General features: G+C 63.6%; 106 protein-coding genes and 1 tRNA gene (1 of these 107 running past the window's edge). 34 read left to right on the top strand and 73 right to left on the bottom strand.

Annotation, left to right across the window (positions count from 1 at the left end; all coding sequences use genetic code 11):
- Together IVA74_RS08360 and IVA74_RS08355 are read left to right on the top strand one after the other, a co-directional pair.
- Positions 1-250 carry the 3' portion of a zinc ribbon domain-containing protein gene (locus tag IVA74_RS08360; RefSeq protein WP_247341549.1) on the top strand. It extends 110 nt beyond the left edge of the window, so the window shows 250 of its 360 coding nt (coding positions 111-360); the start codon falls outside the window, past its left edge; it ends in the stop codon at positions 248-250.
- 368 nt (positions 251-618) lie between these two features.
- Positions 619-1251, top strand: coding sequence for a hypothetical protein (locus IVA74_RS08355; protein WP_247341547.1), 633 nt, complete (start codon positions 619-621; stop codon positions 1249-1251).
- On the opposite strand, the gene IVA74_RS08350 is transcribed toward IVA74_RS08355, so the two are convergent.
- From IVA74_RS08350 to IVA74_RS08330, 5 genes are all read right to left on the bottom strand, one after another.
- Positions 1132-1446 (bottom strand): hypothetical protein, encoded by a 315-nt coding sequence (locus tag IVA74_RS08350; RefSeq protein ID WP_247341658.1) that lies wholly within the window; start codon positions 1444-1446, stop codon positions 1132-1134. The two genes, IVA74_RS08355 and IVA74_RS08350, sit on opposite strands and share 120 nt — an antisense overlap.
- 23 nt (positions 1447-1469) lie before the next feature.
- Positions 1470-2105 (bottom strand): hypothetical protein, encoded by a 636-nt coding sequence (locus IVA74_RS08345; protein WP_247341545.1) that lies wholly within the window; start codon positions 2103-2105, stop codon positions 1470-1472.
- Positions 2106-2129: 24 nt separating this feature from the next.
- Positions 2130-2459 (bottom strand): hypothetical protein, encoded by a 330-nt coding sequence (locus IVA74_RS08340; RefSeq protein ID WP_247341543.1) that lies wholly within the window; start codon positions 2457-2459, stop codon positions 2130-2132.
- A gap of 7 nt (positions 2460-2466) precedes the next feature.
- Positions 2467-3645: an NnrS family protein gene (locus IVA74_RS08335; protein WP_247341541.1), complete on the bottom strand. Its 1179-nt coding sequence runs from the start codon at positions 3643-3645 to the stop codon at positions 2467-2469.
- 349 nt (positions 3646-3994) lie between these two features.
- Positions 3995-4396 (bottom strand): hypothetical protein, encoded by a 402-nt coding sequence (locus IVA74_RS08330; RefSeq protein WP_247341540.1) that lies wholly within the window; start codon positions 4394-4396, stop codon positions 3995-3997.
- A gap of 185 nt (positions 4397-4581) precedes the next feature.
- Here IVA74_RS08330 and IVA74_RS08325 point away from each other — a divergent pair, with 185 nt between their 5' ends.
- The 4 genes from IVA74_RS08325 (at position 4582) to IVA74_RS40845 (ending at position 7680) form a co-directional block, all read left to right on the top strand.
- The gene (locus IVA74_RS08325; RefSeq protein ID WP_247341537.1) at positions 4582-5304 is read left to right on the top strand and encodes a Crp/Fnr family transcriptional regulator; all 723 of its coding nucleotides are present in this window, start codon (positions 4582-4584) and stop codon (positions 5302-5304) included.
- A gap of 12 nt (positions 5305-5316) precedes the next feature.
- A complete protein-coding gene (locus IVA74_RS08320) occupies positions 5317-6006 on the top strand; it encodes an ABC transporter permease (RefSeq protein ID WP_247341535.1) in 690 nt (229 codons plus the stop codon).
- 423 nt (positions 6007-6429) lie between these two features.
- Complete coding sequence (locus IVA74_RS08315; protein ID WP_247341533.1) at positions 6430-7083, top strand: SMP-30/gluconolactonase/LRE family protein; 654 nt, start codon at positions 6430-6432, stop codon at positions 7081-7083.
- A 276-nt stretch (positions 7084-7359) separates the two neighbouring features.
- The gene (locus tag IVA74_RS40845; protein ID WP_253075626.1) at positions 7360-7680 is read left to right on the top strand and encodes a tripartite tricarboxylate transporter substrate-binding protein; all 321 of its coding nucleotides are present in this window, start codon (positions 7360-7362) and stop codon (positions 7678-7680) included.
- A gap of 777 nt (positions 7681-8457) precedes the next feature.
- On the opposite strand, the gene IVA74_RS08305 is transcribed toward IVA74_RS40845, so the two are convergent.
- The 9 genes from IVA74_RS08305 to IVA74_RS08265 form a co-directional block, all read right to left on the bottom strand.
- Entirely contained in the window at positions 8458-9861 is a 1404-nt protein-coding gene (locus tag IVA74_RS08305) for an amidase (protein WP_247341531.1), read from the bottom strand.
- Positions 9862-9946: 85 nt separating this feature from the next.
- Positions 9947-10708: an SDR family NAD(P)-dependent oxidoreductase gene (locus IVA74_RS08300; RefSeq protein WP_247341529.1), complete on the bottom strand. Its 762-nt coding sequence runs from the start codon at positions 10706-10708 to the stop codon at positions 9947-9949.
- A 46-nt stretch (positions 10709-10754) separates the two neighbouring features.
- Positions 10755-11465: an ABC transporter ATP-binding protein gene (locus IVA74_RS08295; protein WP_247341527.1), complete on the bottom strand. Its 711-nt coding sequence runs from the start codon at positions 11463-11465 to the stop codon at positions 10755-10757.
- The gene (locus IVA74_RS08290; RefSeq protein WP_247341524.1) at positions 11455-12174 is read right to left on the bottom strand and encodes an ABC transporter ATP-binding protein; all 720 of its coding nucleotides are present in this window, start codon (positions 12172-12174) and stop codon (positions 11455-11457) included. The genes IVA74_RS08295 and IVA74_RS08290 overlap by 11 nt, the downstream gene beginning before the upstream one ends.
- A 2-nt stretch (positions 12175-12176) precedes the next feature.
- Entirely contained in the window at positions 12177-13250 is a 1074-nt protein-coding gene (locus IVA74_RS08285; protein ID WP_247341523.1) for a branched-chain amino acid ABC transporter permease, read from the bottom strand.
- A 12-nt stretch (positions 13251-13262) separates the two neighbouring features.
- Positions 13263-14129 carry a branched-chain amino acid ABC transporter permease gene (locus IVA74_RS08280; RefSeq protein WP_247341521.1) on the bottom strand — a complete coding sequence of 289 codons (867 nt, stop codon included), beginning with the start codon at positions 14127-14129 and terminating at the stop codon, positions 13263-13265.
- Between the two features lie 99 nt (positions 14130-14228).
- On the bottom strand, positions 14229-15428 hold the full coding sequence (locus IVA74_RS08275; protein ID WP_247341645.1) for an urea ABC transporter substrate-binding protein: 1200 nt from the start codon (positions 15426-15428) through the stop codon (positions 14229-14231).
- 76 nt (positions 15429-15504) lie between these two features.
- Complete coding sequence (locus IVA74_RS08270) at positions 15505-16500, bottom strand: acetamidase/formamidase family protein (protein ID WP_247341519.1); 996 nt, start codon at positions 16498-16500, stop codon at positions 15505-15507.
- Positions 16501-16517: 17 nt separating this feature from the next.
- On the bottom strand, positions 16518-17918 hold the full coding sequence (locus IVA74_RS08265; protein WP_247341517.1) for an amidase: 1401 nt from the start codon (positions 17916-17918) through the stop codon (positions 16518-16520).
- 407 nt (positions 17919-18325) lie between these two features.
- Here IVA74_RS08265 and IVA74_RS08260 point away from each other — a divergent pair, with 407 nt between their 5' ends.
- On the top strand, positions 18326-19501 hold the full coding sequence (locus tag IVA74_RS08260) for a transporter substrate-binding domain-containing protein (RefSeq protein WP_247341515.1): 1176 nt from the start codon (positions 18326-18328) through the stop codon (positions 19499-19501).
- Entirely contained in the window at positions 19498-20085 is a 588-nt protein-coding gene (locus tag IVA74_RS08250; protein WP_346730923.1) for an ANTAR domain-containing protein, read from the top strand. Before IVA74_RS08260 ends, IVA74_RS08250 begins: the two co-directional genes overlap by 4 nt.
- Positions 20086-20684: 599 nt before the next feature.
- Here the strand turns inward: IVA74_RS08250 and IVA74_RS08245 are convergent.
- Both IVA74_RS08245 and IVA74_RS08240 read right to left on the bottom strand, forming a co-directional pair.
- Positions 20685-20816 carry an SDR family oxidoreductase gene (locus IVA74_RS08245; protein ID WP_276576996.1) on the bottom strand — a complete coding sequence of 44 codons (132 nt, stop codon included), beginning with the start codon at positions 20814-20816 and terminating at the stop codon, positions 20685-20687.
- Positions 20817-21044: 228 nt separating this feature from the next.
- Positions 21045-21431 (bottom strand): SDR family NAD(P)-dependent oxidoreductase, encoded by a 387-nt coding sequence (locus tag IVA74_RS08240; RefSeq protein ID WP_247341507.1) that lies wholly within the window; start codon positions 21429-21431, stop codon positions 21045-21047.
- Between the two features lie 391 nt (positions 21432-21822).
- Between IVA74_RS08240 and IVA74_RS08235 the strand changes: the two genes are divergently transcribed.
- A complete protein-coding gene (locus IVA74_RS08235; RefSeq protein ID WP_247341505.1) occupies positions 21823-22104 on the top strand; it encodes a tyrosine-type recombinase/integrase in 282 nt (93 codons plus the stop codon).
- A gap of 61 nt (positions 22105-22165) precedes the next feature.
- Here IVA74_RS08235 and IVA74_RS08230 read toward each other — a convergent pair.
- The 5 genes from IVA74_RS08230 to IVA74_RS08210 all read right to left on the bottom strand — a co-directional run bounded on the left by IVA74_RS08230 (position 22166) and on the right by IVA74_RS08210 (position 26658).
- Positions 22166-22241 (bottom strand) — tRNA-Lys (locus IVA74_RS08230).
- A gap of 156 nt (positions 22242-22397) precedes the next feature.
- Entirely contained in the window at positions 22398-22997 is a 600-nt protein-coding gene (locus IVA74_RS08225) for a Spy/CpxP family protein refolding chaperone (RefSeq protein ID WP_247341503.1), read from the bottom strand.
- Between the two features lie 188 nt (positions 22998-23185).
- Complete coding sequence (locus IVA74_RS08220; protein ID WP_247341500.1) at positions 23186-24187, bottom strand: TRAP transporter substrate-binding protein; 1002 nt, start codon at positions 24185-24187, stop codon at positions 23186-23188.
- A 222-nt stretch (positions 24188-24409) separates the two neighbouring features.
- Entirely contained in the window at positions 24410-25972 is a 1563-nt protein-coding gene (locus tag IVA74_RS08215; protein ID WP_247341498.1) for a 2-isopropylmalate synthase, read from the bottom strand.
- Between the two features lie 422 nt (positions 25973-26394).
- Positions 26395-26658 (bottom strand): hypothetical protein, encoded by a 264-nt coding sequence (locus tag IVA74_RS08210; protein ID WP_247341496.1) that lies wholly within the window; start codon positions 26656-26658, stop codon positions 26395-26397.
- Between the two features lie 280 nt (positions 26659-26938).
- On the opposite strand from IVA74_RS08210, the gene IVA74_RS08205 reads away from it, so the two are divergent.
- From IVA74_RS08205 to IVA74_RS08165, 9 genes are all read left to right on the top strand, one after another.
- Positions 26939-28177, top strand: a complete 1239-nt coding sequence (locus tag IVA74_RS08205) for an SMP-30/gluconolactonase/LRE family protein (RefSeq protein WP_247341494.1) — start codon at positions 26939-26941, stop codon at positions 28175-28177.
- 533 nt (positions 28178-28710) lie between these two features.
- Positions 28711-29814 (top strand): FAD-dependent oxidoreductase, encoded by a 1104-nt coding sequence (locus IVA74_RS08200; protein ID WP_247341492.1) that lies wholly within the window; start codon positions 28711-28713, stop codon positions 29812-29814.
- A gap of 250 nt (positions 29815-30064) precedes the next feature.
- Positions 30065-31309 (top strand): ABC transporter substrate-binding protein, encoded by a 1245-nt coding sequence (locus IVA74_RS08195; protein WP_247341490.1) that lies wholly within the window; start codon positions 30065-30067, stop codon positions 31307-31309.
- Positions 31310-31400: 91 nt separating this feature from the next.
- Positions 31401-32276 carry a branched-chain amino acid ABC transporter permease gene (locus IVA74_RS08190; RefSeq protein WP_247341487.1) on the top strand — a complete coding sequence of 292 codons (876 nt, stop codon included), beginning with the start codon at positions 31401-31403 and terminating at the stop codon, positions 32274-32276.
- A gap of 1 nt (position 32277) precedes the next feature.
- Positions 32278-33204 carry a branched-chain amino acid ABC transporter permease gene (locus tag IVA74_RS08185; RefSeq protein ID WP_247341485.1) on the top strand — a complete coding sequence of 309 codons (927 nt, stop codon included), beginning with the start codon at positions 32278-32280 and terminating at the stop codon, positions 33202-33204.
- Positions 33204-34685, top strand: a complete 1482-nt coding sequence (locus IVA74_RS08180) for an ATP-binding cassette domain-containing protein (RefSeq protein WP_247341483.1) — start codon at positions 33204-33206, stop codon at positions 34683-34685. Before IVA74_RS08185 ends, IVA74_RS08180 begins: the two co-directional genes overlap by 1 nt.
- 37 nt (positions 34686-34722) lie before the next feature.
- The gene (locus IVA74_RS08175) at positions 34723-35961 is read left to right on the top strand and encodes an ABC transporter substrate-binding protein (protein ID WP_247341481.1); all 1239 of its coding nucleotides are present in this window, start codon (positions 34723-34725) and stop codon (positions 35959-35961) included.
- A gap of 173 nt (positions 35962-36134) precedes the next feature.
- The gene (uvrA, locus tag IVA74_RS08170; RefSeq protein WP_247341478.1) at positions 36135-38648 is read left to right on the top strand and encodes an excinuclease ABC subunit UvrA; all 2514 of its coding nucleotides are present in this window, start codon (positions 36135-36137) and stop codon (positions 38646-38648) included.
- Positions 38649-38804: 156 nt separating this feature from the next.
- Positions 38805-40115 (top strand): ABC transporter substrate-binding protein, encoded by a 1311-nt coding sequence (locus IVA74_RS08165; protein WP_247341476.1) that lies wholly within the window; start codon positions 38805-38807, stop codon positions 40113-40115.
- Between the two features lie 64 nt (positions 40116-40179).
- On the opposite strand, the gene IVA74_RS08160 is transcribed toward IVA74_RS08165, so the two are convergent.
- From IVA74_RS08160 to IVA74_RS08120, 9 genes are all read right to left on the bottom strand, one after another.
- The gene (locus IVA74_RS08160) at positions 40180-41349 is read right to left on the bottom strand and encodes a Gfo/Idh/MocA family oxidoreductase (protein WP_247341473.1); all 1170 of its coding nucleotides are present in this window, start codon (positions 41347-41349) and stop codon (positions 40180-40182) included.
- Positions 41350-41398: 49 nt separating this feature from the next.
- On the bottom strand, positions 41399-41710 hold the full coding sequence (locus IVA74_RS08155) for a septal ring lytic transglycosylase RlpA family protein (RefSeq protein ID WP_247341471.1): 312 nt from the start codon (positions 41708-41710) through the stop codon (positions 41399-41401).
- A gap of 104 nt (positions 41711-41814) precedes the next feature.
- A complete protein-coding gene (locus IVA74_RS08150) occupies positions 41815-42660 on the bottom strand; it encodes a CmcJ/NvfI family oxidoreductase (RefSeq protein ID WP_247341468.1) in 846 nt (281 codons plus the stop codon).
- Positions 42661-42993: 333 nt separating this feature from the next.
- Positions 42994-43932: an ABC transporter substrate-binding protein gene (locus IVA74_RS08145; protein WP_247341466.1), complete on the bottom strand. Its 939-nt coding sequence runs from the start codon at positions 43930-43932 to the stop codon at positions 42994-42996.
- A complete protein-coding gene (locus IVA74_RS08140) occupies positions 43929-45029 on the bottom strand; it encodes an LLM class flavin-dependent oxidoreductase (RefSeq protein ID WP_247341464.1) in 1101 nt (366 codons plus the stop codon). Before IVA74_RS08140 ends, IVA74_RS08145 begins: the two co-directional genes overlap by 4 nt.
- Positions 45030-45059: 30 nt before the next feature.
- On the bottom strand, positions 45060-46232 hold the full coding sequence (locus IVA74_RS08135) for an acyl-CoA dehydrogenase family protein (protein ID WP_247341462.1): 1173 nt from the start codon (positions 46230-46232) through the stop codon (positions 45060-45062).
- Complete coding sequence (locus IVA74_RS08130; protein ID WP_247341460.1) at positions 46226-47026, bottom strand: ABC transporter ATP-binding protein; 801 nt, start codon at positions 47024-47026, stop codon at positions 46226-46228. Before IVA74_RS08130 ends, IVA74_RS08135 begins: the two co-directional genes overlap by 7 nt.
- Entirely contained in the window at positions 47020-48042 is a 1023-nt protein-coding gene (locus IVA74_RS08125; RefSeq protein ID WP_247341458.1) for an ABC transporter permease subunit, read from the bottom strand. Before IVA74_RS08125 ends, IVA74_RS08130 begins: the two co-directional genes overlap by 7 nt.
- Positions 48020-49123, bottom strand: a complete 1104-nt coding sequence (locus tag IVA74_RS08120) for an ABC transporter substrate-binding protein (RefSeq protein ID WP_247341455.1) — start codon at positions 49121-49123, stop codon at positions 48020-48022. The genes IVA74_RS08125 and IVA74_RS08120 overlap by 23 nt, the downstream gene beginning before the upstream one ends.
- Before the next feature lie 475 nt (positions 49124-49598).
- On the opposite strand from IVA74_RS08120, the gene IVA74_RS08115 reads away from it, so the two are divergent.
- Positions 49599-50579 carry an ABC transporter substrate-binding protein gene (locus IVA74_RS08115; protein ID WP_247341453.1) on the top strand — a complete coding sequence of 327 codons (981 nt, stop codon included), beginning with the start codon at positions 49599-49601 and terminating at the stop codon, positions 50577-50579.
- A gap of 380 nt (positions 50580-50959) precedes the next feature.
- A complete protein-coding gene (locus tag IVA74_RS08110) occupies positions 50960-52054 on the top strand; it encodes a catalase family protein (RefSeq protein WP_247341450.1) in 1095 nt (364 codons plus the stop codon).
- Between the two features lie 6 nt (positions 52055-52060).
- Here IVA74_RS08110 and IVA74_RS08105 read toward each other — a convergent pair whose 3' ends face one another.
- Positions 52061-55132, bottom strand: a complete 3072-nt coding sequence (locus IVA74_RS08105) for an AAA family ATPase (RefSeq protein ID WP_247341448.1) — start codon at positions 55130-55132, stop codon at positions 52061-52063.
- A gap of 202 nt (positions 55133-55334) precedes the next feature.
- On the opposite strand from IVA74_RS08105, the gene IVA74_RS08100 reads away from it, so the two are divergent.
- Positions 55335-55514: a hypothetical protein gene (locus IVA74_RS08100; protein ID WP_247341446.1), complete on the top strand. Its 180-nt coding sequence runs from the start codon at positions 55335-55337 to the stop codon at positions 55512-55514.
- Between the two features lie 204 nt (positions 55515-55718).
- Here IVA74_RS08100 and IVA74_RS08095 read toward each other — a convergent pair whose 3' ends face one another.
- On the bottom strand, positions 55719-56195 hold the full coding sequence (locus IVA74_RS08095; protein WP_247341444.1) for a hypothetical protein: 477 nt from the start codon (positions 56193-56195) through the stop codon (positions 55719-55721).
- A 293-nt stretch (positions 56196-56488) separates the two neighbouring features.
- Between IVA74_RS08095 and glgC the strand changes: the two genes are divergently transcribed.
- The 3 genes from glgC to IVA74_RS08080 are packed head-to-tail and all read left to right on the top strand — an operon-like array spanning position 56489 to position 59503.
- On the top strand, positions 56489-57751 hold the full coding sequence (glgC, locus tag IVA74_RS08090) for a glucose-1-phosphate adenylyltransferase (protein ID WP_247341442.1): 1263 nt from the start codon (positions 56489-56491) through the stop codon (positions 57749-57751).
- Positions 57748-59205, top strand: coding sequence for a glycogen synthase GlgA (gene glgA / locus IVA74_RS08085; protein ID WP_247341440.1), 1458 nt, complete (start codon positions 57748-57750; stop codon positions 59203-59205). Before glgC ends, glgA begins: the two co-directional genes overlap by 4 nt.
- Positions 59206-59242: 37 nt before the next feature.
- On the top strand, positions 59243-59503 hold the full coding sequence (locus IVA74_RS08080; protein WP_247341438.1) for a SemiSWEET transporter: 261 nt from the start codon (positions 59243-59245) through the stop codon (positions 59501-59503).
- Positions 59504-59554: 51 nt separating this feature from the next.
- On the opposite strand, the gene IVA74_RS08075 is transcribed toward IVA74_RS08080, so the two are convergent.
- On the bottom strand, positions 59555-60349 hold the full coding sequence (locus IVA74_RS08075) for a class III extradiol ring-cleavage dioxygenase (protein ID WP_247341435.1): 795 nt from the start codon (positions 60347-60349) through the stop codon (positions 59555-59557).
- A gap of 156 nt (positions 60350-60505) precedes the next feature.
- Here IVA74_RS08075 and IVA74_RS08070 point away from each other — a divergent pair, with 156 nt between their 5' ends.
- A complete protein-coding gene (locus tag IVA74_RS08070) occupies positions 60506-60685 on the top strand; it encodes a hypothetical protein (protein WP_247329577.1) in 180 nt (59 codons plus the stop codon).
- An 11-nt stretch (positions 60686-60696) separates the two neighbouring features.
- On the opposite strand, the gene IVA74_RS08065 is transcribed toward IVA74_RS08070, so the two are convergent.
- Together IVA74_RS08065 and IVA74_RS08060 are read right to left on the bottom strand one after the other, a co-directional pair.
- A complete protein-coding gene (locus tag IVA74_RS08065; protein ID WP_247341432.1) occupies positions 60697-62157 on the bottom strand; it encodes a carboxylesterase family protein in 1461 nt (486 codons plus the stop codon).
- Between the two features lie 80 nt (positions 62158-62237).
- Positions 62238-62414: a hypothetical protein gene (locus IVA74_RS08060; protein ID WP_247341430.1), complete on the bottom strand. Its 177-nt coding sequence runs from the start codon at positions 62412-62414 to the stop codon at positions 62238-62240.
- Positions 62415-62675: 261 nt separating this feature from the next.
- Here IVA74_RS08060 and IVA74_RS08055 point away from each other — a divergent pair, with 261 nt between their 5' ends.
- The 3 genes from IVA74_RS08055 to IVA74_RS08045 all read left to right on the top strand — a co-directional run bounded on the left by IVA74_RS08055 (position 62676) and on the right by IVA74_RS08045 (position 66149).
- On the top strand, positions 62676-65366 hold the full coding sequence (locus tag IVA74_RS08055) for an alpha/beta hydrolase fold domain-containing protein (RefSeq protein ID WP_247341428.1): 2691 nt from the start codon (positions 62676-62678) through the stop codon (positions 65364-65366).
- A 92-nt stretch (positions 65367-65458) separates the two neighbouring features.
- A complete protein-coding gene (locus IVA74_RS41100; RefSeq protein WP_247442320.1) occupies positions 65459-65731 on the top strand; it encodes a hypothetical protein in 273 nt (90 codons plus the stop codon).
- Between the two features lie 112 nt (positions 65732-65843).
- Positions 65844-66149: a hypothetical protein gene (locus IVA74_RS08045; RefSeq protein ID WP_247341423.1), complete on the top strand. Its 306-nt coding sequence runs from the start codon at positions 65844-65846 to the stop codon at positions 66147-66149.
- Positions 66150-66217: 68 nt separating this feature from the next.
- Here the strand turns inward: IVA74_RS08045 and IVA74_RS08040 are convergent, their stop codons facing one another.
- From IVA74_RS08040 to IVA74_RS07945, 20 genes are all read right to left on the bottom strand, one after another.
- Entirely contained in the window at positions 66218-66373 is a 156-nt protein-coding gene (locus tag IVA74_RS08040) for a hypothetical protein (RefSeq protein WP_247341420.1), read from the bottom strand.
- Positions 66374-66489: 116 nt separating this feature from the next.
- Positions 66490-67008 carry a septal ring lytic transglycosylase RlpA family protein gene (locus IVA74_RS08035; RefSeq protein ID WP_247341418.1) on the bottom strand — a complete coding sequence of 173 codons (519 nt, stop codon included), beginning with the start codon at positions 67006-67008 and terminating at the stop codon, positions 66490-66492.
- Positions 67009-67101: 93 nt separating this feature from the next.
- Positions 67102-67320, bottom strand: coding sequence for a hypothetical protein (locus IVA74_RS08030; RefSeq protein ID WP_247341416.1), 219 nt, complete (start codon positions 67318-67320; stop codon positions 67102-67104).
- Between the two features lie 32 nt (positions 67321-67352).
- Complete coding sequence (locus IVA74_RS08025; RefSeq protein ID WP_247341413.1) at positions 67353-68600, bottom strand: DUF1501 domain-containing protein; 1248 nt, start codon at positions 68598-68600, stop codon at positions 67353-67355.
- Between the two features lie 2 nt (positions 68601-68602).
- Positions 68603-70066 carry a DUF1800 family protein gene (locus IVA74_RS08020; protein WP_247341411.1) on the bottom strand — a complete coding sequence of 488 codons (1464 nt, stop codon included), beginning with the start codon at positions 70064-70066 and terminating at the stop codon, positions 68603-68605.
- Between the two features lie 154 nt (positions 70067-70220).
- On the bottom strand, positions 70221-71108 hold the full coding sequence (locus tag IVA74_RS08015; RefSeq protein ID WP_247341409.1) for a hypothetical protein: 888 nt from the start codon (positions 71106-71108) through the stop codon (positions 70221-70223).
- A gap of 46 nt (positions 71109-71154) precedes the next feature.
- Positions 71155-72741 (bottom strand): M56 family metallopeptidase, encoded by a 1587-nt coding sequence (locus IVA74_RS08010; RefSeq protein ID WP_247341407.1) that lies wholly within the window; start codon positions 72739-72741, stop codon positions 71155-71157.
- Positions 72738-73130, bottom strand: coding sequence for a BlaI/MecI/CopY family transcriptional regulator (locus IVA74_RS08005; RefSeq protein ID WP_247341405.1), 393 nt, complete (start codon positions 73128-73130; stop codon positions 72738-72740). The genes IVA74_RS08010 and IVA74_RS08005 overlap by 4 nt, the downstream gene beginning before the upstream one ends.
- 305 nt (positions 73131-73435) lie before the next feature.
- The gene (locus tag IVA74_RS08000) at positions 73436-75088 is read right to left on the bottom strand and encodes an NAD-dependent malic enzyme (protein WP_346730922.1); all 1653 of its coding nucleotides are present in this window, start codon (positions 75086-75088) and stop codon (positions 73436-73438) included.
- 285 nt (positions 75089-75373) lie between these two features.
- Positions 75374-76372, bottom strand: coding sequence for a tripartite tricarboxylate transporter substrate-binding protein (locus IVA74_RS07995; protein ID WP_247341403.1), 999 nt, complete (start codon positions 76370-76372; stop codon positions 75374-75376).
- 103 nt (positions 76373-76475) lie between these two features.
- Positions 76476-78800 (bottom strand): mechanosensitive ion channel domain-containing protein, encoded by a 2325-nt coding sequence (locus tag IVA74_RS07990; protein ID WP_247341639.1) that lies wholly within the window; start codon positions 78798-78800, stop codon positions 76476-76478.
- Positions 78801-79730: 930 nt separating this feature from the next.
- Positions 79731-80660, bottom strand: a complete 930-nt coding sequence (locus IVA74_RS07985; RefSeq protein ID WP_247341400.1) for a polyphosphate kinase 2 family protein — start codon at positions 80658-80660, stop codon at positions 79731-79733.
- The gene (locus IVA74_RS07980; protein ID WP_247341398.1) at positions 80620-81639 is read right to left on the bottom strand and encodes a branched-chain amino acid ABC transporter permease; all 1020 of its coding nucleotides are present in this window, start codon (positions 81637-81639) and stop codon (positions 80620-80622) included. Before IVA74_RS07980 ends, IVA74_RS07985 begins: the two co-directional genes overlap by 41 nt.
- Complete coding sequence (locus tag IVA74_RS07975; protein WP_247341396.1) at positions 81636-82517, bottom strand: branched-chain amino acid ABC transporter permease; 882 nt, start codon at positions 82515-82517, stop codon at positions 81636-81638. The genes IVA74_RS07980 and IVA74_RS07975 overlap by 4 nt, the downstream gene beginning before the upstream one ends.
- Before the next feature lie 13 nt (positions 82518-82530).
- Complete coding sequence (locus tag IVA74_RS07970) at positions 82531-83235, bottom strand: ABC transporter ATP-binding protein (protein ID WP_247341394.1); 705 nt, start codon at positions 83233-83235, stop codon at positions 82531-82533.
- A 3-nt stretch (positions 83236-83238) separates the two neighbouring features.
- Positions 83239-84006, bottom strand: coding sequence for an ABC transporter ATP-binding protein (locus tag IVA74_RS07965; protein ID WP_247341392.1), 768 nt, complete (start codon positions 84004-84006; stop codon positions 83239-83241).
- 31 nt (positions 84007-84037) lie between these two features.
- On the bottom strand, positions 84038-85348 hold the full coding sequence (locus tag IVA74_RS07960; protein ID WP_247341389.1) for an ABC transporter substrate-binding protein: 1311 nt from the start codon (positions 85346-85348) through the stop codon (positions 84038-84040).
- A 95-nt stretch (positions 85349-85443) separates the two neighbouring features.
- Positions 85444-86148, bottom strand: a complete 705-nt coding sequence (locus IVA74_RS07955) for an NUDIX hydrolase (RefSeq protein WP_247341387.1) — start codon at positions 86146-86148, stop codon at positions 85444-85446.
- A 29-nt stretch (positions 86149-86177) separates the two neighbouring features.
- Positions 86178-87203, bottom strand: a complete 1026-nt coding sequence (locus IVA74_RS07950) for an ABC transporter substrate-binding protein (RefSeq protein WP_247341385.1) — start codon at positions 87201-87203, stop codon at positions 86178-86180.
- Positions 87204-87281: 78 nt separating this feature from the next.
- Positions 87282-90065 carry an autotransporter outer membrane beta-barrel domain-containing protein gene (locus IVA74_RS07945; protein WP_247341383.1) on the bottom strand — a complete coding sequence of 928 codons (2784 nt, stop codon included), beginning with the start codon at positions 90063-90065 and terminating at the stop codon, positions 87282-87284.
- A gap of 326 nt (positions 90066-90391) precedes the next feature.
- On the opposite strand from IVA74_RS07945, the gene IVA74_RS07940 reads away from it, so the two are divergent.
- Positions 90392-90841 carry a cupin domain-containing protein gene (locus IVA74_RS07940; RefSeq protein ID WP_247341381.1) on the top strand — a complete coding sequence of 150 codons (450 nt, stop codon included), beginning with the start codon at positions 90392-90394 and terminating at the stop codon, positions 90839-90841.
- Between the two features lie 54 nt (positions 90842-90895).
- Here the strand turns inward: IVA74_RS07940 and IVA74_RS07935 are convergent, their stop codons facing one another.
- From IVA74_RS07935 to IVA74_RS07910, 6 genes are all read right to left on the bottom strand, one after another.
- Positions 90896-91669, bottom strand: coding sequence for an anti-sigma factor (locus tag IVA74_RS07935; protein WP_247341379.1), 774 nt, complete (start codon positions 91667-91669; stop codon positions 90896-90898).
- Positions 91666-92184: a sigma-70 family RNA polymerase sigma factor gene (locus IVA74_RS07930; RefSeq protein ID WP_247341376.1), complete on the bottom strand. Its 519-nt coding sequence runs from the start codon at positions 92182-92184 to the stop codon at positions 91666-91668. The genes IVA74_RS07935 and IVA74_RS07930 overlap by 4 nt, the downstream gene beginning before the upstream one ends.
- A gap of 40 nt (positions 92185-92224) precedes the next feature.
- Entirely contained in the window at positions 92225-93694 is a 1470-nt protein-coding gene (locus IVA74_RS07925; protein ID WP_247341374.1) for a YncE family protein, read from the bottom strand.
- A 9-nt stretch (positions 93695-93703) separates the two neighbouring features.
- Positions 93704-94246 carry a DUF305 domain-containing protein gene (locus IVA74_RS07920; protein ID WP_247341372.1) on the bottom strand — a complete coding sequence of 181 codons (543 nt, stop codon included), beginning with the start codon at positions 94244-94246 and terminating at the stop codon, positions 93704-93706.
- 102 nt (positions 94247-94348) lie between these two features.
- Complete coding sequence (locus IVA74_RS07915; protein WP_247341370.1) at positions 94349-95134, bottom strand: ABC transporter permease; 786 nt, start codon at positions 95132-95134, stop codon at positions 94349-94351.
- Complete coding sequence (locus IVA74_RS07910; protein ID WP_247341368.1) at positions 95134-95952, bottom strand: ABC transporter ATP-binding protein; 819 nt, start codon at positions 95950-95952, stop codon at positions 95134-95136. Before IVA74_RS07910 ends, IVA74_RS07915 begins: the two co-directional genes overlap by 1 nt.
- Before the next feature lie 133 nt (positions 95953-96085).
- Here IVA74_RS07910 and IVA74_RS07905 point away from each other — a divergent pair, with 133 nt between their 5' ends.
- A complete protein-coding gene (locus IVA74_RS07905) occupies positions 96086-96868 on the top strand; it encodes an ABC transporter ATP-binding protein (protein WP_247341365.1) in 783 nt (260 codons plus the stop codon).
- The gene (locus tag IVA74_RS07900; RefSeq protein WP_247341362.1) at positions 96865-98421 is read left to right on the top strand and encodes a glycine betaine ABC transporter substrate-binding protein; all 1557 of its coding nucleotides are present in this window, start codon (positions 96865-96867) and stop codon (positions 98419-98421) included. The genes IVA74_RS07905 and IVA74_RS07900 overlap by 4 nt, the downstream gene beginning before the upstream one ends.
- Positions 98422-98578: 157 nt before the next feature.
- Here the strand turns inward: IVA74_RS07900 and IVA74_RS07895 are convergent, their stop codons facing one another.
- Both IVA74_RS07895 and IVA74_RS07890 read right to left on the bottom strand, forming a co-directional pair.
- Positions 98579-100291 (bottom strand): sulfatase-like hydrolase/transferase, encoded by a 1713-nt coding sequence (locus IVA74_RS07895; protein WP_247341360.1) that lies wholly within the window; start codon positions 100289-100291, stop codon positions 98579-98581.
- Between the two features lie 227 nt (positions 100292-100518).
- Complete coding sequence (locus tag IVA74_RS07890; RefSeq protein ID WP_247341358.1) at positions 100519-101172, bottom strand: TetR/AcrR family transcriptional regulator; 654 nt, start codon at positions 101170-101172, stop codon at positions 100519-100521.
- A 104-nt stretch (positions 101173-101276) separates the two neighbouring features.
- On the opposite strand from IVA74_RS07890, the gene IVA74_RS07885 reads away from it, so the two are divergent.
- Positions 101277-101897, top strand: a complete 621-nt coding sequence (locus IVA74_RS07885; protein ID WP_247341356.1) for a hypothetical protein — start codon at positions 101277-101279, stop codon at positions 101895-101897.
- A 7-nt stretch (positions 101898-101904) separates the two neighbouring features.
- On the opposite strand, the gene IVA74_RS07880 is transcribed toward IVA74_RS07885, so the two are convergent.
- The 9 genes from IVA74_RS07880 to miaA all read right to left on the bottom strand — a co-directional run bounded on the left by IVA74_RS07880 (position 101905) and on the right by miaA (position 111270).
- Entirely contained in the window at positions 101905-102756 is an 852-nt protein-coding gene (locus tag IVA74_RS07880; protein WP_247341354.1) for an SDR family oxidoreductase, read from the bottom strand.
- Positions 102757-103228: 472 nt separating this feature from the next.
- Complete coding sequence (ilvC, locus tag IVA74_RS07875) at positions 103229-104248, bottom strand: ketol-acid reductoisomerase (RefSeq protein WP_247341352.1); 1020 nt, start codon at positions 104246-104248, stop codon at positions 103229-103231.
- A gap of 161 nt (positions 104249-104409) precedes the next feature.
- On the bottom strand, positions 104410-105012 hold the full coding sequence (locus IVA74_RS07870; protein ID WP_247341349.1) for a LysE family translocator: 603 nt from the start codon (positions 105010-105012) through the stop codon (positions 104410-104412).
- 7 nt (positions 105013-105019) lie between these two features.
- Positions 105020-105895, bottom strand: coding sequence for an EamA family transporter (locus IVA74_RS07865; protein WP_247341347.1), 876 nt, complete (start codon positions 105893-105895; stop codon positions 105020-105022).
- A gap of 65 nt (positions 105896-105960) precedes the next feature.
- Positions 105961-106650 carry a class I SAM-dependent methyltransferase gene (locus IVA74_RS07860; protein ID WP_247341345.1) on the bottom strand — a complete coding sequence of 230 codons (690 nt, stop codon included), beginning with the start codon at positions 106648-106650 and terminating at the stop codon, positions 105961-105963.
- 3 nt (positions 106651-106653) lie between these two features.
- Positions 106654-107196, bottom strand: a complete 543-nt coding sequence (gene ilvN / locus IVA74_RS07855) for an acetolactate synthase small subunit (protein WP_007613340.1) — start codon at positions 107194-107196, stop codon at positions 106654-106656.
- Between the two features lie 23 nt (positions 107197-107219).
- Positions 107220-108203 carry a threonine dehydratase gene (locus IVA74_RS07850; RefSeq protein ID WP_247341343.1) on the bottom strand — a complete coding sequence of 328 codons (984 nt, stop codon included), beginning with the start codon at positions 108201-108203 and terminating at the stop codon, positions 107220-107222.
- 5 nt (positions 108204-108208) lie between these two features.
- Positions 108209-109984 (bottom strand): acetolactate synthase 3 large subunit, encoded by a 1776-nt coding sequence (locus IVA74_RS07845; RefSeq protein ID WP_247341341.1) that lies wholly within the window; start codon positions 109982-109984, stop codon positions 108209-108211.
- Between the two features lie 329 nt (positions 109985-110313).
- Positions 110314-111270 (bottom strand): tRNA (adenosine(37)-N6)-dimethylallyltransferase MiaA, encoded by a 957-nt coding sequence (gene miaA / locus IVA74_RS07840; RefSeq protein WP_247341339.1) that lies wholly within the window; start codon positions 111268-111270, stop codon positions 110314-110316.
- A gap of 11 nt (positions 111271-111281) precedes the next feature.
- Here miaA and serB point away from each other — a divergent pair, with 11 nt between their 5' ends.
- Positions 111282-112187, top strand: a complete 906-nt coding sequence (gene serB, locus IVA74_RS07835) for a phosphoserine phosphatase SerB (RefSeq protein WP_247341336.1) — start codon at positions 111282-111284, stop codon at positions 112185-112187.
- Between the two features lie 122 nt (positions 112188-112309).
- Positions 112310-114949: a type ISP restriction/modification enzyme gene (locus tag IVA74_RS07830; RefSeq protein WP_247341334.1), complete on the top strand. Its 2640-nt coding sequence runs from the start codon at positions 112310-112312 to the stop codon at positions 114947-114949.
- 1 nt (position 114950) lies between these two features.
- Here the strand turns inward: IVA74_RS07830 and IVA74_RS07825 are convergent.
- A partial coding sequence (locus tag IVA74_RS07825) for an integrase core domain-containing protein (RefSeq protein ID WP_247341332.1) occupies positions 114951-115343 on the bottom strand: 393 nt, incomplete at its 5' end.

The following is a 115343-nucleotide window of genomic DNA, read 5'->3' as shown; positions in this document are numbered from 1 at the left end:
CCGCGATCCACTTGAGCCCGCCGCCATCGCAGGATTAAGCTACGGCGGCAGGGGAAATTCTAAAATGACGGCGCTCCACCCGATCCGGAAGGCGTGCCCGTCGTGCGGCAAGCCGATGGCCGCAGTGCCCGACGACGTCGCCGAGGGGCGGCAGCGCTACGTCTGCGCCAGTTGCGACGACGACCCGCTGCACGACCCAACAGCCCGCAGGTGGGCGGACGGCCCGTTGCGGGCTCCAGGCAAGGCGTAAGGGTGAGGCGGCGCCGACAGAATTCGCCCCCGGGCAACCAATGGATTGCCGAGGCCGAATTGCTCGCATTTTCGTGCGGCTGGTCGCCGATCGACCCGCAACGCCGGCTGTCGTTCCGGCGGAGTCGCTCTCGGAGCCAACTCCTGTCTGCGGTCGCTAGTTATAAAACGGAACCCGGATGCCTAGGAGCCCGGGCGCCGCAACCGTAACAGCACCTGAGCGCGCTCATGCCGCTCGGTACGATTCTAACTTTAGGGCGAGGCTCCGATCTCGCCTTGACCCACCTCAAGTTCGCGTCTGACCGTTGGCCGCCTTCGGAAAATATCCAGTAGACTGCCCGCCGCTGTCCTCCGGCCCCGGCCGGAACTTTGCGGGTTTGCGTAATTGGCGAACCGTACCCAGACGCGGTTTCTCGCGCGAACGGTCGACGGCTCGAAGCCGTCGGCGATGCCGGGATTCATCTCGCCCAGCTCGCCACGCTGAGATCCAAGGCGCCCGCCGGCGACCACTGGCTCCACGAAATCAAGTACGACGGCTATCGGCTCCAGTTTCACCTGAACAAGGGCCGGGCGAGGGTCTACACCCAGACCGGATTGGATTGGACCAAGCGCTTCCCGTCGATCGCGGCCGCGTTCGATCTTTCCGTCGCGACTGCGATCTTCGACGGCGAAGTCGTCGTGGTGAAGGACGGCCGCACCAACTTTCCGAACTCCAGGCCGCGCTCGCCGCCGGCCGGCGATTGGCCTTGGCGCACTTGCTGCAGCGGAGCCGGCTTTCCGAGCGCGGACATGATGACCGAGAACGGCTCTCCGCCTGCTTGCAGGATCGGACGGACGTCGACATCGATGTATTCGGTCATGTTGCTTCCTTTCGTCGGCTCATCAGTTCCTAGCGAACAGAAGATGGGGTGCGTGCGTGCCACCCGGGAGACGCAGCGGGCTCGCGACGTCGGCAAGCCGCCGCGTCCGGATCACTTCGCGGACGATTCCCGCGATGCCTAGGGTCATTACAGCCGCAAACGCGCGGAACGCGTGCGGTTCGCCGGCCAGCAGCATCAGCGTCCCGAACCACACGGCAGCGTAGTAGGTGACGAACCACTTCGAAGCCCTCCCCTCCGCGACGAGGTCTTGGATGCGGGGAGTGGGTACACATCCCATGAGGAGGCCGTAGGTCTCGAGCCAGGTCAGGAATGCCACGATCTTGTAGAGCTTTGCGAGGACTAGGCCAGACAGCCATCCGAAGATGGCGAGGAAGGCGAAGGCGCCGACATGCGCGGCGAACGTGTCTGTCGCCGCGAGCGCGACCCCAGCATTGCCGTTGCCGCCAGGCTCGCGAAGGATAGCGTCGCCATCCGCATGTTGAGCTCGAGCTGCCGCCGCTTGCGGGTGCGGAAGATGCCGGCGATGTCCCGTGCGTACAGGGCGGCGGACGCAAGACCGAAAACCGCGGCAATAGACAGCACGACGCTCAATCCCGATGCGAGCCCTATCGCGAGGATCCCGCCCGCCACCGTCACGCCGACGGCGAGCGCGCCGGCCGCAAGCGGCTCTGTCGGTCGTCCACGTCCGGCGCCAGCATGAACATGGCCAGGAGCCGGTAGCTGACACCCATGGCCGTCAAGGTCAGCCAGCCGCCGAAACCGGCGATGGCGTGGAGCGGGATGCCGGACGCCAAAATTGATTCGCCTATCGATCCCGCCCACCCCGCAAGCGAACACGAATACCGCGCCGAAGGCCGCTGTTGCGCAGAGCGATGCCAGGCCGACGAGGACGAAGCTGGCCGGCCCCGTCGGCCGCAGCCACGCAGTCAGGCCGAGATCGACGACAACCAGACCGAAGCCGGTGACGAGCAGCATCCCGCCGACGGGAAGAAGCCAGAGTCAGGTGGGCAAGCGGCCTCCCAAAGCCAGAAAACCCGCGAGCAGGGAGACGAGGCCGGCGGTCAGGAGGCCCAAAGCCGGCAAGGCCCACTTCTCGGAAAACAAGGGTTTCACGACGAGCACAGGAACGAACTGGAACAGCGCACCGCACATCGCTAGGCTTAGCCATCCGATGCTGACGACGTGCACCAGGACGAGCGTATCCGGCGCAGTTCGTTCGGCGGCCGGATAGCCGACACCCGCGACTATCAGGGCCAGCGCGATGAAGAGCCACACGAGCGCCACCGCAAAATAACTCATCGTCCATCTTGATGTGCTGGCGCCGATCATCGCGACCTCAGAACCTTCGTGTCCGGCACAGGAGCGGCGCGTAGGCGAGCGCGAAGCCCAGGAACGCCCCGGCCCACGCGATGCCCGAGACCGTCAGCACCGGCATCGAATAGGTCGGCTCAAGCGCCGCACACACCCGAGCCACCGCCGCGACGACGATCGCAGCGTAGATCGTTTGGGTGGCAACGGACGCCGAGAAGGCCTGCCCGGTATGGCCGAGCGAGGCACGCGTCATCACGGCGATGGTCATCGTGCCGATTGCTCCACCGGTCCAAGCGTGCACGCCCGCGCCCGGGGCAACGATGTCCATCGCGGCGAGTGCCGCCAGAAAGAAGCCGACCGGCACGAATGCGTAGGCCACGTGAAGAATGAGGACGAGCCGGTCCGACAAGGTCCGGTAGCCGGCCCAGCGAGCCAGGCGGGCGACGTGAAGCACTCCGGCGACGCAAAGCGCGCCCGCGACGAGCCCACCCGAAGGGTTTACGGTCCAGGCGGCCATGGCGCACACGCCCGCGACCATCGCGATCGCGTCGAACCGACCGAAGGGAACGGGGAGCCGCCCCGGCTCGCGGCGGGCGAGCCAGTTGCGCGTGAAGCTCGGCACGATCCGTCCACCGATCAAGCAAACCAGCGTGACGACGAGGGCAATGCCGGCCCGCGTGGAATACTCCGCCAGGCCGTGGAAATGCGCCTCGATGTGAAACGCGATGTTGACCATCGCAAGAAGCGAGACGATGCCGACCACCTTCAGATTGTTCCACTTGCGGCCGGCGACGATCTCGCGGGCGGCGGCGGCTGCGAGCAGCAGCAGAAAGACTGCGTCGATCGCAAGGGCGGCTTGCCACCCGATAAATGCGGAGAACGTCATCGCAAGCCTCCCTGCGAACCAGGCCGCGAACAGGCACTCCAGCCGTGCGCCCTGGAACGGCAGGCGACCGGTCCAGTTCGGAACGGCGGTCAGAAGGAAGCCAGCGATCACCGAAGCCATATAGCCGAACAGCATCTCATGGACGTGCCAGTCCCGCGGCGCCAGCACCGTCGGAACGTGGACGTTGCCGGCGAACACCGCGAGCCACAGCGGAACCATCGCGCCGGCGTAGATCGCGCCGAACAGGAAGAACGGCCGGAAACCGTGCGAGAACACCGCCGGTCCCCGGTAGGCCCTGAATTTCTGCATCGTTGCCATGGATGTATTCCTGTTCAGTGGCCTCATCGTAGATCGTCGTGATCGAGGGCTCTTTGTCGGAGCGCAAATTGCAGCAATGTTCAGCTACGGGTTTCATCCGCGACAAAGAGCGAGCCGCGTTCGATTTTCGACTCCGTCATCAATGGAGGTTGCGATGCGATTTTCGAGAGATTGCGGGACCGGAACCGGAGCGGAAGCAGCATCGAGCGCAAGCTTTTCGAAGCGATCGCCGGCGATCTTCTCCGCCGCATCGAGCAGGGAACCGAGGCCACGGTCCTCCCCGAGAGCAAATCCACGTGCTGTTCCTGTTGTTGGGCCGAAGAGATGCCGCGTCGGTAATTGCGCCAGATCAATGCGGACCCTGCATTCGGCGACACAAGAAGCCCCGATGTGCAATACCGCTCCGCGCGATGGTTAGCTTCCGATCGCGCTTGCCTCCGATAATTGTAGCCTCGAACTCGGCCAAGTCCGCCTGGTCCGCATCGAGGCGCTGCGCTTTCCGAGCAAGCGCAAATCGGGCGTGTGGTACAACGTCTGGACGGACGAGGCGGTGCTCGTCCATCCTACCAACTGGCGAATCTGGCGGCCGTAGATGCTCACTTCGACCCACCTTCACGAAGGCGGGCTCGAAGGCCATGACTGCACCTTCGGATACCTTGTTCAGGAGCTTGACTTCGACCTCCGCCGCGCGGGCGGTTCCCGCCAGCGCCAAACTCGCCGCCACGACGGTCAAAATTGCCAACTTGTTCATCTACCGACCCTTTTCGAATGGATTTCCCGAACTCCGGGTGTCCAAAGGGTCGATATCCTTTTCCGAGAGGCGCGAGTTTGAGCCAGCGCAACGTTCCGGTAGGTTGACTCGCTATCAGTGGCGTCAACATTGTGGCTTGCTGCTGCGGCAGATAATGTGTGCCCGCATCGAAAATGAGGATTGAAATGGCCGCGGTCGACCGATCCCTGGTCGCGAATTTGGCGATGTTCGCGGGACTTTCGCCCGCCGAGCAGGACGAGCTCTTGCGCGAAGCACGCTCGGTCCGCTACCCCAAGGGAACGGCGGTCTTCAATCAAGGCACAGAGGCCGAGCGCTTCTTCGTGCTGTTGCATGGCCACCTGCGTGTGGAGAAGACCACCCCGCAGGGGCAGCAGATGGTGGTGCGTTACGTTTCGGCCGGCGAACTATTCGGTGTCGCGCAGGCGATGAACCTCAAGAGCTATCCGGCGACCGCGGTAGCCGCCGTCGACAGTATCGCGCTCTCCTGGCCGTCCTCGTCCTGGCACCGGCTGATCGTCACATTTCCGACCCTTGCCGTCAGCGCACTGCAAACCGTCGGCAGCCGCCTGCAAGACACGCAGGCCCGCGTGATCGAGATATCCAATGAACAGGTCGAGCAGAGAGTTGCCCACGCGTTGCTGCGCCTGGCGAAACAGGCCGGACGCAAGGTTGACGCGGGAGTTGAGATCGACTTTCCGATCAGCCGGCAGGACGTCGCGGAGATGACGGGCACGACCTTGCACACCGTGAGTCGCATATTGAGCGCTTGGGAACAGCAGGGACTTGTGGAAGGCGGCCGCCAGCGCATCGTGCTCCGGGATCCACACAAACTGCATATACTCGCCGAAGGCAACGAAGCGGATCAAGTCAGAGGATCGGCCCCTTGAGGCGCTCCCTGGGTGTTGGGTGCGATCAGCGCCGCCGCCTCGCTGATCGGCGAGAGCGATTCTGAGCTTCTCGAAATTGTCGCTCTGTCGGTGCGCGTCAGCCTAACGCCAGCATCGTCGCGCTGGCGGTCGGCGCTCCCGTCGGCGCCTGGGCTTGCAATCGCCCGCTTCCCGGGCCGGCAGCCGCTCATCATCTTTGCCAACGCGCTACTCGGTTTGCCTCCCGTCGTGGTGGGTCTCGGGATCTACTTATTCCTTTCGCGCTCGGGCCCCTTGGGAACTGCGGGGCTACTATTCACGCCTACTGCCATGGTGATCGCCCAAACGCTTCTTGCCACTCCGATCGTGGTCGCGCTCGTGCACCGAGCCTCCACATTGCTCTGGGCAGAATACGGCGACCTCGCACGTACCGACCGTTTGTCAGTCCTGCGCAGCGTCGCCTTGCTGTTCGCACTCGGAAGAGCATCGCTGCTGACAGCCTTCCTAGCCGCATTCGGGCGCGCCATCGCCGAGGTCGGTGCCATTATCATCGTGGGCGGCAACATACATGGTTTCACTCGCACGATGACGACCGCGATAGTGCTCGAAACCAGCAAGGGCGACCTTCCGCTGGCGCTCGGGCTCGGGTTGATCCTGCTGATGCTGAGCGTGGTTGTCTCGACCGTCGCGCTTCTGCTGGTGGGCCGCGTCGAAGAAAAATAGGTGCACGCTGCTGATCCTTTAGCGACGATACTTGCGATCGGAACGCAATTGAAGCACGTCCATCCGAAGACGATCATCCTGACGCGACTGGCTGCGCACCGCGAAGCACGAAGTTGGTGCGCTGCAACGTCCCCAAGGGCGCGCCCTCAAGATCATCGCGAACCGAACTTGGACGATCGTCGCAGACCTGAAGACGGCAACCGGGATCAGGTCGACCACGTTGAGCAGTCCTGATGGCGAGGGCGTCGCGTGGAGAAGTTGTCTGCGATGCGATACCTGCTGGAAGCTACACGGAAGCCCACAGATACGCGTCCATAGCCCCCGTGAAAGCAACTCCGCCCGCCGTGACCACAAGGCCGCTCACCAGTGGTGTGTCCCAGTTGAATGCCATTCCAAGCGGCGTACGACGGCGAGCCGAACGGGTTGAAGATCGCGCGCGACGGGCGGATCGTCATCACGGACTATCGCTATGGGCTCATGACGCTCGATCCAGCCAGCGGCAAGGTCACGTCCATGCTGGAGCGGCGCTGGTCGGAGCGTTTCAAAGGCATCAACGACCTGGTCCTTGCCAGCAATGGCGACATCTATTTCACCGACCAGGGCCAGACCGGCATGCACGACCCGACCGGTCGCGTCTATCGCCTGCGCGTGGACGGAACGCTCGACCAGATCGTCAACAACGTCCCCAGCCCGAACGGCCTCGTGCTCAACGGCAGCGAACACATCCTCTACGTGGCCGCCATAAGGGGCAATGCGATCTGGCGGATACCGCTGATGCCCGACGGCACGGCATCGAAGGTCGGCATCTTCATTCAACTGTCCGGGAGCCTCGGCGGGCCCGATGGCCTTGCGATAGACGAGCAGGACAACCTTGCCATTGCTCACGCCGGTCTTGGTACCGACTGGATTTTCAGCCGCCTGGGCGAGCCGCTCTATCGGATCCGCTCCTGCGAAGGGCTCGCCACCACCAACGTGGCCTATGGCGGTCCCGACAACAAGAGCCTCTACATCACTGAATCCGAGAGCGGCTGTGGTTGCGCGCCTTCCCGTCGCCGGTCGGTTGATGGCGTCGCATAGATAGCGAAAGGATAACCTTCATGTTCTGGACGGTGCAGACGGTAGTTCTGATTCTTGGCCTGACCGCGTCGGGGACGGCCTAGGCCGCATGGCCCGACGACAACCCGGTCGAAGTCGTCGTTGGCTTCGCCGCGGGTGGCGGGACCGACGTGATGGCCCGCAAGCTTCTTCCCTTCGACGAGAAAAGACTTGGCGGGAACGCGAGATTTGTCGTCGTCAACAAGCCCGGTGCCGGCGGCGAGATCGCGGTCGCAGCGATTGCGCGCGCCGTCCCCGATGCCTACGCGATCGGGTCGTCAACGTCCCCGGCTACAACTTTCTGCCGATGAAAGACCCAGTACACCATGGGACGAAATCCGTCTGGTTGCGCGCGTGGTCGACGATCCCAGCGTGATCGTCGTTCGCAACGACAGCCCGTTCACGACCCTTGCAAGCGTGCTCGACGCGCAGCGCAAGAAGCCGGGTTCGGTCACGTTCGGCCATAACGGCGCGGGCACGAACGGACATCTGGCCATCTGCATGCTCGCAAAGGCGGCCGGCGCCGAGCCGAATGAGATTTCCTATCGCGGAACGGCAGCGGCCATCTGGTCAGCCTGAGCAAAGTGCCTAAGCTTCACGGTACCAACAAAGCAGAGCTCCGGGCTATCGCAATCCTGTCTAAGCCTAGTTCCTCATCATTGCCCGGCGTACCCACGGCCGAGGAAGCCGGCGTTCCCGTCATCATGACCGCCGAGCGCGGCTTTGCGCCGCCGAAGGGGGCGCCCGATGACATCGCAAAGAAGCTGCAAGCCGCGATCGCCGAGAGCCTCAACGATCCCGAATACATCAAGAGCTCAGCCGGTGGTGCTCCAGTGCTCGCTTTCATAGCCGGAGCCGAATGGCAAGCGTCTCGACGATATGACGAACGGGTTGCAGCCGCTTGCGAGCGAGATTCAGTCGATCGGAGCGCGCCGCGTACGCCAATCCGTAACTGACTGCAAGTCCTACTGACGGCAGGAAGTCATTGAATTCCGGTGGCGTCCGGGCTCTCTCGGGCTCCCCAAAAGCCTACCCAGGCATCCGCTGAGATCGACGATATGCGGTTCGATCCGACTTCCGCTCATGGCCATAGCTGACTTTCGACAACTCAAGCCTACTAGATGGGCGGAAGCGGTCACCCTGTCTACGCCCGGCCACCACTGATAAGCTTTCGGCTATTTCCTTATCAGTTCGCGAACTGCCTCCATTTGCGACCAAGCCATATCGGTTGCCGACTGACTGCTGGGCTCACCAACCCAACTTTCGTGTCCGAGTCGCTAAATGAGCCCTATCTGCCAGTCGACTCCGCAGGCCAGGAGATTGCGCGCGCGTCTTGGTATCATTCCGTGACCCCGTTCATTCGATGGCCGCGCGCCGGGTATGCCAGTCCGTTACCGACTGGAAGGCATGACCAGCGCGGGCAAGCACATCCTCGGACAGATGCGGACCCACCAGCTGCATGCTGAGCGGCAGGCCGTCCGACGCCATCCCGTTCGGCAGCGTGATAGTGGGGCTGCCCGAGAAGTCGAACACCGCGGTGAAGCGCAGGATACTGAGCAGCACGTTCGGATCGGCACCGTATTCGGCCATCTTGGCCAGCGTCGGGATCGGCACAGGCATTGTGGGGATCAGCAGCAAGTCGATATCGCCGAACAAGGCGGCGAGACTTCCGCAGAACTTCAGTCGCTCATGATGGATCTGCGCGATCTCGATACCGCTCATCGACCTGCCCTGCTCGATCAGCTGCGCCAGATCGGGGCCGTATTCCGATTTTCGCGACGGATAGGTCTCCAGGTGCGCCTCCGCCGTTTCGATCGAGCACATCGGGATCCACATGCTGACAAGCTTCTCGTAGGCCGGGAACTTGACCTCGCGGATATCGGCACCGAGCGCTGCCAGCGTGCGTTCGGCTTCCAGCAACGCAGCGACCACCTGCGGATCGATCCCGTCCTGGATGTAGCTGCGGTCCACGCCGATCCGTACGCCCCGGATGCCGTCATCGATGCCGGCCAGATAGTTCGGCACCGGCGCCTGCAGGGCCGTGGGGTCGTTGACATCGGCACCTGCGATGACGCCGAGCATGGCCGCCGCGTCGGCAGCGCTTCGACACATCGGCCCGACATGGTCGAGCGAGTCCGCCAGCGGAAAGACGCCGTGGCGGCTGACGCGTCCCCAGGTCGGCTTGATGCCGGTCAATCCGCAGGTCGCCGACGGAAACCGGATCGAGCCGCCGGTGTCGCTGCCGATCGAGCCGAAGCAGAGCCCCACCGAGGTCGCCACGCCCGATCCGCTTGACGAGGAGCCGACCCAGTAATCGACACCCCAGGGATTGAGCGGCGCCTGATCGTTCGGATGGTGGCTGGTATAGGCGCCCTCGGTCATCTTGAGCTTGCCAAGAGTGACGGCGCCGGCGTGCTCGAGCCGGTCCACGATCGTCGCATTGAAGGACGGAACGAACTTGGCATGGATCGTAGTGCCGCCTGCCGTCGGTGCGAACGTGGTGTAGCAGAGATCCTTCAATCCGATCGGCACGCCATGCAATGGTCCACGCCAGACGCCCTTGGCAAGCTCCGCGTCACAGCGCTTCGCTTGCGCCATGGCCCGCTCGGCAAGCACGAGCGCGTAACCGTAAAACTTGCTATCGAGCTTCGCGATCCGGCTCAGCATGGCCTCGGTTACTTTCGAAGGCAGGAGCTCACCCCGGCGGAACAGCTCGGAGAGTTCGGTGATCGACTTGTAGTGAATTGGATCCGCTGACATCTGACAGCCCTGCTGTTGTCGGAAATGGCTTCGCTCACCGGCGCCGCAGACGGCCGGCCTCGTGACTACGCTGCTCGAGATGCGCCTAGAACTGCACGCCGCGCGTGAGGGCACCATCAACCACGAGGTTGGTCCCCGTGATGAAGCTCGCCGCCTTGCTGGCAAGGAACACAGCGCCGTTCGCCATCTCCTGCGGCGTTCCCATGCGGCCGGTAGGATTGAGCGCCAGCGCGGTGTTGTACAGTTCGGGATTGCCGTCCTTGATCTGATTCCAGACACCGCCCTCGAAATAGGTGTTGCCGGGAGAGACCGAGTTGGCGCGGATGCCTCTGCCGGCAAGCTGGAAGGCGAGCCCCTGCGTGTAATGGATGATCGCAGCCTTGAACGTGCCGTAGGGGCCGCTGGCGAAGTCGACCTCGCGGCCCGACACGCTGGAGATGGTGACGATCGCAGCGGCCTTGCTCTTCTCAAGATACGGCATCGCCGCATTGACCAGCCGCACCGTGCCCATCATGTCGGTGGAGAACTCCTTCTCCCAGCTCTCCTCGTCCTGCCCAATCGACAGCGCGCTGACATTGGCAACGACGATATCGATCCCGCCAAGTTTCGAGGCCATATCCTCGACCCAGACCTTGAGCGCCGGCCCATTGGAGACGTCGACCGAACCGCCGAACGCCGCAACACCTTTCGCCTTGATCGCGGTGACAGCACTATCGACGTCGGCCTGGTTGCGGGCGCAGATGCCGACATCTGCGCCTTCCGCCGCGAAGGTGTCGGCTATCGCCTTGCCGATGCCCCTGGTGCTGCCGGTAACGAGAACCTTTGCTCCCTTGAGTCCCAGATCCATGTCCATTCCCTCCCTATTGACGACTTATAACGTGCGACGTGGCCGTTCAGAGCAGAAGCTGCTCGCGGACATTTTGCTCGTTGACCTCGCCGCCTGCCAGCGACTGCGTGATCTTGCCCTTCTCCATGATGTAACAACGCTCGGCGATCGCCAGGATCGTGTCGAGATTTTGCTCGACGAAGATGATCGTAGTGCCGAGCTCGTTCCGGAACGATCTCAGCGCCCCGCAGATGTGTTGGACGATCGAGGGCTGGATGCCCTCAGACGGTTCGTCCAGGATCATCAAGGATGGATTGCCGATCAGCGCGCGGCCGATGGCGAGCTGCTGCTGCTCGCCGCCCGACATGGTCCCCGCGACCTGCCGCCTGCGTTCCCTGAGCCGCGGAAAATACTCATAGACGAGCTCCGGCAGCTTCTTACCGTCGGGACCGCCGATCAACTCGCCGACCTGGAGGTTTTCCTCAACGGTCATCTGCGGAAACACGTCGCGCCCCTGCGGGATGTAGCCGAAGCCCGCCCTCGCCCGCGCGTCGGCTTCGAGCTTTGTGACGTCCTGATCCATGAAGCTGATCGTGCCGCGCCAAGTCTGCAGCAGGCCGATCAGGCACCGCATCAGGGTCGACTTGCCGACCCCGTTACGGCCGATCACGCCGACGATCTCGCCGCGCGAGACCGACATGGTGACACCCTGCAGGATCGGCGTCGCGCCGTATCCCGCCCATAGATCCGATACGTCAAGAATCCGATCAGTGGGCATGGGTTTTACCGAGATAGATTTCCGCGACCTTCTCGTCCTGCAGGATGTTTTCGAGATTGCCGCGCGCAAATATCTTGCCGAGATGCAGCACCGTGACGCGCTGGGCGACCTGGCGCACGAAGGCCATGTCATGCTCGACGACAAGCACAGTCATGCCTTCGGCATTGAACGACTTGATCAACTCCCCGGTCTTGAAGGTTTCCTCGGGAGACATGCCGGCGGTCGGCTCGTCCAGCAACAGGAGCTGCGGCTTCAGCGCCAATGCCATCCCGATTTCAAGCCATTGCTGCTGGCCGTGCGACAGTGCCCCCGCGAGCTTTTCGCTGTCCGGGCCGAGATTGAGCAGCGTCAGCAGACGATCCTCCTCTGTGATGCGTTCCGCCCCGGACAATCGCTCCTGGAGCGCGATTTGAATGTTCTGCCGGACCGGAAGTTCCTTGAACACGCTCGGAGCCTGCATCTTGATGCTCATGCCCCGTTGCACCCGCGCATATGGACGCTCGGCGGTGATGTCGACGGTATCGAACAGGATGCTGCCCTGGGTGGGTGGGTAAAGACCCACGATCAGCTTGAACAACGTGCTCTTGCCGGCACCGTTGGGACCGATCAGGCAGTGCACCTCGCCCGCGTCGACCGTAAGATCGACATCGGAGACAGCGGTCAATCCGCCGAAGCGCTTGGATACGCCTTTGACCTCGACCAGCGCCATGATCAGGATTCTTCCGGCTGTAAGCGACCGGCCTCCTCCGCGACGGCGCCATCATCGCGCCGTCGGCGCCCACCCCACCAGTCGGCGGCAAGCTTGCCAATTCCGAGCACAAACCCCTGCGGCGCCAGCATCACCGTGGCGAGCAGCAGCGCGCCCATCAGCACCAGCGCGGCCTGCTGGCTGTAGACCGTGATTGTCTGAAAGCCGAACAGCAACAGGAACGACCCGACCAGGGTCGCCGTCAGATCGTTTCGCCCGGAGAAGGCCACCCACACGATCGGCATCGCGGCTGCCGGCAGGCCGATACTGGAGGGCGTGATAAACTGTCCCCAGGACGTGTAGAGTGCGCCGCTGAGGCCCGCGAGGCCGCTGCCGATCACGAATGTCAGCAGCTGGTATTTCCGGACGTCATAGCCCAGCATCTCCGCGCGTTGGGGATTTTCGCGCGTTGCCACGATGACATTGCCGATCCCCGAATTGACCAGCATGCGCAGCGCGAGATAGACGATCACGATCAGCGCGATCATGGTGTAATAGAGCGCCGATCCCTCGATATAGAAGTCACCCACGGTCAGCGGGTCCATGCCCTTCATGCCGTTGAAGCCGTTCAACCGCGCCGGGCCGATGTGCCATTCCGGCCCAGCGGTCTGACCAAGGAAGAAGGCAAGCACGAGCGTCGCGGACAGCGTCACGATGCCGAAGAAGATGCCGTTGATCCCACCCCAGATCATGAAGTAGCCGAGGATTCCCGCCGCCAACATCGCGAGGACAACCGAGAGCACGAGTGCGGCGATCGTCGCAGTGCCGCCGCCCATGTTGATGGCGAGCACGCCATAGCCATAGCCGGCAATGCCGAAGAACAAGGTCTGGCCGAACGACAGCATGCCGCCATAGCCCCACATCAGGCAGAGGCCGAGCGCCATGAAGATCCAGATCAGGAAGTAAGCGAAATTGCCCACGTCGTAGGAATCGGCGAACAGCGGATAAGTCAGCGCACCCGCGAGCACGGCGAGGAAGCATGACCAGAAGATCTTGCCGCGTCCGAGCGTCTGTGGGCCTTCCAGCAGCTTGAACATCAACATTTCCCCTTAGCGCCCACGGCGGACCAGCACGCTAGAGAGCCCTTCGGGCAACACCCGAATGATCAGGATGACAGCCACCAGCATGCCGATCTGACCGATGATCTGCCCATAGCTCGCGTTCAGCGCCATCCGGATCATCGCCAGGAAGACCGCGGCCGGCGCCGTTCCAAGCAGCACGTTCGCTCCTCCGATCACGACGGTGACGAAGCTTTCGACCACGAATGTCGCACCCATGGTCGGAATCAGCGTCATGGTCGGCGCGTAGAGCGCCCCGCAGAGCCCGGCGAGGCCGGTGCCGATCCCGAAACTGATCGCATAGATGCGGCCTGTGCGCGCGCCCAGCGCCTTCGCCATCGCGGCGTTCTGCATAGTCGCGCGGGCGATCACTCCGAACCGCGTCTTCATGAAGATGATGTAGAGACCGCCCAGCACGGCCACCGCGCAACCGAACAGCACCAGACGATAGGTCGAAAACGAATAACCGCCGATTGCGAAGCTTCCCTCCGGCGTTCCGATCCCCCGTACGGCAGACCCGACAATCAGGAGCATCGATTGCGTCACGATGAGACTGAGCCCCCAGGTCGCGAGCAACGAATCCAGCGGCCGCTTGTAGAAACGCCGCACGACCAGGAACTCGACGAGGACACCGATGAGCCCCGCCGTCAGCGCGGCCAGCATCTGGGCAATCGCGAGCGGCACACCGAGATTCACAAGGCCAACCGTCACATAGGCACCACACATGATGAACTCGCCGTGGGCCATGTTGATGACGCCCATCATGCCGAACACAATGGCGAGGCCGGCGGCCGAAAGAATGAGGAACGCAAACACGTCGGCGAACTGATAGAACACGGAGAATACTTCAGCCGACATCTTGATCCCCCTTGCCGATCCCGGCGCCGCATCGTTGCGGCGCCGGCCTTGTTCAAGATCGTGACGCACATCACGAGCAAAATCCGTGCCCGCGGCACCTCACGACTTCTTGGGAAGATGACTCGGCGTGTACTGATCCTTGTCGTTCTTCTTGGTGAGATCGCACCCGATCTCGCCCAGCCAGTAGGGCTGGATCGTTCCGTAGTCCTTCTCCACCGTCACCTCGTGCTTGGGCCCGACCGAGATCAGGCGCATGCGGTGCGATGTGTGCTGGCTCTTCGGATCGATGCAGACCTTGCCTTCGGGCGCATCGATGCAAGCATCACCCGTTGCGATCACCTTCCGCATGTTATCGAGCTTGGTCGACTTCGCCTTCTCGACCAGCGCCTTGTACATGTAGAGTGCATTGTAGGCGTTATAGCCCATGTCGTTGATGTAGAGTTCATCCGGGAATTTGGCGTGCCAGCGCTTCTTGAACTCGGTCGCTTCAGGCGTGTCTATTTCCTCGAACCAGTTCGCGGTTGCGTGCATGTTGTTGAGCGCCGGCGGCTTGAACCGCTTGTGCTCGAAGCCGAGCATGACCTTGATCGAAGACCCCATCGGCAGGTTGAGGTTGGCGGCAGCGGCTTGCTCGAAGAACGAATCCTGGGCGGCACCGACATTGATCGTGAGCAGCCAATCCGGCTTCGACTTCTGGATGTTCTGGATCGTCTGCGCGAACTGCGACACACCGAGCGGAATGAACTCTTCGCCCACTACCTCACCGCCGAGATCCTTCAGGATCTTGCGGTTCCACTCTGCCGAGATCTGACCGAAATTGTAGTCGGCGGCGATGACGTAGACTTTCTTGCCGAACTTCTCGACCATCCACGGTATCAGCGTCGAGAACTGCTGCTCAGGCACCGCACCCATGCTGATCATGCTGGCGTCGCAGACACCGCCTTCATACTGGTTGGTGTAAAAATAAGGCGTGGAGGTGCGGTCGACGATCGGACGCAGCGCTTCGCGCGAGGCCGAAGTGATGCCGCCGATCAATACGTCGACCTTGTCGCGATTGAGCAGGCGTCGGCCGAATTCCTGGTAACGCGCATTGTCGCCCTGCGGATCGAGATGAATCAGCTCGATCTGCCGCCCCATGATGCCGCCACTCTTGTTGATCTCTTCGACCGCCAGCTGAGATCCATGCAGCTTGGGCATGCCCATGAAGGCGAGATCGCCGGACACGTCCTCGAGCAAACCCACTTTCAACGGCGGTTCGGCCCCCTGGGCAACACTGATCGCTGCCGCTGTGCCGAGCATGGCGCCGAGTAAAACCATCCCTAACTTGCGTCTCGAAGTCATCGTGATGTCCCCCTGTTGCTGAAGCGATTGGATGTCATGGCTTGAGGTAATTCTTCAGGATCGATGCCCCCATCGTGTATTTGGGGTCGACCATATTGCCGAGGCGCATGCGGCCGGCCTGGCTCAGCAGCATGTAGGCGTCGATCTCGTCGAAGCCGTAATCGGCCGCCATCCACCGCACGAGCTCGCGATAGGCGATGCGTGCCGCGTCCTCGAGCGGACGCGCGCTGCCGATAGTCATGATGAAGTCCTTAGTCTCGAGCCGGGGCCAGGCGAAGCTCCAGTTCTTGATCAGGTCGATCTGCAATGTAACGGTGGCGCGCTGCTCCAGCGCCACGCCGGAGAGTTCGCCGTCGCCCTGGGTCGCGTGACAGTCGCCGACATAGAGCATCCCGCCGTCGGTATGAACGGGGAAATAGATGATCGCACCTGGCGCGACGTCGGGCAGATCCATGTTGCCGCCGTGGTAATCAGGCTGAAGCGACGAGATGGCCTCGATTTCCGGCGAGACACCGATGGTTCCGATGAACGGCTCGTAGGGCAGCGTGATCTTGTCGTTCCAGCGTATGCCGTTCCTGTCGACATGCAGTTTCTTTACGCGTTCCGGCAGCGGCGGATTGAGCAGCGCCGTCGAGCTTGTTCCAACCAGCCCGCCGAATTCCGGAATGATACAGGTCGTACCGGCCGGCTGTTCACCCCGCGTCTCGACGTCGCGGATATAGATCGCGAGACAATCGCCCTTCTTGGCGCCCTTGACGGCGATCGGTCCGCATTGCGGGTTGAGATAGGGGAAATTCAGTTTGGCGGTTGGGCTGTCGCTTTCGCTGGTGAGCACGCCGCCAAAGGCATCTTCCGTCTCGACGACAACGATCCCACCCGGGTCGATCGACAGGGTCGGCTTGGCATAGGGGCCGTAGACATAATGGAAGCCGCCCTGCTGCTCGATCGTCAGGCTATGCGTCGCGCCAGTCGCGCCTTTGGCGACCGCGCGCTTGGTCATGATTGATGTCTTCAACCAGTCTTCGGACATGTGATCAGCTCCTCAACTCAGACCCCGGGATGACGTTTGTGCCAGTCGGTGACGCGCTGGAACGCGTCGCCCGCCCGCACAAGTCCGGCCTCGTCGAAATGACGACCAACGAACTGGAAGCCGACCGGACCGCCATTCGCCGCGAACCCGCCGGGCAGCGTCACGGTCGGACTTCCCGTCATGTCGAATGGACACGTGAAGCGCAGCAGTCCGCCGATCAGCGAGGCGTCCTCGCCGAGCGCCGCCATCTTGGCGAGCGTGGGCGCGGCGAACGCCTGTGCCGGCACCGCGACGAGATCGACGGTCTCGAACAGGACACGGACCGCGCCGCGAAATGCCTCGCGGCGAAGCACGATCTTCTGGTAGTCCATGCCGGACTGCTGCCGGCCGAGATCGAGCAGACCCGCGAGCGCCGGGCCATACTCGTCCTTGCGCGCCGGATAGGTGTCTTCGTGCGCGACGGCGACCTCGATGCCGCAGAGCGGGAACCAGTCGTCGATGACCGCCTTGGGATCGGGGAAAATGATCTCATTGATCTTCGCGCCGAGATCGGCCGCCACACGCAACCCTTCGGTCAGGACCTTCGCCGCATCGCCATCGGTTCCTTCGCTGGTCCAGCGCCGGTCGACGCCGATCGTCACACCGCGCAGGTCGCCGGAGAGACCGGCGAGATAGTCGGGCACAGGCAGCGGCACCGACGTCGTGTCCCTGGGATCCTGCCCCGCGATGACGCCGAGGATTGCGCCGCAGTCGACGGCGCTCCGCGCCATCGGGCCGATGTGATCCAGCGTCGCCGCAAGTTCGAAAGCGCCGTAGCGGCTGACTCGTCCCCAGGTCGGTTTAAGCCCGGTGACGCCGTTGGCCGCTGACGGAAAGCGGATTGAACCGCCGGTATCGGTGCCGAGCGAGCCGAAGCAGAGGCCAGCCGCGGTAGCGACGCCGGAACCGCTCGAGGATGCGCCGGGCCAAAGATCCGCGTTCCACGGATTTTTCGGCGGATCAATCTTCGGATGATGATCGGCGTAAGCTCCTTCGGTCTGCTGCAGCTTACCAAGAATGATTGCGCCGGCCTCCTTCAGCCGCGCAACCACCGTTGCGTCCTCAGTCGGACGAAAATCGTGATGGATCGTCATGCCGTGCGCGGCAGGCGCGCCCCTGGCCCAGCAGAGATCCTTGACCGCCACCGGCACCCCATGCAGCGGTCCTTTGACCTTGCCGGAGGCGATTTCCTTCTCGGCCACGGCGGCGTCGGCAAGCGCCGAGTCAGCCATCACATGCGCGAAACTCTTGAGCTTGCCGTCGAGCTTCTCGATCCGCCCGAGCATCGCCTTGGTCGCTTCGACCGGCGACAGGTCCTTCGCCTGGATCTTTCGCCCGATGTCGACGAGCCCGAGATAGTGGAGATCCGTTTCCGCCATCGCTCTTCATCCTCCCGCTCACATGACACATCGCCGTCTCGCACATGCGTCACCGTTCTGGCTACGCGGACGCATCGCCAGCTTTCCCGGCGGCAAACGAAAAAAGCCACCCGTCCCTCCCGAATGAGGTGACGAATGGCTCAAATGCCGCGGCTATGATCTTCGCTTTAGGGTCCGTGATCGAACAAAGCACTCAGTGCAAGGAGCTGGACGTCATCGGCCAGATCGGCGCACGCGAGGTTCGACAGGTCACCCTGTAGGAGAAAAGTCTAAGGACCTGCCCATCGCGTTGTCAACGATGCTGTCTGCCTAAATTTCGAGAGTTCTGCGCAGCAAAACGGCAAGCCACTTGCGCTGTCATCGGCGATGATGATTTCATCTTCGCGTTACGCGATCGAAAGCCGTCAATGACCAAGCCGTATGTTCCCGTTGGCATCATCTGCTCGCAGTCCGGGCCTTATCAGGCAATGGGCCGCGAGATCCTCAAGAGCGCGATGATGGCGGTCGACGAGATCAACAGCCAGGCGGAGTTCGACTTCGCGATCGCGCCCCATATTCGCGATCCCCGCGGCATCGTCTCCGAATATCACACGGTCTGTGACGACCTCATTCGCAATGTCGGCGTCGAGCACATCATCGGCTGTTACACCTCGGCCTCGCGCAAGCAGGTGCTTCCCATCGTGGAGCGCACCGATCGCCTGCTCTGGTATCCTGCCCGCTATGAAGGCTTCGAGTGCTCGGACAACGTGATCTATGTCGGCGCCTCGCCCAATCACAACGTGCTGCCGCTGGTCCGCTACGTGCTCGACAATCTGTCACGGGAAATCTTCTGCGTCGGCTCCAACTACGTGTGGACGTGGGAGACCAATCGCGTCACCCGTGAACTGGTCAGCGCGGCAGATGGCCACATCCTCGCCGAGCGGCTGCTCGAGCTCGGCGAAAGCGCCGTCGGTCACATCGTCGACGAGATTGTTCGCCGCAAACCGCCGATCGTGTTCAATACGCTGGTCGGAAGCTCGAGCTACGACTTCATCCGCGCATTTCACGCCGGCACCAAGGCTGCCGGGCTGGAGATTCCCATGCTGAGCTGTAGCCTGTGCGAGCCGGAACTGGCGATCGTCGGGCCGGCATCGGCCGGCTGTATCACGTCGTCGGCCTATTTCGAGAGCATCCGGCTGCCGGAGAACCGCGCCTTCGTAGCGCGCTGGAAGGCGCGCCATGGCGAGGACAGCAGCCCCTCCGTTGACGGGCAATCCGCCTATGTCGCAGTCTATCTGCTGGCGCGCGCGCTGCAGCGCGCGGGCACGTCCGACATTGCCGAGGTGCAGCGCGCCGCGGCGGGATATCGCTACAATTCGCCGCAAGGACCGGTGTGGATCGACGGCGGCAACAATCATTGCGTCCTTACACCGCGGCTTGCCGTATCCAATCCGCGAGGACAGTTCGATATCTTCTGGGAAGCCGACGCGCCTGTTAAGCCTGATCCTTACCTGACGCAGCTCGACGTTGTCGCCAGTCCATCGAGGGAAACCTCGGCGGGCGGCGCATTGCCGAATGCGCCGCATTTGCGGGTTGTGAAATGAGCAGACCGTCTTCATTTTCGCTGCGCGGACGCAGGGCGCTCGTCGCCATTAAGGACGAACGCGATGTGACCATCGTGCGACGCCAGTTCGAGCGCCTCGGAATCGAGTGCGTTGCATGGACACCAGGAGAGCCCGTCGACTTCGCACCGGATCTGTCGCTGATCGACGACGAGTTCCTGCCCTTGCTGCAGGCGGCGCAACGCGCGTTCCTGGCGCGGTCCCCTGTCATCGCGCTGCTCGGCACCGAGACCCCAAGCCGCCTGAAGCTGGTGTTCGAACTCGACCCAGCTTCGTTCCTAGTCAAGCCGTTACGATCGGCCGGCATCTATGCCGCGCTCGTCATGGCATTCGAGCGAAACGAACGCACAAGCGAATTGAAGCAACAGATCCTCAAACTCGAGCAGCGCCTGCGGTCACGTCGTGTCGTACTTGCCGCCGTTCTCCAGGTGATGCATTCGCATGCGCTTGCCGAACCTGCCGCCTTTGCGCTGATCCGAAAAGCCGCCATGGAGCAACGCAAGACGATCGAAGAGCTTTCGGCAGAGATTACGGCAAGCGGCATGCTCCCACGCGCAACGGGTTAGATCGCCTCCAGCTGCGGGCGGGCGTGACAGGCCGCAATCTCCTATGCCCCGCTGGACTCTTTGCTGTTGCATCGTCACATCGAGAAGATGAGCCGTAGCACGCGCATCGCATAGCGCTCGATGAGCTCTCAACTGATTGGCACCATCGGGCAAACTCTGGTTTCGGCTTCTGGCCGCATAGTTGACATCCCAACGGCTGTAGCTGCGGTCTGCTATTCGGGACAAATCAGGCAACCATCTCCCGTCCAGCGCCCAACTGATAAGCTTTCGTATGAAACCTTATCAGTCGGCATGCTTACTCCGATTCGTATGCGTCGCTTTTCAGTTGCTCGGATTTCCAGGACAACCGCGCGTCAACTAAATTCGGTAACGCTCTCTCGCTGGAACAGAAATTCCAGGAGACACTTATTCACCCAGATGAACCTCAGGTCCACTGGGGCACCGAATGTAACGTTTTCCAAGCTCCTCCACGCGGCGCCAAATTACCTCGCCAGGCCAGTTCGAGCAGGCGGTGTTCGCCTCTGGAAGTTGCTCCAATTTCGGCCTGAGGCGTGTCCAGGTGCTCTGTTGACAGACTCGCTCTGCAAGAACTCGGCTTGCTAGCGCGAGAAGCGTCGCGCACCTCCGTCAACGTGGACTACCTGTCCCGTGATGTAACGGGCAAGTGGTGAGGCAAGAAAGGCGACCAGCACCGCGAGATCTTCCGGTTCGCCGATATAGCGGCAGGACAATTTTCAGCGACCCATTTGCGCTGAGCCTGGCAACAATTCTGGTCGATCTGCTCGGAGTGCAGCCGACCTGGCGGGATTGAATTGACCGTGATCCCATCCTTGCCGACAACGCGGGAAGGCGACTTTGCCCAGATGTCGGTGGCCCCATTGGGGGAATGCCGCCGTTCAACGCCAACGGATCGTCGCCTCCCGTCAGATTGATGATCCGGCTGAATTTCTGTGCTTGCATTATGGGTACGAAGGCATGGGCGAGTTCCCGACCGGCATGAAATTAAGCGCCATAGCCTCATCCCATTGTTGACGCGTGCCGAGCCCGTCGAAGGGCCGCGAACCGCCGGCATTGTTGACGAGGATGTCTAGTCGGCCGAAAGCGGCAACCACATCATCTCTGATCCTCGTAGCTGCGTCGTGCTGCGTGATATCCGCGACAATGACCAACGGCCGCTCGCATCCGATAACCGCAATCTCTTCCGCAGCGTTCTTAGGCGGTCTTCTCGCTGGGCCACGGCTGCGAGGCAACATCCTTTCTTCGGCAAGCATCTGCGCGATCCCGCCGCCGAGGCCGACGCTGGCACCGGTGACAGGCGCGACCTTGCCGGCGAGCTTGAGATCCATGGTTTTCCCCTTTTTGCCACACCGCGCAAGGCTGATCTCGCCTAGCGGTACCGGCGCGCATTCTGTCCTTTGGGAAAGACCGCGGCATCATTACCAGCAACCCCTGTGAGCGCGGTGGTCGGCTCTATGTCGCAGACCGCCGAGACAAGATCTGGACCGAGCAGAACATCGCCGCAGTCCTGTCAGTCGGCTCCCCCGAGATCCAGCTGGCGCTGGTCTTGGCTTTGTGGAGCGGACAAAGGCAAGGCGACCTGTTGCGGCTGCCCTGGTCGGCCTACGAGAGCCCTTACATTCGCCTTCGCCAGTCGAAGGGAGTCGGCGCGTCGCAATGCCTGCCGGCGGTCCTCTGCGAGCTCTACTCGACACCACCGAAAGTCGGGGACCCCTTATCTTGACGAACACGCTGGGCCGGCCTTGGACGTCCGACGGTTTTCGGACATCGTGGGCAAAGGCTTGCGAGCGCGCCGGTATCGAGGGCCTGACATTTCATGACCTGCGCGGCACGGCGGTGGTTCGGTTGGCGATCGCCGGCGCTAGTGTGCCACAGATTGCCGCAGTCACCGGTCACTCCCTGAAGGACGTCGAGGCTATTCTCGATGCACACTATCCCGGACGTGACATTCAGCTCGCAGAAGCTGCCGTGCTCAAGCTCGAAGCAAGAACAAAACTGTAAACGGTGGTGTAAACGGCGCTGGTTTTGCCGTTTGCTCAAACCGCTAAGTGTTTGATTTATTTGGTGGGCGCACCAGGGCTCGAACCTGGGACCCGCTGATTAAGAGTCAGCTGCTCTACCAACTGAGCTATGCGCCCGAAAGGCGGTCAATGCCTTGCGAGGTCGGTCGTTTAGCAAAGCGATCCCGGTCTGGCAAGCGATGCAGCGAAGGTTTTTCCACAGTCCTCAGAAAGCGAAAAGCCGCTGGATTCCAGCGGCTTCGCCAAGGTTGATCCCGGACCACACTTGAAGGCTTAGAGCCGCCCCTCGCGGTCCCGGTCCGGGCCGGCATCGCGGTCGAAACGGTCACGGTGGAAGTGGTCCATGCCGCGCTCCATCATGCGGTCCATGCCCCGTTCCATGAAGTGGCGGCGCGGGCCGTCTTCGCCGCCGCCGAACGGGCCGCGGTGACGGGTCAGTACGGCGAGGCGCCGCTTCTGGCCCTCGTCCAGGGTCTTGTAGAGCGGATCGGCTGCATCGGCGATCTTCTTCAGGGCCGCCGAGTTCGTGCCCATGTCCTCGGCGCGCTGGCGCAGGCGCGCGATTGGATCCTCGGGCTTGTCGGCATCGCCGGGGCCGGCATTCATCCGCGCATTGGCGCGGTCGATGCGCAGCTTGGCGAAGTCGCGCACCGCACTCTCGACCGCCGGCAACAGCTTCTCCTGGTCCGCGCTAAGCTTCAGTCCGGCATGGACGGCGGCGATCCGCGCGTCGACGAAAGCGGCGCGGTCTTCCGGATTCATGCGCATGTGGCGCATGTGCTCGTGCATCCACGGGCGATGATATTGGGCATAGACCGCGCCCGAGCCGGCGATGCTGAGCACGGCAATGGCGGCGATGGTAAACTTCCTCATACGAACCTCCTTGGAAGGACGCCCTGAAGATGAGGGTCGCAAGGCTGACGCGCAACTTACAAGTTGGACAGAGAGAGCCTTCTTACACCCCTGAATGTCCATTCAGATGCAGACTGAAACGATTTGCAACAAAAACGGGGCCTCCGCGGGGTCTGCACGGAAGCCCCTTCATTCACGGCCGATCCGGATCAGTTCGTCGTGCTCTTCGCTTCCTTCTGGAACTCGTCGATCAGCGGCTGGCCGATGCGGCCTGCGGCGTCTTTGTAGACCGCCTCCATGGCCTTGCGCATCGCCTCGTCCTGCTCCGGCGTGAGCTTGATGATCTCGCTCTTTCCGCTCTTCTTGATCTCCGCCAGCGCGGCGTCGTTCTCTTTCTGCGACTGCGTATTGTTGAAGTCGGTCGCTTCCTTCATCGCCTTCGAGAGCTGGTCGCGAATGTCGGCCGGCAGATCGTCCCAGAACTTCTTGTTCACGATCACGACGTAGCCGATGTAACCGTGGTTGGTCTCGGTGATGTACTTCTGCACCTCGTGCATCTTCTGGGTATAGATGTTCGACCAGGTGTTCTCCTGCCCGTCGACGACGCCGGTCTGGAGCGCCTGGTAGACTTCCGAGAACGCCATCACCTGCGGCAGCGAGCCGAGCGACTTGAACTGGGCCTGGAGCACGCGCGAGGACTGGATGCGGAACTTGACGCCCTGATAGTCCGCCGGCGTCACCAGCTTCTTGTTGGCGCTCATCTGCTTGAAGCCGTTGTCCCAATAGGCCAGCCCGGTGATGCCCTTGGAGTCCAGCAGCTTGAGCAGCCGAAGGCCGAGCGGGCCTTCCGTCACCTTCCGCAGCGTCTTCAGGTCGGGAAGGATGTAGGGCAGATCGAACACCTCGAATTCGCGGATGCCGAGCGGGCCGAACTTGGAGTTGGACGGCGCCAGCATCTGCACGCTGCCGAGCTGAAGCGCCTCGAGCTCTTCCTTGTCCTTGTAGAGCGTAGAGTTCGGATAGATCTCGACCTTGACCTTGCCGCCGGTGTACTTCTCGGCAAGCTCCTTGAATTTCTCCGACGCCTTGCCCTTCGGCGTGTCGGTGGCCACGACGTGGCTGAACTTGATGATGATCGGCGATTGCGCCGATGCCGGCCCGGTCAGCGCCAAAGCCGCAATCGATGTCGCAGCCAAAATGAGTTTCCGCATGCTTCCTCCCCCCATGTCCTTATGGGGCACGGACCGCCGGCCCCCGGGACTTGAACTCTTGGGGGCAGATTTATAGGGAAGCACGCCAAGGCGCCATTGCCCCTTAGCAGGGGCCTCCTTGCAAAAATGCGGTACCCGGAAAGAAGCGCCCGCACTGGACGATGAACGAAAAACGCGGCACCGAGGCGCCGCGCTTTTGCAGATTGGCCGCGAGAATGAGCGTCAGCTCGCCGCTGCCGTCGTCACCGTGTCGCGCTGGCGCTTCATGACGATCTTGTTCAGCGCGCCGAGATAGGCCTTTGCCGAGGCAACCAGCGTATCCGGATCCGCCGCGCGCGCCGTCATTGCACGTCCCTCATGCGACAACCGCACCGAGACCTCGGCCTGCGCGTCGGTGCCTTCGGTCACCGCATGGACCTGGTACAGCTCGAGCTTGGCTTCGTGCGGCACCAGGCGCTTGATGCAGTTGAACACCGCGTCAACCGGACCGTTGCCCTCGGCCTCCTCGATCCTGATCTGGCCGTCGACGTCGAGCTTCATGGTCGCGCGCTGCGGGCCATGGGTGCCGGCGATCACGGTCAGCGAGGTCAGCTTGATGCGGTCATGCGAAGCCGCCATTTCCTCGTCGACCAGCGCCTCGATGTCCTCGTCGTAGATGTCCTTCTTGCGGTCGGCCAGCGCCTTCATGCGCGTGAACGCATCTTCCAGCTGGTTCGGACCGAGCTTGTAGCCCATCTCCTCCAGCTTGTGCACGAAGGCGTGGCGGCCGGAATGCTTGCCGAGCACCAGCGAGGACTGCTTCAGGCCGACCATCTCCGGCCGCATGATCTCGTAGGTCGAGGCGTCCTTCAGCACGCCGTCCTGGTGGATGCCGCTTTCATGCGCGAACGCGTTCCGGCCGACGATGGCTTTGTTGTACTGCACCGGGAACGAGGTCGCCGCCGACACCACTTTCGAGGCGCGGGTGAGCTGCGTGGTGTCGATCTTGTTCCACCACGGAAACTTGTCGTTGCGGACATTGATCGCCATCACGACTTCTTCCAGCGCGGCATTGCCCGCCCGCTCGCCGATGCCGTTGACAGTGCATTCGATCTGGCGCGCACCGCCGGCGATGCCGGCCAGCGAATTCGCAACAGCCATGCCGAGATCGTTATGGCAGTGCACCGAGAATACCGCCTTGTCCGAATTCGGCACGCGCTCGATCAGCGTGCGCATGAAGTGGGTGTATTCCTCGGGCGTGGTGTAGCCGACGGTATCCGGAATGTTGACCGTGGTGGCGCCGGCCTTGATGACGGCCTCCACAATCCGGCACAGATAGTCCATCTCGCTGCGGGTGGCGTCTTCGGCCGACCATTCGACGTCATCGATCTGGTTGCGGGCGCGCGCGACCATGGCGACCGAGGTCTCGAGCACCTGCTCCGGGGTCTTGTTCAACTTCACCCGCATATGCAGCGGCGAGGTCGCGATCACGGTGTGGACGCGGCCGCGCTTGGCGAATTTCACCGCCTCGGCGCAACGGTCGATGTCGGCGGGATGCGCGCGCGACAGGCCGGCAATCACGGCGTTCTTGGAGCGGCGGGCGATCTCGCTGACCGCCTGGAAGTCGCCTTCAGAGGTGATCGGGAAGCCGGCTTCGATGACGTCGACGCCCATCTCGTCCAGCATCTCGGCCACCTCGATCTTTTCCTCGAAGGTCATGGTGGCGCCGGGGCACTGCTCGCCATCGCGCAGGGTGGTATCGAAAATGATGACGCGGTCCTTCTCGGACTTGTTCACGGTAGCCATTTCAAATTTCCTTTTGAGCTTCTGCGCCATCAGTTTTCTGGGCGCTTGAGGTGTCCGGTGATCTCGACCAACCCCTGAGCGCCCAGGCGCATGGCGCCCAGCCGGCCCTCAGGGGCAAGTAAGAAGAAGCCCGCCAATAAGGAGGGAGGGCAGCAGCGCGGCCGGGATCGTGGCGGCGGCCAGAGCCACCTCCCCCGAAATCCCATCGATTTGGCCGCGAATCAGCATTGCCAGACCCTGTTGAGCCCTCAAATCCTCGGTCAAAACCGTTGACGGTTGGTTGCCGGGGGGCTCGATCGGCCGTTTCTAGACGAAAAATAGGAGCAACTGCAACGCCAAAAGATGGACAGAAAGGCTGACGTGATTGCAGCGCGGGCGATATCACCAGATGTGCTGCAAGTGCTTGCGCCTTCCGCCGGTAGCTATCCCGTGCGGCGAGCGCGAGCCCTGGTCTCCCAGCGGTCCAGCATCTGACCCAGCTCGCCGGTCGCGACCGGCGCGGCTTTATCGGCGTTCGCGACCTCGTTGGTGTTGGCCGGCGCGTTGGCACCGAGCCACTCCGGCTCGGAGTACTCGCGCCAGCGGCGCGCCTCAGCTCGCCTTTTGCGGGAGACGTGGTCGCGGGTGAAATAGCCGGCCGCAAATGCAATCCCGAGCAGCAAAACCAGTACGACGACAGCGACCACGGCGAACTCCGACTTTACACCCCGAGTGACGTTCTGCCAGCGTCGCGCAGGAGGTCAAGGCTTGACATGCTCCACAGTTTGGCAACGCTCCGAAGGCGTTCCGGGGAAGCCGTCACGCGGGGACGAATTTGTCGTTTCCATGTTCGACGTTCCCACGCTTTTGCCGGCCCGATATCACGCGGAGGATGCGTACCTCCCCCTCGCAACCGTCATCGGACCGGACTAACTTGCCCTGCTCGGCCGGATCAACCGGCTAGCCGAACATGACCGGGAGGACGCGATGACACGCCAGGAAGCTCGTGACCACGAGCAGCGTGACCAGGATGCTGCGCTTTCACGACGAACACTCGTTCAGGGGCTCGCGCTGGGTGCTGCCGCCACAATGGCCGGCGCCGGCTCCGCGCTGGCCCAGACCGGACCCGCCGCACCGCCGACGACGATCACCACCCCGCCACGCGATTTCGGTCCCAACGGTGCCCCGACCACCTATTTCTGGGATCCCGACATCATTGCGGTCGATCCGTCCTTCAACGATCTCGCCCAGCCCAACACGGCGATCAAGCGTCTCTATACGGGCGTGCTGTGGGCTGAAGGCCCGGCGTGGAGTGCACAAGGCCGCTATCTGCTGTGGAGCGACATTCCCAACAACCGGCAGATGCGCTGGAGCGAGGACGACGGCCGCGTCAGCGTGTTTCGTTCGCCGTCCAACAATTCCAACGGCAACTCGTTCGACTTTCAGGGCCGCCAGCTCTCCTGCGAACATTTGACCCGGCGGGTGACGCGCTACGACCACGACGGCACCGCGACCGTGCTTTGCGACAATTACAACGGCAAGAAGCTGAACTCGCCTAACGATGTCGTCGCGCATCCCGACGGCAGTTACTGGTTTACCGATCCGCCCTATGGCGGCCAGCTCTACGAAGGCGAGCCCGATGCCGCAGGCGGTCCAACCAACTCCGGCGGCAAGCTCAATCCGCGGATTGGGCAGCCGGCCGGCTTCGTGCCGGGCAAGCGCGAACTGCCGACCAATTGCTATCGCATCGATCCCTCGGGCCGTGTCGATCTCGTCGTCACCGAGGAGCAGGTGCCAGATCCGAACGGCCTGTGCTTTTCGCCGGACTTCAAGAAGCTTTACGTCGTGTCGACCGGCAAGGGACCCGGCGACACCGGGCCCGGCGGCAAGGGCGAGATATTCGTGTTCGACGTTGGCGGCGACAACAAGCTCACCAACCAAAAGCGGTTCAGCGAGTGCGTGATCGACGGCGTGAAGTGCGGGCCGGACGGCGTGCGCTGCGACGTCAACGGCAATGTCTGGGCTGCCAGCAATGCCGGCCGCGCCGTCGGCTACAGCGGCGTGACGGTGTGGTCGCCGGACGGCAAGCTGCTCGGCCGCATCCGGCTGCCCGAAGTGTGCGGCAACATCTGCTTCGGCGGCCCCAAGCGCAACCGTCTGTTCATGGCCGCGAGCCAGTCGGTCTACGCGGTGTATACGGCCACGCAAGGCGCAGGGCCCGGCTGAGCCCGCGCGAGAGACCGCAAGCACGGGCGTCGGCGTGGACCGCCGGCGCCCGATCGCTTTCCGCGGGTGCGATCTGCACAAATAACGGTCACGAGCACCGCGGCGAACTTGCGCGTTGTGACAGCAGTTCGAACGCGTGCGCAGAGTTGCGGTTCCCTGGTCGCAATCAAGTTACGCCTCGGGCAAATCTCCGCCATCAATCCAACGAAGATTGAATGGCGCGCCAAGGCCGCAGTGCGGCGCGAAGGCATGCTGCTCTTCGTTCCCGCGCCCGGCTTGAACCGGGAGTTGCGCGATGCGCCGTATGCCAAACGACACCATCATCGTCAGCGTTGGGACCCAGCAATTCGTGACTGAGTTTGGAGACCCGGGCCTGCCGACAATGACGTCGTCATTGCATCGATGAAAAACAGATCGTCCGCCGCGTTCAGCGGAGACTCCGGTAGTTCCATCAGCGATCATGCGCATGGCGGCTGGAGGGGGTCCATACCGCGGATCTCCATGCGAAGGATTTCATTGTGTAGAGGGAATTCATGCGCGTTGTGATCTGCGGCGGCGGCGTGATCGGGGCCTGTACCGCCTGGTTTCTCCGCCGCCGCGGCATCGACGTCATCGTCGTGGAGCGGACAGACATCGCGGCCGCAGCATCAGGCAAGGCGGGCGGCTTCCTCGCGCGCAACTGGTGCGAGGGCTCGCCGCTCGATGCGCTGGCGCGACGGAGCTTTGCGATTCATGCGCAACTGCCGGAAGAGATCGCAGGCGATTGGGGCTATCGCCCGATGACCGCTTATAGCGGCTTCGTTGCTGCCGATGGCCATCCGCTCCGGGATGCACCCTCCGCGCTCGGCTGGCTGAGCAACGGCGTCATCATCGCACAGCGCATCGGCACGACGGAGACCACCGCGATCGTTCACCCCAAAAAATTCACCTCAGCCGTGATGAACGCGGCGCTCGCGCAAGGCGCCGAGCTTCGCGCCGGCAACGTGGCCGGTATCATGCGCGATGCGGACGGCACGACCGCGACGGGCGTCGAGGTCGACGGCCGCACCGTGGAGGCGGACGCCGTCGTGATCGCGATGGGACCATGGTCGCTGCTCGCCGCGCAATGGATGAGCCTGCCCGCCGTCTTCGGCCAGCGCAGCCCGAGCATCGTGTACGACACCGGCACGGATGCTCCGGCCGATGCGCTGTTTCTGGAGTCTGAAGAGAATGGCAGCGCCGTGTCAGTCGAGGTCTTTCCTCGCGCTGACGGCAGCACGCATATCACCGCTCTCTCCGACTTCGCGCCGCTTCCGCTCGATCCGGCCGCCGTGACGCCGGACCACGACGCGATCGCGCGCCTGCAAACCATGTCCGAGCGGCTGTCGCCGCTGTTCCGCTCCGAGAGGATCATTGCGCGGCAGGCTTGCTTCCGGCCGCTGACACAGGACGGCCTGCCGCTGATCGGCCGGGTACCGCAGAGCAACGGCCTCTATGTTGCGACCGGGCACAACGTGTGGGGCATCCTGAATGCTCCCGCCACGGGCGAGGCAATGGCGCAACTGATCGCTGAGGGTGCGACGCGCAGCGTCGACATCTCGCCCTTCTATCCGGCCCGGCTCGAGCCGCTCGATCCATCGCTGCTGCGAGCGCGCTGAGCCAACGCGCAGGTATCGCAATTCAACGATCCGGTTGCTGGGCGCGATAGCTGCGCATGCCTACCGACGAAATCTGCATGCCTGCGCGTGAAACGGGTCCGGCAGCTCTCCCGCCCGCTAATTGCGCAGCGCTAGACTTTAGTTCGTCTGTCGCAATCCTGAACGCGGTTTCACTTGCCGAGAATGCCTCCGCCGGTATAGTTGCCGACATAATGGCTCACAAGAGGCCTTTTCAAAGGGAGAGAATAACATGAAGAAACGACTCTCTGTCGCATTGCGAATATCGCTCGGTGCGGCCGCGGCCGGTGCGTTGATGACGGCGTCAGGCGCGGCACTTGCCGCCGATCCCATCAAGATCGGCGTGATCGCGGAAGCGCAGGCGATTGCCGGCGCCTCCATCCCTCAGGCGGCACAGCTTGCCGCCGACGAGATCAACGCCAATGGCGGCGTCGACGGCCGCAAGATCGAGATCATCGGATACGACAATCACTCCTCCTCGGCAGATTCAGTGCGCGCGTTCCAACGCGCGGTGAACGAGGACAAGGTGCAGGTCGTCATCGCCAGCTACATCAGCGAGGTCGTGCTGGCGCTGGAGCCCTGGGCTTCGCGGCTGAAAACGCCGTTCGTGACGCCCGGTGCTGCTTCCAACGAGATCAGCAAAAGCGTCCACGCCGATTACGAGAAGAACAAGTATACGTTCCACGGCTATCTGACGTCAGCGGCACTGGCGCTCTCGGTTTGCGACGGCGCCAAGGACCTCCTCGTCGACAAGATGCACATGAAGACCGCGGTCATCATGAGCGAGGACGCCGCCTGGACCAAGCCGCTCGACGTCGGCTACGAGGAATGCCTGCCCAAGATCGGGCTCAAGGTGCTCGATCACATCCGCTTCTCGCCTGATACCACCGACTTCACGCCGATCTTCAACAAGATCGAAGGCTCAAAGCCCGACGTGATCATCACCGGTATCTCCCATGTCGGCGTGCAGCCGACGGTGCAGTGGAAGAACCAGCAGGTGCCGATCCCGATGTTCGGTATCTCGTCGCAGGCCACCAACGAGACTTTTGGCAAGGATACCAACCAGGCCGCTGAAGGCGTGCTCTACCAGGGCGTTTCCGGGCCCGGCGTCGCGGTGACGCCGAAGTCGGTGCCGTTCGCAGAAGCCTTCAAGAAGAAGTTCGGCAACTATCCCTCCTATGCCGGCTACACCTCTTATGACGAGGTGTACTACATCGCCGATGCCGTGAAGCGCGCCGGCTCGACCGACGCCGACAAGCTCGTCGATGCGCTCGAGAAGACCGACTGGGAAGGCACGATCGGCCGCGTCCAGTTCTACGGCAAGGACGATCCGTTCACCCACTCGATCAAATACGGCAAGGGCCTGATCACCGGACTGATGCTGCAATGGCAGGACGGCAAGCAGAGCGCAGTCTGGCCCAAGGATGTCGCCAAGGTCGGCGTCAAGTTCCCGAGCTTCATCAAGCTCTCGAACTAGCCGGAACAGCTCCCGGGACCACTTCCCGGGAGCTTCCACACGCGGCTTTCCGCAGCACATTCCTCCAGCAAGATCGTCTGGCCAATCATAGATGCGAGCTTTCCAGATTCTGATTGATGGCTTTGCCATCAGCGCCCTCTACGCTCTCGGTGCCACCGGCTTCACACTGATCTTCGGTGTCTCTGGTGTGCTCAACCTCTCCCACGGTGCCATCATGGTGGCGGCAGCGGTGGCGGCCTGGGCCGCCGCCAGCATTCTCAATGTCGGCACCTATGCTGGCGCACTGATCGGCGTCGGAGTTGCCCTCCTCACAGCCTTTGCCACCTATTTCGCGGTGGTGAAGCCGATCCAGGACTCCCGGCGCATACCGAATGAAGAGAAGGAGATCTTCGTCCTCACCGGCACGCTGCTGTGGGGGATCATGATCCAGGAGGTGATCGCTTATTTCTTCACCAACAACGCCAAGACCGTGCTGCCGATCGTCGATGGTGTCGTCGAGATCCTCGGCGTCCGCACGCCCAAGAACGAGATCTTTACCGCGATCGTGTGCTGCTTCGTCATCGCGCTGTTGTGGCTCCTGGTGAACCGCACCCGCACCGGAAAGGCGGTGCTGGCGGCATCGATGAACCCGCGCGGCGTCACCCTGCTCGGGCTCGAGCTCACCAACATCTATGTCGTGGTGTGGGCGATCTACGGCATCCTCGCCGGCATCGCCGGCGTGCTGCTCGGAATGTTCCTCGGCGTCAGTTCCTACAGCGTCGGACCGCTGACGGCGAGCGCATTCTCGATCGTCGTGCTCGGCGGTCTCGGCAGCGTCTCCGGCTCGCTGATCGCGGCCTTCGTGGTCGGCTATCTCGAAACCCTCACGGCCTATCTGATCTCGCCGGCCTATCGCACCATTCCGGCGCTGCTGCTGCTCGTGTTCGTGATGTACATCCGGCCCCAGGGCCTTCTGGGGAGGCGCTGAGATGGCCAGCTTCTTTACGACACGCCTGTTCTTCATCTCGCTCGCCCTCGTCATCATCGCGGCAACGCTGCCGCTCTACGTCTCCGGCTACGTGCTCGGGCTGCTCACCGTCGCGTTCTATTTCGGCGTGTTCGCGATGGCCTGGGACCTGCTGTTCGGCTTCGCCGGCGAGGTCAATTTCGGGCCGACCTTCCTGATCGGCGTCGGCGCCTACACCGCCGGCATCCTGAACGCCCAGTTCGGCTGGTCGGTTTATCTCTGCATCGTGCTCGGCGCGCTCGCCTCCGTGATCGCCGGCCTCGTGCTGGCGCTACCGGCACTTCGGGTGCGCGGACCGTATTTCGGCCTGACCACGCTGGTCGCGGTGCTGATGCTGCAGAATTTCATCGTGGTTTTTGCCGATCTCACCGGCGGCGAGATCGGCCTGACCATCCCGGATGTCATCACCATCAACGCCGGCGCAAACTACTGGATCGCGCTTGGCTTCATGACGATTTCGGCCGCGATCCTCTACGGCCTGTCGCAATCGCCGGTCGGGCTGGTGCTGCAGGCGAGCGGCCAGGACCCGGTGCAGGCCGGCGCGCTCGGCTTCAACATCGTCAAGCACAAGCTCGCCGCCTTCATCGTCAGCGCGTTCTTCTCAGGGTTATCAGGCGCGCTGCTGGTGTTCTACTTCGGCACCGCCTCGGTCGGCACCGTGGTCGACGTCGCGGTCGGCGTCAACGTCATCGTCTCGGCCGTACTGGGCGGCCGGCGCACGGTGCTTGGCGCGGCGCTGGGCGCGATCTTCCTGATCGTCGCCGGCGAATTCCTCAGGCCGACCGGCGAGCTCGCGACCTTCATCGTCTCGGCGGTCGCGCTTCTCGTCGTGCTGTTCTTCCCCGGCGGCTTCCTCGGAGCGGCTCTCTCGCGTGAGGCGCGCTCGTGATGGATATGAAGACTTCAAACCGGGCCGTGCTCGAAGTCCGCGGCCTGACCAAGCGCTTCGGCGGATTGACGGCGGTGAAGAACCTCGGCTTCGAGGTCAACAGCGGCGAGATTTTTGGCCTGATCGGGCCGAACGGCTCGGGCAAGTCGACCGCGATGAAGAGCGTGATGGGCATCGAGCGCCCGACCGCCGGCGAAGTGATCTTCGAAGGCGAGAACGTCGCCGGCCTTCCCGCGCACAAGATCGCGCGCAAGGGCTTTGGCATGGTGTTCCAGCACTCGCGGCCGCTGAACCGGCAGACGGTGCTGGAGAACATCATGGTGGCGCTGCTGCCGGACAGCCTGTTCATGCTGTTCCCGGACAAGGCGCTGGTCGACCGCGCCAAATGGATTGCCGACCGCGTCGGTTTGGGCGCCGTCATGAATCGCCGCCCGCCGACGCTGCCCTTTGCCGACCTGCGCCGGCTCGAGCTTGCGAAAGCGATCGCGCGTGATCCGAAGGTGGTGCTGGTTGACGAACCCTTCGCTGGCCTGACGCGCGGCGAGGTCGACGTCTTCTCCGACCTGATCCGCAGTTTTCGCGACGAAGGCCGCGCGGTGATGCTGGTCGACCACAACGTCAAGAGCGTCGCGGCCCTGGTCGACCGCGTGCTCGCGATGTATCTCGGCGAGGAGATCGTCACCGGCAAGGCCGAGGACGTCATGAAGAACGAGACCGTGCGCCGGGTCTATCTCGGCGGCGCTATCGAGACTCACGCGCGGCCCGAGACCAGCTTCAAGGACAAGGTGCCGCTGCTCCAGGTCGAGAATGTCAGCGTGTTCTATGGCAAGGCGCAGGCGCTGGAGAACGTCTCGATCCACGTCCACGAGGGCGAATTCGTCTCGATCGTCGGCCTCAACGGCGCCGGCAAGACCACGCTGTTCAACACCATCTCCGGCTTCCTGCCTTATAGCGGCGAGATCGCGCGCGGAGGCGAGAAGCTGCGCGGCACGACGCCGGCCAAGATCGCGCGCAGCGGTCTTGTGCAGTGCCCGGAATCGCGAGAACTGTTCGGCGAGATGAGCGTTCGGGAAAACCTCGATCTCGGCGGTCAACATCTGACCGACGACAAGCGCGCGACGCAGCTCGCCTGGCTGTTCGAGCTGTTCCCGATCCTGAAGGAACGCCAGGGCCAAATGGCTCAGACGCTCTCCGGCGGCGAGCAGCAGATGCTCGCGATCGGCCGCGCGCTGATGATGCAGCCGCAGATCCTGATCCTGGACGAGCCAACGCTGGGCCTCGCCCCTGTCATCCTCGAACTCCTGTCCAAGGCGTTAACGAAACTGCGGCAGACGACGTCGATCACGGTGCTGCTCGGCGAGCAGAACGTGACTTTCGCGCTTCCACATGCCGACCGCGTCTATGTGCTCGAACATGCAAGGATCGTCTGGGAGGGCGATCCCGGCCGCTTCGCCGCGGAGGCTGGCGCCGATTTCCTGTAATTCACAGCCCAACAACAAAACAAGAAGGGAAACGACCATGCGACTATCTACGATTCTCGGCAGCAGCCTCCTCACCTCTGCGCTGGCGCTGTGCCTCGCCGCCCCCGCCTACGCGCAGTCGAATGATCCGATCAAGATCGGCGTCATCGCCGAAGTGCAGTCGATCGCGGGCGCCGCGACGCCCGGCGGCGCGCAGATCGCCGCCGACGAGATCAACGCCAAAGGCGGCATCCTCGGCCGCAAAATCGAGATCGTGACCTACGACAACAAGAGCTCCTCGGCGGACTCGGTGCGCGCCTTCCAGCGTGCCGTGAGCGAGGACAAGGTGTCGGCCGTGATCGCGAGCTATATCAGCGAAGTCGTGCTGGCGCTCGAGCCCTGGGCGGCGCGGCTGAAGATGCCGCTGATCACGCCCGGCGCGGCCTCGAACGAGATCACCAAGGCGATCCACAACGACTACGAGAAGAACAAGTACACCTTCCACGGCTATCTGACCTCGGCGGCGCAAGCCCAGCTCGTCTGCGACGCTGCCAAGGACTTGCTCGTGGACAAGCTCAAGTTCAAGACGGCCGCTATCATGAGCGAGGACGCGGCCTGGACCAAGCCGCTCGACGTTGGCTACGAGGCCTGCCTTCCGAAAGCAGGCCTGAAGGTCGTCGAGCATGTGCGGTTCTCGCCCGACACCACCGACTTCACCCCGATCTTCAACAACATCGAGGGCAAGAAGCCGGACGTGATCGTCACCGGCATCTCTCATGTCGGCGTGCAGCCGACGGTGCAGTGGAAGAACCAGCAAGTGCCGATCCCGATGTTCGGCATCAGCGCGCAGGCGCTGAGCCCGACTTTCTGGAAGGACACCAATGGTGCCGCCGACGGAGTGCCGTCGCTGGCGGTCGCCACGCCCGACGTCGCCGTGACCTCCAAGACAAAGCCGTTCGCGGCGGCGTTCCAGGCCAAGTTCGGCTCGCCGCCGGCCTATACCGGCTACACCGCCTATGACGAGGTCTACTTCATCACGGAGGCGATCAAGCGCGCGGGCTCGACCGATCCCGACAAGATGGTCACCGAGCTCGAAAAGACCGACTACGAGGGCACGATCGGCCGCATCCAGTTCTACGGCAAGGACGACGAGTTCACCCACGGCATCAAGTCCGGTCCCACGACCGTATCCGGTCTGGTCTTCCAGTGGCAGGACAGCAAGCAGATCGTGGTCTGGCCCGAGAAGATCGCGGAGGGCAAGCTGAAGTTTCCGAGCTTCGTGAAGCTGTCGCAGTAGCACTTCGGGCTGGGCGCCGGGCTCGGTACCGAGCGCCCCATCACCCTTGCAAGGCCCGTCGCTTCAACTGCGACGGGCCTTCGCTTTGTGCAGAACGCAGCTGGTGCGCTGGCATCGGAGGACCCATCCTGCGATCTTGCCGTTAACCTCCTATGCGCGGCTGGAACAGCCAGATGGACGACCGACCAAGACAACCCGATAGACTGATGCAGGACGACGGCTTCGTTCGTGTGCGAGGCGCGCGTGAGCACAACCTCAGGAACGTCGACGTTCGCATTCCCCGCAACGCCCTCGTCGTGTTCACGGGCGTGTCGGGATCAGGGAAATCCTCGCTCGCCTTTGGAACGATCTATGCCGAGGCGCAGCGTCGATATCTGGAATCGGTGTCGCCTTACGCGCGGCGGCTGTTCCACCAGATGCAAATCCCAGAGGTTGACGACATCGAAGGCCTGCCGCCCGCCGTAGCGCTCCAGCAGCAGCGCGGCGCGCCGACGACGAGGTCGTCTGTCGGCAGCGTGACCACCATCTCGAACCTGCTCAGGATGCTCTACTCCCGTGCCGGCGATTACCCGCGCGGACAACCGATGCTCTATGCGGAATCGTTCTCGCCGAACACGCCGGAAGGAGCCTGCCCGACCTGTCACGGTATCGGCAGGATGCTCGACGTCACCGAAAAATCCATGGTGCCCGACGACACCAGGACCATCCGCGAGCGCGCCGTCGCGGCCTGGCCGAGTGCCTGGCAGGGGCAGAACCTCCGGGACATCCTGACGACGCTCGGTTACGACGTGGACAAGCCCTGGCGTGAGCTGCCCAAAAAGAACCGCGACTGGATCCTGTTCACGGAGGAGCAGCCGACCGTTCCGGTCTATGCCGGTTACACTGCGGCCGAGGTCAAACGAGCCCTTCGCCGCAAGGAGGAGCCGAGCTATCAGGGCACTTTCACCGGCGCAAAGCGCTACGTGATGCAGACCTATGCCAAGTCGGAGAGTGCGATGATGAAGCGCCGCGTCGCGCAATTCATGATCACCCAGGACTGCCCGACCTGCCACGGCACGCGATTGAAGCCCGAGGCGCTGAAGGTCAAATTCGCCGGCCTCAATATCGCCGAGATGTCGCATCTGCCGCTCAAGCAGCTGCAGGAGGTGATAAAGCCGTTCGCAAGGGCATCGACGGAAGAGGCATCGGAGAAGACCATCGTCGCCAGGCGCATCAGCGAGGATCTGTCGGCGCGACTAGCCGTCCTGCTCGACCTCGGCCTCGGCTATCTCGCTTGCGAGCGCAGCACGCCGACGCTGTCGCCGGGCGAGTTGCAGCGGCTGCGACTTGCGACGCAGGTCCGCTCCAACCTGTTCGGCGTCGTCTACGTGCTCGACGAACCCTCCGCAGGCTTGCATCCCGCCGACACCGAGGCGCTGCTACGGGCGCTGGACCGGCTGAAGCACGCGGGCAATTCAATCTTCGTGGTCGAGCACGAGATCGAGGTGATCCGGCATGCCGACTGGCTGGTGGATGTCGGCCCTGACGCCGGCGAAGGCGGCGGGAACATCCTCTATAGCGGGCCGCCCGGTGGGCTTGGCCAAATCGAGCAATCGCGAACCGCTCCTTATCTCACGCATCCACGACAACCGCTGCCGACGGTCCGTCGCGCGCCGAAGGGGCATCTGAAAGTCCGGGGTGTGACCCGCAACAATCTTCGCGGCCTCGACGTCGATATCCCACTGGGCGTTATCGCCAGCGTGACCGGCGTGTCGGGCTCCGGCAAATCGAGCCTGATCAGCCAGTTTCTGGTCGATGCCGTAGCGGAGCATCTCGGCCATACACGTGCCGCGGAAGCGGACGACGACAGCCTGGCACCTACGGTCGAGACATTGGGCGGCAAGATTGTTGGCGGCCTCGACCAGATCAATCGCCTCGTCGTGGTGGATCAGAAGCCGATCGGCCGCACGCCGCGATCCAACCTAGCGACCTATACCGGCCTGTTCGAACATGTGCGCAAGCTGTTCGCCGCGACGCCGCAGGCAAAATCCCGCCGCTACGATGCCGGACGCTTCTCCTTCAATGTCGCGAAAGGCCGATGCAGCACCTGCGAGGGCGAAGGATTTGTCTGCGTCGAGCTTCTGTTCCTGCCCAGCGTCTATGCGCCCTGCCCGACCTGCAAGGGCGCGCGCTACAACGACAAGACGCTCGAGGTGAAGATCCGCGGAAAATCCATCGCGGACGTGCTGGCGATGCGCGTCGACGATGCCTTCGAATTCTTCCGCGCAGATCCAACACTGAACCGCTCGCTATCGGTCGTCCGCGAGGTTGGCCTCGGCTATATCCGCCTTGGCCAGTCCGCCACCGAATTGTCCGGCGGCGAAGCCCAGCGCATCAAGCTCGCGACCGAGCTCATGCGGCCGCAACGCGGTCACACGCTCTACGTCCTCGACGAGCCGACCACCGGTCTTCATCCGCAGGATGTCGAGCGGCTGATCGCCCAGCTCGAGCGGATCGTGGAGGCCGGCAACAGCGTGATCGTGGTCGAGCATGACATGGATGTCGTCTCTCACTGCGACTGGATCATCGACCTCGGCCCCGGCGCCGGTGACGAGGGCGGCCGTATCGTGGCATCGGGGACACCGCATCAGATCGCCGAAGCCGGCGGGAAGACCGCAAATTACCTTGCCCGTCGCTTGAAACAGTAGCGCACGATCTCATCGCCACTCATTTCGCAATTGCGTTCTGCGCCGCGGAGGAGGAACCCCGACTTTCGCCATGTTGACTTTCCGCCGTCCCGCTCCCCATACTTCGTAAAAAGATAAGCAAGACCAGTCATCGGACGGTTTTTGAGGGAGGATAGGATGCCGACTTCACGCAGGCAGCTGCTGAAGAGCTCGGCGGCTGCTGCCGCCGCACTCAGCCTCGATTGGACAAGGGCCCAGGCGCAAGCCGAGAATTTGCGCATCGGCCTGATCTACGACCTCACCGGCCCGTTCGCCGCCGGCGGCTCGGTCGCCTCCTCGGTCGGCGCACAGATCGCCATCGACCTCGTCAACGAAAAAGGCGGCATCGGCGGCAAGACCAAGATCGTGCCGGTCGCGGCAGACTCGCAGAGCAAGGCCGATGTCGCGATCAACGAGGCCGAGCGGCTGATCAGCCAGGAAAAGATCGACATCATCAACGGCGTCTATTCCAGCGCGCATGCGGTGCCGATGGCGGCAAAGGTCGAGCAGCAGAAGAAGATCCTCTGGATCACGACCGCGGTGTCGACCGCCGTGTTCAAGGACAAGAACCTGCAATATGTCTTTCGCGCGCAGATCCATTCCGACCAATATGGACAGGCCTTTGCCGGCTTTATGAGCGAGCACGCCAAGGCCAAGCTCGGCATGGAGCCAAAGGACGTCAAGATCGCGTTGATCCACGAGGACGGCCCTTACGGTGTTGGCGTCGCCGCCGCAGACGAGGCCTATGCGAAAGAAGCCGGACTTCAGATCGTGCTGAAAGAGGGTTATTCGGCTTCGGCCCCGGATTTGTCGGTGCTGGTCACAAAAATCAAACGCGCCAAGGCCGACGTGATTTCGCATGCCGGCTACAACCCCGACATCACCCTGTTCCTGCGCCAGGCCCGCGAGAGCGGCCTGCGCTTCAAGATGCTGTTCGGCGCGGGCGCCGGCTATAGCCAGCTCGACAAGCTGCGCGCGACTTTCGGCGCAGACATCGACAATTTCTGCAACATCGATCCGGTGCCGGCGCAGCTGCTCGATCCGGCGAAGCTTGCGCCTGGAATCGGCGATCTGACCAAGACCATGGTCTCGCGCTACCAGACCAAGACCGGCGCGACCGACGTGCCGCCGCACTGCTCGATGGGTTTCAACCAGACCTGGGTGCTGCTCAACAACGTGCTGCCGGTCGCCAAGGAAAAGTACGGCAGTTTCGAGCCGGATGCCATTCGCAAAGCCGCGCTCGACGTCGACATCCCCGCCGGCGGCACCATCCAGGGCTACGGCGTGAAATTCTTCCCGCCCGGCACGCCGCTTTCCGGCCAGAACGAACGCTCGACCCCGGTCGTGATGCAGAACGCCGGCGAGCACATCTCGGTGGTGTGGCCAACGAACATCAGGACGCAAGACCCGGTGTTTCCACTGCCGAAGGGATCGACTTACGGGACGTAGGATTGAAGCCGCGCAGACGGTGCGTCCCTCTTCCCTTGTGGGAGAGGGTGGCTCGCCGCTCGCCCTACAACACCACCCTTCGCCCCTCCTCCGCCGCCCAATACCCCGCGTAGTTCACCTTGATCGTCTCATACGCCAGCGCCAGATCCGACAGCGGCGGCCTTCCGCTCGCGGCGCATTCCATGAAGTCCTGAATTTCCTGGAGATAGCCGCGCGTCCATTCCTCCTCGAGACAGACATATTGCCAGCCGGTCTTGCGGTCGACTTTTTCGGTGATGTAGACCGAGGCGAGCTTCTCTTCGGAGGTCTGATAGCTCATCAGATGCGTGTTCGGCGTGATGTTGGCGAACAGCGAGCCGCCTGACGTATAGGTCTCGATCAGATTGCGCACGCCGCCCATGATCATGTCGCCGGAGAACACCGTCGCCTTGGTACCGTCCGAGAAGGTGGCGGTGAGTGTGCCCCAATCCTCGACGTCGACCGGATTGGCCTTGATGTAAGTGCGCTCCTCCGGCTTGAGGATGGCCGTGACATTGCCGACATCGCCGGTGACGCTGGCGACGCGGATAGTCTCGCCGCGCGCCTTGGCTTCGACCTGCTTGAGATACAGCACCGCGGAGAGCGGATGGCAGCCCATCCGGATCAACGAGCCGCCGCCGGTCATCGCCCATTGCGCGGCATGGGCCGCATGCGAGCCGGAATGACTCTCCTCGCCCTTCATGAACAGGATTTTGTCTTTCGTCGCCCTGATGATCTCCGCGGTCTTGGTCACCGCGGGTGCGTAGATCCAGTCCTCGGCATACATGAAGAGCTTTCCGGTGCGCTCGATCGCGGCCCGTGTCGCGTCCATCTCCTCCAGCACGCGCTCGTACATCAGCGCCTTCGGCACATGCTTGCCGATCGGCTGCTCGTCGCCCGCGCGGCCAAAATAGCCGGCGAAGGGTTTTTCACAGATCACGTGCTTGCCGGCTTGCACGGCGGCCACGATCATTTCGGCATGCAGATTGGGCGGCGTGCAGATGTCGATGATGTCGAGTTCGCGGTCTGCGATCAGCTCGGTGAAGCTGCGATAGACCCGCGGGATCTGGTGGCGGCCGGCGAATTCGACGACGCGGTCGCCGCGCGCAGCGACCGCCGCGACCTCGACATCCACGCCGTAGACGCGCCGGAACGCATACATATGCAGCTCCGACACGAAGCCGCAGCCGACGAGTCCCACCCTGATCTTTGCCATAGCGCCCCCTTACCCATGCTTTGGGCCGCACTATAGCGCGCCGGCAGGCCTATTCCACCGAGACCCGCACCACGCCGGCGCTCATCATGCCGAGCGCACGAGCGGCGGGAACGGAGAGGTCAACAATACGGCCGCGGATGAACGGACCGCGATCGTTGACGCGGCACTGAATCGAGCGGCTCCCGTAAGACACCCTCAGCACGCTTCCGAAGGGCCGCGTCCGGTGCGCGCAGGTCAGCTCGCCTTTCCCGGCTTTTCCGTATCCGTAATAGGAGGCAAGCCCGCTCTCGGCGTGGGCAAAGGAAACAGCAGAAAGCGAAAAAGTGGCAAGGCAAGAAAATAGCGTGGTCTGCGCTCGCACGGCACCGCTCCCGGTTGGCCCTGGCCCGCGCAGCAAACGTTTGTTGGTTCCCGTGGGTTCCTGAGCCGCTGCCGGGCGACGCCCGGCAGCGCCATCACACATTGTTACCGTTTGTGGAACACGAGCGTCCGGACCTCGATGCTCTCGCGCGGCGCCGCATCCGCCGGCGTGGTCGGATCGGCGAAAGCCGTGTGAGGCCCGAAGCGCGTGCGGCCATCGGTTGCGGAATCGTAGCACTTGAGCAGCAGCGCTTCCTCGGCCGTCATCTCGGGGAAATAGAACCAGCGATGGTTCGGATTGTATTTCACCGAATAAGTCTCGCCGCGACGGTTGGGATAGATCAGATCGGAGGCGACGAGATCGTCGGGCGCAACCGTCATGCCGTCGGCCATCGCCAAGGGTGAATCGCGCAAGGGGCCGCGGATCGGCCGCCAGAGGTTGATCACTTGCACGCGTCCCTTCAGCAGCTCTTCGGCTTCGTCGGGCAGATGTTCGCGCACGCGATTGGCGCCGGAGATTGCGGTCTGGTCGACATGGACGCGCGTTGCCGGCTGACGCGGACCGCCGTCGCGAATGTCCGCGGCGCCCTCGACCCGCCTGCGCACGGTATGGTCGAAGATGACGACGCGGTCGGCTTTCAGCGTTGCGCGCAGGAAGGCCTCGACGGCGGGATAGTAGACCACCCTCACCTCTTCGTCGTTGTTGAAATTTTTCACCAGGGTCGGATGCCGCACCAGCGCAAAGCCTTCGCGATCGAGCGAGATATTTTGCGCGATCAGGCGCGCATCGAAGATCGGCACCTGATGCGGCTCCGGCAACGACGTACTTTTGGGCTCGCCCGGCGGCGGATCGAAGGCGTAGGTGCGCGGTTTGCCCGAAACCGGCGCGAGATAGTTGAGTTCGGCGGTGACGAAGGGAAGCGATTCGATCTTTGTTTCTTGCAGGCCCATGGCCGGTCTCCCGATGTGGTCGTCTGGATGATTTTTGAGGGGACCGCGCGTGGCGCAAGGGAGGTGGTGCAAATAGCAATGGGGGTGTTGTCGAGAGCAAGGAATGCAGAAGGAACGTTTCGAAGAAGGCAATCGGATTAGGAGGTGCTCTCTCCGCTTCACGGACACTTGAGAGGCATGTGGGGTTTCGTGCCCCGGACGCAGCGCAGCGCTTCTTCAGCGGTGCGCTGCTGAGCCGGGGCCCATATCGCCGAGCATTTCTGTGCAACACGGGTCCCGGCTCTGCGGAGCAGCGTTGCACGCTGCGCCGCGTCCGGGACACGAGAGCTGTTCCTACAAGCCCGCCTTCGCGATCGCATCCGAGAACGAGCGATCCACGATCTCGGTCGCATCCAGCTTCTGCTTGATCAGGCCCCAGCGAAAATAGAGATCGATCGTGCTCTGCTCGTCCGCGACCACGCCGTCGTCGATCGGCGCGATCCTGATCTTTGCGCGTGACAGCCAATTCTGCGGCACGGCGGTCGGGATGTTCATCAGCCTGCCCCAGGTCGCGGCATAGCTCTCGACATTGTTCAGCGACCACGCCCGCGCCGCGGTGAGGCGCCGGATGAAGTCGGTCAGCTCCGCGCGCTTGTCGCGGATGGCATCAGGCCGCGCCACTTGAAAGCTCAGCCCCGGTGTCAGGCCCTCCGAGGTGATGACGCGGCGCGACTTGAACAGCACCTCCTCCTGGCTGACATAAGGCTCCCAGGTCGACCACGCGTCGACGGAACCTTGCGTGTAGGCGATCTTGGCGTCCGACGGCGCCAGGAAGGCAATCTGCACGTCGGCCGCACTCCAGCCGTTCTTCTCGAGCGCGGCCAGGATCAGTTGATGGCCGATCGAGCCGCGGCCCGTTGCGATCTTCTTGCCGCGCAGATCGGCGAAACTCTTGATCGGCGAGTTCTCGGGCACGAGAATGGCGAGACCCTCGCGCGTCTGCCGGATCGCGGCAATCGCTTTCACCGGCACGCCGGAGGCGGCGGCGAAGGTGAAGGGTGCATCGCCAACGAGACCGGTCTCGATCGCGCCAGCGCTCAGCGCTTCCAGCAGTGGCGCGGCGGCCGGAAACTCCTTCCACTCGATCTTGTACGGAACGTCCTTCAGCACGCCAGCGGCTTCCATGACCGCCTGCGAGTTGCCCTTCTGGTCGCCGACACGCAAGGTGGTCTGCGCCGCCGCCAGCTCGAACGAGCCGAACAGCAGCGCGCCGGCTAGCATGAGGCGGATCATTCCGCCGCCTCGCCGCGAACGGCCTGACGCTTGGCGACCAGCTCGCGCGTCAGCGGAATCAGCTCGCGCCCATACTCGATGGCGTCGATCAGGGGATCGAAGCCGCGGATCAGGAAATGGCTGATGCCGAGGTCGTAATAGTCGCCGAAGACTTCCGCGACCTGCTCCGGCGTACCGACCAGCGCCGTGGTGTTGCTGTTGGCGCCGGTGAGCTTTGCGATCTCCGTCCACAGCCGCTTGTCGATGCGGCTGCCCTGGTCGGCGAGCGAGAGCAGGCGCCGTGCGCCGGCCGTGGCGTGGCCGTCGGCGGGCTTGCGATAGCCGGTCTTGTCCTGGAGCGCGGTGGCGCGCGCAAGAATCTCTTCCGCCTTTTCCCAGGCCTGCTTCTCGGTCGGGGCAATGATCGGCCGCACCGAGAGGCTGAAGCGTGGCGTCGGACGGCCCTGCCTGACGGCTGCGTTGTGAACGCGCGAGGTGACGTCGCGCACCTGCGCATAAGATTCCCCCCACAGCGCGAACGTGTCGGCATGCTTGCCGGCGACGTCGATCGCGGCATCCGAGGCGCCGCCGAAATAGATCCGGATGCCCTCTGGGCGATACGGCTTCACCTGCGAAAACGCGTTCTCGACCTGATAGTGCTTGCCCTTGTAGGTGAAGGGCTTGTCGCTGGTCCATTCCAGTTTGAGGACATCAAGAAATTCCGAGGTGCGCGCGTATCGCTCGTCCTTGTCGTCGAGCGTGTTGCCGTCCTGCCGCAGCTCGGTGGCGTTGCCGCCGGTGATGACGTGGAGCGCGACACGTCCGCGGGAGAACTGGTCGAGCGCTGCGAACTGCCGCGCCAGCAGAGTCGGGGCGGTGAAGCCCGGGCGCTGCGCGATCAGCACGTTGAGGCGGCTGGTCGCACCGAGGACGTGCTGGGCGACCTGAAGCGCATCGGGCGCCGTTGAATGAAACGCCAGCAGCGCGCGGTCGAAGCCGGCATTCTCATGCGCCTTCGCCACCGTCTCGATGTGGGTCGGGTTGAGGATCGGTCCCTCGCGAACGACGGTCTCGGACGAATTGTTGTTGCTGATGAAACCGATGAACTCGATCGACATGATCGTCTCCCTGATTGTTTGGCGGAAAAGCTAGAGTCCCAATGCGGCACGGCCGAGGCCGGCGCGCGTGGAATCGTCCTGCGGCGTGTGCACGCGACCGCACAGGACGTCGCGATAGTGCCGCTCCAGCGGATTGGCACGGGAGAGGCCGTGATTGCCGGTGAGCGACAAGGCATCCTCGACCGCAGTAATGGCGTTGTTGGTCACCGTCAGCTTGATGACATTGGACTCGGCCGCCGAGAGCGCGATGCCGTCATCGAAATCACCGGCGAAGGATGCGATCAGCCGCGCATTGACCGCGAGCCGTGCCTCGATCGCGCCGAGGATCTCCTGCACGCGCGGCAAGGTCGCAAGCGGCGCACCGAGGCTGGCCGGCACCCGCTGCTTCAGGAACGCGACCAGCCAGTCGCGCGCAGCCCGCGCCACGCCGTCATAGATCGCGGCGACGAAGATTGTGTGCACGGTCGCCTGCGCGACATCGGGTGCGCGCCAGTCCGCCGGCTTGCGCACATCGATCTCGGCATCGAGAGGAATCACGACGTCGTCGAAGATGACGTCGTGGCTGCCGCTGGCGCGCAGGCCGTGATGATCCCAGGTCTCGACGATGCGGGTGCCCGGCAGGCCCGCCGACACCAAAAATTGTCCGACGCGCGGCTCGGCCTCGTCCGTCCGCGCCCACACCACATACCATTTCAGGATCGGCGAGCCCGTCGAATAGATCTTGTGGCCGGAAAGCCGCCAGCCGGTTTCGGTGCGACGTGCAATGGTCGCGGGCAGTCCGCCGCGCGCAGGCGAGCCCAGTTCGGGCTCGACGCGGAGCGCGTTGACGAGCGCAAGGCCTTCGACGCTCTCGCGTGCAAGCTTGCGCGACAGCCGCGCCGGCCAGGTCGGGCTCCGTGCCATCACCAGATGATTGATGTAGTGCATCGACAACACCAGCGCGGTCGACGGATCGGCCTTGCCGATGATGCCGAGGACGCGTGCGGCATATTGTGCGCCCGCTCCGGCCCCGCCATGGGCGGCCGGCACCGTCAGCGACAGCAGGCCTGCGTCGGACAGCTCGCGAAAATTCTCGAACGGGAAGCTGCCGGTGCGGTCGTGTTCGGCCGCGCGCGCGGCGAAGGCCCCGGCCAGCGCCTCGGCACGTGCGATGTAGTCGGGCTCGCTATGGCCCACGCGCCCCTTGGCTATCGAACTCACCATGTGGCGTCCAGTCCCAGCAGGCCAAGAATCTGGCGGCGCAGATCGGCCAGATACGGATCGCCGCGATGGCGCGGATAGGGCCGGTCGACACGGATGTCGGCCTTGACCCGCGCCGGGCGGTCGCTGAACACGATGACGCGGTTGGCGAGTACCAGCGCCTCCTCGGCGTCATGCGTCACCAGCAACGTGGTAAAACCCTTGCGCTGCCACAACGAGACCAACTCGGCCTGCATGGTGATGCGGGTCAGCGAATCGAGCTTTCCGAGCGGTTCGTCGAGGATGAGGATTTTGGGATCGTTGACCAGCGCGCGGGCCAGCGCGACGCGCTGCGCCATGCCGCCTGAGAGCTGGTGCGGATAGGCATTGCGGAAGGACGATAGCCCCACGAGATCGAGCGCGGCATCGACGCGATGACGCTGGCTCTTCAAGATGCCCTGCGCCTCCAGCCCCAGTGCGACGTTGTCCCACACCGTACGCCAGGGAAACAATGTCGGATCCTGGAACACGACAACGCGCGACGGGTGCGGTCGCGTGATGCGAGCCTCGTCCTCGCGCAGCGTTCCGGACCTGGGTTTGTCGAGGCCTGCGACGAGGCGCAGCAAGGTCGACTTGCCGCAGCCGGAGGGGCCGAGCAGCGCGACGAACTCGCCCGGCTCCACGGAGAGGCTGACGTCGCTGAGCACCGGCAACTCGGCACCGTCGATGTCGAAGGCGTGGCTGACCTGCTCGATGTCGAGCGCGGCGCCTGCGGCCGGGTGAGCGTCGATTTCGGCGAGTGCAGTTGCGGCTACCATTTTACGGTCCCCTTCTGCCAGACCAGCAGGCGATCACGGATCGCGAACAGCAGCGTGATCGCACCGGAGCAGAGCAGCGACATCACGATCAGCGCCGCATACATGTTGGCGTAGGCGGCCCAGCCCTGCGCCCATTGCAGGTACCAGCCGAGGCCGGCCTTGACGCCGATCATTTCGGCGACGACCAATACGGCGAAGGACGAGCCGAGCCCCATGAACAGGCCGACGAAGACGTGCGGGAGTGCCGCGGGGATCGCGACCTTCAACACCAGGAAGGACGGCTTTGCGCCGAGCGTCCGCGCGACGTCGTAATAAGCGTTGCTCACACTCGCGACGCCCGACCAAGTCAGCACGGTGACCGGGAAGCCGGTTGCCAGCGCAATCAGAAAGGTCGAGGCGCTCCAGCTCGACGGGAAGGTGAAGAAGGCGATCGGCAGCCAGGCGGTCGCCGGCAGCGGGCCGATGAAGCGCAGCACCGGATGCACCCAATAGCCGACGGCGCGCGACCAGCCGATCGAGACGCCGGTCAGGAAGCCGACTGTTGCGCCGATCAGATAGCCGCCGAGCTGGAGCTTGACCGAGGCGAACACGCTGTCGAGCAGTTTTGGCAGATCGTCGGTATAGACCTCGATGATCGACTGTGGCGGCGGGAAGAACGGCAATGGCAGCCAGGCGAATTTCGCGGTCGCGACTTCCCACAGGGTCATGAAAACGCCGAGCACGACGAGCCACGGCGCACGCTGGCGCAAGGCCCGGCCGGCCGAGCCGAGATAGTCGGCGGCGACGGTCCCGAACAGCGCGACGACCGCGATGACAAAGGCGGCAATGCCGAGCGAATGGGTTCGCGACCAATCGCCGACGTCCTCCCACCACAGGCAGGACAGGCCGAAGGCGATCCACGCCACGCTGGCGAGAATGCCAACGCCGGATTCACGGACCCAACTCGCAAGCAGCGGCGCGCGCGAGAGACGCGGCGCGCCGGAAGCAAGGCCGTCAGACAGCGAATACGTCGACATAAATGCGCTCCGCGAATTTGGCCGTATCGGTACTCTGTTTGAAGACCTGCACGCTCTTGAGATCGTCGGCATAGGCCTTGAGCTCGCGCTTCAGTACTTCGCCGACGGGGTGATGGTGGTGAGTGTGGTAGCGCACCATGCCTTCGATATCGGCGAGCGATGCCGTCTTAGGCGCGTAGGGCTGGAACGATTTTGCCGCCACTGTCGGGTTCTGCGAGGTGAACATGGCGGCGTCGAGCAGCGCCTGCGTGATGGCGCGCGCGACCTGCGGCTCCTCGCGCACCAGGCTGCCGCGCAAGCCGACGATGCAGCAGCTCTTGTCGCGGTATTCGCCGTCGAGATTGGAGGCGACTTCCTTGTACTGGCTGTCCTTGAGCCAGAGATAGCCGAGTGGGTCGGACGACAGGAACGCCTGCACCTCGCCTTTCTCGACGGCTACGTTGAGGAGGTTGCCGGGATAGGCGCGCCAGTCGACGTCCTTGTTGGGATCGATGCCGAGCTTTGCCAGCTGGATCGAAAAGAAATTCTTGTCGGGACCGCCGAGATCGCCGACCGCGACGATCTTGCCCTTGAGGTCGGCCAGCTTGCTCACGTTGGAGTCGGCGCGCGTCAGCACGCGCATGCAGCCGCCATGGGTGCCGGCGGCGATCTTGACGTCAAAGCCCTGCTCCAGCGGCTTCAGCCAGCGCAGCGCCATGCCGAGACCGGCATCGCTCTTTCCCGTTGCGATCGCCTCTAGCAGCTGGTCGGTCGATCCGGAATAGTTGACGAGCTCGACGTCGAGATTCTGCTTCTGGAAGAAACCGTGCTCGATGGCGACCGGCAGCGGTGCAAGGCAGACCGCGCCGGCATTCCACGACAGCTTCAATTTGCGCGGCGCACCGGCGAGCGCGGGCGCATCTGACGCCGTCCGGCACAGCGGAAATTCCGAGAAGTCGACGCCGGACGCAATCCCGTGCGGCACAAAAGCCTGTGCCGCACCGAGGGCGCCGAGCGGCGCGGCGAATGCCGCCGCGAGCCCCGCCTGGAGCAGGTGACGCCGGTCGAGCCTCGATCCGCCGTGCTTGATGTCGTCGTTCATCCGTCCCCACTCCTGCGCTGGCACGGCTCCGCCATCTGCACAACAGTTTGCGTTGCGCCTGTTCCGTGCGGAGCTGCGTTGAGAGAAAATCCTTTCGCCGGCGCCTGCTGCGCCTCGTTGATGCGATGCGCAAATCATGCGGCGTGCTCGCCGCATCGTCAATGAAATGGATTTTCGAATGTTGCGCGAAGCGAAGTCATTCTCTCCATCGGCGCGTCCGGGACGATGAAAGGATTTCTTCCGATGCATCGGTTGGCAGCGTGCTGGCCTACTCCCTCTCTTGCTTCATTCTTGCGCAGCATCAGTGGCGCACACCGCACGTTCTCGAAAGCAGCGCCTCGCTAAAACGTCCTTGCCCATCGCGCGCGCAATACGGTTAGCCATTTCATTGACTGCGCATCGCGCGACCATAGACTTGATCGTCTCGCTGGATCGTTCGCTCACGCGTCGTGAGCAAAGCACCAAGACAGGCAACATGAGCATCAACTCCCTCCACCATTCCGTCACCCGCCGGCTCGCCGCATCGCTGCTTGCTGCCGCCATCACCCTGTCGACGGCCGCGACGTCATTCGCAGCCGACGCAATCGTGCTGCGCGTCGGCGACCAGAAGGGCGGCAATCGCTCGCTGCTCGAGATCTCTGGCTACGCGAAGGATCTGCCTTACAAGATCGCATGGTCGGAATTCCCCGCGGCTGCGCCGATCCTGGAGGCGCTCAACGCCGGCGCACTCGACGTCGGCTACACCGGCGACCTCTCGTTCCTTTCCGTCTACGCGGCCGGCGCGCCGATCAAGGCGATCGGCGGCACAAGGTCGGATGCGAAGACACAAGCCATTCTCGTACGCCAGGATTCGCCGATCAAATCGGCCGCCGACCTCAAGGGAAAACGCCTTGCCGGCACGCGCGGCGGCTGGGGCCAGTTCCTGATCGACGCCACGCTGGAGAAGGCGCAGATCAAGTTGGAGGACGCGACCTTCGCACCGCTCGGCCCGGTCGACGCCAAGATCGCGTTGGTCGCGGGCTCGATCGATGCCTGGGCAGTGTGGGAGCCCTACGTCTCGTTCGCGACGCTCAAGGACAACGCCCGCGTGATCGCCGATGGTGAGGGCCTGACGCCGACCATCACCTTTATCGTCGCCTCTGACAGCGCCATCACTAGCAAGCGCGCGGCGGTGCAGGACCTCGTGCAGCGGCTGAACAAGGCGCGGCTGTGGTCGCTGGATCATCTCGGCGAATATGCCAAGAGCACGGCCGAACTAACCAAGCTGCCGGAGGACGTGCTGCTCTCGGCCTACACCGCGCAGCGCACCAGCCCGATCGTGATCGACGAGAACGTCGTGAAGGAAGTGCAGGAAGCCTCCGACCGCTCGACGCGCTACGGCATCCTGCCGAAGAAGCTCGACGTCAGCAAAGCCGTCGACCGCAGCTTCACCACTGCGGCCGCAGGATCGAACTAGGAGGCGGCGGGATGCGAAGGCTTCGCCTCAAGGCTGGCCCACTGCATCTCGCCGCGATCGTGCTCGCGCATTTCGCTTGCATGGGCCTGATCGTGTGGCTGTCACTTTAGACGCCGGCCAACGTCGCCGCTCGCTGGCCGGGCCTTAAGGAAAAGATCAGGACAACATAAGGAGCACATAAGGACTTACGAGACGCCACTGGCCTAGCATCGACCCTGTGATCTCGTCGGTAACAGGATGCCTCGTCCACGGCTTGTCCAGGCAACCGCAGCTCGTTCTCCGATTGCCGATCCCGACTGGACGGGCTTACAGTGGAACTCGCCCTGCGGCCGTCAACGCTTGCAATGGGAAGGCGACCTTCGGGCTGGGAGATCAGCGCCATGTCAGCCGGTCAGTATCTTCGTTACGATCCGTCCGTCGAACAAATCCGGCCGGAGGAAGCGGAGGCCGTCGAGGCGATCGTTGCCTCGATCTCGCGAACGAGCGCCCGCACTTTTCACAACGACAAGCATGGGACCCGGCAGCAGCACGCCAAGGGCGCCGGCTATCTCCGCGGCGAGCTGATCGTCTACGACGATTTGCCTGATCATCTGCGCCAGGGCCTGTTCAAACAGGCTGGCCACTTCCCGATCATCGTCCGCCTCTCCACCGCATTCAACAGGAGCGATCGCGTACGTTCGCCGCGGGGGTTTGCCATCAAGGTCTTGGGCGCGACTGGGCTTAAGGCGCTCGGCGACGACGACTCGACGAACCAGGATCTTCTGCTCGTCAATCACCCCAGCTATTTCGCGGATGCGATGGCCTATATGCGCGCGCAGCACAAGGTCGAGCGCAGCCTGATCCTGCCGGATCTGGCGTATGGACCCATAGGCTTTGTCGCGCGCATCCTGGTCGCCGCATCGGACAGAACAGGCATTCCGATCCCGATAGTCTTGAAAGCGCTTGGTGATGCCGGCAGCAACATTCTTGGAGAAACCTTTCACACAGAGGGAGCACTGCGGTTTGGCGATTATATCGCAAGGCTTCGCCTGGTGCCGATCTCGGCCTCGGTCCGCCGGCTCACCGGCCAGCCCTGCCACGATGCCGATAATGCCGTGCTGAACACTGTCGTCGCCTTCTTCAAGGACAATGCGGCCGAGTACGAACTATTTGCCCAGCTCTGCACCGACCTGGAGCAAACGCCGATCGAAGATGCCTCAATCGACTGGCCCGAAGACGTCGCGCCGCCGCAAGCACTCGGCAAGATCACGCTTCCGCGCCAGACCGCCGACAGCCCCGCGCGTCGCGTCTATTCCGACGAGGTGCTTTCGTTCGATCCATGGCGATGTCTCGCGGCCCATCAGCCGCTCGGCTCGATCATGCGATTGCGCAGGGATGCCTACCGTGCCTCCCGCACGCTGCGGCAGCAGCAGAATCAACACACGGTCAAGCAACAGCCCGGAGAACCGCGACAGATCGCGGACCTGCCGGATTGAGCCCGATCACCGTTCCGCACTATCGAGCCGGGTGTCCCGGCCTGCGTCGAAAAAGGACGCCGATCGCAGCGGATCGCCGGGATCAAGCGTCTCTGCCAGCGATCCGATCACCTGGCAGGAGCGGTCCCGCCACTTGGCAGCCCTTTGCGTTTGTCCAAGGCCCGCATAAAGCGCTGCGGTCGTGCGATAAACCCGCCAGGTGGCATGCGGCAACCTGGCATGGCGGACGATCGAAATTGCCGTCGACAAATGTTCGCCGGCGAGTTGCACATCCTGCTTCAGGATCGCAATTCTTGCCATGACCTCGTGGCACAGCGCGAGAAACGGGCGGTCGGGTGCCGCGCTCGTCACCTCATGAAACTGGCTGGCCGAACTCTGGGCGCGATCCAGATCGCCGATTGCGATCCAATAGTCGCAGCAAGTCAGCAGATAGTGGGGGATGACCAGCGACTCCATCGGTACGCGATCGACCTCCATTCGCCGCTCCATCGCATCGAGATGCTGGCGCGCCCGAGTCAGGTCGCCCATCCTGACATAAGCTCGCGCCAGCAGGTTCCTGCCAACGAAGAAGGTGAACGGATTGGCCTCGATCATCGGGCCGAGCGCATCCTCCGCACGCCGTGACGCGCTCCCATATTCCTCGGCCTCGGAATACAGCCATCCGATCGCAAGATGACACAGCGCGACGGCCTGCGGATTTGCATTTCGCTCCGAGATGGCCAATGCGGAGACGACGTTTCGTTGCGCCTGCCCCCATTCACCGTGATAAATCTGGGCAAACGCCTCGACCGTTTCATAGAGCACGAACAGATAGACGTCACCGACCAGGCGGGCGAGCTCCTTGCCCCTGGTCGTCGCATCGCAGCAGGCCGGATAATTCGCGCGCAAGAACTCCAGCACCATCTCCATCGAGCAGCGTCGCAGCCGCATGCTCAGATCCTGTTCTCCGGTGATCAGTGCTGACGCATGCTCGGCAAGGTCCGCATTCTCGCGATCCCAGCCGCGGAGCATCAGCTTCAAATTGGCAACGTTCCCCTGGACCAGAGCGCTGAACGCGGCGTCGTCGATCGCCCGGCTCTTTACAAGAGCCTGTTCCGCAACAGGCAGGCTCTGGCGTCGATCGACGTAAAGACAGAATCTGCTGAGGTCGACCAGTGCGTTCACCTCTTCGCGCACGTGTCCGTTCTCCGCCGCGTGCGCGACGACTGCGCTGAGATCCTGCAGGGAATTCAGAAAATCTCCACTGGCCCGCCAGGCCCAGGCGCGCTGAAGCAGCAACTTCAGACGTGCTGTCACCCGAAACTCCGGCGGCAAATGCGGCACCAGTTCCAAAGCACGGGACAGGTAGTTGGCGGCCTCGCGTGTGCTGAACCTTCGCGCCGAGCCCTCGGCGGCCGCGCCAAGATAATGCATCGCTTTCGGGAAATCGCGGCCCAGTTCGAAGTGGCGCGCGAGAACGGCGGCAATCTCCGCAGCCTGCGGCCCATAGCCCTGCTCGAGCCCCGCCCCGAGTAGCGCATGGGTTTTCGTGCGGCGCGCCGGCGCGAGCCGCTGGTAGAGGATCTCCTGGTAGAGCGCGTGCTGGAACGCGTAGCGACCGGAGACACCTCCGCTCGGCCACTCAGTCATGCCGGCAACGACGATAATGCGATCAGTCCGCGCCAGGTCCTCGCACATCTCCTCGACATCCAGCACGGGACGGTCCAGCGCACCGGCGATATGGAGCGCAGAAAACTCCGCTCCCGCCGCACTGGCAACCTCGAGCAGGCTGCGCTCGTCCACGGTGAGGTGATCAATTTGCTGCTTGATCATTCCTTCCAGATCGCGCGGCATGCTGTCATGCGAGGCCGCGTCTTCGCTGACCAGCCGCCAGCCCAATTCGTGCTCGACAAGCGCGCCTTGCGCCACGAGATGATCGAGGAGAGACGACACGAACAGAGGATGCCCGCCGGTTCTCGCGAAGATGCGCTCGACCAGCTCTCTGGCAAAATCGGCCGAGTTGAAGCGCAGGGAAAGATAACGTTCGACGTCGATGCCGGTTAGTCGATCGAGCGCGAGCTCGGTGGCGTGTCCGTGAATCCGCAAGTCCTGGTGAACGGCACGGATAGGATGTCCGCCGACGGCGACTTCCATCGGCCGATAGGTGGCCAGCACGAGGATAGCCGCCCTCCGATCCCGGCGCGCAAGCCGGGAGAGCACATCCACGGTGGCAACGTCGCTCCAATGCAGATCTTCCAGGATGATCACCCATGGTCGCCTGACGGCGAGATGTTCCATGAGATCGGCAAATTCGCGCAGCATGCGCTCCCGGGTTGCGCCAAAGACTTCATGCTGGAATGCGGCCCGGTCTGCTTCGCCGAGGAATCCGGGCATTTGCGCGAGCCAGGTCGGCGCGTGCTCGCGTATGGAAGTCAGCAGCGATGCTCCATCGGTTCGACGGCAGCACTCGTTCAGCGCTCCGATCAGCGGAAGAAAGGCCTCATGAGTGCCGAACAACTCGTTGCAGCTACAGTGCAGCACGCCCAGTCCCTGCTGGTTCATCCTGTCGAGCGTCATTTGCAAGAGGGTGGTTTTTCCGATCCCGGCTTCGCCGGTGATGAAGACGATCTGACGCTGTCCGGTACGAGCGAGTTGCAACGCCTTGTCCAGCGTCTCGAGTGCCCCAGTGCGGCCCACCCTCCAGTGCCGGCGTCGATCGACGACCTGCTCCGTGGCGGAAGCCGCCTCCTCTTCGGCCGGCCGCTCGATCGCAGCCAATTCGACGGTCGCGACCGGCGCAATGAAGCGATAGCCGCGCCGCGTCACCGTCTCGATGTAGTTGGGGGACTGCCTGTCGTCGCCGAGCACCGAGCGCAGCGTGTTCACGGCAACGGCGAGGCTCGACTCGCTGACGTGCAGATCGGACCAGACCGCGTCGAGCAACTCTTCCTTGGTGACGAGCGCACCGGGCCGACCGACAAGATAGCAAAGAACCTCGAACGGCTTCGGCGCCAGCGCGATCCGCTCCCCGCCTCGCCACAATAGCGCGTTGGCCCGGTCGAGGCGGAATTCACCAAAGGCAAGCGCGTCTCTACGCACGGCTCCAACCCCCGGATGCTCCCCGATCTTAAGGGAAAGCTCAGCCAAATGTAAGGGCGCGCTAAAGACCTGCGCCCTGCGCCGGCACTAGCATTGGCCTGTCCACTTCAGAGACGCCGGCAAGGCGTCGGACGGCCTTTTCATCACGCTGTCATTTCAGTCGACAGGCAGTCGATGCCTGAATTCCGGCAAGGAGTTGGCCATGAGCATTTTAAAACACCTGGCGATCTCGCCTCTCGCTTTTGCCATTCGCCATTACGACGTCAGGGTCATATTGAGCGTCACCGTCCTCAGCCGCATCTTTCTCGTCGCCATCTATCTTGCGTGCGGCGGCCCGGGCCTGTCCGAGCCCGATCTCACCAACACCATCGCGCTGCCATGACCTCGGGACCGCTCGAATGGTGCATCGAGATCGCGATCATCGTCGCGATCTGCATCGGGATTGTCGCGGGCGGGCATGGCCGGCTCGTAGTGCCGCATCACCGGGTTCAACGCGCGCAAGCCGATCGGACCGCTTGCGTACAGCGGCCCTCAAACCTCTTCAGCATCGTCGCGCTGCAGCGAGGCGCTCCGCCCGTTTGATCGATCACCAATATCCGCGATGATAGGCCCGGTACGGCCGGTAGTAGCCGTAGCGCGGACCGTAATATGGACGATAGGCGCGATAGCCGTAGTAGCGTGGACGCGCGTAGTAGCCGCCATAACCGTAACCCGGACCATATGCGTAACGCGATCCGTAGCCGCCGCCATAATAGACGGGCGCATAACCGTAGCCCGGCCCCGGATATCCATAGCCGCCCCCATAGTATGGGCCGCCGCCATAGCCATAGCCATAAGGCGCGCTGCTGGCGATTGCGCTGCCGATGATCGCGCCGGCCGCGAGGCCGCCAATACCCCATCCAAAACCTCGGCCGCGCCAGTACACCTGCGTAACATCATCGCCGACCGCGGCCTTCATGGTCGCGACATTGGTCGGCAGCGGAGCTGCTGCCGCCTGCTCGACCTGGCCGGCCATCACCGCACCCGCCAGCGAACAGGCAATTGTCATTTTCCAGATACTCATCGCCTCACTCCCTGTTTGACGTTTCGCTCGGAAGAGGATCGCGGTCGCATGATCGGGCATCCTTGCGCCAAGTCAAAGGCTCAAAAGTCGCGCCTCCGATTGCGTGCACCGCACAAGATGGGATGCCTCAATTGTCATCAGACCGGAGGCCGCAGACCCGGCAAAGCATTAAGCTTCCCGCGCATTCGCAACCAACAACCACCTTCCCGATTGACTATTCGTGCCGTTACTATCGGTTCCGAAGTGCGCGGCCGGGAGGCTTCTGGCGAGCGCCAGAGTTGTGGGAGGATGACATGAGTGCCGCGAGACCCGAGCCGCTTGCCCGTCAGGCCCTGGCGTTCGTCCTGGCCGGCGGACGCGGCAGCCGGCTCCTAGAGCTGACCGACCGGCGCGCCAAGCCTGCGGTCTATTTCGGCGGAAAATCCCGCATCATCGATTTCGCGCTGTCGAACGCCGTGAACTCGGGCATCCGCCGCATCGCAGTCGCCACCCAGTACAAGGCACACAGCCTGATCCGGCACCTTCAGATGGGTTGGAACTTCTTCCGTCCCGAGCGCAACGAGAGCTTCGACATTCTCCCGGCCAGCCAGCGCGTCTCCGAGCACATGTGGTATGTCGGCACGGCGGATGCGGTCTACCAGAACATCGACATCATCGAATCCCACGCCTGCCGCTTCATCGTGGTTCTCGCCGGCGACCATGTCTATAAAATGGATTACGAGGTGATGCTGCGCCAGCATGTCGAGAGCGGCGCCGACGTCACCGTCGGCTGCCTCGAAATGCCGCGGGCGGAATCCTCCGGCTTCGGCATCATGCATATCGACGAGAATGGCTGGATCAAGTCGTTCCTGGAAAAGCCGAAAGATCCGCCGCCGATGCCGGGGAAGCCGGACGTCTCGCTCGCCAGCATGGGCATCTACGTGTTCGACGCGAAGCTCCTGTTCGAGGAGCTCAAGCGCGACGCCGAGGATCCGAACTCCAACCACGATTTCGGCAAGGACATCATCCCCTACCTCGTCAAGAACGGCCGCGCCATGGCGCACCAGTACTCGACCTCCTGCGTCCGCTCCGGCAGCGACCCCCGCGCCTATTGGCGCGATGTCGGCACGGTCGACGCCTATTGGGCCGCCAATATCGACCTCACCGACGTGGTACCCGAGCTCGATTTGTTCGACAGCGCCTGGCCGATCTGGTCCTATTCGGAGATCACGCCACCGGCAAAGTTCGTCCACGACGAGGAGAGCCGACGCGGCCAGGCCGTGAGTTCGCTGGTCTCGGGCGGCTGCATCATTTCCGGCGCCTCGCTGCGACGCTCGCTGCTGTTCACCGGCGTACGCGTCAACTCCTACGCCAATGTCGAGAACGCCGTGATCATGCCCTACGTCAATGTCGGCCGCGGCGCGCGCTTGAAGAACGTCGTGATCGACCGCGGCGTCGAGATCCCGGAAGGACTCGTCGTCGGCGAGGATCCCGAGTTGGACGCGAGGCGCTTCCGCACCACCGAACAGGGCATTTCGCTCATCACCCAGTCGATGCTGGACAGGCTCAATACATGACGCCTGTTCGCGTCCTCGCGGTCGCCTCTGAAGTCTATCCCATCGTCAAGACCGGCGGCCTCGCGGACGTCGCGGGCGCGCTGCCGCTCGCGCTGAAAGCTCACGGCGTCGAGATGCGCACGCTGATGCCGGGCTATCCGGACGTGACGCGGATGCTCGGGGGAGCCGACGAGATCCGGCGCTGGCCGGATTATTTCGGTGGCCCCGGGCGCCTGCTCGCGGGCTCGCATGACGGGCTCGATCTGTTCGTGCTCGACGTGCCGCATCTCTACGCGCGGCCGGGCAATCCCTACGTCACCGCCGAGGGCGTCGACTGGCCGGACAATGGCGTGCGCTTCGCGGCGCTGTCGCGCATCGCCGCCGATATCGGCCACGGTCTCGTTCCCGCCTTCGTGCCCGACGTCGTGCACGCCCATGATTGGCAGGCCGGGCTCGCGCCGGCCTATCTGCACTATGACGGCCGACCGCGGCCCGGCACCGTGATGACCATCCACAACATGGCCTATCAGGGCAAGTTCGCTCCCGAGCTGATCGGTTCGATTGGCCTGCCCTGGCACGCCCTCGGCATCGACGACCTCGAATATTTCGGCGGCATCAGTTTTTTGAAGGCAGGCCTGCAATTCGCCGATCGCGTCACCACGGTCTCGCCGACCTATGCGCGGGAGATCCAGAGCGACGAGGGCGGCATGGGGTTCGGCGGCTTGCTTCGCTCCCGTGCGAACGTTCTGAGCGGCATTCTCAACGGCATCGACATCGATGTGTGGAATCCGCAGACCGATCCGCACATCGCCTACCGCTTCGGCGCAGAGGATCTCACCTTCCGGGCCGCGAACAAGGCGGTGCTTCAGCAGCAATTCAATCTCGATTCCTCGGACGAGACGCCATTGCTCGGCGTCATCAGCCGCCTGTCGTGGCAGAAGGGGCTCGATCTCCTGCTCGAGGCCATTCCGACCATCCTGAGCGAAGGCATGCAGCTCGCGCTGCTCGGAAGCGGCGACCGCGATCTCCAGGAACGCTATCAGGCCGCCGCACGCGCGAACCCGGGCCGGATCGGGGTCGTGATCGGCTACGACGAGATCATGGCGCATCTGATCCAGGCCGGCTCGGACGCGCTCATCGTTCCGTCACGCTTCGAGCCGTGCGGCCTGACCCAGCTCTGTGCGCTACGCTATGGCGCCGTGCCCATCGTCTCGCGCGTCGGAGGCCTCGAGGATACCATCGTCGATATCGGCGAGGCCGATAAATCGGGCCATGATGCCACCGGCTTCAAATTCGGCCCCGTGACCGCGGATGCCCTCGCCGGCACGCTGCGCAAGGCAAACACCACCTTCCACGACAAGCTGACCTGGCGCCGTCTGCAACTGGGCGGCCTCGCGACCGACGTGTCCTGGCGCAACCGTGCCGGCGACTATGCCGCGCTTTATCGCGGGCTGATGGCGTCCCGCCGCGCCTGAGGCCTGATCGTCCACGAATCCATGCTATAGAGCCGGCATGGAACCCCTTACGATCAAGCTGATCGGCTTTGCCGCCGCCACCTGCACCACCGTCGCCTACGCGCCGCAGGTCATCAAGGTCTGGAAGACCCGCTCGGCGCGCGACATTTCGCTCGGCATGTTTCTCATCATGGTGCTGGGCCTCGCGCTCTGGCTCGTCTACGGCCTGCTCTCCGGCGACGCGCCGCTGGTCGCTGCCAACGCCATCACCATGCTGCTCGCCGGCGGCATCTTGTTCATGAAGCTGAAATACGGGTGAGGCTAGCGCGATGCCAGGGTGGATTAGCGAAGCGCAATCCGCCCTACGAGTTCACCCGAACACATACGACGCCATCGCAACGTTAGCGACCTCGTCGACGAAGACGCGCTTGCCCGCGTCGCTGCCGGCGGCGCCGGCGGCCACCATCAGCGGCAGCAGATGATCTTCACGCGGATGCGCGAGACGCGCACTCGGCGCGTTCTCCCAGTCAACCAGCATCGCGTTGCGGCGCGCCGAGTCCGGACTGCCGATCGCCTCGTTCAGATAGGCCTCGAAATCATACGAGACCGGCTTCGACTCCGCCCGGCCAAACCCGCGCATGTTGTGATAGGTGAGCCCGCTGCCGACGATCAGAATGCCTTCATCCCGGAGCGAGGTGATCGCCTGCCCCACCCTGATGTGCTCGGCCGCGTCATAGCTCGATCTCAGCGACAGCAGCACGATCGGCATGTCGGCATTCGGATACATCAGGCCAAGCGGCACGAAGGTGCCGTGATCGAAACCCTGATTGGGATCCTCGCGGCAATCGAGGCCGGCGCGCGCAAGCAGCGCCTTCACTTCCGCCGCGAGTTCAGGCTTGCCCGGTGCCGGATATTTGAGGTGATAGGTGTGCTCGGGAAAGCCGTGATAGTCGTACACCATCGGCGGATGCGCCGAGGTGGTCACCGTGAAGGTCTCGGCCTCCCAATGGCCGGTGATGACGAGCACGGCCTTCGGGCTTGCCGGCAATAGCTGCGGTAGCCGGCCGAACGCCTCGGCAGTCTTCGCATATTGCACCCGCCTGTCCTCCATGAACGGCCAGGGACCGCCGCCATGCGACAGGAAGAGGGTCGGAAATCGCGTCATGGATGCGGGCTCGTCTCGTTGACAGCATGCGCGTGTAACAGCCGCGCGATCGGCGGCGAGCATAGGCAAACCCGTATGGTTAGCAAGGCGTTAACGATTTGCCGCCCAAAATCCGGGCGTGGCCGAAGGAGTCGGCCAGAAGACCAAGGACGTGAGATGAAGAAGTTTGCGCTGGGGGACGTCGTCAACAGTGACAAGGGCCGCCGCGGTGTGGTTCGCGCCGCCTACAGGTCGAGGGAAGGCCAGCAATTCTACGCCGTCGAGAGGGATGGCGCGATGGATTATCTGGAGGAAGACCGGCTGAGCCCGGCGCCGCGCGTCGAGCTCGCGGCTTAAGTCCAACTCATCTAACGCTCGAGCCGGTCCAGGCGCTCCGACCAGGGGTCGCCTCCGCTCGCGAGGCGATCATTCGTGATCAGCAGCAGGCGATCGCTGCCTGCCGCAGCGTCCCATCGCGGCAGGTCCGCACCGTTCGGATCGCCGCTCTTGGCGAAGTTGATCCAGTAGGCGCGCATGCGGCTTGCGACCTCGCGATCACCGCGTGACAAGATGCCCGCACCCGGCATGCCTTCTGCGCCGAAGATGAACTGCAATTCCCGCCCGTGACCGCCCTCGGGGTTGGCGCGCCGTGCCTCCGGCACATAGGCGAAGCGATAGCGGAAGGTCGGCGCGCCGCTTGCGGCATGCAGCCGCGCCAGCAGCCGCACCGGCTCCGAGAAGGCCTTGTCGGTGTAGAACCTTGCCGCGCGGTCCGAAGGTTTGGCGAGGTCGGGATAGAGCTTGCGCAGTTCGTCGCTGGTGATGCCTGAGGATGCCAGCTCCTCCCGGATATCGAGTTCGCTGTCGAAACCCGTCTCGTCATCGTTCGAACCGATGATCATGGGAATGCGGGCTTCACGTCCGGCCGCGAAGCCTGCGGCGATCTCCTCGCTCACCAGACGTCCGTCGATCGTCGGCGCAAAACTGCGCGGCGATTTTTCGAGCAGATGTTTTTCGGCGGCAATCAGGCGTCGCGGTTCGGCTGCGCGCAAATCAGCCTGTTGACCAAGCGCCGCGACGAATTGCCGGCCCGCAATCTCGGCCTCTTTCGCCGAGCGCAGCCGCGCACGGCCAGGGACCGATTGCAGAATGGCTTTCTGAAAGAGCGCGCGCGATTGCGCACACAGCATCAAGAGCGCGATCGAGGTCGCGCCTGCGCCGCTGCCAAACAAGGTGACGTTGTTCGGATCGCCACCGAAGGCCGCGATGTTGTCGTGCACCCAATGCAATGCGGCGATCTGGTCCATCAGGCCGTAATTGCCGGAGCCGCCTTCCGACAGCGCAGGCTCGGTGAGCCAGCCAAGCGCGCCGAGGCGAAAATTCACGGTCACCACGATGAGGCCGGCCTGCGCCAGCCTGCCGCCGTCGAACAGCGGATCGTTCGCGGTGCCGCGGACGAAAGCGCCGCCGTGGATGAATAGCATCACCGGCAGCGGGCCATCGACCCCGAACGGACGGAACACGTTCAGCGTGAGGCAATCCTCGCTCGCGCCCGGCAGCGACGACTGAAGGCATGGCGCGCCGTACTTGTAGGCCGTGCGCATCTCCGAACTCTCGGCCGTTGCCTGCGGCGGACGCCAGCGCAGCGGCCCGATTGGCGCGGCCGCATAGGCCAGCCCCTTGAACGACGCCACCTCGCCTTCGACGGCGCCAAGCATCTGTCCTTCGCGCGTCAGCGCGAACGGAAATTGGCCGACCGGCTGGGCCACGGCCGAGCCGTTGCAACAGAGGATGACAGAAGCCGCAAAAAGCGCGAACACGGACCGCATCTTCGGAGCATCTCGATGCGCGGAAGGGTTCGGTCAGGTTATGTCCGTCGTCCATAGTGAGGCAAGCGCCGCGGCCGCACCTAGCTCCCTTTGGCGATAAGCTCCGCCAGTGCGTGCCGTGCGATGATGCCGAGCTCACCGAGCGTGGAGTGGCCGGACTGCGCCGCCTCGATCAGGCGCTGGGCGATGAACCTGCGGCTGTCGTGATCGCCGCCATGCGGCAGTTGACGGCACGTCTCCTCCAGGACGACGTCCATATTCGCTCTGGTTCGCTCACTCAACTCTGTCATGACGCCCTGGATATGCGTGGCTTGTAGCCGCAAGCATACACAGACGGATCATCCATGATTAGCCCGGGTAATCACGGCCATTGTGCATCGCGATGCGTGCATTGAAGCAAGGTTCGCGCGGCCATGATGACGCCGCAAACAGCTACCGAAGATTGCACTTGCTCTGATGACAAGCCGAGCCTGCGGCGATAGCCTGCCGGCAAAACAAAACATACGGGAGGAAATACCATGCCTGACGCAATGGTTGCTGCACGTGCCTCTGACGCGGGTCGCGGAACCAGTCAGCAGGTCGATGTTGCCGTGGTAGGGGCCGGATTTGCCGGCCTCTATCTTCTCCATCGGCTGCGCAAGGCCGGCCTCACGGCGGTCGCCCTCGAAGAAGCCGGCGATGTCGGCGGCACCTGGTACTGGAACCGTTATCCCGGGGCGCGCTGCGATATCCAGACCATCGATTACAGCTATACGTTCGATCCGGAACTCGACAAGGCCTGGACCTGGTCGGAAAAATACGCGGCCCAGCCCGAGATCCTGCGCTATCTCGGCTTCGTCGCCGACCGCTACGATCTCAGGCGCGGCATCCGCTTCAAGACCAAGGTGACCGAAGCCAAATGGGACGAAGCGACCGAACGCTGGCAGCTCACCACCGACAATGGCGCACCGGTCTCCTGCCGCCATTACATCATGGCCACCGGCTGCCTTTCCGCGCCAAAGCCGCCCGAGATCGACGGCGTCAAGGATTTTGGCGGCGAGGTTTATTTCACCGGACGCTGGCCGCATGACGGCGTCAATCTTGCCGGCAAGCGCGTCGCCGTGATCGGCACGGGCTCATCGGCCATCCAGTCGATCCCGCTGATCGCCGAGCAGGCCGCGCATCTGACCGTATTCCAGCGCACGCCGAATTTCGCGCTGCCGGCGGGTAACGGTCCGGCGCCGGAAGATCGCAAGACCTTCTTCGAAAGCGACCGCGCCGCATATCGCGATCAAGCACGCTTGTCGATGACGGGCGTGCCGTATCCGCAGCAGACGGTGGTGAGTTGGCAGTTGAGCGATGCCGAGCGTCGCGAGCGCTTCGAACGCGCCTGGGCCGCCGGCGACCTCGTCCACATCCTGACCCAGCTCTGGGCCGACCAGGGCGTGGATGTCGATGGCAATGCGCTGATCGGCGAGCTGATCCGCGAGAAGATCGGCGCTGCCGTGAAGGATCCGGAGACGGCGGCGGCACTGATGCCCCACGATCATCCCTTCGGCGCAAAACGCCCCTGCCTCGACACCAACTACTACGCGACCTACAACCGGCCGAACGTAACGCTGGTCAATCTGCGCCAGGAGCCGATCAAGGCGATCACCGCAAGCGGCATCACGACGGCCAAGCGCAGCGTCGACGTCGATGTCATCGTGTTCGCGACCGGCTTCGACGCCATGACCGGCGCGATCCGCGCCGTGCATCCGATCACCGGACGTGGCGGCAAATCGCTCACCGATGTCTGGGCACAGGGACCGCAGTCCTATCTCGGGCTCACCGTCGAGGGCTTCCCGAACTTCTTCATGATCACCGGCCCCGGCAGCCCGTCGGTGCTGTCGAACATGGCGGTGTCGATCGAGCAGCATGTGGACTGGGTTGTCGACCGGCTCAAGGCATTGCGCGACGCCGGCTTCACCACGATCGAGCCGACCGAGACGGCGCAGGCCGGCTGGGGCCGGCACATGGCCGACTGCTCGATGGTGACGCTGCACCGGCTCGCCAACACCTGGTACACGGGCGCCAACGTGCCCGGCAAGGCGCAGGGCCTGATGCCCTATACCGGCGGCGTCGGCCCCTATCGCAGCATCTGCGACGAGGTCACGAGCCGCGGCATGCTCGGTTTCGAGCTGACCGGCCCCAACGTTGCCGCGCAATGCAATGACGGCGAAGTGGTGCGCCTGCAGCCGGATGTGCGGCTGGTGCTGAACCTGTTGGCGTCGCTGAATCTGCCGCAGATCGAGTCGATGGGCGCGATCGGTGCCCGCGCCTTCGTCGACGAGTTCAACAAGGGCCGGCCTGCGGGACGGCCAATCGGCGACATCGTCGACGGCACCCTGCCCGGCACCGACGGCCCGCTGTCGTACCGCGTGTACCGGCCGGCGACGCCGGGGCCGCATCCGGTCGTGGTCTATTTCCACGGCGGCGGCTGGGTGCTCGGCGACCAGCAGTCGGACGATCCGTTCTGCCGCGACATGGTGCGGCGGACCGGCATGATGCTCGTCAGCGTCGGCTATCGTCATGCGCCCGAGCATCGTTTCCCGGCCGCAGCCGAAGACGGCTATGCAGCGACGCGCTGGATCGCCGAGCACGCCGCCGAGCTCGGCGGCAAGCCGGGCCCGGTGCTGGTCGCAGGCTGGAGCGCCGGCGGCAACATCGCCGCCGTCACTTGTCAGCTCGCACGCGATCGCGGCGGCCCGGAGATCGCCGGCCAGCTCCTGATCTGCCCGGTCACCGACTGCACCTTCGATCGTCCCTCCTATAACGACAATGCGACCGGCTATTTCCTGACCCGCTCGCTGATGTACTGGTTCTGGGATCTCTACTGTTCGCCAGCCGACCGCACCGATCCGCGCGTCTCGCCGCTCCGCGGCAAGGTTGCGGGCCTGCCGCCGGCCTTCGTCGTTACCTGCGAATTCGATCCCCTGCGCGACGAGGGCATCGCCTACGCCGAGGCAATGGCGGCCGCCGGCGTCCCGGTCGAGCAACTTAGGGCGCGCGGTCATTTCCACTCGTCCTTCGCCATGGTGGACGTGGTGATCACCGGGGTCTCCGGCCGGGTGCAGATGGCCGAGGCGTTGCGGCGCTTCGCCGGGCTTCCGCCAAAGGTCGGTCGCGGCGACGAGATCAGCCACGGTCACGCCAGCCCGGAGCCCAGAATCGCGGCGGCCGCGAGCTGACAGCGACAAAGCGGCCGGGAACTTTTTCCCGGCCGCTGCGTTTTGTGGGGCGGCACCCGTGTAATGGAGTGCGTGTTGCGTGAGGTGGGGCGATGGGCGACGTGGTTGCGGATTCAAAGGTTGATTTTGGCGCGGCTGCGGCCCTGTATAAATGGCCTTCGCTTGCGAACCAGCGCCGGCCGGACCGGGATTCCTATCAGGTGAGCCAAGGCACTCTGGACGAATGCATCTCGGCTTTCATGGAGAAGCCGGCGACGACCAGGCATCTCTATGAAATTCACACGGCGGCGCAGCCGTCGCTGGTCACGGATATCCTCTCGCCCGAGCACGTCACCGAGCTATCGCGGCTCAGGGAATATCTCTGATTGCCTGCAGGCGCCGAAGCTGCACGCACACGACAAGCTTCTCACAAAGCAGGAACCTTCTTCCGGTTTTTCCCGTTAGTGGTGATCGGAAGCGAAGGTGTGAGTGCTTCACATGCTTGAAGCCGGCGTGCCAGCCCAGGTCGTGCCCTATGGCGCAGATCAGACCTTGTTCGTGGTGATCGATCGCCTCGACAAGGCGACTGAAATCCGCATCGAGCGAAGCGATCTCGACGCCACCATCGGCGAGCTCGTCGCCGGCTGCTTCAACGATCCCATCCAGGTCATCTCGTTCAACACGCTCGAGCACTGGATGAAAGACATCTCGACCGACGTCGCCGGTGAGATTCGGGCGCGCTGCGACATCGATGGCGTGAGGCTGCCCGACTATCTCAGTGACTTCGTCGAAAGCTATAGCTGAGCGCGCGTTACTTCGATTGCTCAGACGGGGAAGCGAGGCGTATGCGTTCAGCGCATGGATGATAAGAATCAGGCGCGCCGGTACTTGCCGGCGATGACCTCAATCTCGCGGCGGCGTTCGCCCGCGAAGCTCAGCAGCTTTTCGATCGTCACTGTATCCGTGATCCGTTTGGCGAGCCGCTCGGCGCGTGTGGCCTGATCTTCGAGATACTGGATCGTGTTCAAACGCCGCCCCCCAAGAGCCCCGATTTGGAGTCCGGAATTGTTTGGATGTCGATCGTGCGTCGGAGGCGGCTAACAGCCGGTTAAGCACAGCGTCGGAAATCGATGAGAATCGCGCTTTATTGCACGACGTCGAGCCGGACATTGGTGACGCCCTTGTCGACCATGCCGAGCGCCTCAGCCGCAGAGGGAGAGATGTCGACCACGCGTCCGCGAACATAAGGCCCGCGATCGTTGATCCTGACGGTCACGAAGCGACCAGAGGAGACATCGGTGACGCGCAGCTTCGTGCCGAACGGCAGGGAGGGATGGGCCGCGGTCAATTCGTTCTTGTCGAACCTCTCGCCGCTCGCGGTCTCTGTATCCGAATAGAAGCTGGCAACGCCATGCGAGGCGGTTTGCTTTGCGTCTCCGTCGGGGACGCGCACCCGGCTGATCGGCCGTGGATGCAGTGCCGCCACCCTGTGCGGGCGCTCGACCGTGGCCTGCCGGCTGGTGCCCGCCAGATCGGCCTTCTGGCGGCCGACCGGCGATTGCGCACACGCCGCAAGCGACGCCGCACCGGCGATGGCGAGCAGCAACCGGCACGAGGTTGCCAGCGAAATCCGGGTATTTTCGGCACGTGCAAAGCGAGACATGATGCGCCCTCCGAACGGCCCGAGTTTCGGCGGGCAATGAGGGCAGAACCTTGTCGGAACAAAAGCGGGTCGGAGGCCGCAGCCGTTTCGTGTTTAGCTGTGACGATTCCACCACACTGGCTTGTCCTGAATCGAGACAGGCTCGTGGGATAAGTCCGATACAACGTGCCAGACGATGCGCGTTGCCGGCTGAACCTCGGCAGGCTTGGTGTCACCCTTCAGGAGCCGCGCGAACTCGCGCCGATAGAGCCACTGCCAGCCTGTCTTGAGGCTGGCGAGAAAGTCGAGCTCCCGCGGTGTCAGTGTGCACATCTCGAACCCGATCCGGCTGCAAAGCCGCGCTATCAGCCGACGAGGCCGCCCATCGGTCTGACATCGGCGCTGCCGGGGAAGACCGCATCGGCCAGCACCTTTTCCTCGACGCGCAGATGATCCCTCAGCAGGCCCTTCAACACCGCGCGCAAATCCGTGGTCGGCTTGAGATCGCGATCCTCGAAGAGTTGCGCCGGCTTCAGGCCAGGCCAGTCCGCGATCACGCGGCCGCCGGCAAGCGCACCGCCGATCAGGAAAGCGACCGTGCCGGTGCCGTGATCCGTACCCTGCGTCCCGTTGATGCGCGCGGTGCGCCCGAACTCGGTGACGACGGCGACCACCGTCTCTCGCCAGGCCTCGCCCATGTTGCTCTCGATCGCAGCGAATGCGCCGTCGAGCGCGCCGAGCAGATTGTAGAGCTGGCCCGCGGCCGCGCCTTCGGCGATGTGCGTGTCCCAGCCGACGAAGCCCATGGCGCCGACACGCGGACCATCGGGCTTTGCGAGATAGCGCGCGGCGGTGCCGGCGGCTTCGGCAAAATAGGCGCGCACGCGCGCGATGCCGGGCGCCAGCGTCGGATCGTCGGACATCGGATCGCCCGTGCCCGGTGCGCCGCCGAGCGAGGCGAGCTTCATGCGGGCCTGGAGCACGGTCGCAAGCTTCGGATCGGTGTGCCGGTAGAGATCGAGCAGGCGGTTCTGCGTGTCCTCGCTCGCCGGCAGCAATTTCTGCGGCACCCATGTCATGACAGGCGCCGAGCCGCGCACCACCAGCGGCGTCACCGAGCCAATGCCGAGTGCGCGGCTGCCGCGCGGGTCGACACGCCCGCCCGATTCCAGCGCGAGCAGCGCGCGGTTGAGCCATCCCGAGTTGGTCATGCCGGGCTTGACGAGCCCGCTTTCCAGCACGTCCTGGCCGTCGAAATGCGAGCGCTCGCGATAGGGCGTCGCGGTGGCGTGGACGATCGCAGCCTTGCCGGTCTTGTAGAGCCGATGCAGGTTCGGCATCGCCGGATTGAGCGCGAAGAAGGCATCGAGCGGCAGCGCCGGCGTCTTGCCGTCCAGCACCAGCGCGCGATCGCCGCGCAAGGAGATCCAGTCGGAATCGCCGACCGGCGCGACCGCACCGAGACCATCGAGCGCACCGCGCAGCACGATGACCAGCAGGCGCGGATCGCGCCCTTCGGCGCGCGCAATCCGCGGCATTTGGCTCCATGCGAACAGCGCACCGGAACCGACGAGAAGCTCGCGCCGCGTGGGCAAATGATTGACGAAGCCCATACTCACCTCCTCAGAAAATCCGCCGACATGAACAGCAGCGCCAGCGCCTGCTGCCGACTCTCGGCACGCCCGACCGCCTGCTTCACCTCGGGCGCGATCTCGGACGCGAAGACATCCTTGATGATGGCTTGCGGATCCGCAGTGGCCGCCACGCGCTCGGCAAAATTATTGGCGATGTCGAGCCTTCGGCCAACGCCGTCGATCCAGCTTGCCTCGTCATCCGGATAGCCCTTGGGCGCCGACGGGCGCCACAGCCCCTCGCCGAGCAGGTCTTGGCCGCCGGTGAAGCGCGTGGGATCGACTTCCCTGATGCCGGTTGCGCGCACCATGCCGACGACCCATTCGCCGGGACGCTTGAGTTTTGACGGCGGCCCGCGCCACGCTTCGTCTGACGAGACCAGCGCGATCGCGACCTGCTTGAGATCGCCCTCGGTGTCGCGAAAGGTTTTTGCCATCTGCGCGACGAGCGCCGGCGGCGGTTCGTCTGCCACGAAATGGCGCGCGAGTTTTGTCGCGACGTGGGTCGCGGTTGCCGGATGCGCGGCGAGGTCGCGCAGCACGGCGCGGCCCTGCTCGGCATCCTCCTGCTCGTAGCGCTTGCCGAGCACGGTCTGTCCGCCGGGCTCGTGCAGCCGCGGATTGAAGATGAACTCGCCACCGTGCTCGGGATTGTCTCCGGGCGGAACAAGCGTCCATCCCGTCAGCACATTGGCGAAGCCGATGACGTCGTTCTGGCTGTAGCCGGTACGCACGCCGAGCGTATGCAGCTCCATGATTTCGCGCGCGATGTTCTCGTTCAGGCCACGGCTGCGGTTGATGCCGGCAATCGAGTTCGCGCCCATCGAGCCGAGATTGTCGAGATAGAACAGCATCGCCGGATGGCCCTCGACGGCCTGAAGCAGATCGACGAAGTGACCGAGCGCATTGGCGCGAACGGCCTCGCGCTCGTAAGCACCCGACATGCTCTGGATCTTGTAGGCCGAGACGCAGAAATGATTGGACCAGAACCACACCAGCCTCTCGGCGAAGCCGATGTCGGCGCCGAGCGCGGCTTCGGTCCGCAGCTTGGCTTCCTGCAAATACATGGGACGTCCGGGATCGGGAACGGCTTCGGCCGCCTGCTTGGCTGCCATCTCAGCCCCGTCCTTCTCCTGACCCTGCGCTGGCCCTTGCGTCTGCGTTTGCTCTTCCGACATGACCGGCGCCGACGCCGTCTGCTGCTTCTTCGCCTGCTGCTGGGCCTGCTTGGCGCGGGCCGTTCGCCGCGCATTGGCGTCGGCCACGGTGCGATAGGCTTTCGCACTGGAGGGCAGGCTGGCGGCTGCGGTGAGCACAAGCGGGCGATCGAGTTCGGCGATCAGCGCGCCGCGCGGGTCACTGCCGAGAGCGGCGATTGATCCCGGCCGCGGCCCCATCCCGAAGCGATGAAGCGCCAGCACAGCTTCGGCCCTTGCAGAATTGCTCATGGCGAATGCCCACTTCTTCGAGCCTGCCCGACAACGCGCCGCTACGAATTGTAATGCTACATAACGTAGCATTCGATGCATAAGCTCGCAAGCGGAGATTGAGACGTCGCCTCAAGACGTCGGAGGCCTCCGGTCCGGCAGACCGGCAGCGGTCCTAGAAATTCGGCCCAAGCGCGATCTTGGTGATCGTGCCGTTCCTGACACCGATCCGCCATTCCGCCGAGCCGTTGGCGAACTGGGCGATGTAGATGTCGCTGTCGAGCGCGGTGACGCCGCGGAACGAGACCGCACGCAGCGCGCCAAGCTTCGCCAGGATCGCCTGGTCGAACGGAAGCTGCTGGCGCGTGACGTCGGCGACTTCCGACGTCATGTGCTCGTAGTCCGGCTGTCCCTTGCCGACGCCCTGGATGTAGCGGCGCAGCATCTCCTCGCCATTGGCGATCGGAACGGCACGGCGCGCGGCGCGTCCCGGCTTTGCGCCGATGTTCGAAGCCTCGACATTGTGGAAGCGCGTCTGCCGGCCCGGCATCAGGACCTCGAGGCACCGCCCCGACTTGTCGGCGATCACCCAGGGATTGTTCACGGTGGTCGTGGCAGCCCAGCTCATGTTGGGCCTGACCACGCTTTGCGTCTTGCGATTGCCGTCGGCACCGAGATTGAAGACCTGGATGTCGTCGCCCATCTCGTTGTAGACCAGAATTCTGATCGGCGAGGTGCCGGCACGACCGCGCACATTCGCCTCCTCCGAGCAAGGCACGATGCCGCCGAGTTCGTCATTGCCGTCGGCCCGGAAGATGACATCGCCGGCCTTGCCATCGGGTTCGAGCAACAGGCGGAATTCGGCCGTGCCGTTCTCGAACTTCGCGCCATAGATGTCGTAGCCGCCGGGCCCGACGCCGCGGAAGAAAATCGACTCCAGCCCGCCGAGCGCGACCAACGTCGCGTGCATTTCACTGAGCTGCCGGTGGACCTTGGCCGCTAGCGGCGCGCTCATGCGATCGTAGTTCGGTGTGCCGCCGCGCAGATCTTCGATCCCACGCAAGATCATTTCCTTGCCGCCGGTGGCTGGAACCTGCTCCCTGAATCGGTCAGGCACTTCGGCGAGGCGGCGAGCGAAGTCCGCTTCGACGGCCTGAGCCACCCCCCGCATCGACGCGGGCTGCCAGGCGGGCGCCGAAAACCGCACTCTGCACCAGCACGCGCGAGACCTTTGACTGCTCGTCGCGCAGGAAGATCAGGAGATGGTCGCCGCGGAAGGAGAACGCATCGGTGCCCTCGGCAAGGACTTGCGTCGTGCCCTGCCCGGTTTCGTTCAGCCAGAGACGATCCCCGTCGCGGCGCACGGTGAGCACGCGGTTCGGCGCGACCCTGTACCAGCCGACATATTGATCGAGCGATGCGGGATCGGCCGCCGCCGTCGGCATCTCGGCGACGCGAACCGCGCGTATGTCGCGGCCGTTCATGCGCAGCATCAGTTCGGCCGAACGACGCTCGGCATCGAGCGGGAACGTGATCTCGCCGGACGAGGCCGCGTAGGACGCGGTACCGTCGCTCCCGACCGTCAGGCGCAATTTGCGCCGCCCGGTGAGCTGGCCGTAAAGCTCGTCACCTTCGCGGAAGATCGCGAACACCGAAGCTGGGGCCATGGCATAGAAATTGACGAAGGGTCGGTAATGCTGGGCCGGCACCTCGCCGGCATCCGCGGCGAGGGGCGCCGAGTCCGGCGTGCGATAGGCGATCATGCCGGCGGATACGATCACGGCCGGTCCGATCGCGGCCGCAATCCAAAGCCGCTTGCGCCAGCCGACTGGGACGGGCATCGCGGCGGCCGCGATAATGCGCTCGACGCGGGCACGCACGGTCGAGGCCCGCGCCATCGCAAGCTCGGCCGGTCGCGGTCTTACGGTGCTTGCAAAATCAAGCAGGATTTCCGCATAGGACAGCCGGTCGTCGATCACCTCGATCGCCTCGGCGTCGCTGATGATCTCGGCGAGTTCGGCGAGGTGCGCGAGCTGCCACCACGAGAACGGGCTGAACCAGAACACCGCTCGGTTGAGGGAAGCGAGCAAGAGAACGTAGAAATCGCGGTTGGCGACGTGCGCGCTCTCATGCGCGAGCACCGCGAGCCGCTTCTTCGCGTCCCAGCCGAAAAATTGCGGCGGCACCAGAATGGTCGAGCCGAAGGTCACGGGACCACCGACGTCGCAGCTGACGCGCACATCAGCGTCGATCATCTGCGGGCCCTTCATCGGCTTCGCCACGCGCGCCAGACGCCAGGTCAGGCAAAGGCCGATAGCGAGCCGCAGCAGCAACAGGCCGGCGACGCCGGCATAGACAATAGTGGCGACCAGCCACCAGTCGATCGAGAACCCGGTCTTGGCCGGTGGAACAATCGCCGGACCGGGCGCGACCGGGAGTGTCGGCTGCGGCATCTCCAGCGTCGACATGTCGGCCGGCAGAAAATCATCCGGCATGGATACCGGCAAGGGCAGCCGGGTAATCGTGAGCGTCGGCCAATGCATCACGAAGGGCATCGCAAGCGACGCCAGCAGCACGACGACCCAAGCCGTCATGTGGACGTGCGGATTGCGCACCCGAAAAAGATTGAGGCCGAACCAGACGACGCCTCCCAGCATAAGGGAGCGCAGCGCCGCCTCCGCCAGAGTTGCGATCATTCTTTCTTCACTCCCCTCGCCTTCTTCGCCTTGGCCACCTGATCGGCCAGCGTGCGCAATTGCTGCTGGTCGAGCATCGCGTTGTCGACCATGCCGACGAGAACCTCCTCGATCGAGCCGTTGCAGAACCAATCGACGATGCGCTGCACCGCCTTGGCTGCAACCCGCGAGCGTTCTTCAGCCGCGTGGTAGACATAGGTCCGTCCGTCCACGGTGTGCCGAGCATAGCCTTTTTCTTCCAGCCGGCGCAGCACCGTGCGGACCGTGGATTCCTTCAGACGCCGCGATAGCCGCTCGCGCACGATTTCGGCCGTAACAGGACCATGGGCCCAAACCAGTTGCATGACCTCGTGCTCGAGGTCGCCCAGATCGGGCAAACGATCGTCCATGGGCATCTGACCTTGCTTCGAATTTTCTTGTAGCGCTACAGATCGTCGCATATACGGCCGCGCCGCGCAACGGCGTTTCCACCTGAAATGGTGTCGCGTGCTGACCTAACGAGGCGCGTTGCGACCCGCGGGGGCGGTGCGCTCCCTCTCCCGCTTGCGGGAGAGGGTTGGGGTGAGGGTGTCTCCGCAGTGGGACTTCCCAAGAGGATAGAGCCCTCACCCGGCGCAAGCGCGCCGACCTCTCCCGCAAGCGGGAGAGGTGACCGGGCCAGCCGCCAGATCGAGTCAATCAAAAGTCATCACGCTCAGTACTTCGGCTCGTACATCTGCGACTGGACCAGGCCTTTCACGTCGTTCGGCGCGGGTCCGTCCGCGAGCCCGCGCTGAAAAGCGACGTCGGCGACGGCGGCGGCGATGCGAACCGAGACCTCGCGGATGCGCGGCAGCGCCGGGTAGAGGCTGCCCTGCGCAAGATCGTCCTTGCCGACGCAATTGGCGAGCGTATGGGCGGCGGCCATGAACATCTCGTCCGTCACCAGCCGTGAACGGCTGGCGATGACGCCGAGGCCGACGCCCGGGAAGATGTAGGAGTTGTTGCCCTGGCGCGGCACGAAGGTGCGGCCGTCGAGCTTGACCGGGTCATACGGGCTGCCGCAGGCAAACAGCGCGCGGCCCGCGGTGTAGCGGTAGGCATCTTCCGCAGAACATTCGGCTTTCGAGGTCGGGTTGGAGAGCGCAAACACGATCGGCTGCTCGTTGAGCTCGGCCATTGCCTTCAGTACATCGGGTGTGAAGGCGCCGCCGACCGCGGCAACGCCGATGATCGCCGTCGGCTTCAGCGTCTTGATCGCGGTAAGGAAGTCGGCGATCGGCGCCTGATCGGCATGGGCATAACGGAGCTTGTGACCCGAGAGGCCTTCGCGGCTGCTAACGACAAGACCGCGCGAATCCACCAGCCAGTTGCGGCGGAGCGCTTCCGCCTCCGAGGCGCCCTCGGCCTTCATGGCGGAGACCACGAGGTCGGCGATGCCGGTCGCAGCCTCGCCTGCGCCAAGGAACAGGATGCGCTGATCCCTGAGCTTGCCGCCGTTGATGCGCAAGGCCGAGAAAAGGCCGGCGAGCGCCACCGCTGCGGTGCCCTGGATGTCGTCGTTGAAGACGCAGGCGTCATCCCGATATTTGTGCAGCAGCTTGAACGCCGAGTGATTGGCGAAATCCTCGAACTGGATCAGCACGCCGGGGAAGGTCTTTCGCGCGGCGACCATGAATTCGTCGACGAAGCTGTCATAAGCCTCGCCGGTGAGCCGCCGCTCGCGCAGGCCGAGGTAATAGGGATCGTTCAGGAGCTCTTCGTTGTTGGTGCCGACATCGAGCACGATCGGCAGGCACAGTTCGGGATGCACGCCGGCGCAGGCCGAATAGAGCGAGAGTTTTCCGACCGGAATGCCCATGCCGTTCGCGCCGAGATCGCCGAGGCCCAGGATGCGCTCGCCGTCGGTGACGACGATCAGCTTGGCTCGGTAAGGCCAGTTCTTCAGGATTTCGCCGATCTGGCCCCGATCGCGCGAGGATATGAACATGCCCCGTGGCCGCTGGAAGATCAGGCCGTATTTCTGGCAGGCGAGCCCCACCGTCGGCGTGTAGATGATGGGCTGGATCTCGTCGATATTGTCGACGACGACGCGGAAGAAAAGCGCCTCGTTGCGGTCGTGCAGCGCATTCAGCGCGACGTATTTCTCGAGATCGGTCGGCAGCGTGCGCAGATTGGTGAGCACGCGCTCGACCTGGGTCTCCATCGTCAGCACGCAAGGCGGCAGCAGGCCGCGCAAGCCGAGCGCGTCGCGGTCCTGCGCCGTGAAGGCGGTGCCCTTGTTGAGCAAGGGATCGCGCAGCAGCGTCATGCCGTGCGCGGTGTCGGATGACGTCGAATGGGCGCTGACCCGAGCAGGTCTATTCACGAATTCCCCCAGGGAGTTTCTTGTTGAGCCGCAATCATTGTCGGCCACCCCTCACCTGATATCAAGGACGTAGAAACTCAGGCATTGATTGTGATCTCGCACCGCAGCGAGATTTTCGTGAAGACCGGCAGTTGCGCGCGAGAAAAGATTAACGCCGCAAGACTCCCGCTCCTCATGGTGAGGAGCGCGTCTTCGCGCGTCTCGAACCATGCAGGCCCTGCTCTCTCCCGCGGCGCATCCTTCGAGACGCCCGCTCCGCGGGCTCCTCAGGATGAGGAATTGGTATTATTCCGCCTTGATATCGGCGGCCTTCACGATCGGCCACCATTTCTCGGTCTCGGCCTTCTGGAAGGCTCCGAGCGCCGCGGGCGTTTGCTGATCCGCTGGCGGAATCTCCTGCCCCAGTTCGCCAAAACGCTGCTTGACGGAGGGATCGGCAAGCACGGTCACGATGGCCGCGTTGAGCTTTGTGACGATCTCCTTCGGCGTGCTCTTCGGCGCCCAGATGCCGTGCCAGTAGGAAATGTAGAGGCCGGGTAGGCCCGCCTCGTCGACGGTCGGAATGTCGGGCGCAGACGCGAGCCGTGTCGGCGACGTCACCGCGAACGCCTTGATCGCATTGTTCTTGTATTGCGGCAGAGAATTAGAGGCCTGATCGAACATGATGTCGATCTGCCCGGCCACGAGGTCGATCATGGCAGGCCCTGCGCCGCGATAAGGCACGAACTGAAAATCGGTGCCGGTCCTTCCCTTGAAGAAGACACCGGCGACATGGGCGCCCGTGCCGGCGCCGGCTGTGCCGGCAGTCGCCTTGCCGGGGTTGGCCTTCAGCCAGGCGATCATCTCTTTCAGATTGTTGGCCTCGAGCGACTTCCGGCCGACGATCAGCTGCGTGCCCATCGCAATCGTTGCGACCGGTTCGAAATCGGCGATCACGTCGTAGGGCAGCTTGAAGATCGCGCCGTTGAGCACATGCGTGCCCCAATGACCGATCGTGATCGTGGTGCCGTCAGGCGTTGCGCGCGCAACGCGGGCGCCGGCGATGCTGCCGGAGGCGCCGGCCACGTTTTCGACCACGACCGTCGTGTGTAGTTCGGCGGCGATGCGTTCGGACAGGATGCGCGCCAGCGTGTCGGTCGGACCGCCCGCAGCGAACGGCACCACGAGGGTGATGGGACGCGACGGAAACGGCTGCGCGCTCGCAGGTGCGATCCCCGTCGTACATCCAATCAGCGCGCCCACAACCATCGCATGGCCGCGCAATCCGACCCACAGCCCCCGCATCAGTCTCTCCCACCCTTTTTGCCGCCCGCATGTTGTCAACGGGCTGGGGCCGGAGTGAACGCTGCCGGACGGGCCGAGGCAAGTCGGAAATTTAGCGGAGCGACTATACGGCCGCCCGCCTTGGCGTCAAATTGGCGGCGCTATCAGCCGGAGGCGCGACGTGCATCAAGATGGTCTGGGTGGGGGATGCGACCTCGATGCCGTTCTGTTGGAAACGCTGTTTCATGCGGCGGTTGAATTCGCGCTGCACCGGCCAGCGTCCGGCCTCTGTGCAGCGGATCTGGCCGACGATCGACACCATGGCGCCGTCGACCTTGTCGACGCCCCAGAGATCGAGATCGCCGCGGATCAACGCGCGGAATTCCACCTCGCGGCGCATCTCGTCGACGATATCCTTGAGGATCTGACCGGCGCGGTCGGTGTCTTCCTTGTAGGCGACGTTGACGCTGACGGACGCATTGCCGGCGCCGCGGCTGGCATTGGTGATGGTCGTCACCGCGCTGAACGGCACGATGTGCACGGAACCGTCGCCGGCACGGAGCCTGATAGTCCGGATCGAGACGTTCTCGACCACGCCTGATAGTCCCGACACGCTGACGCTGTCGCCGACCTGGACGGTGTTCTCCAGCAGCAGGAATAGACCGGTGATCAGATCCTGCACCAGCTTTTGCGAACCGAAACCGATGGCGATGCCGACGATGCCGGCGCCCGCCAGCAGCGGCGCGACGTTGACGCCGATCTCGCTGAGCGCCGTGAGGCCGACGACGGAGGCGATCACGCAGAGCAAGGCTGTCCGCAGCATCGGCTGAAAGGTCCGCAGCCGCGCGGCGCGGGCATAGTGCCCGTCGCGCGACAGCGTATTGATCTGGCGGTCCAGCAGCGCGTTGCTGGCTTCCCAGATCGCCGCCGCGATGAGTACGGCAACGCCGATCGTCATCACCGCCGAGATCAGCCGGCTGCCGATCTGGCCACCATAGAACCAGACGATGGCATCGACGCCCCAGACTTCGAGCACGGCCACCAGGCCGATGAAGGCGATCACGCTGGATACGATCTTGCGCAGCAGCGGCAGATAGCGGTTGGCGCGGATCTCGAGACCCGGAAAGCGCTGGAGGATCTCCGGCTTGATGCGGAAGCCGCGGTCGATCAAGCCCAGCGTCAGCATGATGGCAACACGCGTGATCAGCACCACCGCGATGGTGCCGACGAAGTATTGCAGCAGCAGCGAATAGCCGTTGCGGATGTTCAGCGCCCACACAGCCCACAGCGCAAGATCGAGTGCGATGGCAAGATAGTGCCAGCCGCCCGCAATGCGGTTGCGCAGTCGCGCCGCGATCCCCTGCCGGTCGGCCGGCGCGCGGATGGCTTCGGCGACCTGGCGGCGGCTTTGCAGGATGATGACGACGACGAAGAGATGCACGACCAGCATCACCATGCGCAGGAGCGCGGCATAGCCGGCACGATGCAGGCCGAGCAGCAGCGCCACGTTGGCAAAGGCGATGCCGGAGACGCCGACACCGACGATACGACGCGCCCAGATCTCGATATAGGCCGCGGTTTCGGCCCTGACCGGAAACAAGCCGAACGGTCCCGCCAGCGCACGGACCGCACAGATGAGCGCGCGCGAGAACGCATAAGCATTGACGACCGCGAGGATCACGAGGCGGACGGTGGTGGGCTCGCCGATCTCTGTGCCGAGCAGCGCCGTGGCGGCGCCGACAAAGACCAACACCGGAAGCAGCTCGAGCAGGAAGCGTCCCAGCACGAGGGGCAGCCGCAGCATGACCTGCCAGGCCCGCGCCAGGCTGTGGCGGCGCCTGTGCAATTCGGGCGCGGGGGTGACATCGGCCACGGATGACGGCGGATCGGCAATCGGCAACACCTGCACCGGCAGACGCGCCGCTTGCGGCATGCGCACTTCCAGGAACGCGACGGGGCGCCGGATCAGACGGAACATCACCCATTCGGCGCAATAGGCGCAGCCGAACACCAGCGCTAGCTTCCAACCGATCTCGATCAGGAGATTATAGGCCGCAGGATCGTTCGCGGTCCGCACGATCCAGTAGTAGAACGCCGGGAAGTGCGTGAGCGTCCTGGCCATATCGGCGACGTCTCGCGAAATTTCGCCGATCTCCTGAGACACGGTGAGCATGAGCTGCGCACCGAGGCCGTCGGCCGCGAGCGGGATCGGCGATTTCTGCTCGGGCGCGGGTTGCTGCTGACCGGGCGCATTCGCGATCGCGCGCAACGTATCGATCATCTGCGCGCGCTTCTTGTCGTCCTGCAGCGTCTCCAGCGCGCGCTTGGCCTCCTCCGGCGACACTGCAGCAGCACTGTTGGCGGCCGGCGGCTCTGCGCGAGCGCTGGTGAAAGACGAGATCGCGAGGAAGAGAACGGCGAAGAGCGCCGGGGCAAGCTTTTGCGACACGAGGATTCCCTGGAAAAAAACAAAAGCGCCGGCGGAATCGGAATCGTCATCACCGAAGCGCATGCGTCATGTCGGAAGGCGTTATTCGCCCCGGTCCTGTGTCGGAAATTTGCCGATGCGGCGACATTCTCTTGGCATTTGCCGCAACGCAGGAAACGGGAACCGCGGTCTCGGAGACACCGGGCGCGTATTAGACGCAGTACGCGCAACCTCTCCCGTCATTCCGGGAGTCGGCCCGGAATGACGGCGATGAGGAGGAGAGAGGCAGGATGTCAAAAACGCCTGTCGCGGCGGCCCCGTCACGGCCATCCGACATGATCGATGTGATGCGCAATACAGCGCCGGGCAGGTAGGGGCTTTGCCTTACTGATGCAGCCCACTAAACCTTGACCCGGCGTGCCGTTCGCGGATTCTGCCGCTATGCGATAGTCCGAACGAGCTCCATCGCAATTAACGCGGCTGGGTCTGCGGAGGTGGTGTCATAGACCTCCCCTTGCTCTTGATGTGGACATTGCGCGTCGCTTGTTTGCGACCATTGCGATGCTCCACCCGTGACACAAAACTGTCAAGCGGGATCGACCGCCTGAGGTATCACATTTCAGGACGCGTTCCATCTCACTGCGACAGATAAGCCGCAGCGGACCGCGGAATAAATTCCCTTCGGCAGTGGGCAAATTACGAGGCCGTCCTTCCCACCAATGTCGAGCGCCTCTGCTACTGGTGGGGCCGCGGGTATTGAGGGGACGACGGGGCCGATGGTGACATCCTGCTCCTGTTTTGCCCGACGAGTCAAACGGCTTCGTAAAATCCGCAGCCGTCTATAGTGTCCCTCAAGCCATTGATTTCGCTATCCTCGGCTACTGTGCATGGGGTTGTTTTCGCGTTTTTTGTCCGTGACCACGAGTGGGCGGGCTTCGCGCCAATCGACTGTCACTTCGCTCGCCCCTTGCTTCCCTTGCCCTCTTTCTCCAGCGCGTTGCGCACCTCGCCGAATTCCTCCCGCGACGCCTTGTCGGCGCGCGGAAAGCGCAAATCGAGCTTTTCGAGCGCTGCGACGATGGCCGACCCGATCACGACGCGGGCGAACCATTTGTGATCGGCCGGCACGACATACCACGGCGCATGCGGCGTTGCCGTGTGGCGCACGATGTCCTGATAGACCGCCTGGTAGCGCGGCCACAGCGCACGTTCCTTGATGTCGTCCATGGAGAACTTCCACTGCTTGGACGGATCCTCCAGCCGGTCGAGGAAGCGCTCGCGCTGCTCGTCCTTGGACAGGTTGAGGAAGAATTTCAGCACCACGGTGCCGTTACGCGAGAGATAGCGCTCGAAGGCGGAGATGTCCTCAAACCGCTCTTTCCAGATGTTCTTGGTGACGAGCTTTTGCGGCAGCTTCTCTTTGGCAAGGATCTCCGGATGCACGCGCGTCACCAGACATTCCTCGTAATGAGAGCGGTTGAAGATGCCGATATGGCCGCGTTCCGGCAGCGCGATCACGTGACGCCAGAGGAAGTCGTGGTCGAGCTCCTTGCTGCTCGGCGCCTTGAACGCACTGACTTCGCAGCCCTGCGGATTGATGCCCTCGAAGATCGCCTTGATCGCAGAATCCTTGCCGCCGGCGTCCATCGCCTGGAACACGATTAGCACCGACCAGCGGTCCTGGGCGTAGAGCTTCTCCTGAAACGCGATCAGCCGCTTCTTGTTGGCGTCGAGAAGCTCCTGCGCCTTCTCCTTGTCGAGGTCGCCCTTCGCGTCGGTCTTGTGGTCCTTGAGATGAAACTTGCCCGATCCATCGTAGCGGAACGGCGTGATGTAGCGGTCAAGTTCCTGGGCGAGCGATTTGGACGGCTTCTTGCTCATGAGCGCGGGGCACCTTGCGTTGCGGCTTCAATCGATCGAGCAAGCTACCAAGGATACCCTTGGGAAGGAATATGATGAAAAGCACGAGCAACACGCCGTAGACGAGATTGTCCCAGCCGACCGCCTTGGTGCCGAAACCAATGCGCAAGGTCTCGGCCAGCAGGATCGTGATGACGGCGCCGAAGGTCGGGCCGAGCGAGACGAACAGGCCGCCGACGATGGCGGCGAACACCATCTGGAGCGACACCGCGATGCCGCTGACGGTGTCGGGCGTGATGAACATCTGGTACTGGCAATAGATCGCGCCGGCGAGCGCCGTCATCACCGCGCTGAGCAGCGTGATCTTCAGCTTCTCCGCCGTGACGTCGACGCCAGCGGCGGCCGCAGCGTCCTCGTCTTCCGAGATCGCCTCAAGCGCATAGCGGGCCATGCTGCGGTCAACCCAGTGCCAGACCACGATGCCGAACAGCCAGACCCCGAGCGCGATCAGGTACCAGGTGATCTTGTCGTCGAATTGCAGCGCCAGGAGCTTGTTGCCCGGGGCCCGGTTCGGCGTGTAGCCGAGCGAGCCGCCGGTATAGTCGCGCGTCGCCGTGATGACCTGGAGCACGATCCCGGAGAGCGCGAGCGTCACCAGCACGAAATAGTGCCCGGTGATGCGGAAGCGGAAACAGGGATAGCCGACGATCAGCGCCAGCACGCCGGCCGCGACCATGCCGATGGGGATGCCGATCCAGGGTGACCATCCCAGATGATTCCAGAGCAGTGCGGTGACATAGGCGCCGATACCCATGAAACCGCCATGGCCGAGCGAGACGAGGCCGAACCGCCCCATCATCGACCAGGACGTATAGGCGAACGACCAGATCAGGATCAGCACCAGGATGTGCAGATGATAGGGATCGCGATAGACGAAGGGCAGCGCGACCAGCGCCGCTAATCCTATCGCCCAGGCTGCAAGCCGCCCCCGCCCCATCATCGGCGCCTCGCCAGCAGGCCCGCGGGGCGGATGAACATCATGACGATGAAGAAGGCGAAGGCGAGCACATAGCCCCATTCGAGATCGGAGAACAGGCCGCCAAGCGAGATGATCTCGGCGAACACGAAGGCGGCGATGAAGCCGCCGATGAAATTGCCGAGGCCGCCGAGCACGCAGATCAGGAAGGTGATCGGTCCGAACGACAGACCGACGAAGGGATGCACGTCATATTGCAGAACCAGCAGGCAGGCGGCGAGCCCGGCCAGAGCGCCGCCGAGTGCCGAGGTAATGAGATAGATCCGCTTGGTGTCGACGCCCATCAGCGCCATGATCTGCCGGTCCTGCGAGATCGCCCGGATCGCGGTGCCGGTGAAGGTCCGCGTCATGAACAGATAGACCACGACCATGCCGACCAGCGCCGCCAGAAAGGACAGCAGCCGCGCATAGCTAAAATGCATTTCGCCGAAGGCGAGCACCGGCAGGCGGATGCCGAGGTTGCGAAAGTCGATGCCGAAGGCGACGGTCGCAAAGCTCTGGAGCACGAACAGCACCCCGCCGGTCGCGAGCAATTGATTGATCGGAGGCGCTGTGAGCAGCGGCGCGATCACGAGGTAATGCAGCGCCGCGCCGAGCACCGCGACCAGCAGGATGGTAAGCGGCGCGGCGACGAAATAGCTGATGCCGTAATGCTGCACCATGAAATACATGGCGTACATGCCGATCATCACCAGTTCGGCGTAGCAGATCCAGGTCACGTCGATGACGCCGAAGATCAGGTTGAGCCCGAGCGCGAGCAGCGCCAGCACGCCGCCGAGCAGGATACCGTTGATCACGGCCTCCAGCAGGTAGATGTCGAAAATGTCCAAAAATGCTTGCATGCCCGCATGAACCTCACACCCCGAGATACGCTTCCTTGACCGTGTCGCTCGCCAGCATCTCGGCCGAGGTGCCTGAGGACCTGATCGTGCCCGCCTCGATCAGATAGGCACGATCGACCACTTTCAGCACCTGCTGCACATTCTGCTCGACGATCAGCACGGTCAGCCCGCTTGCTCGGATCCGCTTCACCAGCTCGAACACCTGCTGCACCACCACTGGCGCCAGCCCCGCCGACGGCTCGTCGAGCAGCAGCAGCTTTGGATTCGACATCAACGCGCGTCCGATCGCGCACATTTGCTGCTCGCCGCCGGACATGGTGCCGGCCATCTGGTGGCGGCGCTCCTTCAGGCGCGGAAACAGATCGAACACGACGTCCAGCCGCTCGGCATAATGGCCGCGCGCCTCCTTCATGAAGGCGCCCATCTTGAGATTGTCGTCGACCGAGAGCTGCGGAAACAGCCGCCGGTTCTCCGGCACATGCGCGATCCCGAGACTGACGATCTTGTGCGACGGCGTCGCCACGACGTCGATGCCCTCCATCGCGATCGACCCACGCGCGGGACGGATCAGGCCGGAAATGACGCGCATCAAGGTGGTCTTGCCGGCGCCGTTCGGGCCGATGACGCCGACCGCCTCGCCGGCCTTCACGTCGAGATTGACGTCGAACAGCGCCTGGAAGGTGCCGTAACCGGCATTGACGGCGCGGAGCTCCAGCATCGACTATCCTCCCGCGCGGCGGCGCGCTTCGGCGGCCGCGGCCTGCGTGGTCTCGGCATCGGTGCCGAGATAGACCTCGATGACGCGCGGATCGCCGGCAACCGCGCTCGGCAAACCTTCCGAGATCTTTTCGCCGTGGTCGAGCACCATCACGCGATCGACGACGCGCATCAGAACGCCCATGATGTGCTCGACCCAGATGATGGTGATGCCGAGCTCGTCGCGGATGTTGCGCAGCATGTCGGCGGCCTGGCCCATCTCGGCTTCGTCGAGCCCGCCGAGGCTCTCGTCGGCGAGCAGCAGTTTTGGCCCAGTCGCGAGTGCTTTCGCCAGTTCGAGCTTTTTCAGGCCGGCTGCGCCGAGGCCATCGACGCTGGCGTGGCGATCGGTCGGCAGGCCGACCATGGCCAGCGATCGCTCGGCCGCCTCCTCGGCCCTGGCACGGCTGTGGCGGCCCTGGCCGTAGAATCCGGCGAGCGCGACGTTCTCGAACATCGTCAAGCGGCGGAACGGCCGCGGGATCTGGAAGGTGCGGCCGATACCACTGTTGATGATCCGGTGCGGTGCGAGGCCCGCGATCTCGGAGCCGCCGAACAGGATCGAACCGGATGTCGGCGCCAGCGTGCCTGAGAGCATGTTGAAGATCGTGCTCTTGCCCGAGCCGTTGGGGCCGATCAGGCCGAGGATCTCGCCCTGATCGACTTTGAACGACACGTTGTTGACGGCGGTGAAGCCACCAAACCGCTTCACCAGCCCGCTGACTTCCAGCACCGCTCCGCCCTCCTTGCTACGCGTATTTGCGCTACTGGTTGCTGTAGGTGGTGCCCTTCGGAAGCGGCAGCACGGCCTCGCGCTGCGCCTGGCTCTTGGGCCACACCACCGAGGATTTATCGTCGATGTACTGGATCACGACCGGGAATGAGCGCTCGTTCTGCCCGGCCATCGGCGTGCCCTCGCCGTAGAACTTGACGCCGAAGCCGAGCATGGTGCCGCCCTCGGGGATGTCGGTGTCGAGCGCCGCTTTGCGCAGCGCATCGGGATCGACACCACCGTATTTCTTGATCGCGCGCGGCAGGACGTCATTCATGAACACATAGGTGTTGGACGCGCCGATGCCGACATGGGCCGAGCGGATGGCGACGCCGGGCCGGATCTTGTCGAACTCCTCGCCGACCATCTTGATCACCGCAGGGAGCTTCGGATCCATGGTCTTCTGGTTGGCAAGCCAGATCGAGATCGGGTCGGTGTTGAAGATGTAGGTGGCATCGGCGCCCATGCCTTCCTTCAGCTTCTCATAGACGCCGTAACCCGCACCGTGCCCCATCAGCGCACCGAACTTCAGGCCCTGCTCGCGGGCCTGGCGCAACAGCAGCGTAATGTCCGGATTGTAGCCGGTGTGGAAAATGACGTCGGGCTTGGCGCGCTTCAACTTGGTCACCAGCGCGGAGAGGTCAGGCGCGGTGGCCGAATAGCCCTCCTTCATCACGACGTTGAAGCCAGCCTTCTTCGCGCCGGCCTCGTTGCCCTTGGACACGTCGACACCATAGGCGCCGTCCTCGTGGATGATGGCGACGCGCAGATCCTTCGGCTCCTTGTCGAACTTCGCCTTGGCGTTCTGCGCGATGAAATCCATCGTCATCATGCCAAACTGGTCGCCGCTCGCCTGCGGCCGGAAGACGTATTTGTAGCCCTTCTCGTTGAACACGGCCGACGAGATGCAGGTCGTCATCCACATGAACTTCTTGAGCTGCTCGACTCGCGCGGCCACCGGCACACATTGCGCCGACGAGAAGAAGCCGAGCACCATGTCGACCTTCTCCTGCTCGAGCAGGCGGACGGATTCGTTGATGGCGATGTCGGGCTTGCTCTGCGCGTCGGCATAGACCGCCTCGATCTTGTAGCCCTCGACGCCGGTCCTGGCGAAGTGGTCGAGGATGATCTTTGCGCCGATATAGCCGAGCTCAGAGCCGCCGCCGGCGAGAGGTCCGGTCAAATCGAAAACGACGCCGATCTTGATCTTCTTCTCTTGAGCCTGGGCGGAGACCGCCAAGCCCGTCGCTGATATCGCGACCAACAGCCCACGCACCAAGCGGGCAGCCATGCGCACGCGCATCAAAACCTCCCTGAACGATTGTGCATTGCATTCTCTTTGCTTTTGCTTTTTTGCCCATCACATGGGCTGAGCGCAGCGATGTCAAGCCTCGCGCTTCAGCGCGACGCGAACTGCTGCTCGACGAAGGCCGTGACAAATCGCGGCATGGACGGCGTGAGATCACTCATCCCGTGCACGAGATGGATAGCCGAGAGCTCCGGCTCAGCCTCGCGCGCCAGATTGGCTTCGATCCGCGCACGCGCCACGTCACCCGGCATGTCCAGGTTGATAATTTGCATCATTGCAATCGTGGGCCCGGAGACGACACAATGCCAGTCCGGCTCGGCACGGTAGTCGGCCGCGGTCAGGCCGGTCTCTTCCTCGAGTTCGCGGACAACGCTGCCGGAAATGTCGAGCGTGTCGCCCCTGACGTCATCAAGGTCGGGCGTGCCCGAGGGGAAATAGATGCGCCCGCCGTTGGCGGTGTGCTGTGCCATCTCGCCCATCACGAAGGCGCCGTCGGAGGTGCGCAGCGCGCCCATGCCGAAACCGTTGAACACGGCTTTGTCGGGAATGCCCCAGTCGCGCCAGGCGAGGAAGCTCGCGAAATCGGTCTCGAAATAGGTCGCGGTGAAATGGCCATCCGTAAACACGGGATCACGCCCGAGCAGGACACGGCCGTTCCAGATCTTCGGCCGCTCACGCTGCTTCTCGGCGAAATGCGCGGCGATCTCGGCGCGCCGCACCTCGGCGAACGGCCAGACGATCGGCCGCACGGCGAGATCAAGGGTGGTGACGCGATGAATGATTGGTGACGTCATGACGCCTGATGACCACACCTTCGCGTCAGTTATTTGGCGCTCCCCGTGGTCTTCTTGGCCTGCTCGACGTACTTGTTGGTGAAGGTCTTGCTGACGTCGATCTTGGCGTTAGCGACCTCGGGCGAGCCAACGCTGAACACCGCGAGCACGGCGTCAGCGCCCTTCGGATCCATCTTGCCGGTCTCGGAGAACATCGGAATCGTGTTCTTGAGCGCCGCGAGATAGAGGTCCTTGTTCTTTCCGACCGTCTCCTCCGGCATCTTCGCCATGATCTCCTCGGGCGAGTGCGAGTGGATCCAGGCGAGCGTGCCCATGATCGCGTTGGTCAGCGCCTGCGTCTCCTTTTCGTGGCCGGCAACCCAGGCCGCGGTCGAGTACAGCGCACCGCCCGGATATTCGCCACCGAACGTCTCGAGCGTGTCCTTCTGGGTGCGGGTGTCGCTGAGGATGCGAAGATCCTTGTGACTGCCCTGGAGCACGGTGACGGAGGGATCGAGCATCACGGCGGCGTCGATCTGGCCCTGCTCCATCGCGGCGACCGCGGTGGCGCCGAGGCCGACGCCGATCACGGCAGCGCTGGCGGGATCGACCCCATTCTTCTTGAGCATGTATTTGAGGAAGAAGTCCGTGGAGGAGCCGGGCGCGCTGACGCCGACCTTCTTGCCGGCGAGATCCTTGATCGACTTGATCTCGTTGGTGTGCGAGGGCGAAACCACCAGCACGAGGCCGGGATAGCGGTCATAGACCACGAAAGCCTGGAGCTCCTGCTTCTTGGCGGCGAGGTTGACGCAATGGTCGAAGTAGCCGGAGACCACGTCGGCGCTGCCGCCGAGCACGGCCTTGAGCGCGTCCGAGCCGCCCTTGAGGTCCACCAGTTCGACACTGAGACCCGCCTTGTCGTATTCGCCGAGCTGCTTGGCCAGCACCGTCGGCAGATAGCACAGGCAGGAGCCGCCGCCGATGGCGATCGTGATCTTGCTTTGCGCCGCGGCAAGACCGGTGGTGAGCGTCAGCGCGAGCAACGCGCCGGCGAGCCGGCCAAACAGTTTCTTCATGGTTTCCTCCCGGTCTCAATTCGAGGCGCACGATAGAGCAGCGTGCGCCGCCTGAGAAGATGCCGTGCCTACGATAGACTAAAAGCCGATCCGGAGGCCGCCCCGGCCGCTGACGATCGAGCCCGAATTGTTCCACGCGAGATATTCGGCCGCAGCGAAAAGAGACACGTTGCGCGACTGCCATTCCACGCCAAGGCCACCGAAACCACCCCAGACATTGCCCGCGCCCGGTGCGGTGAAGGCGAGCGGCTGCGTGAGCAAGGTGGCGTTAACGGTATCGCCACCGACCCGCTGCAAACCGAGCCCCCCGCCGGACAGGTGGATGGTTAGCAGCGATGCCGGGGATATCTGCGTGGTTCGGATGAACTTCAGCTCGGCCCGCTCCTCGATATTTTGCGTATTGCGGCCGCCGGCCGTCAGCGGCGCGGTGGTACCGGTCTCGGTATAGCCGTCGAAACCGGCATAGAGGTAACGGACCTGCACGTTCGGCGTCAGCGCGTAGTGCGAATCGAGCAGCGTTCCGAGCGCGAAGCGATGGCCCCATGTCAGTTCGGGACTGACGTACCAGCCGGTGTAACCCGCGGTCGCCGTCTCCAACCCATTAGCCACGAGATTGTTGTTGACCAGACGAGACGTCGAACTGCGCAGGGCCCCGCCCTGCAGCGCCGCATTGAGAAACGATGCGCCCGACGTGTAGCGCGCGTAGGCTCCGCCAAATGCGAGATTGCTGTCGGTGGCGTCGCCGTTCAGATCGAGGCGGTTATGGGTGCTGCCCGCGCCGACGAACAGGCCGAGCCGCAAATCCGGCCGCAGCGATTTGTCGATGCCGATCGCACCGCCATACCAGGTCGTGACGTTGCGCGACAGCAGGCCATCGGCAGCCTGCACATGCCGTCCGCCAAACCCTCTGCCCCACACGGCGGTGCCGTCGGCATAAACCGCGGTCGGACTCTTGTAGGCAACCTCGTCCGAGGCATAGGCCGAAAGGCCGGGAATGCCGGCAAAGGCATCGGCGATGCCCGACATGCCGCTATCGGGCGCAGCGAATGCGGACACGCCGCCACCGGATGCCATCACGCTGTCGAATGCCGGCACGACCGCAGAGACGCTGCGCGAGAAGTCGGCAAGCACGCTGCCGGCCGTTGCAAACGAGGACGGATCGACCGAGGCGATCCGGTTGCCCGACACCACGTAAGGCACCGTGCCGTTCACCGTTGCGCCGGCCAGCGTATCGAAGGTGAGGTTCTGGTTGACCGCCCGCATGTTGACGGTGTCGCCGCCGCCGCCAAGATTGACGGCGCCGATGATGCGCGATCCCTGCTGCACGGTGAGCGTGTCGGACAATCCCACGAACTGGAGCGCGGCGAGCCGCCCGCTGAGGATCCCGGAATTGGTCAAATTGCTGGAGCCAAAGGCCTGAATGCCGAAGCCGCCGGCCGAGACGGTGCCGGAATTGATCACGGTGGCATTGTGCTGATCGACTAAAATGGCAATGCCGCCCGTACCATTCGCCGAAATGATTCCGGAATTGACGATATGGGCGTTCTGAAGACCGATGATCGCGACGCCGGAGCGTCCATTGGCAGCGATCACGCCCGAATTCGTCACATTTGCATCTCGCACGGCGATGATAGCTGTAGCGGACAGACCGTCAGCCAGAATGGACCCGGAATTGAATACATTTGCATCTCGACCGGCACCGACGCCGGTACCGACGCCCGACGACGAGATGGTGCCGGAATTGACCACGTTGGCGTCTCGGCCCGCAGAAATTCCAACCGTGCCCGCGATCGTGCCCGAAATGACTCCGGAATTGATGACGTTGGCATCCTGAAAAGCGCGGATCGCGCGCGCGGTGAAGCCGCCGACCGAAATGGTGCCGGAATTGACCACGTTTGCGGTCGTTGCAGAGATGGCGAACAGATTTCCCAGGACGAGCCCTGAGTTGTTGACGTCGGCGATCTGGGTGGCGGCAATGGCGGTGCCGCCGGTATCGTTGGCTCTGATGAGCCCCGAATTGGTCACGGCGGCATTCCGCAGCGCGTGAATGGCGACGCCAGTGCTGGAAGCAGTGATCGTGCCGGTATTGGCTACGGTGGCATCTCGAATCGAAAGGACACCGCGACCGCCGTCCCCGGCCGAGATGATTCCGGAGTTGGTCAAACTGGCGTCTTGATAACTCTTGATACCGATGCCGCTGACGCCGTTCACCGAGATGGTGCCGGAATTGGTCGCAAGGACGGTCTCGCCGGAGACAATGCCGATGCCGCCGCTTCCATTGGCCGAGATGACCCCGAAATTGATAACGGTCGCAGTGTGCAGATCGACGAAAATACCGAAGCCATCGGGGCCGTCGGTCAGGATGCTTCCGGAATTGATCACATAGGCATTTCGACTGGCGATAATACCGGTGCCTTGGGCACCGTTGGCCGAAATCGTGCCGGAGTTAATTACGTTGGCGTCGCGCGTAGCCACAATAGCGTTACTCATACCATCGTCAGCCTGGATGATCCCGGAATTGCTAATGGTGGCATCCCGTCCCACCGCAACGGCGCTGTTGGCAGCACCCGCGGCAGCGACACTTCCTGAATTCGTCAGGTTCAAATCCTGATTGGCGAAGATGCCCAGACTGCTGAAGCCGCTGCTGGAGATCACGCCGGCCGCGGTGTTGGTCAGACTTAGCGTCCCCAGATCCTGTAAGCCGACATTGCCAATGCCCCGAATACTGGTATCAGCGAGCGTCCCGCCATTGGTGCAAGTCTGATTGGTCTGGACCGGGAAACCGACGCACTGCGCATTCGCAGCGTCCATCGGCCAAAGCATCAGCGGCAACATCGCCGCCAAGAACGCAGCCCCCGACATTCGGCAGCCGCCGAAAGGCATTCCCAGACAAGACCTGAAAATTCGCAAAATATTCCTCAAACGCTCATCAAAAATAACGCCGAAGCGATCCAAGCGTTGGCGGCATGTTATTCAAATCAGGCGACTAAAGTCGATCAGCCCCGCGAATATGGCCGCCTATTTCAAATCCCTGTGGCAAACGCGCAACGCTGGGAACGTCGACCATATCGGCCGATCACCGCAAAGCAGCATGCGGCCCTTGAGACGGCGACTTTCCGACCGCTGGTCAAGCAAGTACCGGCGGCATACCATCGCTCGAATAATAATCAGCACGGGGAGGACTACCCATGAATCGCCTGGCCATCACGCTATCGCTCGTCGCCGCCTTTGCCGCCGGGTGCGGCGCAACCCACCTGATGCGGCCGGCGCTCGCCGCCGAGAACATCGCCCCGCAGATCATTCACACCGCCGAGATGGAGGGCGACGCACTCGGGAATGCCAACGCTGTCGGCTACCGTTCCAAGACGTTCGCAAGCGCCGATGGCGCCACCATCTCGATCCAGGTCGGCAATGTGCCCAAGCACATGCATCCCAACACCAACGAGATCCAGTACATTTTAGAGGGCACCGGCACGATCTGGTTCGGCGACAAGGAAGTCACGGTGAAGCCGGGCGACCTCGTCATCATCCCGAAGGGGACGCCGCATGGCGGCACCAAGCCGATCAGCGGACAGGTCAAGGCGATCGCGATCAAGACACCGCCGCAGGCGCCCGACGACACCAAGCTGCTGGACTGACCCATCGCGCTTCCGGGCTCGCGCCAATGCGCGGGCCCGTTCTTGAAATCCGGGCTAGATCGGGCGCGCCTGCTTCCGGATCTCGTTCGCGATCGGCTTGAGCGTGTCCGCTGGAAGCTGGGCGACGAGCGTGTAGCCCATACCCCTGTCCGCCCAGGCGAAGCCCGTAATATTGCCGGTTGATTGCGGCAGCATCGGCGTATCCTGCCTGGGATTGCTCATCGGACGCGTCAGCACGACAAGACGGTCGCCGTGATCGTCGTCGTACATAAACATCGCGGCCGGACCATGCGAGGTCGCAACGAGGCGTCCTCCCATCAGCCGATAGCCGGAGACAGCAAGGTCCGGCACCTTGACCGGCTGTTTCAGCCGATTGGAGACCCATTGCGTCAGCTCGGCACTGTCTGAAGCTCGTATCTCGACCGGCCGTACACGATCCGGAGCGTAGACTCCGTAGGAGTAAGCCGCCTCCTGCGCCAACGCAGACAGTCCGCTCGAACCATCCTGCAACAGGCTGCGCATGGTCCAGCCGCCGAGACCGCCAATGCTCAAGAGCAACAGCGCCGCGATCGCCGCCCACGCCCGCAAGGGACGCCGCTTCCGGCGCTCAATGATGCGCGACAGGTTCAGCGCGGACGGCAATGGTTCATCGGCGATCGACGCCAGCGCGCCGCGCAACTGCTCGCGCTGGGCGGCGAAAGCGGCGACGCGCCCCGCGATGTCAGGGTGATCGTCCAGATAGGATGCGATCTCTGCGCGACGCTCGGGCTCGAGCGCCTGGTCCACATAGGCGTGGAGATCATCCTCCGTGATCGGCCGCTGGCTCATTTCATGCTCCGCAATGCCACGACGTTCCCCGGTGCAATGCCGTCCATCTCCTGAAGTAGCCTTTCTCGCGCGCGCGACAGGCGCGACATCACGGTCCCGACCGGGATATTCAGCACCGCCGCGGCATCGGCGTAGGAGAGATCCTCGACGGCAACAAGCAGCAATACAGCCCGCTGCTCTTCCGGAAGTTTCGCCAGCCTGTTCAGGACATCCTGATAGATCACCCTGTGCTCCTGCGCGGCAGCGCTGACGAGCTCACTCTCGCCTGCATCGTCGATCGGCATATGCCTGCCCCGCGCTGTTGCTTGACGGAACTGCGTGACCGCCAGATTGTGGAGGATGGTGAACAGCCACGCGCGCACGCTGCCGTCGCGCCGCTGATGCCAGCGGCTGACGGCGCGCTCCAGGCAATCCTGAACCAGATCGTCGGCAGCCGCGCGATCGCGTACGAGCGCCCGCGCATAACGACGGAGCGCGGGGATCAGCGGCTCGACCTGAACCAGCATATCCTTCATGAGGCGCTCCGCCCGATCTTCGTTGCCCCCCTACGGCGGGTCATTGCGTCTCGATTTGGACCGCTTCGCCGGGCCCGGCCGCGTCTCCGGAACCGATCACCAGATATCGCTTTCCTGCCACGGCGGACGGGTCGACGATCTGCCGGATTGGGCCGGCCGCGTTGACGATGGCCGATCCGGCCGGATTGGTCATGAAAGCCGCCAGCGGTTGCAGCGGCCCGCTCCCGTCGCTGCGTTCCGCCAGTGCAAGCACATATTTCTGCTTGGGCTGAAGGCCCGTCACCGAAGCCTGCAAAATCTGAATCAGGCCCTGGTCGAACAGCGAGACGCTGGTCGGCGCCTTGCCGTCCTTCGAACTGTCCCTGGAGGCGAGCGACAGATGGGCGACCTGGCCGGCAATGCCGAGGGCCTGCAAGTTCTGACGATCATCCGGGTCGGGCGCCGCTCCCGGAACATAAGCGATCGCCTGCGGCGCCTGGCCGATCGCGATATTCGCGACCACACTGTTGGTCGCGGTGTCGATCGCCGCGAGGGCGTCGGCATTCTCAAGCCCAACATAGATGCGCGTGCCGTCGCCGGAGGGCCAGATGCCATGCGGCAGATTGCCGACCGGGATCGTTGCGGCCTGCGAGAAATCGTCGGTGCGGAACACTTTCACCTCGTTCAGTCCGCCAATGGTCACGTAAGCAAAGGTCCCCTTGGCGGTGTGCGCGAAGTTGACGTGATTTGTAATCGGACCGGTGTCGATCGTCTTGATCGGGTTGAACGGCGGCTTGGCATTGAACACCTGGGTCCGGCCGATGTCCTTCAGCGTGAACCACACCTGATTTCCGTCCGGCGTCACCGCGATGTTCGGGCAGAAGGGGCTCTCCTGCTTCACCCTGGCGATGATCTTGTGCTCGGCGACCGCGACGACATCGGTCTCGGGATTGAAGGACGAGCAGATGTAGCCGTATTTGCCGTCGGGGGAGAATACCTGCATGCCCGGCCCGTTCGGGGTGGCGATGCGGGCTTTCTCCGCAAAACTCTTCGCATCGATCACGGAGACATAGTTTTCGCCGCGAATGGTGACCCAGACCTCCTTGCCATCAGGCGTAAAGAACGCCTCGTGCGGCGACCGCCCGATATAGGTCGTGTGCTTGACCGCGTTGGTCGCGGTGTCGATGAACGTCACCGAATTGGAGCCGATCGACACCACGGCAAGCGTCTTGTGATCGGGCGAGAAGCCCACGCCGTGCACGAGGACTTGGCCCTTGTACAGTGGGCTGAAATTGCCGGGCTGCGGGTCGCCCAGCCGGATCACACCAAGCAGCTTGTTGTCGACGGGATCAGTGACCGAGACCGTATTCGAGAACTGCTCCGCCGCGTAGATGCGGTCGTGGTGGCTGATCGGAATATCGGGCGCGGACAGCGCGCCCGGCGCCTGCCCAGCCCATGCGACGGAACCGGTGGCAAGCATGGTGGCTGCCAGAAAAATGCTCTTCATGATGTTGCTTTGCGACGTCGTCATCTGCGGCTCCTACTTCCTCATTTTCATTCCGGCGGACATATCCATCTGCATGCCCGGATGTTGATGAACGTTTGCGGCGGGAACAGCCGACGGCTGCGTCGGAGCCGGCGTCGTCTCCGCCGCCGGCTTGCCGATCGCCAGCTTCATCGCCGCGATCTCCTGCATCTGGTCGACGATGATTTCCTGCGCGATGCGTCGCAGCTGCTCGTTCTTGCCGTAACGCAATTCGATGATCGCCATGTCGATCGCGCCCTGATGATGCGGAATCATCATCGCGGCGAAGTCGCGATCGACATCGCCGGTCGGCTTGGCCGCCATATCGTTCATCATCTTGGTCATCGCGGCTTCGTTCTCTTCCAGGAACGCACGCTCTTCCGCACTCAGCGCAGCCGGTGGGACGGCTGGATGAGATTCATGCGCGAGCACCAGCGAAGGAAGCGCGAATGCGACGAGAATGCGCGCGCAAATGAGCGCCGTACCGAAACCGGGCTTTGGCCTCCGGCATCTGCCTGCGAGCGCCGCAACGACGAGGAGAAACTGTGACCGGGGCATCCTGAACTCCCATGCGGGTGGTTGCATGGGGGTATGACGCGCGGGCGCGCGTTCTATTCCGGCCGGCCCATCACATAAAAGTCAGCAGGCAATCGAGGTAGATTAGCCGCGCTCATCCACGGTCGGCCGCCAGACCAGCAGACGGCGCTCGACCAGCGTGACGCCAAAATCGATCAGGATGACGAAGGCCGACAGCACGAACATGCCGGCGAACACGCCGGCGACGTCGAATACGCCTTCAGCCTGCTGGATCAGATAGCCGAGCCCCGCCGCCGATCCCAGATATTCGCCGACGACCGCGCCGACCACGGCGAAGCCCACCGAAGTGTGCAGCGACGAGAACATCCACGACAGCGCCGACGGCCAATAGACGTGCTGCATCAACTGCCGCTCGCTCATGCCGAGCATGCGACCGTTGTCGAGCACGGTGCGGCTGACCTCCTTCACGCCCTGATAGACGTTGAAGAACACGATGAAGAACACCAGCGTCACGCCGAGCGCGACCTTGGACCAGATACCCAGCCCAAGCCACAGCGCGAAGATCGGCGCCAGCACGACGCGCGGCAACGCATTGACCATCTTCACGTACGGATCGAACACGGCGGCGACCAGCGGCTGGCGCGCGAACCAAAAGCCGACCAGCACGCCGCCGGCCGATCCGATCACGAAGGCCAGGATCGATTCCGTCAGCGTGATGCCGAGATGCCTCCAGATCACACCGGATGAGAACCACTTGACGATCTGGGCGAAGACATCGACCGGGTTGGAGAAGAAGAACGGCGGCAGCAGGATCTTGCCGAACACGGGCACGGTCGTCAGCAATTGCCACAGCACGAGGCAGACGATGGCGACCAGGATTTGCAGCGCAAGCAGCGTGACGCGCGACATCAGACCGCCTCCGCCGCTTGCGTGGACTGCGCATAGCCCTTCATGACCTCGTCCTTGAGCACGCTCCATATCTCGCGATGAAGCGCATGGAACTCCTTGTCCAGCCGGACTTCAAAAATGTCGCGCGGGCGCGGCAGGCTCACGCGCCAGTCGCCGATGATGCGGGAGGACGGCCCCGCCGACATGATCACGACGCGGTCGGCGAGCGCGATCGCCTCTTCCAGATCATGGGTGACGAACAGCACGGCCTTGCGGTCGGCGTTCCAGAGGTCGAGCAGGAGGTTGCCCATCACCTGTCGGGTCTGCGCATCCAGCGGCCCGAACGGCTCGTCCATCAGCAGGATCTTTGGATCGCGGATCAGCACCTGCGCGAGCGCCACGCGCTTGCGCTGGCCGCCCGAGAGCATATGCGGATAGCGGCCGGCGAAGGCGCCCAAGCCGACCGAGGTCAGCCATTTCTGCGCCCGCGGCAGCGCCTCGCTGCGCGGCGTGCCGCTGACTTCGAGCCCGATCGCGACGTTGTCCAGCGCGGTCTTCCATGGGAACAGCGCATCGGCCTGGAACAGATAGCCGGCATCCCGGTTCAGCCCGGCGAGCGGCTGGTTGAATATCTTGACGCTCCCGGCAGCCGGCTTCAGCAGCCCGGCCGCGACGTTGAGCAGCGTCGATTTCCCGCAACCGGTCGGGCCGACGATGGCGACGAACTCGCCCTGCGCGACCGTCAGATGCGCCTTCTCCACCGCCGTATAGACCCGCCCGTCCCCCAGCCGGAACGCGACCTTGGCATCTTCCAGCGCCACTGCCGTGGGCGTTGTCATGTATTCCCTCCGAACTTGGTCCGATGCCTTAGCCGCTCGCGCGGCCAAGTTCAATCAAGCCGCCAAGCGTGGTACGCATAGACCTCGTCATCCCCTCCCTCCCGGGTGGGTCAGCGCAGTGAGCCCCCGCCCGATGCCGTCCATGCCGATGATTCGCTATGCCCATGTCACCAAGAGCTTCGGCGCGCTCAAGGCCGTGGACGATGTGTCACTCGACATCGCCGAAGGCGAGTTTGTGGCCGTCGTCGGCGGCTCGGGTTCGGGCAAGACGACGCTGCTGCGGCTCGCCAACCGCCTGATCGAGGCGGATGGGGGCACGATCACGGTCGAGGGCGACGACGTGCAATCCGCCGATCCGGTCGCGCTGCGGCGCCGCATCGGCTACGTCTTCCAGAGCGGCGGGCTGTTCCCGCATCTGAGCGTCGCCGACAATATCGGGATCACGCCGAAGCTGCTCGGCGTGCCGGCGGGAGATATCGCAACGCGAGTTGATGAGTTGCTCGAACTCGTGCAGCTCGATCGGGCCGTGCATCGCGACCGGCTGCCGGACGCGCTTTCGGGCGGCCAGCGTCAGCGGGTCGGCGTGGCGCGGGCGCTTGCGGCACGGCCCCGCATCGTGCTGATGGACGAGCCCTTTGGCGCGCTCGATCCTCTCACCCGCGATGCGCTCGGCGACGATTTTCGCGAGCTGCACCGCAGGCTCGGCCTGACCACCGTGATGATCACACACGACATGACGGAAGCGATTTTGCTCGCCGACCGCATCGCGGTGATGCGCAGCGGAAAGCTGCTCGCGCAGGGCACGCCAGTGGAGCTCTCGAAAACCAGTGACGCCTACGTGCTGGAGCTGCTGCGGACGCCGCGACGCCAGGTCGAACGGCTGAACGCGCTGCTGCCACAGAGCGGTGCGGCATGAGCCTGTTGTCTGATCCGCGCTGGGGCGAGGCGCTGGCGCATTTGCCCGACTATCTCGGCAACCATGTGCGGGTGAGTTTGGCCGCGCTCGCGCTCGGCCTGATCGTCAGCCTGCCGCTGGCGATCCTGACGCGCAACCGCCCCACCCCGCGCGCTGTCCTGCTCGCGCTCGCCAGCATCGTGCAGACGGTGCCGGGGCTGGCACTGCTCGCGCTGTTCTATCCGCTACTGCTGCTTACGGCCTCCGTGACGCTGGCCTGGTTCGGCGTCTCGTTCTCGGCGTTTGGCTTCCTGCCGGCGATGCTGGCGCTCGCGCTCTATTCGATGCTGCCGGTACTGCGCAATGGCATCACCGGCCTCAACGGCATCGATCCCGCGCTGATCGAGGCCGCGAAGGGCGTCGGCATGACCGCACGGCAGTCCCTGGTGATGGTCGAACTGCCGCTGGCCCTTCCGGTGATGATGGCGGGCATCCGTACCGCCGCAGTTTGGGTGATCGGCACCGCGACGCTGTCGACCCCGATCGGGCAGACCAGCCTCGGCAATTACATCTTTGCCGGGCTCCAGACCCAGAACTGGGTGTTCGTTCTGTTCGGCTGCTTTGCTTCGGCCCTGCTGGCGCTCGCCGTCGATCAATTGCTCGGCTTGATCGAGAGCGGCCTGCGCCGGCGCAGCCGCGTGCGTACAGCGCTTGGCGTGGCCGGGATCGCGGCACTGGTCGTCGCAACATTGGTACCGACGATGGGACGCTCGTCGCAGAGCTATGTCGTCGGTGCCAAGACGTTCGCCGAGCAATACGTGCTGTCGGCGTTGATGAGGGACCGGCTTCAGGCGGCCGGTCTTTCCGCCGTCGCACGATCCGGCCTCGGCTCAAGCGTGATCTTCGAGGCGTTGAAAGCCGGCGATATCGATCTCTATGTCGATTATTCCGGCACGCTCTGGGCCAATCAGCTTCATCGCACGGACATCAAGCCGCGTGCGGAACTGTTGGCGGAGCTGAAAACAACGCTCGCGAAGGACAACATCACGCTGCTCGGCGAGCTCGGTTTCGAGAATGCCTATGCGCTGGTGATCCCGAAGAAGCGCGCCGAGGCACTTGGCATCCGCACCATCGCCGATCTCGCCGCGCATGCGTCGTCCCTGTCGATCGCCGGCGACTATGAATTTTTCTCGCGGCCCGAATGGGCGGCGCTGCAAAAGACCTATGGCCTCTCGTTCCGCGCCCAGCGCCAGATGCAGCCGGACTTCATGTACGCGGCCGTCGCCAGCGGCGAGGTCGATGTCATCGCGGGTTACACCAGCGACGGGCTGATCGCAAAATACGATCTCGTTGCGCTCGACGACCCCCGGCACGCGATCCCGCCCTACGATGCGATCCTGCTGCTGGCCCCGAAGCGCGCCGGCGACGAGCGGCTGCAGGCCGCGCTGAAGCCGCTGCTCGGCAAGATCGACATCGCGACCATGCGGGAAGCCAATTTGCGCGCCGCCGGCAATGACGCGAATTCGTCGCCGGATGCGGTGGCGAAGTGGCTGTGGGAGAAGGTGGGGAAGTAGGTTTTGCCGTATGTCCCGTCATCCTGAGGTACGAGGCGTGCGCTGCGAAGCAGTGCGCGAGGAGCCTCGAAGGATGAACGGCCGCGATGCAGCCGGGCCGCGCATCCTTCCGAGGCCTCCGCTACGCTCCGGCACCTCAGGATGACGGTGACGAAGACTACAGCCCCCGGATCATCCCCGCATCGATCAGCAGCCGGTTCAGCCGGCGCGCTTCGGCGCCGTTCTTGCAGCCGTAGAAGATCCCCTTGCAGCGGAGCATGATCTCCTTCTGCTCGGCGAAAGACGGATCGAGCGGGATGCCGGCGGCTTCCTGGATGACGAGCGGCAGATACGGGCCGTCGACCGTGTCCATCACGGCCTCGCTCTTCACCGGCTCGAAATTGACGGCGTCGATCGCGTAATAGGTCGCGTAGAGACGTGGGTCGTAGGCGTCGAGCTTCTTGCCGAGAGCACCTTCGTCGAGCCCGGGCTCGAGGATACCAGGCGCGAATTCCGGCTGGTGATCGCCGTAGCGCACGATCAGGAAGGGCTCGCCGGGGTAATTCTTCTTCAGGCCCGCGAGGAAAGCCTTGTACTGCTCGGCGCTCATCGCCTGTCGGCGCAGATATTCGTCGATCGACGGCATATTGCCCGGCGCGCGCCAGTTCGGCAGCAGATCGGGGCGGAAGCGCGTCTCCCAGGGGAAATGATTGGCACCGAGGTAGATGAAGGTGAACAGCGGCTTGTTCGGCGTCCGCTCACCCATCAGCCGGAGCGCCTTGTCGTAGAAGAAGCTATCCGGCTCGACATCCTTGGCGCCGAGATCCTTGGAGTCGAAGAATCGTTCAACGCCGGTCGTCAACTGAAAGCTGCGCGCGGCCATGAAGCCGCCATAGGCAGGATAGAGCGACATCGTGTCGTAGCCGCAGCGGCGCAGCGCCAGCGGCAGGCCGCGCTCGACACGGCCTGTCGCGATGCGCGTCACGAAATAGGCGAAGCGGCCGAACGAGCGCGAGGAAAGGCCCGCAAGCACGTTGTATTCGGTGAACCAGCTCGGCCCGCCATTGCTCTCGGCCAGAAATGTGCGCTCCTTGCCGTCCCAGGATTTGAAGTGGCGGCCATAGCCTTGCGGCACCTTGATGCCCTGCGCGGCGCGGATGTCGAAGCTCGATTCATCATGGACCATGATGATGTTCGGCCGACGGCCCGCGGGATGGCACGCATCGACCAGTGGCAAGTTGAGCCGTTCGTTGGTCGAAGCAGCGGACTCCATGAAGCCGTATTGCGCGAAGTCGGAGACCGCGCTGACGCCGGAGCGGAAGAATTTCGAGAGATAGCCGTCGTCGTAATAGCCGCGCCAGGCCTCGTCCGGATGATAGAGCGAATAGCCGACCAGCGCGGCGAGGCAGCCGAGCATGGAGGCGAGCGCCGGCAGCCTGCGGATGCGGAACGGATCGAGCCACCACAGCGCATACATCAGCGGCAGCGTGACGAGACCCGCCAGAACCACCGACCAGCGCAAATTCGGGAAGATCGTGAACAGGAACGCCACCGTGTCGCGGTCGATCATCATCAGGTCGATGAAATTGACTGTCATCTGCACGACGTCGTGCTTCAGGCGTGACAGCAGCACCAGCACCACGACCATGGTCAGCGACAATGCACCCGACAGCGCCGGCCGCCGCAGCAGCGCGATCCAGAAGAAGTTGAGGATGCCCCAGGCCAGCACGAAGGCGAGCCGCGCGCCGAAATCCGTCTCGGTCTCGTACATCAGTGCGAGCGCGGCAAGATGGGGCGCCGCAACCGCGAGCAGCCGCCAGATGCCGAGCGCGGCGACACTCGCCAGCACGGCGGTCGCGGCAGAAGGACCTGGATTGGGCGCGGGCGGCATCGACGACACGCTAAACTTTAGTCCGGCGGGTGATGCCAAGCGTCTCGCGTTTGAAAAATCGCGAAGGCGTCCGACGCAGCCGGAAGCCTGCACCGTGTCACAAAACTGTAACGGAACGGTCAAGGACAAGCAACGCGCGCAGCGATCCGACCTTTGCTTATTGTTAGTGAGCGGCGAAGCGCCGCACGGCCAACTCTATCTCCTCACGCTGAGGGCCGGCAGGCGCGCTAGGGTTTGGCAATCCCGGCGATGAACAGGTCGATGACCCCTTCCGCCATCCGCTCGATCTCGTCCTCCTCCACGCCCCAGCGCGGAAGGTGGCCGTCGAGATTCATCCTGGCAAAACCATAGACCAGGGCGCGGCCGGCGATCTGGATGCGCTTGAGGTCGGCCGACCGCAGCAGGCCCTGCTTTGCCGCCTCAATCAGTATTCCCTCGGTCAGCGCGATCAATTCGGCATTGTCGCGCGTCAGCTCCGCCGAGCTGCCATGGGCGAAATAGCGCCCGGTGGAGATGATCTCGAAATGCGCGGGATTGCGCCTCGCCCAGCGCACGTAGGCGAGGCCGAAGGCGCGGAAGCGGCCGAACGGGTCGGCGGCCGGTGCCTGGTCCAGCGCCACCTCGATCTCGGCACGGAAGCGCCGCTGCGCCTCCTCAGCCACCGCTGACATGAGCGCGTCGCGGTTGGGGAAGTGCCGGAACGGCGCACCCGGCGAAACCGCGGCCCGGCGTGCGGCCTCGCGCACCGAGATTTCGGCCCCCTCCGCCGCCAATTGCAGCGCAGCGTCGATCAACACGCGGCGGAGATCGCCGTGGTGATAGGGCCGGACTTCAGAGATGTTGCGGCGAGCACGCGGCTTGGCCGGCTGTCGGGCAGGCATGGAGCTTCCTAGCATCACCCGAACGTGAATGTAAGCAGTGATTACACCATTGACCGCGCAGCCAAGCCATATGTAATCGGTGATTACATAATGGAGCAAATCGCATGTCACAACGCCAAAGCTGGTTTGAAGGCTGGCGGCTGCTTGCCGTCCTCGCATTGAGCCTGATCGCACTTAGCCTGTGGATTGCCTCGATGCGTCAGTTCGAGGTCGAGGGCGCACGGATGGTGATCCGTTTCACGGCAAGAAGCTCGCTCCTGCTGTTCTGCCTTGCCTTCAGTGCCGCGGCACTGGCGCGGCTGTGGCCCAACGCCTGGACGCGCTGGCAGTGGCGCAACCGGCGCTATCTGGGCCTGAGCTTCGCCACCTCCCACGCCATCCACGCGGTTGCGATCGTCGCGTTCGCCAGGATGGATCCGGCAAGCTTTGCCGAAGCCACCTCGGCGGCCTCCTACATCTTCGGCGGCATCGGCTATGCCGTCATCATCGCCATGAGCGCGACTTCGTTCGACCGCATCGCAGCGCTGCTCGGGCCGCACGCCTGGCGCGCGCTGCACCTTGCGGGCGGATACTATCTCTGGTTCCAGTTCATGGTGTCGTTCGGCAAGCGCGTGCCGGCGATGCCGCTCTACGCCGCGTTTCTCATTCCGCTGATCGCGGTGATGACGCTGCGCCTGGTCGCGATGGCCGCTCGGCCGCGCCGACGGACGGCCGAGGCGAGCTGAACGTCGGTCAGCCCTGCGGCAGCAATCCGAGACGCTTGGCGATGATACGGTCGACCACGCGCTTGGGCAGCGTGGCCGTCATCAAATGTCGCATCCGGTCCGGCGTGATCTGGTAGCGAACCTTGGGTCTCTCAGTCGTGAGCGCCTCGAAAACGACCTCGGCGATCCGCTCGGCCGGCAGCCCGGTCTCGCCGAGCTTCATCATGAACGCCTTGACCTTGTTCAGCGCTGGCAGATACGGCGAGTTCTGGTAGACGGAGAGATCGATCTGCTCGGCCTTGCTCCAGATCGGCGTCTTGACCGCGCCGGGGGCGACGATGATGACGTCGATGCCGAACAGCATCAGTTCGCGGCGCAAGCTTTCCGATAGCCCCTCGATGGCGTGCTTGGAGGTGCAGTAGGGCGCCGACAGCGGATTGCCGTTCTTGCCCGCGACCGAGCTGATCATCACGATCCGTCCCTTCGGCCCCTTCAGCGACAGGTCGGCACCGAGCAGCGGCCCAAAAGCCTGCGTCGCGATCACAGGGCCGATCACGTTGATGTCCATCTGGCGCCGGAAATTGTCGACCGACAGTTCGAGCACGGGACCGGCGACCGCGACACCGGCATTGTTGACCAGACCGGCCAGCGTCTCGCCGCCCAGCACCCCGCGTACTTCTCGTGCGGCGGCCAGCACGGCAGCCTCGTCGGTGACATCGAACAGCAGCGGGGTGAAGTTCGCGCCAAACTCACCGTTGAGCCGGTCGGCGTCCGCCTGCTTGCGGACGCTGCCGAAGACGCGATAGCCGCGCCCGATCAGCAATTTTGCAGTGGCCCAGCCAATGCCGGTGGACGCGCCGGTGACGACGACGGATCGCATGGTCTTTCCCCCCAACAGTTCCCGCGATCATAGGACAAAGACGTCAGTGCGCAACGCCGCCCGACACTCAAGGGGGCGCCGCAGATGTCAGTTCTTAAGATGAAGCGGCGCGCGAACGTCGCGGCGCGGGATGGATCGCGCCTTCACAATGCGGGTGAAGAGCCGAATCCTTACCCCTGAAGACGCTAGGCTTTCGGCGTTCACGCGCTTCTGAAAGATTTTGAAAAACCACGCGAGACCAAGAATGTGGTTTAAGCGTCAGTTCTTCGTTCTCAGGGAGTACTTCAGTTCGCGAAGAATTTGAATGAAGCAGCAATGCTTCGCGCGAGACGAAAAGAGCGAGACCGCTGTTTGCGATCCCGCTCAGATATAGTCGCGAAGGTTTAAGAATTGGTTTGGCGAGCGAAGCTTGTGTTTCGCTCCCGTATCCCGACGCGGCGTAAACGATACGCCGCGTCCGGACGACGGCGACTTAGTTCTTCGACTTGTCGACCAGCGCGCCCTTCTTGATCCAGGGCATCATGTCGCGCAGCTTGGCGCCGACTTCCTCGATCGGGTGCTCGGCGAGCTTGGCGCGGGTCGCCTTGAACGAGGTCTGGTTGACCTTGTTCTCGAGCATCCAGTCGCGGGCGAACTTGCCGCCCTGGATGTCGGCGAGGACACGCTTCATCTCGGCCTTGGTCTCGGCGGTGACGATGCGCGGGCCGGTGACGTACTCGCCATACTCCGCGGTGTTGGAGATCGAGTAGTTCATGTTGGCGATGCCGCCTTCATAGATCAGGTCGACGATCAGCTTCACCTCGTGCAGGCACTCGAAATAGGCCATCTCCGGCGCGTAGCCAGCCTCGACCAGCGTCTCGTAGCCGCCCTTGATCAGCTCGACCAGGCCGCCGCAGAGCACGACCTGCTCGCCGAACAGGTCGGTCTCGCACTCTTCCTTGAAGGTGGTCTCGATGATGCCGGCGCGCCCGCCGCCGACGGCGGAGGCGTAGGACAGGCCGAGGTCGTGGGCGTTACCCGAGACGTCCTTGGCGATCGCGATCAGGCAGGGCACGCCGCCGCCGCGCTGATACTCCGAGCGCACGGTGTGGCCGGGGCCCTTGGGCGCGATCATCAGCACGTCGAGATCGGCGCGCGGGTCGAGCAGATTGAAGTGGACGTTGAGACCGTGCGCAAACACGAGGGCGGCGCCCTTCTTCATGTTGTCGTGCAGGTGCTCGCGATAGATGTCGCCCTGGAGCTCGTCCGGGGTCAGCATCATGACGAGGTCGGCCCATTTGGCGGCCTCGGCGACTTCCATCACCTTGAAGCCGGCGGCTTCCGCCTTCTTGGCCGAGGCCGAATCCTTACGGAGCGCAATCGTCACTTCCTTGACGCCGGAGTCCTTCAGGTTGAGCGCATGGGCGTGGCCCTGGCTGCCGTAGCCGACGATGACGACCTTCTTGCCCTTGATCAGGTTCAGGTCGGCGTCGCGATCGTAATAAACACGCATGGTCGTTTCCTCATTCAGGGGCCGGAATCGGCCGTTGGTCAGATCTCGTCAGTCAGGTCTTGTCATTCAGGTCTTGGACGCTGAAATTTGCGGATTTCGGAGGCTGTCTAGAGCATTTTCAGCCCACTGGGAAACCCGATTCTGCATGGAAATCCGCGACATCATGCATCCATGAAAACGGGGTAGAGAGACGTCAGCAGCAGGATCGCCATCAGGATATTGAAGGCGCGGACCAGCCGCTCGGAGGTCAGGACCGGCCGCAATGCCGTGCCGAAAAAGGCCCAGACCACGGTCGAGACCGTGCCCACGAGCAGACTGATCAGGGTCTGGATCGCGATGTTGAGCGGGAATTGGGCGATGGCCGCATAGGCGGTGATGGTGCCGATCACGATCACCCAGCCCTTGGCATTGATCCACTGGAACATGGCGGCGCCCCAGAAGGTCATCGGACCGCGGGCGCTCCCTTCGCCCGGCTTGACCGCGCCGGAGAAGGCGATGACCGCGGCCAGGTAAATCAGATAAGCGGCGCCGGCATATTTCAGGATGGTCTGAAGAATGGGATAGGCCAGGAATACCGTGCCGAGACCGAGGCCGACTGCACCGACCATGAAGGCAAAGCCGATGGTGATGCCGGCGATGTGCGGGATGGTGCGACGGAAGCCGTAGGTCAGTCCCGACGACAGCAGCATGATGTTGTTCGGCCCCGGCGTGAAGAACATCACGAGGGCGAAGATGATGAAGGCGTAGAGCAGCGACTGAGACATGTTCACCTCACGCGACCTTGGCCAGCGCCCGCGGGCGCCGCGCCAGCACCATCACCGCGATGCCACCGACCACGGTCAGCATGCCGGCAAGCCGCAACGGGCCGAACTTCTCGCCGAACACGATGCTCGACGCGGCCGAGCCGACGAACGGCACCAGAAGCGCGAACGGCACCACTTGCGCCGCGGGATAGTCACGCAGCAACCGGCCCCACAGCCAATAGGCGATGCTGGTGGAGATGGCGCCGATCACCAGCAGGCAAATGAGGCCGGTGAGCGACATGTGGATCAGCGACTGCCAGGTCGGCGCCGGTCCGTTGACCACCAGCGTGAGCGCGAACAGCGGCATCGCGGTGGCGAGACACAACCAGGCGAACAGATCGAACATCGGCACGCCGCGAGCACCGCGTAACAGGATATTGCCGATCGCAAAACTGACCGGCGCGATCATCAGCACGGCGAAGGCACCGACGCTGAAATCATAACCAACGGTGCCGCAGATCATCAGGAGACCGACGGCTGCGATGACGATGCCCAGCGTCTGCGCCGGCGTCGGCCGCTCGCCGAATGCGATCGCGGCAAGGCCGATCGTGAACAGTGCCTGGCTCTGCACGACGACGCTGGTCAACCCCACCGGCACGCCATGGGCGATGCCGTAGGCCTGGCTCAGAAACTGGCCGAGAAAGAGCGTGAAGCTGATGGCGATCAGGAGCGACCAGGCAATCTTCGGCTTGCGAATGAACAGGCACGGCACCGCGGCAATCGTGAAGCGCATCGCCGTCATAAGCTCCGGCGAAAATTCGTCGAGCGCAATCCGGCTCGCCACGAAGGCAAGCCCCCAGATGATCGCCACCAGGATGGCGATGAGGATGTCGGCCGGCTTCATTGTTGTTCCCGGTTCTGCCTTGTCGTGCAGCCCTGTTGTTGTCGTCTAGTCTTGCTCGCCGGCCTTTACGTGGAAGAATTGGATTTCCGCAGCAGATAAGTGCCGTGCATAGGGGCGTGGTAATCGGCCGAGACCACTGTGAAGCCGACATCGGTCAGCATCCGCTCCATGACCCAGCCAAAAGTGGAATATTCGTCGCGCATGTGGGTGACGACGCTGTCACGCGAGACATCGTGGTTCTTGATCTCAAAGTCGGCCCATTGCTCGACGTCGCGCTCGACGGCATCGGGCATCGAGGCGTAAACGATGTCGCGCAAATAGAAGGTCGCACCGGGCTTGAGCGCGCGATAGATCCGCGACATCGCCACCGCCTTCCAGAAATCCGGCAGATGGTGCAGCGTGAACTCGCTGACGATCAGGTCATAGGATTCCGGCCGGTAGGCAAAACTGAGCAGGCCGGCAGACTGCGTGCGCACAGGCGCCTTGCGATCGCGCGCATAGATCTCGGCGAGCGCCAGCATCGCGGGCGAGATGTCGATGGCGTCGACCTCGGCACCCATCAGCGCCGCCTCGGTCGCGAGCACGCCGTTGCCGCATCCGATGTCGGCGATGCGCCAGCCGCGTTGGACCCCGAGCATTTTCAGCGCGGCGCGCGCCCGCAGATCGGCGTCGTCGTGGCTGTCGTAGATCGACGCCACGGCGGGCCCGATGCCCATCCGGTTCCGCTCGTTATAGTACCAGTCGCGCGCCAGCATGGTTCACATCCCTTCGGGCCCGCGGCCGATCGCGGCAACGCCGGTGCGCGACACTTCGACGAGGCCAAGCGGACGCATCAGGTCGATAAACTGGTTGATCTTGTCGGTATTGCCTGTGATCTCGAACACAAAGCTCTCGGTGGTGGCGTCGATCACGCGGGCGCGGAACGCATCCGCCAGCCGCAGCGCCTCGACGCGATGCTCGCCCTGCCCGCGCACCTTCACCATCGCCAGCTCGCGCTCGATCGAGCGTTTCGTCAGCGTCATGTCGACGACGCGATAGACGGGGATCATGCGATCGAGCTGATGCTTGATCTGCTCGATCACCATCGGCGTGCCGGTGGTGACGATGGTGATGCGCGAGAGATGCTTCTGGCTCTCGGTCTCCGAGACGGTGAGGCTCTCGATGTTGTAGCCGCGCCCCGAGAACAGGCCGATGACGCGCGCGAGCACGCCGGGCTCGTTCTGCACGAGCACCGAGAGCGTGTGCGTCTCGTTCGGATCGTGGCGCTCCTCGATGAAATAGGCGGATGCGGGTTGGTTCATTGTCGTCCCCTCTATTCTCGTCGTTACGCCGTCGCCCGAAGGGCGACCGGCGCATCCGTCCCGACCCAATCGCGGAACAGATCGAAATCGATATTGCCGCCGGACAGCACGAGTCCGACGCGCTTGCCCGACAGTTTCGTCTTTTCCTGAAGCGCCGCGGCGAGCGCGGCGGCGCCGGCGCCTTCGGCGAGATTGTGCGTGTCGGTCCAGTAGGCGCGGATCGCGGCGGCGACCTCGTCGTCGGTGACCTCTACGATGTGCGAAGCGCCCTTGCGGATGATGGCGAGCGCTTCCGGATCGGGAATCCGCGTCGCCAAGCCGTCCGCGAGCGTGTTGCTGGTCTCGGTCGTCACGACGTGGCCTGCCGCAAACGACAACGCGTAGGACGGCGCCTCCGTCGATTGGACGCCAACGATCTCGGTCTTCAGGCCCAGCAGATCTCGCGCCATGATGCAGCCGCAGATGCCCGAGCCCTGCCCGATCGGCACATAGAGGATGTCGAGATCCGGTGCAGTCCTGAACAGTTCAAGCGCATAGGTCGCCACACCCAGAACAAGGTCCGTATGGAACGACGGCACGATGTGTAACCCGGCGAACTGCGCACGGCGGCCGGCCTCCTCACGCGCAGCTTGAAAGTCCTCGCCATGCTCGACGAGCTCGGCGCCAAACATCTGCATCGCGCGGTTCTTCTCGACCGAATTGCCGCGCGGCACGTAAATCACCGCAGGCACGCCGTGGCGACTCGCTGCAAAAGCGAGGCTCTGGCCGTGGTTGCCGCGCGTCGCCGAGATGATGCCCGGAATGTTCGGCCGCTCGCGCTTCAGACGTTCGAGATAGACCAGCCCGCCGCGCACCTTGAAGGCGCCAATCGGCGTGTGGTTCTCATGCTTGACTACGACCTGTGTGCCGAGCCGCTCGGCGAGCAGCGGCCAGGCGTACGCCGGCGTCGCCGGCACCGCCTGCCCCACGATCGCATGTGCGCGTTCGAGCTCCTTCAGGTCGAACATCGCGCTCACACCAGCGCCTTGCCGCCGGCGAACGCCTTTGCGGTGGCTTCGTCGTTGGCCTGCTCCGGCAACAGCATCTCGTTGTGCGCCTTGCCGGAGGGAATCATCGGGAAGCAGTTTTCCAGCGCCGCGACGCGGCAGTCGAACAGCACCGGGCGCTTGACCGAGATCATCTCCTGGATGGCACCGTCGAGATCGCCGGGCTTGTGCACTTGGAAGCCGACGCCGCCATAGGCCTCCGCGAGCTTGACGAAATCCGGCAGCGCCTCCGAGTAGGAATGCGACAGCCGGTTGCCGTGGAGCAGCTGCTGCCACTGCCGCACCATGCCCATATACTGGTTGTTCAGGATGAAGATCTTGATCGGCAACTCGTACTGCACCGCCGTCGACATCTCCTGCATCGTCATCTGCACCGAGGCATCGCCCGCGATGTCGATGACGAGGCTGTCGGGATGGGCCACCTGCACGCCGACCGCGGCCGGCAGGCCGTAGCCCATGGTGCCGAGACCGCCCGAGGTCATCCAGCGATGCGGCTCCTCGAAACCGAAGAACTGCGCGGCCCACATCTGGTGCTGGCCGACCTCGGTGGTGATGTAGGTGTCCTTGCCGCGCGTCGCCTCGAACAGGCTCTGGATCGCGTGCTGCGGCAGGATGACGTCGTTGCTCTTTCTAAAATAGAGCGAGTTGCGGGCGCGCCACTGCGCGATCTGCTGCCACCACGCCTTGACGTCGGGCTTCTTCGCCTCCGCCTTGAACACCTGGAGGATGTCGCCGAGGATGTTGCCGCAGTCGCCGATGATCGGCACGTCGACGCGGATGTTCTTGTTGATCGAGGACGGGTCGATGTCGATGTGGATCTTCTTCGACCCCGGCGAAAACGCATCGACGCGGCCGGTGATGCGGTCGTCGAAGCGCGCACCGACGCACAGCATGACGTCGCAATCATGCATGGTCATGTTGGCTTCGTAGGTGCCGTGCATGCCGAGCATGCCGAGCCAGCTCTTGCCCGACGCGGGATAGGCGCCGAGACCCATCAGCGTGGAGGTGATCGGAAAGCCGGTGACCTCGACCAGCTCGCGCAGCAGCCTGGTCGCCTCGGGGCCGGAATTGATGACGCCGCCGCCGCTGTAGATCACGGGGCGCTTGGCATTGGCGAGCAGCGCCACGGCCTTGCGAATCTGCGTCGCATCGCCCTTCACGCGTGGCGCGTAGGAGCGATGCACGTCGGACTTGCGCGGCGGATGATAGGTGCCGGTCGCGAACTGCACGTCCTTGGGGACGTCGACGAGCACCGGGCCCGGTCGCCCCGTAGTCGCAACGTAGAACGCCTCGTGCAGCACCTTGGCGAGATCGTTGACATCGCGCACCAGCCAGTTGTGTTTGGTGCAGGGGCGCGTGATGCCGACGGTGTCGCATTCCTGGAATGCGTCATTGCCGATCAGATGCGTCGGCACCTGGCCGGAGATGCAGACCAGCGGGATCGAGTCCATCAGCGCATCCGTCAGCGGCGTCACCATGTTGGTGGCGCCGGGGCCGGAGGTCACCAGCGCGACGCCCGGCTTGCCGGTCGAACGCGCATAGCCTTCGGCGGCGTGGCCCGCGCCCTGCTCGTGGCGGACCAGGATGTGCTGGACCTCGCTCTGCTGGAAGATCTCGTCGTAGATCGGAAGCACGGCGCCGCCTGGATAGCCGAAAATGTCGGTCACGCCATGATCGATGAGCGCGCGGACGATCATCGCGGCGCCGGTCATCTGGTTCGGATCGTGGCTCTTGTCGCTCATTGGCTTGCTCCGGATGCGCTGTTGTCAGCGGCTTCGTTCGTGTCGGGTTCGGGAAATAAAAAAGGCCCCAAAGAGGGCCCCATGCACACCGCCTGTCATGTGGATGGCAGCTAGCCACCCCCGGCGGTGTGCCTGGGTACGACGGCGATAAGAAGTTTGGTAATAATGTTACGCATGGCAGTGCCCAGCTTCCCAAAGGTTGCGCGAAACATAGCGACCAACGCCCCGATGTCAAGGCAATGTGGCCGTTCCCGCGCGATTTAGGCAGTGTAGCGGCGTTCCCGGAGTTCGGCGAGCGGTAAATATGGGAGCCAAGGCACAAAAGCACGTCAGCCTGAGTCCCGTGCCGCGTTCACGATCGCCGCGAGCCAGCCCCTTGCCTCCTCCGGCTTGACCCACTCGAACTCCGGCAATTGGTGCCGGAACCAGGTGAACTGCCGCTTGGCGTAATGGCGGGTGTCGGCGCGGCCGATTGTGGCCGCTTGCTCCAGGCTGAGCTCACCGCGCAAATGCCGGATCAGGGCCGGCACGCCGTGAGCCTTCATCGCCGGCAGCAGCGGATCGAGGTTTCGGGCGGCGAGACGCTCAACCTCCTTCAGTGCGCCGGCCTCTAACATGGCGTCGAAGCGGGCGTCGATGCGGGCGTAGAGCTCGTCGCGCTCGGGCGCGAGGAACACCGCGCGAAAACTGTCCCTGCGCAAGAGCGGCGGCTGGCCCTCATGGTGCCAGTCCAGTAGCGAACGGCCGGTGGCTTCTACCACTTCGAGCGCGCGCGCAATGCGCGTGCGGTCGCGCAGGTTCAATCGCTCGGCCGCCCGCGGATCGCGACGCGCGAGTTCCGCGTGCAGCGCCTCGACGCCGTTCCGCTCCAGCCGCGCCCGAACGTCCTCGCGTAGCTCGGCAGGGATCGGCGGTACCACGGAAAGGCCCGCCGTCAGCGCCTTGAAATACAACCCGGTGCCGCCGATGAAGATCGGCTGGCGGCCTTCGGCTTTCGCCTCTTCGAGCGCCTTCGCCGCGTCGCTCACCCAGGCACCGGCCGAAAAATTGACGGCCGCATCGACGTGGCCGTACAGGCGATGAGGCACCCGCGCCTCGTCGCCCTGTGTCGGGCGCGCGGTGATGATGTGGAGGTCGCCATAAACCTGCATGGAATCGGCATTGATGACGACGCCGCCCGTGGCGAGCGCAAGCTCGAGCGCCAGCGCCGACTTGCCGCTGGCGGTCGGGCCTGCGATAAGCACGGCCTTGCCAACATGCCTTCTGCCGACTTGCCCCTCGCTCACGAAAACCTCAAATGTCCCTCGTCGCCACGCTGATCTGCAACCCGAATAATCCCGCGCTCGACTCTACCATCGTCGACGGCGCCCGCGCCGTGCTGCCACAGGCGGCTCCCGCGCACTGGCTGTTCGACGGGGTTGCAGTCGACATCCCCTTCGGCGCCGACAGTAACCTCGAAGGCGACCGTCACGCCATCGAACAGCGGTTGCGCGAGCTTCGCGGCGACCTTCCCATCGACATCGTCGTGCAGCCAGTCGGCTTCCGGCGCAAGAAGCTTTTTCTCGCCGACATGGATTCCACCATGATCGGGCAGGAGTGCATCGACGAACTCGCCGATCTTGTCGGGATGAAGACCCACGTGGCCGCCATTACCGAGCGCGCGATGCGCGGCGAGATCGAGTTCGAGCCGGCGCTGCGCGAGCGCGTTGCGCTGCTCAAGGACCTCCCCGCCAGTGCCGTCGACGAGGTGCTGGCCAAGCGCATCACGCTGACGCCGGGCGGCCGCGAACTGGTCGCGACCATGCGCGCCCACGGCGCCTATGCCTGTCTCGTCTCCGGCGGCTTCACCCTGTTCACCAGCGCGGTCGCCACCAGGATCGGCTTCCAGGAGAACCGCGCCAACGAGCTCGTCGTCCGCGACGGCAAGTTCACCGGCGAGGTGAAGGAGCCGATCTTGGGGCGCGCTGCAAAGCTCGCGACGCTGGTGGATTTGATGGAGTCGTTCGATCTCGACGACATCGACTCGGTCGTCGTCGGTGACGGGGCCAACGATCTCGCGATGATCCAGGCGGCGGGGCTGGGCGTGGCGTATCATGCCAAGCCGTCGGTTGCGGCCGCGGCCGCGGCGCGGATCGATCACGGCGATCTCACCGCGCTGCTGTATGCGCAGGGGTATCGGCGAGAGGAATTTGTGGACGGGTAGATCAGACCGCTGCCAGCTGCCTTGGGCACTGCGGCACTAATGGGTGATTGTATCGTTGACCTGATTCGAGTAGCGATTGTCGTTGGGAGATTCGATTTTAGACGCAGGTGCCGGAGATCAAGTTGGCGGAAAAAACGCTAGCGAGCGCCATTTCAGAGTTCGGGACCAATGCAAAGGCCAAGCTGAGCAATCCTGCCATTGCCGGCGCACCAGAGGACCAGCTCCGGGCCCCGCTCGAAACGCTCTTGCGTGAGCTGACCGAAATCGTCGGGCTAGCACCGAAGTCCCTCGGCCTAGTCGGCGAGACGACGCTCGCTCATTTAAAGACACGGCCTGACTACGCGGTCACGATCGCAAACGCGCTTGTCGGTTTCGTCGAAGTCAAGGCTCCGGGTAAAGGCGCCGATCCCCGAAAATTTTCCGACCCGCACGACAAGGAGCAGTGGGACAAACTTAAGTCGCTTCCCAACCTACTCTATACCGATGGCAACGCTTTCAGCTTGTGGCGCGATGGGGAGTTGGTCGGAAAGGTCATCTATCTAGAGGGCGACATCGAGACGTCGGGCGCTAAACTTGCGGCGCCTCCGACCCTTGCACCGACTATCGACGACTTCCTTCGATGGAACCCGGCTCCTCCCAGAACGGCCAAGAAGCTAGCGGAAGTCTGTGCCCGCCTATGCCGGCTGCTGCGCGACGAGGTTGTCGAGCAGATGGCGCACGGCAATGCCGGACTTACGGCGCTTGCTCAAGACTGGCGAAAACTCCTGTTTCCGCAGGCCGACGACGTGCAATTCGCGGACGGCTATGCGCAAGCAGTCACCTTTGGGCTCTTGGTCGCGCGCTCGCGAGACATTCCCCTTTCGGAAGGCGTCGACCACGCGGCCAAGGAGCTGCGAAAATCAAACTCTTTGATCGCAACCGCGCTGCGGCTTCTGACTGAAGAGGCGACCAACCAAGAAGCCCTAAAAACCTCACTCGCAACGCTGGCCCGCGTACTTGATGCCGTCAACTGGCACACCATCAGCAAGGATAAGCCTGAGGCGTGGCTCTACTTTTACGAAGACTTCTTGGAGGTCTACGACAACAAGCTAAGGAAGCGTACGGGATCGTATTACACTCCTCCGGAAGTCGTATCCGCGATGGTGAACCTTGTCGACGAAGCGTTGCGCGGCCCGCTCTTCGAACGCTCATCCGGCCTTGCCGCAGCGGACGTCGTCGTGGCCGACCCTGCGGTCGGCACCGGAACGTTTCTGCTTGGTGTCCTACGCCAGATCGCGTCCACCGTTGGAGACGATCAGGGACCCGGCGCAGTGCGGGGTGCCATAGAGGCTGCGGCAAAGCGCGTGATTGGTTTCGAACTACAGTTCGGACCGTACGCGGTGGCACAACTTCGGATCATGGCCGAGATGCAAGCACTGATGGCTACATCTCAAGTGCCTGTTCCTCCGATACCTGATCTTAAGCTCTTCATTACCGACACGCTGAGCAATCCGTTTGTCGAAGAGGAGAGCCTTGGGCAATTGTATGAGCCCATTGCAAAATCACGCCGCGACGCAAATACGATCAAGAAGACGCGGCCTATCACCGTCGTGATTGGCAATCCGCCTTACAAGGAGAAAGCCGAGGGTCGGGGCGGCTGGATCGAGCGTGGCTCGGGCGGAAAGCTCGTTGCCCCTCTCGACCGCTGGCGGCCGCCTGCGGAATGGGGCGTTGGAGCCCACACCAAACATCTGAAGAACCTCTACGTGTATTTCTGGCGTTGGGCGACTTGGAAGGTATTCGGCTCCGGGAACTACGCCGCAACCGGACTTCAGGACAAGGATGAGGAGGGGATCGTCTGCTTTATCACCGTGGCCGGATTTCTGAATGGACCCGGCTTTGAAAGGATGCGGGACGATCTTCGTCGCACGTGCTCCGAAATCTGGGTGGTCGATTGTTCTCCCGAAGGACACCAGCCCGAGGTGGCGACTCGAATATTTCAGGGGGTACAGCAGCCAATCTGCATCGTGCTCGCTTCGCGTAGACTCGGCAAGAATACATCAGAGCCCGCCAGGGTACGCTTCTACATGCTCCCCAACGGAAAACGCGAGGAGAAGTTTGAAGCTTTGAAGGAGCTGTCACTCGATGCCGGGGGATGGATCGATTGCCCTCTGGAGTGGCGAGCCCCTTTCTTACCTGCCGCGACCGGCGCATGGGCAACCTACCCCGCCCTGAGTGATCTGTTTGTCTACAATGGCCCCGGTGTTATGCCGGGCCGCACATGGATAATCGCGGCTGATCCTATGTCATTGACCCTCCGCTGGGATCGCCTAAGGGAGGAAAGGGATCCGGCGAAGAAAGAGATTCTATTCCATCCTCACGAGGGCGGCGACAAGACGCTTTTGAAAGCATCGAAAGGTGGACTGACGGGTCATGAACATCGCGCGGAGTCAGTCAACAACGATCCCGGTCCCGCCATCTCTCCGACCCGTTACGCTCTAAGATCGTTTGATCGTCAGTGGATCGTTCCAGATGCTCGGCTAATCAACCGACCAAATCCGACGCTTTGGAACGGGCATTCTTCGCGGCAGGTTTTCCTCACGGCACCCGAAGACCGCTCGCCCACAGACGGTCCTGCGATCACTTTCACCAGTCTCCTCCCGGATTTGCATCACTACAACGGCCGCGGTGGTCGAGTTTATCCGCTCTGGACCGACCAATCGAACTCTCGCCCGAACATCAAACTGAACCGCCCCGGGTTTACCGGAGGCCATTTGGTTTAAGTTATGCCGCCATGGCCGGCTGTTCCAGCATGGCGTAGTAGCGTTGCTCGGCTTCGGCCGGCGGTATGTTGCCGATGTGCTCCAGGAGCCGCCGGTTGTTGAACCAGTCGACCCATTCCAGGGTCGCGAACTCGACGGCCTCGAAGCTGCGCCATGGCCCGCGCCGATGGATCACCTCGGCCTTGTAGAGGCCGTTGATGGTTTCGGCGAGAGCATTGTCGTAGGAATCTCCGACACTGCCGACAGAAGGCTCCACGCCTGCTTCAGCCAGGCGCTCGGTGTATTTGATGGAGACGTATTGGGCGGATTCAAACGGTCGTCGCAACACTCGGAGGTAGGAGGTTGCGATGAACGTTGTAAGGCGCCGATCGGCGCGGTCAGGACGAGCCCCATT

Source organism: Bradyrhizobium sp. 132 (assembly GCF_023074185.1).
Classification (GTDB): domain Bacteria; phylum Pseudomonadota; class Alphaproteobacteria; order Rhizobiales; family Xanthobacteraceae; genus Bradyrhizobium.
This window is presented reverse-complemented; position numbering and strand designations above follow the sequence as displayed.

Coding starts and splice junctions, on each gene's coding strand:
- IVA74_RS08240 (WP_247341507.1), bottom strand. CDS start 21,431: ATGGATCTCAAGCTCGCCGGCAAGGTCGCGCCTGTCACCGGTGCCAGC.
- IVA74_RS08005 (WP_247341405.1), bottom strand. CDS start 73,130: ATGGACGATCGTTTGCCCGATCTGGGCGACCTCGAGCACGAGGTCATG.
- IVA74_RS08215 (WP_247341498.1), bottom strand. CDS start 25,972: ATGGCTACCGTGAACAAGTCCGAGAAGGACCGCGTCATCATTTTCGAT.
- IVA74_RS07925 (WP_247341374.1), bottom strand. CDS start 93,694: ATGACGACGTCGCAAAGCAACATCATGAAGAGCATTTTTCTGGCAGCC.
- IVA74_RS08140 (WP_247341464.1), bottom strand. CDS start 45,029: ATGTCGATCGAGTTCATCGGTTTCATCAGCAACAACAATTCGTCCGAG.
- IVA74_RS08250 (WP_346730923.1), top strand. CDS start 19,498: ATGAGCAGACCGTCTTCATTTTCGCTGCGCGGACGCAGGGCGCTCGTC.
- IVA74_RS08120 (WP_247341455.1), bottom strand. CDS start 49,123: ATGAACGACGACATCAAGCACGGCGGATCGAGGCTCGACCGGCGTCAC.
- IVA74_RS07885 (WP_247341356.1), top strand. CDS start 101,277: ATGTCACAACGCCAAAGCTGGTTTGAAGGCTGGCGGCTGCTTGCCGTC.
- IVA74_RS08260 (WP_247341515.1), top strand. CDS start 18,326: ATGACCAAGCCGTATGTTCCCGTTGGCATCATCTGCTCGCAGTCCGGG.
- IVA74_RS07870 (WP_247341349.1), bottom strand. CDS start 105,012: ATGTCTCAGTCGCTGCTCTACGCCTTCATCATCTTCGCCCTCGTGATG.
- IVA74_RS07975 (WP_247341396.1), bottom strand. CDS start 82,517: ATGCAAGCATTTTTGGACATTTTCGACATCTACCTGCTGGAGGCCGTG.
- IVA74_RS08180 (WP_247341483.1), top strand. CDS start 33,204: ATGGATATGAAGACTTCAAACCGGGCCGTGCTCGAAGTCCGCGGCCTG.
- IVA74_RS08285 (WP_247341523.1), bottom strand. CDS start 13,250: ATGTTCAAGCTGCTGGAAGGCCCACAGACGCTCGGACGCGGCAAGATC.
- IVA74_RS07935 (WP_247341379.1), bottom strand. CDS start 91,669: ATGAGCCAGCGGCCGATCACGGAGGATGATCTCCACGCCTATGTGGAC.
- IVA74_RS08095 (WP_247341444.1), bottom strand. CDS start 56,195: ATGAGTATCTGGAAAATGACAATTGCCTGTTCGCTGGCGGGTGCGGTG.
- IVA74_RS07860 (WP_247341345.1), bottom strand. CDS start 106,650: ATGCTGGCGCGCGACTGGTACTATAACGAGCGGAACCGGATGGGCATC.
- IVA74_RS08150 (WP_247341468.1), bottom strand. CDS start 42,660: ATGGGCCTGCAAGAAACAAAGATCGAATCGCTTCCCTTCGTCACCGCC.
- IVA74_RS08205 (WP_247341494.1), top strand. CDS start 26,939: ATGACACGCCAGGAAGCTCGTGACCACGAGCAGCGTGACCAGGATGCT.
- IVA74_RS07980 (WP_247341398.1), bottom strand. CDS start 81,639: ATGATGGGGCGGGGGCGGCTTGCAGCCTGGGCGATAGGATTAGCGGCG.
- IVA74_RS07845 (WP_247341341.1), bottom strand. CDS start 109,984: ATGAGCGACAAGAGCCACGATCCGAACCAGATGACCGGCGCCGCGATG.
- IVA74_RS08290 (WP_247341524.1), bottom strand. CDS start 12,174: ATGGCGCTGGTCGAGGTCAAAGGCGTATCCAAGCGCTTCGGCGGATTG.
- ilvC (WP_247341352.1), bottom strand. CDS start 104,248: ATGCGTGTTTATTACGATCGCGACGCCGACCTGAACCTGATCAAGGGC.
- IVA74_RS08070 (WP_247329577.1), top strand. CDS start 60,506: ATGAAGAAGTTTGCGCTGGGGGACGTCGTCAACAGTGACAAGGGCCGC.
- serB (WP_247341336.1), top strand. CDS start 111,282: ATGTCCCTCGTCGCCACGCTGATCTGCAACCCGAATAATCCCGCGCTC.
- ilvN (WP_007613340.1), bottom strand. CDS start 107,196: ATGAACCAACCCGCATCCGCCTATTTCATCGAGGAGCGCCACGATCCG.
- IVA74_RS08065 (WP_247341432.1), bottom strand. CDS start 62,157: ATGCGGTCCGTGTTCGCGCTTTTTGCGGCTTCTGTCATCCTCTGTTGC.
- IVA74_RS07905 (WP_247341365.1), top strand. CDS start 96,086: ATGCCGTCCATGCCGATGATTCGCTATGCCCATGTCACCAAGAGCTTC.
- IVA74_RS41100 (WP_247442320.1), top strand. CDS start 65,459: ATGGGCGACGTGGTTGCGGATTCAAAGGTTGATTTTGGCGCGGCTGCG.
- IVA74_RS07930 (WP_247341376.1), bottom strand. CDS start 92,184: ATGAAGGATATGCTGGTTCAGGTCGAGCCGCTGATCCCCGCGCTCCGT.
- IVA74_RS08330 (WP_247341540.1), bottom strand. CDS start 4,396: ATGAACAAGTTGGCAATTTTGACCGTCGTGGCGGCGAGTTTGGCGCTG.
- IVA74_RS07890 (WP_247341358.1), bottom strand. CDS start 101,172: ATGCCTGCCCGACAGCCGGCCAAGCCGCGTGCTCGCCGCAACATCTCT.
- IVA74_RS07970 (WP_247341394.1), bottom strand. CDS start 83,235: ATGCTGGAGCTCCGCGCCGTCAATGCCGGTTACGGCACCTTCCAGGCG.
- IVA74_RS07920 (WP_247341372.1), bottom strand. CDS start 94,246: ATGCCCCGGTCACAGTTTCTCCTCGTCGTTGCGGCGCTCGCAGGCAGA.
- IVA74_RS08200 (WP_247341492.1), top strand. CDS start 28,711: ATGCGCGTTGTGATCTGCGGCGGCGGCGTGATCGGGGCCTGTACCGCC.
- IVA74_RS07945 (WP_247341383.1), bottom strand. CDS start 90,065: ATGTCGGGGGCTGCGTTCTTGGCGGCGATGTTGCCGCTGATGCTTTGG.
- IVA74_RS08295 (WP_247341527.1), bottom strand. CDS start 11,465: ATGCCCACTGATCGGATTCTTGACGTATCGGATCTATGGGCGGGATAC.
- IVA74_RS08325 (WP_247341537.1), top strand. CDS start 4,582: ATGGCCGCGGTCGACCGATCCCTGGTCGCGAATTTGGCGATGTTCGCG.
- IVA74_RS08190 (WP_247341487.1), top strand. CDS start 31,401: ATGCGAGCTTTCCAGATTCTGATTGATGGCTTTGCCATCAGCGCCCTC.
- IVA74_RS08045 (WP_247341423.1), top strand. CDS start 65,844: ATGCTTGAAGCCGGCGTGCCAGCCCAGGTCGTGCCCTATGGCGCAGAT.
- glgC (WP_247341442.1), top strand. CDS start 56,489: ATGAGTGCCGCGAGACCCGAGCCGCTTGCCCGTCAGGCCCTGGCGTTC.
- IVA74_RS08030 (WP_247341416.1), bottom strand. CDS start 67,320: ATGTGCACACTGACACCGCGGGAGCTCGACTTTCTCGCCAGCCTCAAG.
- IVA74_RS08025 (WP_247341413.1), bottom strand. CDS start 68,600: ATGGGCTTCGTCAATCATTTGCCCACGCGGCGCGAGCTTCTCGTCGGT.
- IVA74_RS08100 (WP_247341446.1), top strand. CDS start 55,335: ATGAGCATTTTAAAACACCTGGCGATCTCGCCTCTCGCTTTTGCCATT.
- IVA74_RS08220 (WP_247341500.1), bottom strand. CDS start 24,187: ATGCGGAAACTCATTTTGGCTGCGACATCGATTGCGGCTTTGGCGCTG.
- IVA74_RS08165 (WP_247341476.1), top strand. CDS start 38,805: ATGCCGACTTCACGCAGGCAGCTGCTGAAGAGCTCGGCGGCTGCTGCC.
- IVA74_RS08335 (WP_247341541.1), bottom strand. CDS start 3,645: ATGGCAACGATGCAGAAATTCAGGGCCTACCGGGGACCGGCGGTGTTC.
- IVA74_RS08110 (WP_247341450.1), top strand. CDS start 50,960: ATGTCAGCCGGTCAGTATCTTCGTTACGATCCGTCCGTCGAACAAATC.
- IVA74_RS08195 (WP_247341490.1), top strand. CDS start 30,065: ATGAAGAAACGACTCTCTGTCGCATTGCGAATATCGCTCGGTGCGGCC.
- IVA74_RS08010 (WP_247341407.1), bottom strand. CDS start 72,741: ATGATCGCAACTCTGGCGGAGGCGGCGCTGCGCTCCCTTATGCTGGGA.
- IVA74_RS07955 (WP_247341387.1), bottom strand. CDS start 86,148: ATGACGTCACCAATCATTCATCGCGTCACCACCCTTGATCTCGCCGTG.
- uvrA (WP_247341478.1), top strand. CDS start 36,135: ATGGACGACCGACCAAGACAACCCGATAGACTGATGCAGGACGACGGC.
- IVA74_RS08075 (WP_247341435.1), bottom strand. CDS start 60,349: ATGACGCGATTTCCGACCCTCTTCCTGTCGCATGGCGGCGGTCCCTGG.
- IVA74_RS07910 (WP_247341368.1), bottom strand. CDS start 95,952: ATGACAACGCCCACGGCAGTGGCGCTGGAAGATGCCAAGGTCGCGTTC.
- IVA74_RS08225 (WP_247341503.1), bottom strand. CDS start 22,997: ATGAGGAAGTTTACCATCGCCGCCATTGCCGTGCTCAGCATCGCCGGC.
- IVA74_RS08130 (WP_247341460.1), bottom strand. CDS start 47,026: ATGGTAGCCGCAACTGCACTCGCCGAAATCGACGCTCACCCGGCCGCA.
- IVA74_RS07895 (WP_247341360.1), bottom strand. CDS start 100,291: ATGCCGCCCGCGCCCAATCCAGGTCCTTCTGCCGCGACCGCCGTGCTG.
- glgA (WP_247341440.1), top strand. CDS start 57,748: ATGACGCCTGTTCGCGTCCTCGCGGTCGCCTCTGAAGTCTATCCCATC.
- IVA74_RS08305 (WP_247341531.1), bottom strand. CDS start 9,861: ATGTCAGCGGATCCAATTCACTACAAGTCGATCACCGAACTCTCCGAG.
- IVA74_RS08060 (WP_247341430.1), bottom strand. CDS start 62,414: ATGGACGTCGTCCTGGAGGAGACGTGCCGTCAACTGCCGCATGGCGGC.
- IVA74_RS08035 (WP_247341418.1), bottom strand. CDS start 67,008: ATGTCTCGCTTTGCACGTGCCGAAAATACCCGGATTTCGCTGGCAACC.
- IVA74_RS08265 (WP_247341517.1), bottom strand. CDS start 17,918: ATGGCGGAAACGGATCTCCACTATCTCGGGCTCGTCGACATCGGGCGA.
- IVA74_RS08280 (WP_247341521.1), bottom strand. CDS start 14,129: ATGTCGGCTGAAGTATTCTCCGTGTTCTATCAGTTCGCCGACGTGTTT.
- IVA74_RS08185 (WP_247341485.1), top strand. CDS start 32,278: ATGGCCAGCTTCTTTACGACACGCCTGTTCTTCATCTCGCTCGCCCTC.
- IVA74_RS08275 (WP_247341645.1), bottom strand. CDS start 15,428: ATGCTCGGCACAGCGGCAGCGATCAGTGTTGCCCAGGGGGCCGAACCG.
- IVA74_RS08080 (WP_247341438.1), top strand. CDS start 59,243: ATGGAACCCCTTACGATCAAGCTGATCGGCTTTGCCGCCGCCACCTGC.
- IVA74_RS08300 (WP_247341529.1), bottom strand. CDS start 10,708: ATGGATCTGGGACTCAAGGGAGCAAAGGTTCTCGTTACCGGCAGCACC.
- IVA74_RS07900 (WP_247341362.1), top strand. CDS start 96,865: ATGAGCCTGTTGTCTGATCCGCGCTGGGGCGAGGCGCTGGCGCATTTG.
- IVA74_RS08175 (WP_247341481.1), top strand. CDS start 34,723: ATGCGACTATCTACGATTCTCGGCAGCAGCCTCCTCACCTCTGCGCTG.
- IVA74_RS07960 (WP_247341389.1), bottom strand. CDS start 85,348: ATGCGCGTGCGCATGGCTGCCCGCTTGGTGCGTGGGCTGTTGGTCGCG.
- IVA74_RS07985 (WP_247341400.1), bottom strand. CDS start 80,660: ATGAGCAAGAAGCCGTCCAAATCGCTCGCCCAGGAACTTGACCGCTAC.
- IVA74_RS08020 (WP_247341411.1), bottom strand. CDS start 70,066: ATGAGCAATTCTGCAAGGGCCGAAGCTGTGCTGGCGCTTCATCGCTTC.
- IVA74_RS07950 (WP_247341385.1), bottom strand. CDS start 87,203: ATGAAGAAACTGTTTGGCCGGCTCGCCGGCGCGTTGCTCGCGCTGACG.
- IVA74_RS08340 (WP_247341543.1), bottom strand. CDS start 2,459: ATGATCGGCGCCAGCACATCAAGATGGACGATGAGTTATTTTGCGGTG.
- IVA74_RS07880 (WP_247341354.1), bottom strand. CDS start 102,756: ATGCGATCCGTCGTCGTCACCGGCGCGTCCACCGGCATTGGCTGGGCC.
- IVA74_RS07915 (WP_247341370.1), bottom strand. CDS start 95,134: ATGTCGCGCGTCACGCTGCTTGCGCTGCAAATCCTGGTCGCCATCGTC.
- IVA74_RS07865 (WP_247341347.1), bottom strand. CDS start 105,895: ATGAAGCCGGCCGACATCCTCATCGCCATCCTGGTGGCGATCATCTGG.
- IVA74_RS40845 (WP_253075626.1), top strand. CDS start 7,360: ATGCCTACGCGATCGGGTCGTCAACGTCCCCGGCTACAACTTTCTGCC.
- IVA74_RS08145 (WP_247341466.1), bottom strand. CDS start 43,932: ATGATCCGCCTCATGCTAGCCGGCGCGCTGCTGTTCGGCTCGTTCGAG.
- IVA74_RS08345 (WP_247341545.1), bottom strand. CDS start 2,105: ATGCTGCTCGTCACCGGCTTCGGTCTGGTTGTCGTCGATCTCGGCCTG.
- IVA74_RS07940 (WP_247341381.1), top strand. CDS start 90,392: ATGAATCGCCTGGCCATCACGCTATCGCTCGTCGCCGCCTTTGCCGCC.
- IVA74_RS08115 (WP_247341453.1), top strand. CDS start 49,599: ATGAGCATCAACTCCCTCCACCATTCCGTCACCCGCCGGCTCGCCGCA.
- IVA74_RS08160 (WP_247341473.1), bottom strand. CDS start 41,349: ATGGCAAAGATCAGGGTGGGACTCGTCGGCTGCGGCTTCGTGTCGGAG.
- IVA74_RS08135 (WP_247341462.1), bottom strand. CDS start 46,232: ATGGTGAGTTCGATAGCCAAGGGGCGCGTGGGCCATAGCGAGCCCGAC.
- IVA74_RS07850 (WP_247341343.1), bottom strand. CDS start 108,203: ATGTTCGACCTGAAGGAGCTCGAACGCGCACATGCGATCGTGGGGCAG.
- IVA74_RS08125 (WP_247341458.1), bottom strand. CDS start 48,042: ATGTCGACGTATTCGCTGTCTGACGGCCTTGCTTCCGGCGCGCCGCGT.
- IVA74_RS08055 (WP_247341428.1), top strand. CDS start 62,676: ATGCCTGACGCAATGGTTGCTGCACGTGCCTCTGACGCGGGTCGCGGA.
- IVA74_RS07995 (WP_247341403.1), bottom strand. CDS start 76,372: ATGCGGGGGCTGTGGGTCGGATTGCGCGGCCATGCGATGGTTGTGGGC.
- IVA74_RS08270 (WP_247341519.1), bottom strand. CDS start 16,500: ATGTCCGAAGACTGGTTGAAGACATCAATCATGACCAAGCGCGCGGTC.